At 40.5% G+C, this 115,343-nt stretch carries 102 protein-coding genes and 1 riboswitch (2 of these 103 running past the window's edge); of the genes, 52 read left to right on the top strand and 50 right to left on the bottom strand.

The genetic code is table 11. The features are described 5' to 3' along the window. The 11 genes from CXF93_RS13430 to pyrF all read left to right on the top strand — a co-directional run. Window positions 1-1,203 carry the 3' portion of an NAD(P)H-hydrate dehydratase gene (locus CXF93_RS13430; protein WP_101062994.1) on the top strand. Its footprint begins 204 nt before the window's first position, so only the last 1,203 of its 1,407 coding nucleotides appear in the window; its start codon lies beyond the left edge, outside the window; its stop codon occupies window positions 1,201-1,203. Window positions 1,204-1,282: 79 nt separating this feature from the next. Then, entirely contained in the window at window positions 1,283-1,543 is a 261-nt protein-coding gene (locus CXF93_RS13425) for a hypothetical protein (protein ID WP_101062993.1), read from the top strand. Window positions 1,544-1,789: 246 nt separating this feature from the next. Further along, window positions 1,790-2,881: a 3-phosphoserine/phosphohydroxythreonine transaminase gene (gene serC / locus CXF93_RS13420; protein WP_101062992.1), complete on the top strand. Its 1,092-nt coding sequence runs from the start codon at window positions 1,790-1,792 to the stop codon at window positions 2,879-2,881. Between the two features lie 93 nt (window positions 2,882-2,974). Continuing rightward, entirely contained in the window at window positions 2,975-4,090 is a 1,116-nt protein-coding gene (gene hisC, locus CXF93_RS13415) for a histidinol-phosphate transaminase (protein ID WP_101062991.1), read from the top strand. A gap of 126 nt (window positions 4,091-4,216) precedes the next feature. Continuing rightward, the gene (gene aroA, locus CXF93_RS13410) at window positions 4,217-5,500 is read left to right on the top strand and encodes a 3-phosphoshikimate 1-carboxyvinyltransferase (protein WP_101062990.1); all 1,284 of its coding nucleotides are present in this window, start codon (window positions 4,217-4,219) and stop codon (window positions 5,498-5,500) included. Between the two features lie 202 nt (window positions 5,501-5,702). Then, window positions 5,703-6,377: a (d)CMP kinase gene (gene cmk / locus CXF93_RS13405; protein ID WP_101062989.1), complete on the top strand. Its 675-nt coding sequence runs from the start codon at window positions 5,703-5,705 to the stop codon at window positions 6,375-6,377. Window positions 6,378-6,499: 122 nt separating this feature from the next. Further along, complete coding sequence (gene rpsA / locus CXF93_RS13400) at window positions 6,500-8,167, top strand: 30S ribosomal protein S1 (RefSeq protein WP_017219652.1); 1,668 nt, start codon at window positions 6,500-6,502, stop codon at window positions 8,165-8,167. Window positions 8,168-8,235: 68 nt separating this feature from the next. Further along, the gene (gene ihfB / locus CXF93_RS13395) at window positions 8,236-8,520 is read left to right on the top strand and encodes an integration host factor subunit beta (protein ID WP_017219653.1); all 285 of its coding nucleotides are present in this window, start codon (window positions 8,236-8,238) and stop codon (window positions 8,518-8,520) included. 198 nt (window positions 8,521-8,718) lie between these two features. Next, window positions 8,719-9,006, top strand: a complete 288-nt coding sequence (locus CXF93_RS13390; RefSeq protein ID WP_101062988.1) for a lipopolysaccharide assembly protein LapA domain-containing protein — start codon at window positions 8,719-8,721, stop codon at window positions 9,004-9,006. 8 nt (window positions 9,007-9,014) lie between these two features. Then, the gene (gene lapB, locus CXF93_RS13385; RefSeq protein WP_101062987.1) at window positions 9,015-10,184 is read left to right on the top strand and encodes a lipopolysaccharide assembly protein LapB; all 1,170 of its coding nucleotides are present in this window, start codon (window positions 9,015-9,017) and stop codon (window positions 10,182-10,184) included. Between the two features lie 79 nt (window positions 10,185-10,263). Further along, window positions 10,264-10,965: an orotidine-5'-phosphate decarboxylase gene (pyrF, locus tag CXF93_RS13380; RefSeq protein ID WP_101062986.1), complete on the top strand. Its 702-nt coding sequence runs from the start codon at window positions 10,264-10,266 to the stop codon at window positions 10,963-10,965. A 38-nt stretch (window positions 10,966-11,003) separates the two neighbouring features. Here the strand turns inward: pyrF and rrtA are convergent, their stop codons facing one another. After that, on the bottom strand, window positions 11,004-11,582 hold the full coding sequence (rrtA, locus tag CXF93_RS13375) for a rhombosortase (protein WP_101062985.1): 579 nt from the start codon (window positions 11,580-11,582) through the stop codon (window positions 11,004-11,006). Between the two features lie 31 nt (window positions 11,583-11,613). Here rrtA and CXF93_RS13370 point away from each other — a divergent pair, with 31 nt between their 5' ends. Further along, window positions 11,614-12,255: a tRNA-uridine aminocarboxypropyltransferase gene (locus tag CXF93_RS13370; protein ID WP_101062984.1), complete on the top strand. Its 642-nt coding sequence runs from the start codon at window positions 11,614-11,616 to the stop codon at window positions 12,253-12,255. 70 nt (window positions 12,256-12,325) lie between these two features. After that, window positions 12,326-12,568, top strand: coding sequence for a DUF3820 family protein (locus CXF93_RS13365; RefSeq protein WP_101062983.1), 243 nt, complete (start codon window positions 12,326-12,328; stop codon window positions 12,566-12,568). A gap of 166 nt (window positions 12,569-12,734) precedes the next feature. On the opposite strand, the gene CXF93_RS13360 is transcribed toward CXF93_RS13365, so the two are convergent. Next, window positions 12,735-13,166: an HIT domain-containing protein gene (locus CXF93_RS13360; protein WP_101062982.1), complete on the bottom strand. Its 432-nt coding sequence runs from the start codon at window positions 13,164-13,166 to the stop codon at window positions 12,735-12,737. A 10-nt stretch (window positions 13,167-13,176) separates the two neighbouring features. After that, the gene (locus CXF93_RS13355) at window positions 13,177-13,584 is read right to left on the bottom strand and encodes an H-NS family nucleoid-associated regulatory protein (protein ID WP_101062981.1); all 408 of its coding nucleotides are present in this window, start codon (window positions 13,582-13,584) and stop codon (window positions 13,177-13,179) included. Between the two features lie 423 nt (window positions 13,585-14,007). Further along, window positions 14,008-14,193: riboswitch (Lysine riboswitch) on the top strand. Between the two features lie 110 nt (window positions 14,194-14,303). On the opposite strand from CXF93_RS13355, the gene CXF93_RS13350 reads away from it, so the two are divergent. Both CXF93_RS13350 and CXF93_RS13345 read left to right on the top strand, forming a co-directional pair. Then, window positions 14,304-15,899: a Na+/H+ antiporter NhaC family protein gene (locus CXF93_RS13350; protein ID WP_101062980.1), complete on the top strand. Its 1,596-nt coding sequence runs from the start codon at window positions 14,304-14,306 to the stop codon at window positions 15,897-15,899. A gap of 101 nt (window positions 15,900-16,000) precedes the next feature. Next, window positions 16,001-16,582 carry a thymidine kinase gene (locus tag CXF93_RS13345; RefSeq protein ID WP_101062979.1) on the top strand — a complete coding sequence of 194 codons (582 nt, stop codon included), beginning with the start codon at window positions 16,001-16,003 and terminating at the stop codon, window positions 16,580-16,582. Window positions 16,583-16,637: 55 nt separating this feature from the next. Here the strand turns inward: CXF93_RS13345 and CXF93_RS13340 are convergent, their stop codons facing one another. The 13 genes from CXF93_RS13340 to CXF93_RS13280 all read right to left on the bottom strand — a co-directional run bounded on the left by CXF93_RS13340 (window position 16,638) and on the right by CXF93_RS13280 (window position 33,715). Continuing rightward, complete coding sequence (locus CXF93_RS13340; protein ID WP_101062978.1) at window positions 16,638-17,273, bottom strand: EAL and HDOD domain-containing protein; 636 nt, start codon at window positions 17,271-17,273, stop codon at window positions 16,638-16,640. 212 nt (window positions 17,274-17,485) lie between these two features. Then, complete coding sequence (locus CXF93_RS13335) at window positions 17,486-20,470, bottom strand: multiheme c-type cytochrome (protein WP_232784206.1); 2,985 nt, start codon at window positions 20,468-20,470, stop codon at window positions 17,486-17,488. A 99-nt stretch (window positions 20,471-20,569) separates the two neighbouring features. Next, window positions 20,570-22,012, bottom strand: coding sequence for a hypothetical protein (locus CXF93_RS13330; protein ID WP_101062976.1), 1,443 nt, complete (start codon window positions 22,010-22,012; stop codon window positions 20,570-20,572). Then, complete coding sequence (locus CXF93_RS13325; RefSeq protein ID WP_232784205.1) at window positions 21,996-22,589, bottom strand: hypothetical protein; 594 nt, start codon at window positions 22,587-22,589, stop codon at window positions 21,996-21,998. The genes CXF93_RS13330 and CXF93_RS13325 overlap by 17 nt, the downstream gene beginning before the upstream one ends. 34 nt (window positions 22,590-22,623) lie before the next feature. Then, on the bottom strand, window positions 22,624-24,066 hold the full coding sequence (locus CXF93_RS13320; protein ID WP_101062974.1) for an FAD-dependent oxidoreductase: 1,443 nt from the start codon (window positions 24,064-24,066) through the stop codon (window positions 22,624-22,626). 233 nt (window positions 24,067-24,299) lie between these two features. Continuing rightward, a complete protein-coding gene (locus CXF93_RS13315; RefSeq protein WP_101062973.1) occupies window positions 24,300-25,139 on the bottom strand; it encodes an FTR1 family protein in 840 nt (279 codons plus the stop codon). Between the two features lies 1 nt (window position 25,140). Next, the gene (locus CXF93_RS13310; protein ID WP_101062972.1) at window positions 25,141-25,623 is read right to left on the bottom strand and encodes a hypothetical protein; all 483 of its coding nucleotides are present in this window, start codon (window positions 25,621-25,623) and stop codon (window positions 25,141-25,143) included. Window positions 25,624-25,784: 161 nt separating this feature from the next. Next, window positions 25,785-27,827, bottom strand: a complete 2,043-nt coding sequence (locus CXF93_RS13305) for a hypothetical protein (RefSeq protein WP_101062971.1) — start codon at window positions 27,825-27,827, stop codon at window positions 25,785-25,787. 105 nt (window positions 27,828-27,932) lie between these two features. Next, window positions 27,933-28,592, bottom strand: coding sequence for a DUF2982 domain-containing protein (locus CXF93_RS13300; RefSeq protein ID WP_101062970.1), 660 nt, complete (start codon window positions 28,590-28,592; stop codon window positions 27,933-27,935). 30 nt (window positions 28,593-28,622) lie between these two features. Beyond that, the gene (locus CXF93_RS13295; RefSeq protein WP_101062969.1) at window positions 28,623-30,689 is read right to left on the bottom strand and encodes an ATP-binding protein; all 2,067 of its coding nucleotides are present in this window, start codon (window positions 30,687-30,689) and stop codon (window positions 28,623-28,625) included. Further along, complete coding sequence (gene pdsR / locus CXF93_RS13290) at window positions 30,686-31,390, bottom strand: proteobacterial dedicated sortase system response regulator (RefSeq protein ID WP_101062968.1); 705 nt, start codon at window positions 31,388-31,390, stop codon at window positions 30,686-30,688. Before pdsR ends, CXF93_RS13295 begins: the two co-directional genes overlap by 4 nt. Window positions 31,391-31,581: 191 nt before the next feature. Beyond that, the gene (locus CXF93_RS13285; RefSeq protein WP_101062967.1) at window positions 31,582-32,625 is read right to left on the bottom strand and encodes a Preprotein translocase subunit SecY; all 1,044 of its coding nucleotides are present in this window, start codon (window positions 32,623-32,625) and stop codon (window positions 31,582-31,584) included. Between the two features lie 130 nt (window positions 32,626-32,755). Continuing rightward, window positions 32,756-33,715: a lipid A deacylase LpxR family protein gene (locus CXF93_RS13280; RefSeq protein WP_101062966.1), complete on the bottom strand. Its 960-nt coding sequence runs from the start codon at window positions 33,713-33,715 to the stop codon at window positions 32,756-32,758. A 302-nt stretch (window positions 33,716-34,017) separates the two neighbouring features. Between CXF93_RS13280 and CXF93_RS13275 the strand changes: the two genes are divergently transcribed. Together CXF93_RS13275 and CXF93_RS13270 are read left to right on the top strand one after the other, a co-directional pair. Next, on the top strand, window positions 34,018-35,235 hold the full coding sequence (locus CXF93_RS13275; RefSeq protein ID WP_232784204.1) for a hypothetical protein: 1,218 nt from the start codon (window positions 34,018-34,020) through the stop codon (window positions 35,233-35,235). Window positions 35,236-35,339: 104 nt separating this feature from the next. Continuing rightward, on the top strand, window positions 35,340-35,621 hold the full coding sequence (locus CXF93_RS13270; RefSeq protein ID WP_101062965.1) for a pyrimidine/purine nucleoside phosphorylase: 282 nt from the start codon (window positions 35,340-35,342) through the stop codon (window positions 35,619-35,621). 101 nt (window positions 35,622-35,722) lie between these two features. Here the strand turns inward: CXF93_RS13270 and CXF93_RS13265 are convergent, their stop codons facing one another. The 3 genes from CXF93_RS13265 to nhaB form a co-directional block, all read right to left on the bottom strand. Then, entirely contained in the window at window positions 35,723-36,031 is a 309-nt protein-coding gene (locus CXF93_RS13265) for a DUF1244 domain-containing protein (protein ID WP_101062964.1), read from the bottom strand. 13 nt (window positions 36,032-36,044) lie between these two features. After that, window positions 36,045-36,569 carry a disulfide bond formation protein DsbB gene (dsbB, locus tag CXF93_RS13260; RefSeq protein WP_101062963.1) on the bottom strand — a complete coding sequence of 175 codons (525 nt, stop codon included), beginning with the start codon at window positions 36,567-36,569 and terminating at the stop codon, window positions 36,045-36,047. 187 nt (window positions 36,570-36,756) lie between these two features. Further along, complete coding sequence (nhaB, locus tag CXF93_RS13255) at window positions 36,757-38,343, bottom strand: sodium/proton antiporter NhaB (protein ID WP_101062962.1); 1,587 nt, start codon at window positions 38,341-38,343, stop codon at window positions 36,757-36,759. Between the two features lie 242 nt (window positions 38,344-38,585). Between nhaB and fadR the strand changes: the two genes are divergently transcribed. Then, window positions 38,586-39,365: a fatty acid metabolism transcriptional regulator FadR gene (gene fadR / locus CXF93_RS13250; RefSeq protein ID WP_101062961.1), complete on the top strand. Its 780-nt coding sequence runs from the start codon at window positions 38,586-38,588 to the stop codon at window positions 39,363-39,365. A gap of 53 nt (window positions 39,366-39,418) precedes the next feature. On the opposite strand, the gene CXF93_RS13245 is transcribed toward fadR, so the two are convergent. The 6 genes from CXF93_RS13245 to leuC form a co-directional block, all read right to left on the bottom strand. Next, window positions 39,419-40,930 carry a SpoVR family protein gene (locus tag CXF93_RS13245; protein ID WP_101062960.1) on the bottom strand — a complete coding sequence of 504 codons (1,512 nt, stop codon included), beginning with the start codon at window positions 40,928-40,930 and terminating at the stop codon, window positions 39,419-39,421. Between the two features lie 10 nt (window positions 40,931-40,940). After that, window positions 40,941-42,209 carry a YeaH/YhbH family protein gene (locus tag CXF93_RS13240; RefSeq protein ID WP_101062959.1) on the bottom strand — a complete coding sequence of 423 codons (1,269 nt, stop codon included), beginning with the start codon at window positions 42,207-42,209 and terminating at the stop codon, window positions 40,941-40,943. Between the two features lie 23 nt (window positions 42,210-42,232). Then, window positions 42,233-44,155 carry a PrkA family serine protein kinase gene (locus CXF93_RS13235; RefSeq protein ID WP_101062958.1) on the bottom strand — a complete coding sequence of 641 codons (1,923 nt, stop codon included), beginning with the start codon at window positions 44,153-44,155 and terminating at the stop codon, window positions 42,233-42,235. A gap of 401 nt (window positions 44,156-44,556) precedes the next feature. Beyond that, complete coding sequence (locus tag CXF93_RS13230; protein ID WP_232784203.1) at window positions 44,557-46,086, bottom strand: alpha-isopropylmalate synthase regulatory domain-containing protein; 1,530 nt, start codon at window positions 46,084-46,086, stop codon at window positions 44,557-44,559. Window positions 46,087-46,235: 149 nt separating this feature from the next. After that, window positions 46,236-46,856 carry a 3-isopropylmalate dehydratase small subunit gene (gene leuD, locus CXF93_RS13225; RefSeq protein WP_101062956.1) on the bottom strand — a complete coding sequence of 207 codons (621 nt, stop codon included), beginning with the start codon at window positions 46,854-46,856 and terminating at the stop codon, window positions 46,236-46,238. 31 nt (window positions 46,857-46,887) lie between these two features. Beyond that, on the bottom strand, window positions 46,888-48,288 hold the full coding sequence (leuC, locus tag CXF93_RS13220; RefSeq protein WP_101062955.1) for a 3-isopropylmalate dehydratase large subunit: 1,401 nt from the start codon (window positions 48,286-48,288) through the stop codon (window positions 46,888-46,890). A gap of 396 nt (window positions 48,289-48,684) precedes the next feature. Here leuC and CXF93_RS13215 point away from each other — a divergent pair, with 396 nt between their 5' ends. Then, a complete protein-coding gene (locus tag CXF93_RS13215; RefSeq protein WP_101062954.1) occupies window positions 48,685-49,104 on the top strand; it encodes a CBS domain-containing protein in 420 nt (139 codons plus the stop codon). 140 nt (window positions 49,105-49,244) lie between these two features. Here CXF93_RS13215 and glpT read toward each other — a convergent pair whose 3' ends face one another. Next, complete coding sequence (gene glpT / locus CXF93_RS13210) at window positions 49,245-50,606, bottom strand: glycerol-3-phosphate transporter (RefSeq protein WP_101062953.1); 1,362 nt, start codon at window positions 50,604-50,606, stop codon at window positions 49,245-49,247. A 502-nt stretch (window positions 50,607-51,108) separates the two neighbouring features. Here glpT and hrpA point away from each other — a divergent pair. After that, a complete protein-coding gene (gene hrpA, locus CXF93_RS13205; protein WP_101062952.1) occupies window positions 51,109-55,017 on the top strand; it encodes an ATP-dependent RNA helicase HrpA in 3,909 nt (1,302 codons plus the stop codon). A gap of 124 nt (window positions 55,018-55,141) precedes the next feature. On the opposite strand, the gene CXF93_RS13200 is transcribed toward hrpA, so the two are convergent. From CXF93_RS13200 to CXF93_RS13190, 3 genes are all read right to left on the bottom strand, one after another. Then, window positions 55,142-56,068, bottom strand: coding sequence for a diguanylate cyclase (locus CXF93_RS13200; RefSeq protein WP_101062951.1), 927 nt, complete (start codon window positions 56,066-56,068; stop codon window positions 55,142-55,144). A gap of 74 nt (window positions 56,069-56,142) precedes the next feature. Beyond that, complete coding sequence (locus CXF93_RS13195; protein ID WP_101062950.1) at window positions 56,143-56,508, bottom strand: hypothetical protein; 366 nt, start codon at window positions 56,506-56,508, stop codon at window positions 56,143-56,145. Between the two features lie 333 nt (window positions 56,509-56,841). Then, window positions 56,842-57,564, bottom strand: a complete 723-nt coding sequence (locus CXF93_RS13190) for an SGNH/GDSL hydrolase family protein (RefSeq protein ID WP_101062949.1) — start codon at window positions 57,562-57,564, stop codon at window positions 56,842-56,844. An 81-nt stretch (window positions 57,565-57,645) separates the two neighbouring features. On the opposite strand from CXF93_RS13190, the gene CXF93_RS13185 reads away from it, so the two are divergent. Next, window positions 57,646-57,861: a dodecin gene (locus tag CXF93_RS13185; protein WP_101062948.1), complete on the top strand. Its 216-nt coding sequence runs from the start codon at window positions 57,646-57,648 to the stop codon at window positions 57,859-57,861. A 36-nt stretch (window positions 57,862-57,897) separates the two neighbouring features. Further along, entirely contained in the window at window positions 57,898-58,314 is a 417-nt protein-coding gene (locus CXF93_RS13180) for a GFA family protein (protein WP_101062947.1), read from the top strand. Between the two features lie 163 nt (window positions 58,315-58,477). Here CXF93_RS13180 and CXF93_RS13175 read toward each other — a convergent pair whose 3' ends face one another. After that, window positions 58,478-60,268 carry a hypothetical protein gene (locus CXF93_RS13175; protein WP_101062946.1) on the bottom strand — a complete coding sequence of 597 codons (1,791 nt, stop codon included), beginning with the start codon at window positions 60,266-60,268 and terminating at the stop codon, window positions 58,478-58,480. A gap of 390 nt (window positions 60,269-60,658) precedes the next feature. Here CXF93_RS13175 and CXF93_RS22480 point away from each other — a divergent pair, with 390 nt between their 5' ends. Further along, the gene (locus CXF93_RS22480; RefSeq protein WP_369832216.1) at window positions 60,659-60,868 is read left to right on the top strand and encodes a DUF503 domain-containing protein; all 210 of its coding nucleotides are present in this window, start codon (window positions 60,659-60,661) and stop codon (window positions 60,866-60,868) included. A gap of 280 nt (window positions 60,869-61,148) precedes the next feature. Here the strand turns inward: CXF93_RS22480 and CXF93_RS13165 are convergent, their stop codons facing one another. Continuing rightward, complete coding sequence (locus CXF93_RS13165; RefSeq protein WP_198551658.1) at window positions 61,149-62,402, bottom strand: uracil-xanthine permease family protein; 1,254 nt, start codon at window positions 62,400-62,402, stop codon at window positions 61,149-61,151. Window positions 62,403-62,669: 267 nt separating this feature from the next. On the opposite strand from CXF93_RS13165, the gene CXF93_RS13160 reads away from it, so the two are divergent. The 6 genes from CXF93_RS13160 (at window position 62,670) to CXF93_RS13135 (ending at window position 67,507) form a co-directional block, all read left to right on the top strand. Then, on the top strand, window positions 62,670-63,389 hold the full coding sequence (locus CXF93_RS13160; RefSeq protein ID WP_101062944.1) for a Crp/Fnr family transcriptional regulator: 720 nt from the start codon (window positions 62,670-62,672) through the stop codon (window positions 63,387-63,389). Continuing rightward, on the top strand, window positions 63,386-64,120 hold the full coding sequence (locus CXF93_RS13155; RefSeq protein WP_101062943.1) for an ABC transporter permease: 735 nt from the start codon (window positions 63,386-63,388) through the stop codon (window positions 64,118-64,120). Before CXF93_RS13160 ends, CXF93_RS13155 begins: the two co-directional genes overlap by 4 nt. A gap of 67 nt (window positions 64,121-64,187) precedes the next feature. Further along, window positions 64,188-65,081, top strand: coding sequence for a TraB/GumN family protein (locus tag CXF93_RS13150; RefSeq protein ID WP_101062942.1), 894 nt, complete (start codon window positions 64,188-64,190; stop codon window positions 65,079-65,081). Window positions 65,082-65,199: 118 nt separating this feature from the next. Then, window positions 65,200-65,982, top strand: a complete 783-nt coding sequence (locus tag CXF93_RS13145; RefSeq protein ID WP_101062941.1) for a hypothetical protein — start codon at window positions 65,200-65,202, stop codon at window positions 65,980-65,982. 42 nt (window positions 65,983-66,024) lie between these two features. Next, the gene (locus tag CXF93_RS13140; protein ID WP_198551657.1) at window positions 66,025-66,657 is read left to right on the top strand and encodes a CAP domain-containing protein; all 633 of its coding nucleotides are present in this window, start codon (window positions 66,025-66,027) and stop codon (window positions 66,655-66,657) included. A 400-nt stretch (window positions 66,658-67,057) separates the two neighbouring features. Beyond that, on the top strand, window positions 67,058-67,507 hold the full coding sequence (locus tag CXF93_RS13135) for a GNAT family N-acetyltransferase (RefSeq protein ID WP_101062940.1): 450 nt from the start codon (window positions 67,058-67,060) through the stop codon (window positions 67,505-67,507). A 56-nt stretch (window positions 67,508-67,563) separates the two neighbouring features. On the opposite strand, the gene CXF93_RS13130 is transcribed toward CXF93_RS13135, so the two are convergent. Together CXF93_RS13130 and CXF93_RS13125 are read right to left on the bottom strand one after the other, a co-directional pair. Then, window positions 67,564-68,379 carry an alanine racemase gene (locus tag CXF93_RS13130; RefSeq protein ID WP_232784202.1) on the bottom strand — a complete coding sequence of 272 codons (816 nt, stop codon included), beginning with the start codon at window positions 68,377-68,379 and terminating at the stop codon, window positions 67,564-67,566. A 58-nt stretch (window positions 68,380-68,437) separates the two neighbouring features. After that, window positions 68,438-69,010: a TetR/AcrR family transcriptional regulator gene (locus CXF93_RS13125; protein ID WP_101062939.1), complete on the bottom strand. Its 573-nt coding sequence runs from the start codon at window positions 69,008-69,010 to the stop codon at window positions 68,438-68,440. A 94-nt stretch (window positions 69,011-69,104) separates the two neighbouring features. On the opposite strand from CXF93_RS13125, the gene CXF93_RS13120 reads away from it, so the two are divergent. Together CXF93_RS13120 and CXF93_RS13115 are read left to right on the top strand one after the other, a co-directional pair. Beyond that, window positions 69,105-69,560, top strand: a complete 456-nt coding sequence (locus CXF93_RS13120) for an HPP family protein (RefSeq protein ID WP_101062938.1) — start codon at window positions 69,105-69,107, stop codon at window positions 69,558-69,560. Window positions 69,561-69,569: 9 nt separating this feature from the next. Then, window positions 69,570-70,205, top strand: a complete 636-nt coding sequence (locus CXF93_RS13115; protein ID WP_232784201.1) for an HAD-IA family hydrolase — start codon at window positions 69,570-69,572, stop codon at window positions 70,203-70,205. On the opposite strand, the gene CXF93_RS13110 is transcribed toward CXF93_RS13115, so the two are convergent. The 3 genes from CXF93_RS13110 to CXF93_RS13100 form a co-directional block, all read right to left on the bottom strand. Next, the gene (locus tag CXF93_RS13110) at window positions 70,192-70,917 is read right to left on the bottom strand and encodes a sulfite exporter TauE/SafE family protein (protein WP_101062936.1); all 726 of its coding nucleotides are present in this window, start codon (window positions 70,915-70,917) and stop codon (window positions 70,192-70,194) included. The genes CXF93_RS13115 and CXF93_RS13110 overlap by 14 nt on opposite strands. A 42-nt stretch (window positions 70,918-70,959) precedes the next feature. Beyond that, window positions 70,960-72,000, bottom strand: a complete 1,041-nt coding sequence (locus CXF93_RS13105; RefSeq protein WP_101062935.1) for an acyltransferase — start codon at window positions 71,998-72,000, stop codon at window positions 70,960-70,962. 250 nt (window positions 72,001-72,250) lie between these two features. Further along, complete coding sequence (locus CXF93_RS13100) at window positions 72,251-73,972, bottom strand: sensor domain-containing diguanylate cyclase (protein WP_232784200.1); 1,722 nt, start codon at window positions 73,970-73,972, stop codon at window positions 72,251-72,253. A gap of 329 nt (window positions 73,973-74,301) precedes the next feature. Between CXF93_RS13100 and CXF93_RS13095 the strand changes: the two genes are divergently transcribed. Then, a complete protein-coding gene (locus tag CXF93_RS13095; RefSeq protein ID WP_101062934.1) occupies window positions 74,302-74,898 on the top strand; it encodes a GNAT family N-acetyltransferase in 597 nt (198 codons plus the stop codon). A gap of 192 nt (window positions 74,899-75,090) precedes the next feature. Further along, on the top strand, window positions 75,091-75,663 hold the full coding sequence (yeiP, locus tag CXF93_RS13090; RefSeq protein WP_101062933.1) for an elongation factor P-like protein YeiP: 573 nt from the start codon (window positions 75,091-75,093) through the stop codon (window positions 75,661-75,663). A gap of 82 nt (window positions 75,664-75,745) precedes the next feature. Here yeiP and CXF93_RS13085 read toward each other — a convergent pair whose 3' ends face one another. Beyond that, window positions 75,746-76,504, bottom strand: a complete 759-nt coding sequence (locus tag CXF93_RS13085; protein ID WP_101063354.1) for a hypothetical protein — start codon at window positions 76,502-76,504, stop codon at window positions 75,746-75,748. Window positions 76,505-76,730: 226 nt separating this feature from the next. Beyond that, the gene (locus CXF93_RS13080) at window positions 76,731-78,395 is read right to left on the bottom strand and encodes a GGDEF domain-containing protein (RefSeq protein ID WP_101062932.1); all 1,665 of its coding nucleotides are present in this window, start codon (window positions 78,393-78,395) and stop codon (window positions 76,731-76,733) included. A gap of 592 nt (window positions 78,396-78,987) precedes the next feature. Here CXF93_RS13080 and CXF93_RS13075 point away from each other — a divergent pair. The 6 genes from CXF93_RS13075 to glpD all read left to right on the top strand — a co-directional run bounded on the left by CXF93_RS13075 (window position 78,988) and on the right by glpD (window position 88,896). Continuing rightward, a complete protein-coding gene (locus CXF93_RS13075) occupies window positions 78,988-80,376 on the top strand; it encodes a DASS family sodium-coupled anion symporter (RefSeq protein WP_101062931.1) in 1,389 nt (462 codons plus the stop codon). A gap of 310 nt (window positions 80,377-80,686) precedes the next feature. Continuing rightward, a complete protein-coding gene (locus CXF93_RS13070; RefSeq protein ID WP_101062930.1) occupies window positions 80,687-82,162 on the top strand; it encodes a diguanylate cyclase domain-containing protein in 1,476 nt (491 codons plus the stop codon). A gap of 611 nt (window positions 82,163-82,773) precedes the next feature. Continuing rightward, the gene (locus tag CXF93_RS13065; RefSeq protein ID WP_101062929.1) at window positions 82,774-83,943 is read left to right on the top strand and encodes an MFS transporter; all 1,170 of its coding nucleotides are present in this window, start codon (window positions 82,774-82,776) and stop codon (window positions 83,941-83,943) included. 454 nt (window positions 83,944-84,397) lie between these two features. Further along, on the top strand, window positions 84,398-85,255 hold the full coding sequence (locus CXF93_RS13060) for an MIP/aquaporin family protein (protein WP_101062928.1): 858 nt from the start codon (window positions 84,398-84,400) through the stop codon (window positions 85,253-85,255). A gap of 185 nt (window positions 85,256-85,440) precedes the next feature. Further along, window positions 85,441-86,973 carry a glycerol kinase GlpK gene (gene glpK, locus CXF93_RS13055; RefSeq protein WP_101062927.1) on the top strand — a complete coding sequence of 511 codons (1,533 nt, stop codon included), beginning with the start codon at window positions 85,441-85,443 and terminating at the stop codon, window positions 86,971-86,973. Window positions 86,974-87,321: 348 nt separating this feature from the next. Continuing rightward, complete coding sequence (gene glpD, locus CXF93_RS13050) at window positions 87,322-88,896, top strand: glycerol-3-phosphate dehydrogenase (RefSeq protein ID WP_232784199.1); 1,575 nt, start codon at window positions 87,322-87,324, stop codon at window positions 88,894-88,896. Window positions 88,897-89,028: 132 nt separating this feature from the next. On the opposite strand, the gene CXF93_RS13045 is transcribed toward glpD, so the two are convergent. After that, complete coding sequence (locus CXF93_RS13045; protein WP_198551656.1) at window positions 89,029-90,708, bottom strand: electron transfer flavoprotein-ubiquinone oxidoreductase; 1,680 nt, start codon at window positions 90,706-90,708, stop codon at window positions 89,029-89,031. A 202-nt stretch (window positions 90,709-90,910) separates the two neighbouring features. On the opposite strand from CXF93_RS13045, the gene CXF93_RS13040 reads away from it, so the two are divergent. Next, the gene (locus CXF93_RS13040; protein ID WP_101062925.1) at window positions 90,911-91,909 is read left to right on the top strand and encodes an ABC transporter substrate-binding protein; all 999 of its coding nucleotides are present in this window, start codon (window positions 90,911-90,913) and stop codon (window positions 91,907-91,909) included. A 646-nt stretch (window positions 91,910-92,555) separates the two neighbouring features. Next, window positions 92,556-93,776 (top strand): patatin family protein, encoded by a 1,221-nt coding sequence (locus tag CXF93_RS13030; protein WP_101062923.1) that lies wholly within the window; start codon window positions 92,556-92,558, stop codon window positions 93,774-93,776. 208 nt (window positions 93,777-93,984) lie between these two features. On the opposite strand, the gene CXF93_RS13025 is transcribed toward CXF93_RS13030, so the two are convergent. The 5 genes from CXF93_RS13025 to CXF93_RS13000 all read right to left on the bottom strand — a co-directional run bounded on the left by CXF93_RS13025 (window position 93,985) and on the right by CXF93_RS13000 (window position 97,945). Further along, window positions 93,985-94,407, bottom strand: a complete 423-nt coding sequence (locus CXF93_RS13025) for an SRPBCC family protein (RefSeq protein WP_101062922.1) — start codon at window positions 94,405-94,407, stop codon at window positions 93,985-93,987. A 226-nt stretch (window positions 94,408-94,633) separates the two neighbouring features. Beyond that, on the bottom strand, window positions 94,634-95,119 hold the full coding sequence (gene dfrA / locus CXF93_RS13015; protein WP_101062920.1) for a trimethoprim-resistant dihydrofolate reductase DfrA: 486 nt from the start codon (window positions 95,117-95,119) through the stop codon (window positions 94,634-94,636). A gap of 370 nt (window positions 95,120-95,489) precedes the next feature. Further along, the gene (locus CXF93_RS13010; RefSeq protein WP_101062919.1) at window positions 95,490-95,807 is read right to left on the bottom strand and encodes a heavy metal-binding domain-containing protein; all 318 of its coding nucleotides are present in this window, start codon (window positions 95,805-95,807) and stop codon (window positions 95,490-95,492) included. 138 nt (window positions 95,808-95,945) lie between these two features. Further along, window positions 95,946-97,223, bottom strand: coding sequence for a lipopolysaccharide biosynthesis protein (locus CXF93_RS13005; RefSeq protein WP_101062918.1), 1,278 nt, complete (start codon window positions 97,221-97,223; stop codon window positions 95,946-95,948). Window positions 97,224-97,303: 80 nt separating this feature from the next. Next, window positions 97,304-97,945: a LysE family translocator gene (locus CXF93_RS13000; protein WP_101062917.1), complete on the bottom strand. Its 642-nt coding sequence runs from the start codon at window positions 97,943-97,945 to the stop codon at window positions 97,304-97,306. Between the two features lie 115 nt (window positions 97,946-98,060). Here CXF93_RS13000 and CXF93_RS12995 point away from each other — a divergent pair, with 115 nt between their 5' ends. Continuing rightward, window positions 98,061-98,984, top strand: coding sequence for a LysR family transcriptional regulator (locus CXF93_RS12995; RefSeq protein WP_101062916.1), 924 nt, complete (start codon window positions 98,061-98,063; stop codon window positions 98,982-98,984). Window positions 98,985-99,118: 134 nt separating this feature from the next. On the opposite strand, the gene CXF93_RS12990 is transcribed toward CXF93_RS12995, so the two are convergent. Then, complete coding sequence (locus tag CXF93_RS12990) at window positions 99,119-100,267, bottom strand: iron-containing alcohol dehydrogenase (RefSeq protein WP_101062915.1); 1,149 nt, start codon at window positions 100,265-100,267, stop codon at window positions 99,119-99,121. Window positions 100,268-100,416: 149 nt separating this feature from the next. Between CXF93_RS12990 and CXF93_RS12985 the strand changes: the two genes are divergently transcribed. Next, window positions 100,417-101,301, top strand: coding sequence for an AraC family transcriptional regulator N-terminal domain-containing protein (locus CXF93_RS12985; RefSeq protein WP_101062914.1), 885 nt, complete (start codon window positions 100,417-100,419; stop codon window positions 101,299-101,301). A 28-nt stretch (window positions 101,302-101,329) separates the two neighbouring features. On the opposite strand, the gene CXF93_RS12980 is transcribed toward CXF93_RS12985, so the two are convergent. Further along, window positions 101,330-102,241, bottom strand: a complete 912-nt coding sequence (locus CXF93_RS12980) for a homocysteine S-methyltransferase family protein (RefSeq protein WP_101062913.1) — start codon at window positions 102,239-102,241, stop codon at window positions 101,330-101,332. 399 nt (window positions 102,242-102,640) lie between these two features. On the opposite strand from CXF93_RS12980, the gene CXF93_RS12975 reads away from it, so the two are divergent. The 5 genes from CXF93_RS12975 to CXF93_RS12955 all read left to right on the top strand — a co-directional run bounded on the left by CXF93_RS12975 (window position 102,641) and on the right by CXF93_RS12955 (window position 107,916). Beyond that, entirely contained in the window at window positions 102,641-102,847 is a 207-nt protein-coding gene (locus tag CXF93_RS12975; RefSeq protein WP_017219746.1) for a cold-shock protein, read from the top strand. A 300-nt stretch (window positions 102,848-103,147) separates the two neighbouring features. Further along, on the top strand, window positions 103,148-104,518 hold the full coding sequence (locus tag CXF93_RS12970) for a glutamine synthetase family protein (protein ID WP_101062912.1): 1,371 nt from the start codon (window positions 103,148-103,150) through the stop codon (window positions 104,516-104,518). A 14-nt stretch (window positions 104,519-104,532) separates the two neighbouring features. Beyond that, window positions 104,533-105,939 (top strand): aldehyde dehydrogenase family protein, encoded by a 1,407-nt coding sequence (locus CXF93_RS12965; protein ID WP_101062911.1) that lies wholly within the window; start codon window positions 104,533-104,535, stop codon window positions 105,937-105,939. A gap of 29 nt (window positions 105,940-105,968) precedes the next feature. After that, entirely contained in the window at window positions 105,969-107,138 is a 1,170-nt protein-coding gene (locus tag CXF93_RS12960; RefSeq protein WP_101062910.1) for an iron-containing alcohol dehydrogenase, read from the top strand. 34 nt (window positions 107,139-107,172) lie between these two features. Next, on the top strand, window positions 107,173-107,916 hold the full coding sequence (locus CXF93_RS12955; RefSeq protein WP_101062909.1) for a GMP synthase: 744 nt from the start codon (window positions 107,173-107,175) through the stop codon (window positions 107,914-107,916). On the opposite strand, the gene CXF93_RS12950 is transcribed toward CXF93_RS12955, so the two are convergent. Then, window positions 107,894-108,223 (bottom strand): YnfA family protein, encoded by a 330-nt coding sequence (locus CXF93_RS12950; protein ID WP_101062908.1) that lies wholly within the window; start codon window positions 108,221-108,223, stop codon window positions 107,894-107,896. The two genes, CXF93_RS12955 and CXF93_RS12950, sit on opposite strands and share 23 nt — an antisense overlap. 146 nt (window positions 108,224-108,369) lie before the next feature. Here CXF93_RS12950 and CXF93_RS12945 point away from each other — a divergent pair, with 146 nt between their 5' ends. Both CXF93_RS12945 and CXF93_RS12940 read left to right on the top strand, forming a co-directional pair. Continuing rightward, the gene (locus CXF93_RS12945) at window positions 108,370-108,960 is read left to right on the top strand and encodes a uracil-DNA glycosylase family protein (protein ID WP_101062907.1); all 591 of its coding nucleotides are present in this window, start codon (window positions 108,370-108,372) and stop codon (window positions 108,958-108,960) included. Between the two features lie 190 nt (window positions 108,961-109,150). Then, on the top strand, window positions 109,151-110,794 hold the full coding sequence (locus CXF93_RS12940; protein ID WP_232784198.1) for an amidohydrolase: 1,644 nt from the start codon (window positions 109,151-109,153) through the stop codon (window positions 110,792-110,794). A 50-nt stretch (window positions 110,795-110,844) separates the two neighbouring features. On the opposite strand, the gene CXF93_RS12935 is transcribed toward CXF93_RS12940, so the two are convergent. After that, window positions 110,845-111,768: a LysR family transcriptional regulator gene (locus CXF93_RS12935; RefSeq protein WP_232784197.1), complete on the bottom strand. Its 924-nt coding sequence runs from the start codon at window positions 111,766-111,768 to the stop codon at window positions 110,845-110,847. Between the two features lie 75 nt (window positions 111,769-111,843). Continuing rightward, a complete protein-coding gene (locus CXF93_RS12930; RefSeq protein ID WP_101062904.1) occupies window positions 111,844-112,092 on the bottom strand; it encodes a hypothetical protein in 249 nt (82 codons plus the stop codon). Window positions 112,093-112,351: 259 nt separating this feature from the next. Here CXF93_RS12930 and CXF93_RS12925 point away from each other — a divergent pair, with 259 nt between their 5' ends. Together CXF93_RS12925 and CXF93_RS12920 are read left to right on the top strand one after the other, a co-directional pair. Next, a complete protein-coding gene (locus tag CXF93_RS12925) occupies window positions 112,352-113,101 on the top strand; it encodes an electron transfer flavoprotein subunit beta/FixA family protein (RefSeq protein WP_101062903.1) in 750 nt (249 codons plus the stop codon). Next, entirely contained in the window at window positions 113,102-114,109 is a 1,008-nt protein-coding gene (locus CXF93_RS12920; protein ID WP_101062902.1) for an electron transfer flavoprotein subunit alpha/FixB family protein, read from the top strand. It begins immediately after the preceding gene. 70 nt (window positions 114,110-114,179) lie between these two features. On the opposite strand, the gene glgC is transcribed toward CXF93_RS12920, so the two are convergent. Beyond that, window positions 114,180-115,343, bottom strand: the 3' portion of a protein-coding gene (gene glgC / locus CXF93_RS12915; RefSeq protein WP_101062901.1) for a glucose-1-phosphate adenylyltransferase. It continues 54 nt past the right edge of the window; 1,164 of the gene's 1,218 nt are visible here — the last part of the coding sequence; its start codon lies beyond the right edge, outside the window — the gene reads right to left on this strand; it ends in the stop codon at window positions 114,180-114,182.

Below are 115,343 nucleotides of genomic sequence, written 5' to 3'. Positions count from 1 at the left end.
CATTCACAATACGGCGTGAGTATACTTATGCCGTATCACGTGAAATCCGTGATGGCGAAACTGCAGTATAATAGAGCGAAACTTTTAGGTGTTCATATCATCGATGGGCTATCTGAGCTATTACCTGAACATGCCCCCGATATCATCGTTGATTGCCTTTTTGGTTCTGGACTCAATAGAGCGTTGGATGACGAATCGCAACGTTTGATAAAACGACTTAACGCATTGCATGGATATAAAATTGCGTGTGATATTCCGTCGGGTTTAAATAAGCTAGGGCATGTGACGAGTGCTGGTTTTTACGCTGATATAACCATCACCATGGGGGCACTCAAAACACAGCTCTACAGTGATATTGCTAAAGAATACACAGGGAATATTATAGTCAGTGACTTAGGTGTGCAGCGAAACATTTATGAAACGACAACCAATACTTTTCTGCTTGAACCCGTGGATATGAAGCTACCATTCCGCAGCAAACAAAACTCACATAAAGGTACATTTGGACATTTAAGCGTCATCGTCGGTAATAAAACCGGGGCTGGTATTATTGCCGCCGAGGCCGCTTTTGCATTTGGCGCTGGTTTAGTCACGGTCATTACCGATCAAGCCGTCAATCTACCGAGTCATATTCTGCAAAAATCAACTCTGCCAGAAAACTGTACGGCGATCGCTATCGGTATGGGCCTCGGCTATTTTAAAAAAGCCGAAGTGCAACAGATATTAAACTGTGATATGCCAAAAGTTATTGATGCGGACTTATTTCACGATGACATTATTCTCACTATTTTAAATGCTGAAAATATAGTGTTAACGCCACACCCTAAAGAATTCTGTTCGCTGTTGAAATTGAGTCGACTGGCAGATATAACCGTAGCCGAATTGCAAAATAATAGATTCAAGTATGTAAGGATGTTTGCCGAGCATTATCCTAAAATAGTGCTCTTATTAAAAGGCGCTAACTCACTTATTAGTTATAATAATATGCTCTACATCAATACTTTGGGAAACAATGCTCTAAGTAAGGGTGGAACTGGCGATGTGTTAACCGGATTGATTGCTTCACTGTTAACTCAAGGATATAGTGTTATAAATGCTACAATTACAGCAAGCTTAGCGCACTGTATGGCAGCAAGAAACGAGACCAAAAACAATTATGCTTTAATGCCTATGGATATTGTTGAAGGCGTTAAAGTACTGTGATGACTATTCGTTGATATTTAAAGGTCATTATTTTAAGTAATTAATAGCACATCAAATTTATCCGTGTTGGGAGCAAATTATGTCAATAAGAAAGCATAAACGTAAAGCAGCAAAACATTCACATAAACATTCAAGCCAAGTTAAGCAGACGAGCTTTGTCAGTACCCATCCTCGTGCAGCAATGTTCACGGGATCATCACTTATTGTTATCGGTCTATTTTTACTCATCATCGGCATGGGTAGTGATGCGAAGTTTGGATTGGCGATGTTATCAATGGCAACAGGCTCATTAATCCTCTTTTTCGCCAAATCGACGTTACCTAAGAAAGCGGAAAAATAATTAAACGACACTGATAAAGTGCTGGCTATAACGTTGCGTTAATGACATTAGCGTAACTCAGCCCTCTCTGAAACGCTTCCTCACCAGCCAGTCCCTCCCGTTTTGATACCCTCTATGAGTTCATTAACAGCGATTTATTTGCAGTAAAATAAAGACTTTTAAAAACAACGTTAATCGCTTACATTAGATAGTCATCCAATAAAGGTTTAAACCGTTTAAGCTGCATTGTTAACAAGGATAATTGATATGAGTCGGACATATAACTTTTGCGCTGGTCCCGCAATGTTGCCAGCTGCAGTGATGGAACAAGCCCAAAAAGAATTTATTAATTGGAATAATACCGGTGTATCGGTAATGGAATTGAGCCACCGTAGTAAAGACTACATGGCTGTAGCGACTGCTGCAGAACAAGATTTACGTGATTTGTTAGCGATTCCAGATAACTACAAAGTTATTTTTTCACAAGGTGGCGGTCGCGGTCAGTTTGCTGCTGTACCACTGAATATCCTTGGCGATAAAACTCAAGCTGATTATCTATTAACAGGCCAGTGGTCAAAATCAGCCGTTGTTGAGGGTAAAAAGTACTGCCAAGTGAATGAGTCAAACATTCTTATGCCAAGTACTGATGGTATTGTTGCCGTTAAACCTGCTTCACAATGGCAAGTTTCAAGTAAAGACACGGCTTACGTTCACTACTGCCCGAATGAAACCATTGAAGGTATTGAAATTAATGATATTCCTGATACCGGTGACATTCCATTAGTTGCGGATATGTCGTCAAATATTCTGTCTAAACCATTAGATATTAGTAAATTCGGTATTGTCTATGCTGGCGCGCAAAAGAACATCGGCCCATCTGGCTTAGGTGTGGTAATTGTGCGTGATGATTTACTCGATAAAGCCAGACAAGAAACCCCATCTATTTTTAATTATAAATTGATGGCTGAAAATGATTCAATGTTTAACACGCCTCCGACTTATTCTTGGTATTTAGCTGGATTGGTATTCAAGTGGTTAAAAGCCCAAGGTGGCCTGTCTGCTATCGAAGAAATCAACACAGAGAAAGCCAAACTGCTTTATGACTACGTTGATAGCAGCGATTTTTATAGTAATAATGTAGCAAGTGTAAATCGTTCTAAAATGAATATACCGTTTACATTGGCATCAAGCGATTTGGATACGGCGTTTTTACAACAGTCTCAAGACGCGAATTTAATGGCGCTAAAAGGGCATCGTATTGTCGGTGGCATGCGTGCAAGTATTTATAACGCCATGCCAATTGAAGGTGTGAAAGCGTTAATTAAATTTATGGAAGATTTTGAGCGTCAACAGCGTTAATCGTAGCGTGTTCTAAATAAGAACAACATATGCGCCTTATAAGGCAATGGATAAATTGGTTGAACACGGCAGTGCCGACGACAAGGATTTAATATGAGTTGTGATTTTTTTGCTTTAGCAAATACAGGGGTGCAAGGTTTACACCCTTATCAAGCGGGAAAACCGACTGATGAATTAGAGCGTGAATTGGGGTTAACTAATATTGTTAAATTAGCATCGAATGAGAATCCATTAGGTGTTGGTGAATTAGTTAAAGTGGCGTTAGAAAAACAACTAGCGGGAATCACCCGCTATCCAGACGCGAATGGCTTTTATTTAAAGCAAGCACTGGCAGATAAATACGATCTTGCGCCAGCACAATTTACCTTAGGTAATGGTTCAAACGATGTACTTGAACTCATTGCTCGCAGCTTTGTAACACCCGAGCACGAAGTGATTTTTGCCCAGCATGCATTTGTAGTGTATCCGTTAGTAACGCAAGCGATTGGCGCGACAGGTGTTGCGGTTCCGGCGAAAGACTGGGGGCATGATCTTCCGGCGATGTTAGCGGCAATTACAGAGCGCACGCGTCTTATCTTTATTGCCAATCCGAACAATCCAACCGGTACATTTTTAACCGCAGAAGCGTTATATGAATTCTTAACTCAAGTACCAAAAGACGTGATTGTGGTACTCGATGAAGCGTATTTCGAATATGTAGATAAAGAACTGCAAGCACCGTCGATTACCTGGTTAACGGCATTCTCAAACTTAATCATTACGCGAACCTTCTCTAAAGCCTATGGTCTGGCAGGTTTACGTGTTGGTTATAGCATGTCGCATCCTGATATTGCCGATATCCTAAACCGTGTGCGCCAGCCATTTAACTGTAATAGTTTTGCATTAGCCGCGGCACAAGCTGCATTGTCTGATCATGACTTTTTAACCGCCAGTGTGGCATTAAATAATCAGCAGCGCGGCGTATTAGAAACATTTTTCCGTGACCAAGGTATTGGTTATATTCCATCGAAAGGTAATTTTATTACCATGGAACTTGTTCAAGACCCTGCAGTTGTTTACCAAGCATTGTTGCATAAAGGCGTGATCGTACGTCCTGTTGCTGGTTATGGTTTAACTAAGCATCTACGTGTGAGCATAGGTACTGAACTGGAAAATGAAACATTTATGCAAGCTTTACTTGCTGTGTTTACTGAATTAGACGCACAGTAATACTAGCTTAGATTGTAGTCCTTATTCTGTTTTCTGTTATGAAGGTTTATATTTAGATCATTATTAAGACCTTATTAGCCAGCAGAGTGTAGAGAATCAAATATTAAAAATTAAGTGAATAAATTTATGGAAAAATTAACATTACAACCAATTGGCAAAGTATCAGGCACTATTAACTTACCAGGCTCTAAAAGCGTTTCAAATCGAGCATTGTTACTTTCCGCTTTGGCTGAAGGCACGACACGTTTAACCAATTTATTAGACAGTGATGATATTCGTCATATGTTGAACGCACTGACAAAATTGGGTGTGCAGTATGATCTGTCTGCCTGTAAGACAGTTTGTACAGTAACGGGTTTAGGGCGTGCATTTTCTGCAACAGAAAAACTGGAATTATTTTTAGGTAACGCCGGTACTGCTATGCGTCCTTTATGCGCGGCATTATGTTTGAGCGAAGGTGAGTTTGAACTCACTGGCGAACCACGTATGGAAGAACGTCCAATTGGTAGCTTAGTTGATAGCTTACGCCAAGCGGGTGCTGATGTTACTTATTTAAAGAATGTCGATTACCCACCGGTATTAATTAAAGGTACAGGCTTAAAAGGCGGTAATATTAAGATTGATGGCAGTGTATCAAGCCAATTCTTAACTGCATTTTTAATGGCAGCGCCTTTGGCTGAAAATGATACGACAATTGAAATTATCGGTGAACTGGTGTCGAAACCGTATATTGAAATCACCCTGCATATTATGGCGCAATTTGGTGTGACGGTAAGCCATGATAATTACCAGACCTTTACTATTAAAGGCCAACAAACATACCAAGCGGCAGGTGAATTTTTGGTTGAAGGTGATGCATCTTCTGCTTCTTACTTCCTTGCTGCTGCTGCAATCAAAGGTGGTAAGATCCGTGTAACCGGTATTGGTAAAAACTCAATCCAAGGTGATATTCAGTTTGCCGATGTGATTGAAGCAATGGGCGGTAAAATCACCTGGGCGGATAGCTATATTGAAGCGGAAGTCGGAGAATTGAAGGCTGTTGATTTAGATATGAATCACATTCCTGATGCTGCGATGACGATTGCGACAACTGCACTGTTTGCAAAAGGTACGACGGTTATTCGTAATGTATACAACTGGCGCGTGAAAGAAACTGACCGTTTAGCGGCGATGGCGACTGAATTACGCAAAGTCGGTGCAGAAGTAGAAGAGGGTAATGACTATATTAAAATCACCCCTCCTGCACAACTTATTCATGCGGCGATTGATACTTATGACGACCATCGTATGGCGATGTGTTTCTCACTTGTAGCATTAAGTGATACCGCGGTAACGATTAATGATCCCGGTTGTACATCAAAAACTTTCCCTGACTATTTCGAACGCTTTGCTAGTTTGGTGCAAGCATAAGTTATCAATAGATTATTTTTTTAACTGCTGTTGCTTGTCAGTTTCAATATTAAATGGCGAGGTATTACTGATAAGGTGATACCTCGCTTTTTTATTTATGGTTATTATTCCATACATTTTTCATACAGATCCGTTATAATCGCGGCCAGATCCATGCTGCACAGTATAACGCTGCATGTTAGATATTGAGTTTGGAGAATTTATGACCGCAGTAGCACCAATTATTACAGTCGACGGGCCGAGTGGTTCTGGTAAAGGTACTTTATGCCAATTACTTGCGACTAAGCTAGGTTGGCATATACTAGATAGTGGTGCCATTTATCGTGTTTTAGCATTAGCTGCGATACATCGTCATGTTGATTTAGATAACGAAATAGGCTTAACGGCACTTGCTGCTAACCTTGATGTACGTTTCGAACCAACTACTGATGGGTTACAAGTTATCCTAGAAGGCGAAAATGTATCACGTGAAATTCGTACAGAAGAAGCGGGTTTTGCTGCCTCTCGAGCGGCGGTCTATCCAGCTGTGCGCGAAGCATTGTTGCAACGTCAACGTGACTTTCGCACTGCACCTGGTCTGATTGCAGATGGGCGTGATATGGGTACTGTGGTATTCACTGATGCTCCAGTAAAAATATTTTTAGATGCATCTGCTGAAGAAAGGGCCGTTCGCCGCTTTAATCAGTTGCAAGACAAAGGCTTCGATGTTAGCATGTCAGCCCTTCTGGAAGAGATCGAAAAGCGTGATCATCAAGATCGCAATCGTTCGGTCGCTCCATTAAAGCCTGCAGATGATGCACTGGTTATTGATTCGACATCTATGTCGATCGAGGACGTAGTTGCTAGTGTGTTGGCTTTTGCAGAAGGGAAAATTTAAGGTAGTCGATATTCTGTCGATTATTTAGCAGTCAAGCATCAAGGATGATGATGACTTTTGATTAACAACCCACATTAGCCGGATTGCTTATGTGAACGTTTTATAAGTACATATAACTCATTATGAATGAATCTTTCGCTTTACTCTTTGAAGAGTCACTACAAGAACTTGCTGCTCCTGGTAGCATTATCAAGGCAACTGTTGTTGCAATCGAAAACGGTTACGTTTTAGTTGACGCTGGTCTTAAATCAGAATCTTCTATTCCTGCTGAAGAATTCAAGAACGCTGCTGGCGAACTTGAAGTTGAAGTTGGTCAAGAAGTTGATGTAGCACTAGAATCAATTGAAGATGGTTTCGGTGAAACTCAACTTTCTCGTGAAAAAGCTAAACGTCACGAGTCTTGGATTCAGCTTGAAAAAGCATACGAAGACCAAGAAACTGTTATCGGTGTTATCAACGGTAAAGTTAAAGGCGGTTTCACGGTTGAAGTGAACACTATTCGCGCATTCTTACCAGGTTCTTTAGTAGACGTTCGTCCTGTACGTGACACTACTCACCTTGAAGGCAAAGAGTTAGAGTTCAAAGTAATCAAACTTGACCAAAAACGTAACAACGTAGTTGTTTCACGTCGCGCAGTTATCGAAACTGAAAACAGTGCAGAACGTGAAGAACTTCTTGCTAACCTTCAAGAAGGTCAAGAAGTTAAAGGTATCGTTAAGAACCTTACGGACTATGGCGCATTCGTTGATCTTGGTGGTGTTGATGGTCTTCTACACATTACTGATATGGCTTGGAAACGCGTTAAGCACCCAAGTGAAATCGTTAATGTTGGCGATGAAATCAACGTTAAAGTTCTTAAATTCGACCGCGAACGTACACGTGTATCTCTAGGCCTTAAACAGCTTGGTGAAGATCCATGGGTAGCTATCGCTAAACGTTACCCAGAAAGCACTAAGCTTACGGGTAAAGTTACGAACTTAACTGACTACGGTTGTTTCGTTGAAATTGAAGAAGGCGTTGAAGGTTTAGTTCACGTTTCTGAAATGGATTGGACAAACAAAAACATTCACCCTTCTAAAGTGGTTAATGTTGGCGATTCTGTTGAAGTTATGGTTCTTGATATCGACGAAGAACGTCGTCGTATCTCTCTAGGTCTTAAGCAATGTATTGCTAATCCTTGGGAAAACTTCTCAACTTCACGCATTAAAGGCGAGCAAGTTACTGGTAAGATCAAATCTATTACAGATTTCGGTATCTTCATCGGTCTTGACGGCGGCATTGACGGTCTAGTTCATCTTTCAGACATCTCTTGGGATGCTACTGGTGAAGAAGCCGTTCGTGAATATAAGAAAGGCGACGAAATCACAGCTATCGTTCTACAAGTAGACCCTGAGCGTGAACGTATTTCTTTAGGCATCAAGCAAATTGATGAAGACCCGTTCAACGAATACCTAGCTAATAACAAGAAGAATGCTATTGTTAATGGTACAGTTACTTCAGTTGACGCTAAAGGCGCAACAATTGAATTAGCTAAAGGCGTTGAAGGTTACATCCGTGTTGGCGATATCTCTCGCGACCGTATCGAAGATGCAAGCTTAGTATTATCTGTAGGCGAATCACTTGAAGCTAAATATGTTGGTGTTGATCGTAAAAACCGCGTAATTAGTCTTTCAGTTAAAGCTAAAGATGAAGCTGACGAGAAAGAAGCAATGGCTAGTGTAAACAGCCAACCGCAAGAGTCTGGTCTTTCTGCTATGGCAGAAGCATTTAAAGCTGCTAAAGGCGAATAATAAGCCTGAGGGATGTTAATTCATCCCTTAATTAGTACGATGTCGACAATATTCTTAATGGAGATTATATGACAAAATCTGAACTGATCGAACGTCTTTGCACTGCAAATTCGCAGCTGGCGACTAAAGATGTTGAATTATCTGTGAAGGCTATACTGGATCAGATGGTAGATACTTTGGCTACTGGTGATCGAATTGAAATTCGAGGTTTTGGAAGCTTTTCTCTACATTACCGTGAACCTCGAGTTGGGCGCAATCCTAAGTCAGGTGAAAAGGTTGAATTAGAGGGAAAATATGTTCCTCATTTCAAACCTGGTAAGGAACTTCGAGATCGTGTTAACGCTTCGTTATAGTAGTTGATACTTGCAAAAACGACATACCTAGGTATGTCGTTTTTTTTTACTTTTTTTTGGCTCAAGACGGCGAGTTGTTGTGTTGTTTGTATACCAGAAGAAAGCAGTAGTTTTGGATTGCACCATATATTACTGGCACTTGACTCATTTATTGGCGATAATCCATTGTATTAGTAATTCATATCACAGAGGACGTCGATGAAATCATTTATCTTTTTTATTATTATCGCTTGTATACTGGCGTTGGCCGCTGCATTTGCTGCGAGTAACGATCAGTTAGTTGATTTTAATTATCTAATAGCACTCGATTCATTTAAATTATCTTCTTTGCTTATTGGTGCATTTGTTTCTGGTCTAGTCGTTGCCGGTGTTTGCATGACTTTAGTGGTAATGAAATTAAAAATGTCACTGGCAAAAATAAAACGTAAATCTAAACGTCAAGTGACAGAGCTTGAGCGATTACGTATTACCGACATTAAAGGTTAATTTACTGTATGTTTGAACTTTTATTTCTTTTACTTCCTGTTGCAGCAGCTTATGGCTGGTATATGGGTAGAAGAAATGGCCGCTATTTACAACAAGATAAGCAACATACGATCTCTAGAGAGTATGTAACTGGTCTTAACTTTTTATTATCAGACCAACCTGATAAAGCGGTTGATTTATTTATCGATTTACTTGATGTTGATAGTGAAACAATCGATACGCATTTAGCACTTGGTAATTTATTTCGCCAACGTGGCGAAGTACAACGCGCAATTAAGATCCATCAGAACCTCATTGCTCGCCCGTCATTAACGCATGAACAGCGTAATCTCGCTTTATTACAACTCGCGCGGGATTATCTTGCTGCGGGATTAGTCGATCGCGCCGAAGAATTATTTTTGAAATTGATTGATGAACCAGAACATCGTCAAGTCGCATTATCGCAACTCATCATTATTTACGAACAAACTAAAGAATGGGAACAGGCGATTGCGATCGGCAATAAACTCAAAAAAATGGGTGATGCTAAAATTGAACGCAAAGTTGCACATTTTTATTGTGCGTTAGCGAAATCACCTGCGTTGCTTAATGAACCGAAGAAACGTTTAGCAAGTCTTAAGAAAGCCCTGCAGCATGACAAGCTCTGTGTGAGAGCAAGTATTATGCTTGCTGACTTACACATTGAGCAGGGTGAATATAAAAAAGCCATCGTCTGGCTTGAGCATGTGATGATTCAGGATATTGATTTTGTCACCGAAATATTACAAAAACTAAAAAGTTGCTACGTTGAAACTAACAATGAAGAAGGTTTTATTCACTTTCTTAATGATGCCCAAAATAATAAAGCCGGTATCAGTGTTGCGATTGAATTAGCCGATTTCACTGTCAGCAGTGTTGGCTTGGAGCCTGCAGAAAAGTTAATTTTAAATCAAATTGTTCGCACCCCGACGATGAAGGGCTTTTACCATCTGATGCAATACCAAGAACAGGCGGCTGAAGAGGGCAAAGCAAAAGAAAGTTTAACAATGTTACGTAATCTAGTTGGTGAGCAGCTTAAATTAAAGCCGATTTACCGATGTCGTAAATGCGGGTTTAGTACTAAAAGTATTTACTGGCATTGTCCATCGTGTAAGCGTTGGGGAAGTGTTAAACCAATTCGTGGGTTAGATGGCGAATAGTGTTACCTAATAAATCATGCTTGATAACAATAAATAATAACAAGAATACGATAATGATTAACCGGACCTAGGAAGAGATATGTTGCAAGATAGTAAAGTAGTTGTCGCGCTTGATTATGCTGATGAAGCAAGTGCATTGAATTTTGTTGATAAAATCAATCCTAGCCAATGTCGTTTGAAGGTTGGCAAAGAAATGTTTACGTTATTTGGACCTGAGTTCGTTCGCAAATTAGTTGCGCGTGATTTTGATGTGTTCTTAGACCTTAAATTTCATGATATTCCAAACACTGTAGCTAAAGCCGTTGCTGCAGCCGCTGAGCTGGGTGTGTGGATGGTGAATGTGCATGCTTGTGGTGGCAAACGTATGATGGAAGCTGCAAAAGCGGCATTAGTTCCCTATGGTGATAAAGCCCCAATTCTGATTGCTGTGACAGTGCTGACAAGTATGGAACAGGAAGATCTAGCGCAAATGGGCGTCAACATAACCCCTGCGGAACAAGTGATTCGTTTAGCTAAACTAACCAAAGAAAGTGGTTTAGACGGTGTAGTGTGTTCTTCACAAGAAGCATCAATGCTGAAAGAAACATTAGGCGAATCATTCCTGTTAATTACACCTGGTATTCGTCCTGCAGGTAGTGCTGCCGGCGACCAACGCCGTATTATGACACCTGTTGAAGCGGTAGCCGCTGGTTCTGATTACTTAGTGATTGGCCGACCAATTACGCAAGCAGGATCACCAATGCAGGTATTAACTGAAATTAATGACAGTTTAGCAAGCTAAGCGCTTGCTCGATTTAACGTTAATATCTATAAGAGCGCTCAGGCGCTCTTTTTTTTATTTAGATAAACAAAGAGTGGAGCAATAATAAATCCCGTCACAAGGCCATATAGGTGCGCTTCTGTGAGTACAGTTGCTTCAATTAATTGACTCATTTCAATTGGACTGTTAAATAATTGCTCGTTGACCACTTTAATAATGGTACCAATAATCAATACATAACCAGAGTAGTAGCGCTTCGATATATCAACTATCGCACCGACTATAATAATGCCATGTAACACTCCTGATAAACCCACATATAAATGGGTACTGGGTGATAACCATAATATGCCAATACCCACGCCAATAGATAAGCATAAAATTAAACTAGCGTAAGCCGCGCTGCTATAATAGCGATAATGTAAGCCAGCCATGACCGCTAAAGCGCTTAAATTTAACAGCAGGTGATAGATATTGGTATGGTTAAAATTACCACTGAGTAAACGCCAATATTCGCCATCGATAATTAATTCCCTGTTATAATCAAACACGGTTATATTGTCGGCAGAAATCGCATATATAATTAGGCATAATAGTCCGATAAAAAGCCAGTTTAACCACCGATGTTGAATGAGCATATCTTATTAATCCATAATATTTAGGTTTGTCGTGAGTAAAAGAAAAAAGTGTACAGTCTGTGATAAAGCATTAGCCGCGTGTATATGTCAGCACATCACCAAGATTGATTCTGTTATTGAATTAATCATATTACAGCATCCAGGCGAAGTTAAAAATGCGATCGGCACTGCCCGTATTCTCAATCTTTCATTGCCACAATGTCAAATTATAGTTGGTGAGAATTTTACCGACAATGCACAGTTAAATGACATTCTCAATGATCCGACAAGACAATGTTTTTTACTTTATCCGAGCGAAGACAGTATTGCCGCTGAGAACTTAGCGGACAAGGTTAATCGCAGTATGGAAAATGAAGGTCTAGACGCGAATATTAACCGTACTTTTATTTTACTTGATGGTACGTGGCGTAAAGCGTTTAAAATGTATCAATCTTCAATCAATTTACATACATTATCTGCGGTTCGATTAAATGCGGAGCAACAAAGCCAATATACAATAAGACAAACGTCTATTGAAGGTGGTTTATCGACGGTTGAAGCGGGGTTCTTATTGCTTGCAACTTTAGAGCAAGATAAAGAAAAATATCAGCCGCTGCTGACTGCATTTGAATATATGATTAACTTTCAGATAGCGCAAATGCCTGATGGTTTGTTTAATAAAAATTATAAGTAGCAGAATCACTAAATACGCATTCGCTAATAAGTAATGTGTTACTAAGTCATTAATTAATATTGGATTTAATATGTCACAACAAGCAATGATTGAAGCCATTAATACCGTAATGCCGTTTGGTAAATATCGTGGGCGTTTATTACTTGAGTTGCCAGAACCTTATTTAGTTTGGTTTCATAGCAATGGTTTTCCTGACTCTAAACTTGGGCAGCAACTTGCACTTATGTACGAAGTTAAACTAAATGGATTGGAATCAATGCTAGCACCATTATTAAAAAGGCCGTCAGTGTATTTGAATCGTGAAGGCAAGTAAGTTAGATTACAATTGATGAATTGATGGTCGCAGGGTTATAGAAATCGTTAGCGTTAAATCAGGCCAAATATCAGATTAGCTCTGATACTTGACGCTGTTAACATCTAGATTTCAGTATTAACGGGAATGATATTTTTGTTAATACATCGACGGCTAAGTTTAGTCGTTACGCTTGTATCGCGATAAACCCAGCTTGTAGCTTAGTTGAGATCATGGTTGTTAATTGTATAGTCTGTTGCTCTGTGCGAGCTACTGCTGGTATTTGACCCCAGATCGGTTTCGGCCAGCAAGCATCTTCTTTAAAGCGGGCTACATGATGGATATGTAATTGCGGCACCATATTACCTAAGGCTGCAATATTTATTTTGTCAGCGCTTAATCCGTCTTTTAATAGTTTACTGATTGCGTTAGATTCAGATAAAAACTGCAGTTGTTGCTCATCAGTTAAGTCATGAAATTCAGTAATACCATTAACTTTAGGTACTAAGATTAGCCAAGGGAAATTACCGTCATTAGCCAGTAATACTTGGCATAATGGAAATTCGCCTAAAAGCACGGTATCTACGGCAAGTTGTGGATGTAATATAAACTGTGTCACAACAATTCCTCTAGATTAAGAATTCTTCAATAGTGCCTTTTTCATTCATTACTTGTTGCAGTGGTAAAGGCATGCGACCTTGGCCTGTCCATGTTTTACTTTCGCCATTAAAATCATATGTGTATTTTGCAGGGCGAGGACCACGTTTAGTTTTAATTTTTGTTTTTTCAGCTGTTGCATCAGTTAAGCCGATTAATTCTTCAGGACTAATGCCATTTTCTTTAAGTTGCAATAAGATTTCGTTCATCTTAGTTTGCTTTTCTTGTTGTTTTTCTAATTCAGCCGCATCAGATTCTTTTCTATCTTCTACTATTGTCGTGAATTTAATTAACACTTCTTGTAATTGTTCAACGCTTAATTCTTTTGTTGCTGCGCGTAAGCTACGTGCATTTAAAAATACTTTAATAAAATCATTCATAATTAATACCTAAATATAGACAGGGGATGAGTAAAATACTAAATAAAACTAATAAGCTAATACAAAGAAACTACACTCATGTAATTAATCTATTCAATCCGAATAATTTACTCTAATTTACTCTAATTTAATTAATATACTATAGCTTAATAAATATAAGAAATGTATTTACATTTATTTATTAAAGTTAACTCATAGGGATTAATTAGGTCAGTAAATACATTTATAGGAATAAATTTTAACTATAGTGTCGAGATTGTTTTTTAAACTATTTAATAGTCTATTATTTGAAGTCGATATACTTTATGTTGCAAAAATAGCCGACTATTCCTCTAGATTTTTATGCCGCTTGCTGTTTGTTTTGTGAACATTAACACTGACTATGTCTTGAAGTGGTGATTTTATCTGCTATTATCGGGCTTCCTCCTAAGTAGAGGTGCGCAACTCATTACTAGTATTGTTTAGGTAGCTCCAATGACAATAATACGAAAGGGAATTGCGCCGAAGAATGAATATTAAAGCTTAAGATATTCATTCTGGGGATGTGTTCGAATAGAGACATCACTGTCATAGTCAATTTTAAATTAACTATGGGGCGCTACTGAAATAGAAGAGTTATAAGTGTTATCTTTACATATGTTATTTGTAAATAGCTTTATGCCACATCTCATCTGTCTTGTTCAGTCGCTCCCTGTAAAACTTATTAGGTCGAAGGGATCATGGAACTCATTAATTACTCAGACTCAGCGTTATCGCTGGTTGTACCATTAGTTGCACTTACATTAGCAATTTTAACGCGTAAAGTATTGTTATCACTTGGTTGTGGTATTTTACTTGGCGCACTATTTTTAACAGATTTTAATGTTGTTAACGCGGCTAAACACCTTTCAGACTTAGCACTAAGCTTAGTTTGGGAATCAGGTGATGCGAGCAAGGGCTCGTTCTGGGAAGTGGGTTCATTCAACACTTGGAATCTATCTATCATCGTATTCTTGTTCATACTTGGTATGTTAACGAGCGTTATGATGGTAAGTGGCGCAACAAGTGCGTTTGCTGACTGGGCTAAAACACGTATTAAAACACGTCGTGGTAGTACATTATTGACGGCATTCTTAGGTATTTTTATCTTTGTAGATGATTACTTTAATAGTCTAGCGGTAGGTAGTGTAAGCCGTCCATTGACAGACCGTTATAAAGTATCTCGCGCTAAATTAGCTTACTTACTTGATTCGACTGCTGCACCTATGTGTGTATTAATGCCGATTTCAAGCTGGGGTGCTTATATTATTGCCGTTATCGGTGGTATTTTAGCAAGCCATGCGATTACAGATGTCAGCCCACTGGCTGCATTCATGCAAATGATCCCAATGAACTTCTACGCTATCTTCGCTATCGCAATGGTGTTTGCTGTTGTCTTGTTAAACCTTGATTTTGGTTTAATGGCGAAAGAAGAAGCTGCGGCGAAAGAAGGCAAGTTATTTGATGATAAAAAAGGCCAACCAGCAGGCGCTACCGTTGAATTAAAAGAAGCTGAAGGTGGTCACATCTCTGGGCTTATCTTACCTATTCTAGTGCTTATTTTTGCAACTATCTTCTTTATGATTAACTCTGGCGCTTCATCACTTGCTGCCGACGGTAAAGCATTCGATATCCTCGGGGCATTTGAAAATACCGATGTAGGTAGCTCACTAGTATACGGCGCATTATCTGGTCTTGTTGTGGCACTTGTATTAAGTATTATTTCAGGTGTGTCAGTATCGTTACTTGCACAAGCAAGTTATCACGGTGCTAAATCAATGTTACCTGCGGTTTATATTTTATTCTTCGCATGGGCAATTGGTTCGACTATTGGCTCTATCGAAACGGGTAAATACCTTGCTGCATTCGTGGGTGATTCAATCCCGACGAGTCTATTACCAGTGATCATGTTTATGCTTGCAGGCTTTATGGCATTTGCAACAGGCACTAGTTGGGGTACATTCGGTATCATGTTACCGATCGCAGGTGATATGGCTGCAGGTACTGAAATCGCGTTGATGTTACCTATGTTAGCATCAGTGTTAGCAGGTTCTGTATTCGGCGATCATTGTTCACCTATATCCGATACTACGATCTTATCGTCTACCGGGGCGAACTGCCACCATATGGACCACGTGATGACACAGTTACCTTACGCGTTATCAACGGCATTAGTGAGTGCGATTGGTTATTTCGTATTAGGTCTAACAAGTTCGGTACTGTTTGGATTTATCGCCTCTGCAATTGCATTTACAGTTGTGGTTGCTATTATGTCGCGATTAAGTCGTAAAGTTTAATAAGGCATTAAAAACAGGCTGTTTGTAATGAGCAGCCTTGGGTTAATGTTTAAGTAATAATATACGCCTGTTGATACAGGCGTTTTTTTTGAGGGTATAAAATGGCATCTTTGCATTTCAAGTTTGCAGCTATGAATTCAGGTAAATCAACACAATTAATCCAAGCTCATTTTAATTATATTGAGCGTGGTATGTACCCACTTGCGATGACACCTGAGTGTGATAGTCGTTATGGTAAGGGTGTTATTGGTGCGCGTGTTGGCTTAAAACTAGCAGTCGAAGTATTTGAGAAAGATACCAACTTATTTACCACTGTTGCTACACGAGCAGAAGATAAAAAAATTGATGTATTTATCATTGATGAAGGCCAATTCCTATCTCGTGAGCAGGTTTATCAACTGGCTAACGTTGTCGATCAATTAAATATCCCTGTTATTGTCTATGGCTTAAAAACCGATTTTAAATTAGAGATGTTTGAAGGTTCATATCACCTCATGTGTCTGGCGGATAAAGTTGAAGAACTTAAAACCGTTTGCTGGTGTGGTAATAAAGCGCACATGAATGCTCGAGTGAGTGATAGTGGCGTGGTATTACGAGAAGGCGAACAAGTTGAAATAGGCGGTAATGAACGCTATGTATCCTTGTGTCGTAAACATTTCATGAATGGTAACGCCAGCGCTTAGTTTAATTATGTCATTATTTTTATGACACGATTAAATGTCTCCAATGATGAGCGTATTATGTTGCGCTTGTCATCTGTGTTGCTTGTGTATCCGAGTTATTAATTTCATTCAATACTATCTCTGGCTCAGAGAATAAATAACCTTGGAAGTATTTACTTTGCAGGTTTTTAGCTTGTTTAAATTGCCCCTCAGTTTCTATTTTTTCGACCAATATACTAACCTGATGTTGCTCTAATAGTGGTTTTAGTGCTTTTATTTCTTTAAAAGAGGTGAGGGTAATGTCAAATTTGATAATATCGATAATACCAAAAAATGGCAGCCAGTCTTCAGAATAAATAAAATCATCCAACGCGATGATAAATCCCATGTTTTTCAATCTTGTTAACGCATTAAATATAGCTTTCGTTGGTGGAACATCCTCCAACACTTCAATGACGACGGGCTTGTTTATTAGTTTTTGTGGTAAGCCTGCGAGTATGCACTTTTCGGTGAAATTGATGAAATAGGGTTTATTATCAACGAGTTTGTTGATGTTAGAGTTTAATAAATGTTCCTCAACCAATCGTTCGGTGGCGATCTCAGCATTAATCATTGGGAAAGTATTCTCTAAACTATCACGATATAAAAGTTCATAGGCTACAACTTGACGAGCGCTGTTTAAAATCGGTTGTTTAGCGATATATGCATGCATAAAGGGTGCTTTATTAATAACGTTATCTATAAGCTTATGCCGAATTAGCGAAAAGGCGAATTATTTAATTAATATAAGTAACTTGCCATTACTTTTGGTGAGGATTAACGTGGTACTTAAGCTGTGAATGCCGTAATAGCGTTATCATCTATTACGGCATGTAAAATATGCCTATAATGCTAAAAAATTCTGATATGTTAAAAGTGCATTGGCTATTGCTGCTGGAACACTTTTGTTACCTTGTTTAATTCAATAACATCTGCAAAAGGAATGTCCTGTTCAGGGAACGCGGCTTGCACCTTACTCGTTAGCGGTTTCGAGAACGAGCGGTAGTTAATTTTAGCGACCACTGTGATTGGGTAGTTTAGCCCCTCAGGTAACTCAAACGTCTCAATTCGTGTTTCATCAGGTGATATACGGGTATCTGACAGGATTTTCTCCACACGCCAGAACTTAAGCCCAACCGGTTCACCGTGCATATAACCACTTTTCTTAGCAAAGACACGACTATCTTTGGGTAAGTAACCATCATTGAGTTGACCACTGACTAATTGCTTAACACCTTTGCTATCGGTGACGACTAAATCAACCCATACTTGACGGCGTGCGCCACCTGGCATTTTATGACCGGTATTATGGTTGGTTACTTTAACGTCTATATTACGGCCATCAGGGCTAGTAATTACGTCTAGAAGCAGGGCGTTGCGTAAAATATCACGACTGAGTTTACCGTGTTCTTTTGAGCGCATATCAGAGAAGTAATAATTACCACCGATAAAATTATGGGCGATGAGGTTTGGTTTAATCGGCCCATTATCTGTAGCTTGTCCCGGTACTTTTTTATCGAAATCAGTCATGTCTAAACGCATGTGACAGTCGATACAGGTTTTATTTTGTTCTGGGTTGTCAGGCGCATTAAATTTAGATGCTTGCCATTCGCCATAGTTGTTATTTACATTAGCACCTTGACCTGGGGTGAACTCATTATGACAGGTCGCACAATATAGGGAACTCTTATACAGTTCAGGGTTTGAATAGCTATCTTTATGCTGCTGTGGTGAGGCATTTATTTGCGCTTCAGCAATCAATTTTAATGCTGGGTTGCTAGAGAATTCGAACAGGTATTCAGCCCGGTCTTTTAGGTTCACGGTAAGATCGGTATTACCACCTGCATCTTCAGCTTTGGTTATACGGTGACAGAACACACAGCTTGTACCTGTTTCATCGACAGGCAGTCCTTGTTTTAATGCATCACGTAAGCTTTGGCCTTCTTTCTCGTACATACTGTTGAGGTGAGTTAAGGGCGCTGTATTATTATTCAGTATCGTTTGCGGAGCATGGCAACCACGACATAAATTTCTAAATGGTTCGCCTTCTGATTCTGCCGCTAGGTTTTCTTGAAAGCGATAGTAAGGGCTATCCATGTGCATACCATGGTTCGAGTCGGACCACTGCTTATAAAGGGTGCTATGGCATGATTCACAACTTGCTGAGTTTAGCCATTCGGACTTATGAGTGAATTTACGCTCGTCATCAAAACGCAACCACGTCGATAAGTAAGGTAAATTCTCTTTGGTGGTGACGTACATATTTAATGCTGACATCAAACGTACGATCTCTACTGAGGGTGACTTTGGATCAACTTTTGGTAATTCTGGTCTTTTAGGATCTGTGCCCATGCCGCCTTGGGTCTTTTGGATCATATCTATATAAGCTTCGATCGGATCTCCGGCAATCATGCTGGCTAACCCAACGTGACCTGTCATGGCATTTTCTTTGACGTTTTTAGTGCCGTCAGCTAATAGGTATTTGTTGGTGAAGTTAAAGCCATCAAGGTGACAAGAGTTGCAGCTCATCCAGAAATCACCAGCCATTGCGGTGTTTTCGAATTTTTCACTGTTAGCGAGATTAAACAGCGTTTTACCCAAGCGTAACTCTGGTGCGATTGGATCTCGATTAATGAGTTTGGCAAATTGCGCATTGGCGAGTTTCACTTTAGCAAATGGACCTTGGCCACTAATATCAAAGCTCACTAGATCGTGAGACATGGCATTTTGTACATACAAGGTATTGCCTTTGCTCATCAAGCTGCGTGGGTTTGAACCTGGGATATGGCGATATATTTGCGTGGCTTTGACACCGCCTTGTAATTTGGTACGGCGATGACGTTTAGATTTCTTACCAATTTTAGCTTGGCGAGATAAATCGAATACCAGCAAGTCTTCAGAGCCGGATAAACTGATAAAGACTTTTTTACCGTCTTCACGAAATGACACATCATGCGGATTTGAGACAATACGGGTGGTATTGTTGTTCTCGATAATGTTTATTTGTTTGAATAATTGCTTACGTTTATCAACCATTTCCTTTTCTTTGCCCGGTGTAAGGTCAAGTAACGAAATGGTTGGAAAGACGGTCGATTGAAACTGAAAATTTTGTGAAAACGACCACAATACATGGGGTAACCAAGCTTGCGTGCCATCTGGTGATATCGCTATGTTATCGAGTACCCGTGGTTTACCTTGTGGTACCGCGCGCGATGCATGTTCTGGCGTATCGACAAGTTGAATGACTTTTTTTAATTGTAGCGTGTTTAATTGCAGGTTCGTAGAACGGGTATTATAAATCGATATCTGGCCTGTCATGCTGTGGGTGACAAATAAACGTCCATCACCAGCGAGAGCAAGGCCTCGGGGGGTATCAGCTGTTGAAATGGTCGCAGTAATATCACCATCAGTTGACACTGTGATTAGTTGTTTTGCTTCAAATAGCGTGACGTAATATTGTTTATTATATTCATCGTAGACAATACCAAAAGGGCGATCGCCCGTTTTAATTGTTTTGATTAACGCTAGGCTCTTTGCATCAATAAGATAGAGTTGATTGGCAAGATAATCACTGACGAGAAGTTGGTTATTAATTGGATCTAATGCAAGACGGCGCAGGTCTTTACCTAACGCTTGTTCTTGCAATAATTCTCCACTTTCTGCGTTAACAATACTGACGCTGCCTGCATCCATATTTGCACTAATAAACTGAGTTTTATCAGTTGAGAGTAATAAGCTGTTACTTTTGGTATTGGCATAGCTACTTTTAATATCAGCAGTATTTGCATAAACACTACTTGCATAAGCAGTATTGGCGTAAAGCGAGTGGCTTATTAGCAACAACAAAGTAAATATTAATTTAGGCAACATATTTATATTCATAGATTTACAGTATCTTGATAAAGGTGAATGGTATTGCGATTAAGAATGGTTATCATTATATAGTTTTGGTGAGATAGTGCAATATCCTTACAATGATTGGATATCTAAATAATAAGGAGTTAAATGATAAGGATCAAAATAATAGAGGTATAAACTGCGTTCACCCAGAAAACGACCTTTAAATTGTGCTACCAAATCTTCATTATCCAGTTGATTACTGCTTAGTCGCCAGTAGCCTTGCTGTTGAGTTTGGTAATTACTGCTGTTTTGATAATGCCGATCTAATACTACATGCTGAGGTAGGTTGTGACGCAGATTATCGATATTGTAATTACTGATGATTAGCTGTTGCTTGTTCATGGTATTTAAGAACTGACTCGCCTGTAATACCGGTGCATTTTCTTGTGCGGTAAATTGCTTGAGACTGTGGCTGCCTAAGGTGATTAATAACATTGTACTGAATATAGTAAGGCCAGGGCGAAGGCGCTGAGTATGATCAAAATGTTCTAGTAGTTGCGCGCTGATAATTGGCAGCAATAAGCTGAACACGGCTAAATGACGGATGTTTTCAGGGTTTTGTCCGCGAATTATCCAAGCTAACCAGCAGCAGGCGAGAATACTAAGTCCACGGGTTCTTGTGACATATAAACCAATGGCGAGGATCAAGGTTAATAATCCCAGTCCGAAAGCGGAGTAAGTATTAATTAATGCTGTCAGCCATTGGCTAAGTAATGAATCAGTGGTATTTGCCGTGTTGCCCCAAATTGCGAAATGGCCTTGGGTAAAGCGTTGACCTTCTTCCAGATAAGCCCAGCCGTCTTGCATAAACACATAGAGTGCGCAAATGAGTCCAATAAAGGTAATACTGATAATCTGCCAACCGAGTTGCTTATAGTTTGATTGGTACTTACTTGGGTAAAATAGTGTTAACAGCATCGCGCTGGCGGCTAAAGGTAAATAAGAGGGTCGTGTTGCTAAACATAGCGCCAATAATAAGCCGCTTATTATTGCGACAGTAGTGCCTGTTATAGTACTTGTCATAGTCGTACCGCTATTTGTTGCGGTTAATGTCGGAGTAAAGCGCGTGAAGAGTAAATATAAGCTGAAAAACCACAGCGCTGAAGCATCAGATAAGCCGTTAAAAGCTAATTCAGCGATATTACCTTGCAGCAAAAACAGTAACACTGCGAACAATGCCCAGAGTTTGGTTTTTATGCGTTGATAGCAATAAATAAAAACACTGAAGGTAAGCGCTATTGCAGAAAGGAAACTGACGACTACATTGCTGTTAGGGTGCTGACTGACGGAGTGAATAAGGCGCTCTAACCAAACAAACCCAGGATAACCAGGAAAGTGAGGACTGAACTCCAGTACTGAGAAGTGACTCAATGCACGCTGAAAATAGAGTGCGTCATCACTGCTAATATCAAAGCTGTAATAATTGAGTAAACCAAAATAGCCTGCAATGCAGACTATTAAGCTAATACCGATAATTAAATCAGCGCGCCAAGGTTTATTTAGTTGGTGCATCTGGTAATGTAAATGCTAATGCGTTTTGTAAGGCAGTGCGAAATTCAATGAAACTGGTCAAATCGGCAGGCTTTTGACCAACACCAAATACCCCTGGATTACCGATTGATGCGAGCGCGCCGCGAATCGCTATATCTGCTTTCTGGCGATTATCAGCCGTTAAATCAGCAGCCAGTAAATCAATAAATAACTTACTTTTTACCACTAACACTTTAGCGACTTGATAATCGTTAATGTTTTGCTCCGCGCCTTCAAGGCGGCGCATTACTTCGGCTTTCATCGTCATGATTAATGCTGTGACTATACCTTGTTGATCTTGTTCGGAGATGGCTATTTCCATTTTCTTATCGACGTTCATGCCATGATGTTCATTGAAATAAACAAATTCAGCCCGCATTGAGTTATACGCTGTATTTACCGCAGTATAATCATTTGCCGATAGTGCTTGTAATAATGCTTCACGTCCTTCAATTAACGGCTCTTTACCTGCCGCAGCATAAGAATAAGCAAAACTTTGCGCACTAAATAACAAAACAAAGAAGCTTAAGATAAATGATTTCACTATTTTTGTGTTCACTATGCTTGTCTTGAGAAACATTGTATTAATCGTGTTAAGTGACATTGTGACCCTCTGGCATTTTTTTATCATCCATAATGCTTTGCACTTCAATGACTGTTTTTTCATTGCGGTGATCAAAGATTTGACGGCGATTATCCTCACCTTTAATAATACCTTCAGCAGCCATTAAGCCCATTTCCATTGCGGTATCAGTAAAGATATAACGGAAAGTACCTTGGCGACCAGTCATGACCAAGTTGTCAAATTGGCTAAGATGAGTGATTGCACGTTCACGTTTGGCGTTATAACTCACGTCCATCATCGGATAAGCGTACTCAGTGTAAGTGGTAAAGAATTCACCAGTACTGACATCGGGAACATCGAGGTGATCTAAATCTTCTTTTATCCGTTTTAACAACTTGTTGTTGTCCATATTCCAAACATCATCACCTTTGTCACATGGGATCTCAATCATTACTGATGTTTGCCCTTTTGGTGCCATGAAAGGTGAACGACGACGAGGTTCTTGCAAACGGGTGCCGATTAACTCTGGATCAGACAGGTATTGCCAGGTGTTTTGTGAGACGTTTTCTGTTGCCATTGGCATGTTGAAAAAGCGTAATGAACGATAGGTTAAACCTGAGTCGAAGCCTGTTAATGTGCACACCACAGGTAACGGGATTGTGCCGACCACGTGATCACAATTAATGGTCTGCGTTTCACCGTTAAGCTCATAAGTCACTGCATCAATGCTATTGTCGCTTTGCTGCAAAGCTGTGATGTTGGCGCCTTGCACTATCGTTACACCTTGCTGTTCTAGCTTTTCAGCAAGCTTGGTATACATTTGACCAAAGCCGAGCTTAGGGTAACGGTATTTCTTAGCATAGGTACGAGGAGTCGCCCCGCGAGTGGGAATTAATCGTCGTGCTACATCTTTTAAATCTAACAAGCTAATGCGCTGAGATGCCCAGTCTGCAGATAGTTGACGTGGGTCGATACCCCATAGCTTACCAGTGTAACCTTCGAAGAAATTCTTGTATAAAGTGGTGCCAAAGCGCGTTTCAATCCACTCGGCAAAGTTACTGGTGCTTTGTTCGCTTGGGCGCTTCTGGAACGGTAATTTAAACACTAAATCTACCGCAGCACCTGCTAATAAACTGATTGGCGCATTACGCAGTAGATTACCAATCGCTAATGGGTAGTTATAAGTTCGGCCTTTAAAACGGATCACACTAGTACGCTCGGCATAAAGTAGATCATCTGTCATTAATTCATCGATAAACTGTAATAGTTTCGGGTTTTTAGTAATAAAGCGATGACCACCATAATCGAAACGATATTCGCCTTTTTCCCCTTGGAATGTTTGGGTTGCGCACATGCCACCGACAAATGTTTCTCGCTCTAAGATAGTGACGTCATAGCCCGCTTGATTAAATTCCCATGCGGCCATCAGTCCCGCGGGACCTGCACCTAAAATTACAATTTGTTTCGACATTATTTACTCAGTTTTAAAATTAGTTTTATTTTTTAATAGAAAGTTTGACTAAGTATTTCGTGTTACTTAGTAGGCTGTTTTTTAGTCGGTAACTCTCTGTTGAGTGAATAGTATAAACACGCCAACTCGCTGTAAACCCATCCATGGTGGCTTGCGCTGGCATCCATGCCTGCAACAGTTGTCTTCGTTTATGCTATTTACTCGATATATTTCTCGCTGGCTTCTATGTACTGCTATGCATTCGCTGATGTTTTGGTTGGGAGTTGATAACCACGATGCCAGAACACGCTAAATACAGCTAAATAAACACCCCAAATAAGCAGTGGTAATAGATTTGGTGATGAATTATAACCAAATAATGCCCGTAAGAAAGTGCCAAATACACCTTGGTCATCAAGGATATGACTAATATCAAAAACAGCTGTTTGGAACACTGGTAATACGTCGGCACTCTGTAACATGTTGGTTGCTGAAGATAATAACCCAGCGGCAATGATAATGATCAACAAGCTGGTCCATTTGAAGAATGCTTGGATTGGTACTTTACGGGTACCACGCATTAGCACGATAACTAATACCAGTGATGCAACAAGACCGGCGCCCGCGCCAATTAAGCCGTCTTGCAGTGAGAAGTCGCCTTTGCCTGAATACATTAACGCCGAGAAAAATAACACGGTTTCAAAGCCTTCGCGCATAACTGCAAGGAAAGCTAAAAATATTAAACCAAATACATTACCCGTGGTTAATATTTCACGGATGTTGTTCTGCATATTTGCTACTTGGCTCTTGGCTTGACGCTGCATCCAAATCGCCATGTAGGTAAGGACGACAGTCGCAAAGCTTAAAATACCAGCCATTAATAAATTACGGTATTCATGGGAATCAAATTGGTCGACAACAAATTGGAAAATAAAGGCAACAATTAATGATGCAATCAAACCGAGAACAACACCCAGATAAATAAGTTTGTTGTGCTTTGATTCACCAAGCTTGGCGAGGTAAGACAGAATGATGCCAACGAGTAGGAAGGCTTCAAGTCCTTCACGAAAGGTAATTAAAAAACTGGCAAACATATTATGACTTCCTAAAGAATTTAATGACAGTCCAGCGCCATGCGTGGCGAAGAACAAGTGGGGTGAGTAACCATGAGCTGTAAAAATGGATATCTTGCATTAAGATACTGAAGTCATTACCGGTATTACCCCAAAAAGTAAGGTAAACACCAGTAAGAGTACAAGTTACAAGTAAGTACTCAATAACGTTGCCGGTTTGACGCAAGAATTTCTTGTTACTGTTTTGAATAAGGTTACGGTGAGACAGCCAAAAACTACCAACAAAAGCAGGAAAGATACTTATACCTGCAAGCATATGCATGAGCAATATAGTGCGTTCTACTTGCCATGGGATGGTGATGAATGGCCACAGTAAAAGTCCCGATAAGAACATTAAATATAATATTGCTTCGGCCTTTTTATGATGAAAAGCTAAACGTTTAAAATGATCTTGTAAACGTGACCAAACATTATCACTGGTTGAAGTCGCTATTTGAACTGACATGATAAAACCTTATTCATATCGACGTAATGAAAACGCAAAAAGGGCTGAGTAAAATCTCATCCCTTTTTGCAACTTTATTTTAATTTCGCAACATGTTCATTAATCAATACAGGTTAATTAAGCGTGCTGCGAGATGGCTATCTGTTGCCAAAAGGGTGAGACTAGTTTGCACTAACCGACACTTTTGCTGCCATAGTTTGTGCTGTACCAAATTTACCGCCAGCCGCTGTTACTTGTTTCACACCATCATTATCTGAATCGGTAGTATTGCTGTCTTTGAGTAAGTTTTCACCTGAATCACCAACCCATTCTGATAACTGTTGGCCACCATTAACTACTTTCTTGAACCAAGCCGTGTAGCGCTCTGTTAAGTGTTGTAGTTCTAGTGCTGGAACGTGTTCGCCTTCTTCGTTAGCAAGGTGAAGCATTGTTTCACGTAAACCACCTGAGATAGCCGCTGCAGTTAAAGGTGTGTGGATTGTTGCTTTACCTGGCGTTTGTGCCCAAGTGCCTAGCTCGGCATCAAACATGTTTTTCTCTACCGCGAGGAAGATTGAACGTGCAGCTTGCTTGTAGCTATCATCTTGTGTTGCAAGGTAAGCAGCAACTAAGCCACGGATTGCCGAGAATTGCGCGTCAAGTGATTGATTTTCATCTATAGATTTAGTTGTTTTATTCACAGATGAACTAAGCGTCGCGCCGTCATATACGAGACCGTTTTTCGCTACTAACGTGTTAACGATGTAATCTGCTTGTGCTTTGATTAAACCAAGCGCTTGTTTACCTTGAGGTGTCGCTAAATCAACATCACCGCCGTCTGCTGCTGCATAACCTACAGGTAGTGCATCTTGTGAACGTTGGTAAATAGACAGTGCAACTATGCTGTATGCCGCGTCAAATGTCTCAACTTGTGCATTTTGCTTGCCATCGTATTTAGTAACAAATGTACCTGCTTTTTTGTTGAAATGTAGGTTTGCTAAGTTTTGGAACGAAAGGTTAGCAACGTTGCTGGCAACAGAGAATGCATCGTCAGCGATTACATTATTGCTAGTTTTGTTATCAATGTTTTGTTTTGGTGCTGCAGCAAATGGTTTGCCATCAAACACAGCTTTGAATGCTGGGTTCTGTGCAGTATTTGCTGTGCGTTGGTCAGTAAATGCATAGAACTCACTTACAGGCCATAATAGCATCCAGGTATCACGTAATGATGAAGAACCATCTGTCACTGATAATTCACCGATGTGATTGACGTTGTTTTTCTGTGTTTCTTTAACCGCTACTTTATGTGCAAACCAGATAGGGTTTTTCGATGCATCATAATCAGGACCAAATTTAACGCCTAGCTTGTTACCATCAAAGCCAAGTTGCTGTTGTAGGATAAGTAATTTGTCTAGCGACATTTCAGTTAAGATCATACCGTTGAAACCATCGGCTGCTGATACACCAAGACTATGTACGCCATCTTGATCCATTGTGCTTGATGTTGCTTCAACTTCTTCATCTGTTGTCGTTACGTGCATGCCACCGAGGAAATCTTGTGACCACATTACTTCTTTAAGGAAGATGCTGCCGATCGCGCCTGGGTTTAAGGTTTTATCAAAGCTTGCGCTGTCCCATGCTAATGTTTTGTAGTCACGGAAGTAAGCTGGAATTACGGTGTTGTGAACTGCTGCTTTACCTGTTGCAGATAATACCTCTAACTCTTCGCCATTCACTTTAGTTGTATCTACTTTACCGACAAATTCAGGGCTGCCTGATACGTATGGTACAGAGATAGGGTACATGTTTAATGGGATCTCTTCACTTGGGAAGCCAACTGAAGCCGCAAGAGAAATAAAACGTTTACCTAAGTCAGCAAGAGAACCGCCGCGTGCTTGGTTAACTGGACCGTTTACTAGATGAGGGCCCATAGTAGACTGGTAGTTTAACGCATACATGGCTTCTTCTGAGTACTCGTAACTTTCAATACCTGCTGCATAATCGAATGCAGTCGGTTGATCTACTTGGTTAGGATCTAAAATATCAAGGTCTAAACCTAGAGATTCAGCAAGAGGTTCGCCTGACAATTCAAATTCTGTGTATGCAAGAAAGTTTGCAGCTGGAGAAAGCGTTTTATCAAGTACGTGTACATTTGCGGCGTGTGATACAAATGAAGCAGAAAGTAAAGCTGAAGAGATGGCAAAGCAAAGGGCAGACTTTTTCACAACAAATCCTTTTTATTTTTTATAATAGACTATGTCTTAATGAGAATAGTTCGTATTATCCATATAAAAATAGTTAATGCAAGTCTAATTGATAATAATTACCATTTACACTGATCTAGGGCAATGTGTTTTAAATTTACGCAGCAGCGCGATAAACTCAGCAGGGGAGCGGTCAAGATCATCCTCAGGAAAGTAAATATCATAACCTAGGGTATCGTGAAGGTAGTGCATTCGATTGATAAACATCGCTTGCAACCCTTGGTATTTATGCGTCACTTTTACGTTTGGATACAGCATATTGTCAGCATTGCCATACAGCGTGGAGTTGGGATCTGTGAGCATGATAAGCGCACGCTGTTCTAGTAACATGTGCGATAGAGTGGCTAATGAAGCGCTGTTAATAAGGTGTTCTCGTTGGTTGAGCCGAATACCGATGTAAGGTAAGTCTTTTAGTTCTAAGCCATCATTTATTTTTGGTATATCAATCCGTTGTATGTCTTGCCAGAGAATAGTAAAGCCGCCTCGAGAAGTGAAATAATGGATCCCCTCGTTAGTTAATGAGAAGCGATAATCCACGTCATTAATTTTGACGATGCCGACAATTAATAGCACTATACCTATAATCAACGAGCCAGCGAATAGCGGAAAGTAGATGCTGTTATTGTTCGAGCTTGAAAGTAGGGCTATAACGCTGCTAAAGATAAATAAGCTGGCAACGATGGTAAACGTCACGCCATTACGTTTTGCGATTGGTCGTATTAGCATGCATACCTCTGCATCGGTTATCTATATTATCTATTCTATAGGTAATAATAGCTCAAATATAACGCCTTTTTCACCAGGTAAGTTTTCTGCGCTGATTTTAGCATGATGAAAATCGCTGATTAATTTAACAATATGTAACCCTAAACCGAGATGCGGGGTATCAGATTGCTTTCGATTCGAAACCATAGAGTCAAACAGTTGCGGGATATTATCACTGCTAAAGTGTGGACCTTGGTTTTCGATTTTTAATCGCAAATACTGACTTTGGTGACTGAGCTTAAAGCAAATAGGTGCCTCAACAGGCGCATAATCAACGGCATTACTAATCAGCTTGTCGAGTAATTGGACGATGAGCTCAGGCGCTAAATTGATAGTGTAATCATCCTGTTGGTCATATTCTAATTGAAACTGATGGCGGCTATAAATTTGTCGGTAAGCATCGGTTAGCTCTTCTAACATATCGTCAAACGGCACGACTTGCCACTGTGCATATTCAAAACTTTGTTCTAATTTGTTCGCTTCACTGAGGGCATTCAATGTTTGGCTTAGGCGGTTAGTACCTTGCATGGCACGAGTGAGGTATTTTGTTGCTTCTGGATCTAAGTTGGATAGCTCAAGATTTTCCAGCGATGTACGTATAACGGCCACGGGGGTTTTCAATTCATGGGACAGTTTATCTGCCAGTGAAGCAAGATAGTCAGTGTACTTACCTTGGTTGACTGTAAGTTGTTGCATTACACGAGATAAGTCACCTAGCTCATCGGGCAGTTTGCTGGCCTCTGGTACTGCCATTATCTTACCGTCACTATCAATTGCATCACGGTAGTTTTGTTTCATTTTCACAATGCGCCATGATAGTAGTGATGCAAAAGCAAACAATGCTAAGACGATGATTGCGATGATAGTAAAAAGTAATATCAATAACTGGTTTAACGCTTCGCTTGCTGACAGTAAGCTTTGTCGAGAATCTTGTACGGCAATAAAATAGAATGCTTGGCCATTAACGAGCATCGTTTTACTGTGTAGCTGCTTATTAATTGGGGAGTCTTGGTACCAAGTTGTTTGTCCTAGCTGTTGCGGTGATACCCAGCGACCTAAGCTTGTCGGTTCCCGCCAATAAGGTAATGAGTCGGAGGTAAACAACTTGTTGTAGATAGCATTGCTGAACCAAGATGGATCTACTTGATCGCTATTAATATCACTTTCACTATCTGAGTCATTTGTCATTTGATCTGCATGTAGTTGCCCAACCAACCAATACTGGCTATTGAGTAAATACAAACTCAGGCCGGGTTGTTGGTAGTTAGCGAGCTGCTGGTTTAAATCCAATTCTTCACGTACTAAACTGCGCTCGTAAGTCATGGTCGGTTTAGATTTAAAGTGTTGATTTATTTGTTGGTCATTAAGAATGAGATCAAAGCCAATTGCATTACTGGCTAAATCAATGGGTAGTGCAATTTCTATTGTGTAATGACCATCGCGCCATATCCATGAGCCCGCATCTCGGCTAGTTGTCATTGTTTGGCTAGTATTGTCCATTTCGACACGACCAGAGCCTTGTGGGTTAATTTGCCAATGTGAAACAAGTCCGGTTTTATTGATACTGCGGATATTAAGCTGATCTGTAGGTCGTCGTGGTTGCGTTGGATTATAATAATGCGGTGTGAGTGCAGAGGTCTGAATAAAGATATAGAGTAATTTATCATTTGCAGCTAACTTAAATTTAACCGTGGTAGTTGGCTTTGTTTCTGCGGATAACTCGGCCACGTAATCATAGGTATTAAGCTGAAACCAAGGGGTGGTTATATTATCCCAATCACTTTCTTCACCATCAAATCCGTCCAATAGCATTTTACTGTCCGTGAGGGCGGCGTAATAGTTACCTTGGTTGGTATTAAAATTGGCATGTTGGGATTGATTTAGTTGGCGTTGAAGTTGCTGTGTTGCCGCTGTCATTTGCACGTCGAGTAACTGACTGTGACTTTGGCGTAAACTTGTTTCTAAAATACTGACACTCTGACAACCAGCCCAAGGCAGTAATAACATTAAGCTGGCGACAAAGAGTAATTGCGTTTTTAAGTTAAAATGAAATCTCACTCAATAACCCAGCGATAACCCATGCCATAAGCAGTTTTGATGGCATTGAATTCGGCATCGATATAGCTAAACTTTTTGCGGATACGCTTGATGTGGGTGGTTATGGTGTTGTTATCTAACACTACGTGTGCGGCATCCATGAGTTGGTCTCTATTTTTAACCTGACCAGGGTATTTAGCAAGGGTATGCACAATCCAAAATTCGGTTAAGGTGAGCATAACAGTCTGATCCTGCCAGTATGTTTCAATACGCTCAACATTGATCCGTAATGAACCTCGGTTAAGCACTTGCTCGTCGCTAGAGAGTGGTTTTTTTAATGCTTGAATACGACGGAACAACGCTGCAACCCGGGCTAAAACTTGATGAATACTCACGTCTTTGGTTAAGTAATCATCTGCGCCAAGCCGTAACGCCGAAATTTCGTCAAGTTCACTGTTTCTCGCGGTTAAAAATATAATCGGTAGGGTTTCTGAAAGTTGGCGTAATGTACGACATAGTTCAAAACCACCCTCATATTCATCTTGTAAACCGACATCAATGATCGCCATATCAGGCAATACTAAAGCAAAAGCGGTGAGTGCATCTAGGCGATTATGAAAGATTGAAACCCGATAGCCGATCCGTTGTAATGCATCCCGATAATTCTCTGCGATATTTACTTCATCTTCAACGAGGGCAATATGTAATTGTTGTTTAATCATTCGGGCTGACTCATAAATCAAGAATGGGGAAGTGTGACTTGTAGGCTATGGTAGCAAGGATAAAAATATTAATACAGCGAAGGCGAGATTTATAGCGGGATAGGCTAATTCAACACAATAATAATTAACGTTTTGTGTTGAATTAGCTAAAGTATATCAAAAAATAGAGCGTTATCGAAGATGATAGAGAGTTAAGCTACATCAGCCTGTCTTATCCAGCGTAAATGGTTATTGCGTTTTCTTTCTACTACACCGAATGATAAGAATTCTTCAAAGGCACGTTCTATGTCTTCAACACTGAGTTTTAATATTTCAGCAATGTGCTTTTTAGAGCATCTTAAGTCTTGCTCTTGTGCTGCTTTTAAGACCGCGAGAGAACTTACTGACATTTGTTTTTCTATCAGCAGGGGCTGGTCTTCAATTTGTGCTGGAGCTTCAATTTCAATATAGTTTTGCGTTGCTAACAAGTGTAAACGCTCCGCTTTATCGGCTTTTTCTTGATTTTTCTTACGGACGATTGAATGACGGAAACGAAGTTCTTCACCAATTAAACCCACAAAGAATGCAGCAAAAATATCCAGTAAAACAGATAAGAAGATCACTAACCAAGATTGCGCATTTTCGGTCGTGGTATTAAGGATTTTAGCAAGACTTGCAATCAAACTAATAACCGAGCCATTTTCAGCGACAGGCACACTATCACGATCAATTCTAAGCTGTGTTTGTTTTTCACGTAGTACTTGGTTTTCTTTCTGGATGCGCGTTACCCCAAGCGAAATCATTTTTAATTCGAGGTATTTATCTGCAGCTTTATTATTTAGCGCAATCTCAGCATCGATAGCGAGAATTTGCTGATTTACAGCATTTACTTTACTCTCACGCTTATCAACATATTGTTGGGCGACATTTGTTGCGCTGTTGATACCACCGATACTACCGCCAATTGAAATAATGGCGAGAATACAATAGAACCCAAGGGCAATGATTGCGGCGTGAAATGCTTTACGGGCAATTCGTTCACCAAATTCATACCAAGCAAAGAATTTACCTAATTCGAAGATAACCGCTAAACTACCAAATAAAATTTGCATGAGCAGTTTATCGTGGATAGATAAAAACAGTAGTAGCGAAAATATTACCGATGCAGCAATGGCTGCGCCAGTAAAAGCGTACAAGCTACACATTGCAAGGGTGCCTTTAGGACGGCGAGTATATGTTAATGAAGAATCATGCATGTAAATATATCTTTAAGGCAGAAAAGTGATTAATTTGCAAGCATGTTAACACGGTAAATTAGTAACATATATCTACTTTCTAGTATTTTTATAAATGTGCATAATTCATACATTGTAGAATAAAGTTTGGTTAAAACTGCCAGAATAACCCCAGACTACCGACGATATATTCTTCATGTGCGTCTTCTTCGAAGTCAGGGCTCATCGCCACGACACTGAATTTAATGCCCACATTATGATAGTAAGCGAGCAAACCTGCAGCAAGCGTGCCTTGTAAGTTGTTTAACGTTACCTCAGGTACGATATCAGGTGTATCACCTTCGATAGTTATATCATTAAAACGATAGCGTACTTCTGCTGTCGCATAAACCATTATGCCGGAGCTATTTGGTGCTAACAACATGCCTTGTAAGCGGTGAGGGTGCAGACTGAGGTTGTTATAGTTAGCGCCTAAGTCAACGCCCCAGCGTACAGTACTACCAAACGCTGCTTCACTTTGATAATTACCCACTGCAAGACGTTGATAAACTGACAAATCCGATTCACCAATAAGCATGAGGGGACGACCAACCAGTTGATCTGCCTCGGCAGTGACTTGGTAAACAAGCTCATCTTCAACTTGATTGTCCCAGCCCTGTGGTGTTGTGGCATCGATTAATTCATGAATATATTTCTGAGTATCACCGGCTCTTGATTGCTCACCAACCGCACCGAATAACAACGACAAGCGATAAGAACTCACTGTGCTATAACCTAATACGCTGGCTTCGCCAAATAACAAACCAGCGTAGGGGCGTTCGTTAGGTTGGGGCGTTGTTTGTGATATATCACTGGGGGTCCACATTTGCTGACCGAACTGATAATTCACAGCATATTTAAGGGCATTCGGATCAAAAGCCGTTAATGCTTGCCAAAATTGGTTATTGAAAGCCGGCTCTTCTGAGGTGTAATTAATAAACACAGCATTGGTATAATTGCCATCTTCATTCGAGATCACGTCATTATGCATGCCAAACAACCAGCCGCTGGCAAAGCTCTGACTAAGAGGGCTTAAAGTTAATAATATAATGCTGCATAATTTAAAACGCATGAATTTTCCTTGTGTCATTATTCCGTCGTTATTTGTCTTGTGTATTAACAAATAACGTTAAGCATAAATTATACCAACAAATTATGTTAAAGCTCTATTTAATGCTTAAGTTTGTTTTCAATTCATGATTAATAGCTACGCAGTATTAGTGTTGCGATATAGCTAAGCATGGTTTTAGCTAAAAAAATTGCTTCGTACCAGTATACAAAGACATACTGAGAGCTAATCACTATTTGTATAAATGAGACAACAAGGATCGTTGTTTATTACTTCGCCCTAGTTACTGGTTACTTTGATGGGGAATGGAATTGAAATCACTAATAAAACGCTGTGGGTTAATTACCTTAGGCTTTATAACATCGAGCGTTATCACAAGTGTTAACGCTGAAATAAAAGTAAAGGGAAGTGCAAGCTTGGAGCAACGCATATTCCTAGACCGACCCGAACAGCCGGTGAATCCAGTGGATAGTAGTTACCCCTATCCGGTATATCACCAAGTATCCATAGCATTATCTCCGCATGTCGAGGCCACTTCAGAACGAAATAACATGGTATATACAGTGCATCCATTTATTCGTATTGATGAACGTGATGATGAGCGTACGCATATTGATTTGAGAGAATTTAAAGCGGCAGTAGTGACTAAAAAATGGCAAGCGTCTATCGGTTTCGATCAAGTTCACTGGGGAGTAATGGAGAATCACCATTTAGTCGATATTGTTAATCAAACAGATTATAACGAATCACCTAACGGAGAAGATAAACTGGGCCAACCCATGTTTAGGTTAGGTATTAATTTAAATGGTGCGCTACTTGAAGCGATGTTATTGATTGGCTATCGTGAGGCTGCTATGCCCACATCTGGCGCTCGTTTCAGTTTTGATAATGATTATAGCTATGAATATGAAGGTTGGGGAGAAGAGTACCATCCAGATGTTGCACTACGTTATAGTAAAAGTATCAAAAATATTGATGTTGGTGTGAGTTATTTTGGCGGACATACTCGTACGCCTGAATTGCTTAGCCAATCTGTTGGTGAGCCAGTTTGGTATGTCAATTTAGTTGATCAAATATCGGCAGACATTAATGCAGATTTGGGACGAATCGAATTAAAAGCAGAAGTGCTTTATAAGATAATTGACGATAAATCAACGCGCGCTATGGTGTTAGGCTCTGAGTTTAAGCTAATGCAAAATCAAAATGTCGGCGTTAATTTATTAGCTGAATATAGCTGGGATCAACATGGCGAAGAAGCATTTGATAATAGTTTTCAAAATGACATATTTGCGGGTGTCAGAGTCACTTTGAGTGGTATAAATGATAGCGAAATACTTATCGGTCATAACTATGATTTTGATTTTGGCTCTCAGCATGGTTTTGTTCAAGCAAAGGTAAATGTTACCAAAGCACTTTCTGTAGGGCTAGAAGGTTGGTGGTTTAATATTAGCGGTGACGATTATGCAAATAAAACCTTTAATGATGACAATATGATCCAGCTTAGCGGTTATTATAATTTTTAATGGTGTTGCACTCTTTATCTTTGCTTTAGAGACACTGTTAATCAAACATTTTTTCAGTTATTCTGATGACTAAGAGATTAGTTAATCGTATAAAAGGATTTTAGATGTTTAAGATAAATCAGTATTTTGATGGGCAAGTTGCTTCGATTGGTTTTAAAGAAGCGGATAAAGAAGCAAGTGTTGGTGTGATGGCTGTTGGCGAATATGAATTCGGTACGGCATTAGCAGAAGTGATGATAGTGATCACTGGTGCGTTAACAGTATTGTTGCCTGGACAATCTGACTGGCAGACATTCAATGCTGGCGAGCAATTTAATGTGCCCGGCGACAGTAAGTTTCAAGTTAAAGTCGTGCAAGAAACGGCGTATCTTTGCCAATATGGTTAATCACGTCGATTAATGAACTAGTATAGAAAAGGGCAAGTAAACGTGAAGTTTACTCGCCCTTTTTAGTCTCACCAGTTAACTATTAATTCATCGTTACTAGATTACTTTTTTGGTTTAGCATTAAACGCTGCAAGCTGTTCTTCAGTTGCTGGTAGCTGATGGTTTGCTTTCCATTCCGCATAAGTCATACCGTAGATACGTTCTCTTGCTTGATCGTCAGAGACATCCAACTCCAGCTCATCAGCTGCAGATTTATACCATTTACCTAAGCAATTACGGCAAAAATCAGCAAGGATCATTAAATCAATATTTTGAACTTGTTTGTTATCGTCTAAATGCGCTAATAAACGTTGTAATACTTTAGCGTCCAGTTGATCTTGTTGAGCTTGGGTTAATTCAGATTTACTCATTACGATTCCCTTGTTATTTGGCTGGCTTAATTAGACCAACAATATGGCAACTAAATACAACAACTGCAACAGCTAAGTAAATTGCTGAGGTTACAATTAACCATTGTGGCATTGTGTATGACAAGAACTGCCAGCTAATTTCATCACAAAATCCAGTTGGGTTAAACAACCACGGAGCCCATTCATGTAATGGTGCCCAGCTTGGGAAATTAGGGAAGAAGTCACATGTCGAAAACGGTGATGGATTAAGCTGAATATCCACGTGTTCCATGGAAATGCTTAAACTGTAGATTGCACTGACAAACCATAATGCAAAACCACTGAAACGTATAAATGGATTAGCAGGCGCAATAGCACCAACTAAACCTGCCAAAATAATACCCATCATGGCTACGCGTTCATAAACACATAATACGCAAGGACTGAGTTCCATAACATACTGGAAGAAAAGCGCTGATGCCTCTAATCCCATGCCAGTAAGCGCGAGTAAAACCCAAGGCAGGCGTTGTTTCGGAAGGTTAGAAATAAACTGGTACATATATTATCTCAAGTGAATTTAATGATTGCTTGCTGTTATATCATATTGTTAGTTTTGATATTGTCGCACGAGTGTAAAGCTATGTAAGAATAAAACTTATGTCAGAATTAAGCTATATCAAGCATAAAAAAACGCCGCATATAGCGACGTTTTTTAACTAAATTATTAACTATCTTATTAAGTCTAGTTAGTGAACTACAGATTTAACAACTTCTGCAGCACTATCGACGTGCGCACTAATTAAACCCATATCCAGCATCATCGTTGTCGCAGGCTCCAAGAAGTACATCAGTGAACCAAGACCAACTAAAGTCATCACAATCGTATACGGTAATGCCATGATAACCATACGGCCATATGATAAGCGTAACAGTGGCGCGACTGCTGATGTTAATAAGAATAGGAATGCCGCTTGTCCGTTTGGTGTTGCAACAGAAGGTAAGTTAGTACCTGTGTTAATTGCTACAGCAAGTAAGTCGAACTGATCTCGTGTGATAGTGCCATTGCCCAATGCCGCTTTTACTTCGGTAATATAAACTGTGCCAACGAATACATTGTCACTGACCATCGATAAGATACCATTTGCTAAGTAAAATAGCGGTAACTGCTGATGTGGGTCTGCAGCAAGTACTGCATTAATCAGTGGAATGAATAATTGTTGATCAATGATCACCGCAACAATAGTGAAGAATACCGCAAGTAATGCAGTGAAAGGTAGCGCTTCTTCAAATGCTTTACCTAACGCATGTTCTTCAGTAATACCGTTAAATGCCGTTGCCAGAATGATCACAGATAAACCGATTAGACCAACAGCAGCTAAGTGCATCGCTAGACCAATGATTAACCAAACACCAATTGCTGCTTGCGTATAAAGCTTTACACGTTCACGTTGGCTGCGGTTTGCATCTTCATGCTTATCAAAATCAACTAGAATGGTACGTACAGCAGGTGGTAACTCAGCACCGTAACCAAATACTTTAAATTTCTCAACAAGGAAACAGGTAAGCAGACCAAAGAAAAATACCGGTACTGTAATTGGCGACATGCGTAATGCAAACTCAACAAATTGCCAACCTGCTTGTTCTGCAATGATTAAATTTTGTGGTTCACCGACCATAGTACATACGCCACCTAACGCAGTACCTACACCTGCATGCATCATAAGGCTACGTAAGAACGCACGGTAATCATCAAGATCTTGACGCTTCAATTCACTAACCGTCGCATCATCAGTATGATCATGGTCATGTTTAAAGTCACGACCCGAGGCTACTTTGTGGTAGATACTATAGAAACCAATCGCAACACTAATTACTACGGCAATCACCGTGAGCGCGTCTAAGAATGCTGATAGGAATGCAGATACTACAGAGAAAGACAAAGCCAGCAATGCTTTAGATTTAATGTTAATCAACAATTTCGTGAAAACATAAAGCAATAATGACTTCATGAAGTAGATACCGGCAACCATGAATATTAATAGTAATAATACTTCGATATTACTGACTAGCTCATGCTGTACTTGATCTGCGGACGTCATACCAATCGCAACGGCTTCAATTGCAAGTAAACCACCAGGTTGAAGAGGGTAGCATTTAAGCGCCATTGCTAAAGTGAAAATAAACTCGGTAACTAATAACCAACCCGCAATAAATGGGTCAATGGCAAAGATAATCGGGTTTATAATAAGAAAGGCAATGATTGCAATTTTGTACCACTGAGGTGAGTTACCTAAGAAGTTTAGCTTTGCAGCCGTGGTAAGACTAATGTCCATTAGAGGTGTCCAATATTTGGTTTAAAGAATGATAAAACTGCGACATTCTAAGCATTTTTTGTGACGTACGCCATCATTTTTATTGATACAGATTATTGTTATTGCGAATAAAGATATTTTAATATTTAAGTCGGAGAATAATTATTCTAATGATAGGATCTAATTTAAATCTGGTCGGACGAGCCTGTGAATGCTAACATTCAAAAAGATACAACCTGTTATATTTCCAAATGAGAAGTTAAATGGATATTGCTAATAGTAAAACAACAAGTAAAAAGCGTCAGAATGACGGTATTATTAAAGCTAAAAGCCCAGCTGGCTTTGCTGAAGAATACCTCATCGAATCAATTTGGAAAAACCGTTTTCCTCCAGGTTCAATTCTTCCTGCAGAAAGAGAACTTTCTGAGCTTATTGGTGTTACCCGAACGACGCTACGTGAAGTACTCCAACGTTTAGCACGTGATGGTTGGCTCACTATTCGTCACGGAAAGCCGACTCAAGTGAATAATTTTTGGGAAACATCGAGTCTTTCAATTCTCGAAGATTTAGTTCGATTAGATCCTGAACGTTTACCAGAGCTGATTAGTGACCTATTATCAGCCCGCACAAATATTAGTGTTATTTTTATTCGTGCTGCGATCAAACGTGACCCTGAACGTGTCGTCGAGATTCTTAATGAAGCAGAACTGCTTGCAGATGATAAGGATGCGTATACTGCATATGATTATAGTATGCTACATAAATTAGCCTTTTTATCGGGTAATTTAGTATATGCGTTGATCTTGAATGGCTTTGATAATATGTACCGTATTCTAGGTAAAATATATTTTGATTATCCTGAAGCCCGTGCACTGGCTAAAAATTTCTATAGCGAACTGAAAGAGATCGCGCAGAATAATCAAGCTGATGAAAGTTTAAATGTTATTCGTAATTACGGTATGAATTCAGGCCTACTTTGGCAGCAATACCGTGATGAAACATGGGATGATATTTGCGTCGCTTTTGAACAACGCATTAAATAATATTTACGCAATTATTTTATATAAAAAAACCAGTCATTGACTGGTTTTTCTCGTTAAGCCGTAGGCGTTATGCTCTGACAGAGCAATTCAATATTACCGTTTGCTTGGACTTGCTCTAACTTAACATCAAAGCCCCATAAGCGATGTAGATGTTTCATTACTTCTTGCGCTGATTTACTCTCCAGCGGTATATCTTGATGCGGCACATAACGTAGTGTTAAAGAACGGTCACCCTTCCTATCAACATTAAACACCTGAATGTTAGGTTCATTGTTACTTAAATTATATTGGGCGGATAACTTATCACGCAATTGTTGATAGCCTTCTTCATTATGAATTGCTGATACTTCAATATATTTACTACTGTCATTATCTTCGATCGAAAACAAGTGCATATCACGCATTACTTTTGGTGATAAATATTGGCTAATAAAACTCTCATCTTTAAAGTTTTGCATGGCAAAATGCAATGTGTCTAACCAGTCACTACCGGCAATATCAGGGAACCAGGCTTTATCTTCTGCTGTCGGGTGTTCACAGATGCGGCGAATATCGATAAACATCGCAAACCCAAGTGCATATGGATTCATTCCTGAGTAGTAAGGGCTGTTATACGCCGGCTGTGCAATAACATTGGTATGATTATGCAATATCTCTAACATAAATTTATCGGATACTAAGCCTTCGTCATACAGGTGGTTAGTAATGGTATAATGCCAAAATGTTGCCCAGCCTTCATTCATTACTTGAGTTTGTTTTTGTGGATAAAAATATTGACTTATCTTGCGGACGATTCGGATGATTTCACGCTGCCAAGACTGCAATAACGGTGCGTTTTTCTCTACGAAATACAATATGTTTTCTTGTGGTTCTACTGGAAAGTTAGGTTCAACAGGTTCTACTTTTTCATTATTTCGGGGTAGGGTGCGCCACAGTTCATTTACTTGAGTTTGTAAATAATCAGTACGTTCTTGTTGTCGACGTTTTTCTTCACTTAATGATGGCTCACTTGGACGTTTATAACGGTCGACACCATAACTCATTAACGCATGGCATGAATCGACAATATTTTCGACTGCATCAATCCCGTACTTTTGTTCACATTCTGCGATATAGTTCTTGGAGAATAACAAGTAATCTATGATTGATTCTGCGTCTGTCCATGACTTGAAGAGATAATTGCCTTTAAAAAAAGAATTATGGCCATAACACGCATGCGCGACCACTAACGCTTGCATCGGTATGGTGTTTTCTTCCATTAAGTAGGCGATACAAGGACTGGAATTAATGACAATTTCATACGCCAGTCCCATTTGACCTCGTTTGTAGCTTTGCTCGGTTTGAATGAACTTCTTACCAAAGCTCCAGTGGTTATAGCCAATCGGCATCCCTACTGAAGAGTAAGCATCCATCATTTGCTCTGCGGTGATCACTTCTATTTGATTGGGGTAAGTATCAAGTCGGTAGTGTTCGGCAATACGTTTTATTTCGACATGATATTCTTCAAGTAATGGGAAGTTCCAATCAGGACCATCGCTGAGTTGCTTTACTTCATCTTTTAACATATAGATTCCCCTAAGCGGCCTGTTTCTTGAATAGTTCACGGAATACAGGATAAATATCTTCGAGCTGACGAATGTGTTGTAAGGCGAATTGAGAGTACTCTTCTGCTACTTTTTCATATTCACGCCATAATGTTTGATGCGCTCGATTGGTTATTTCTATATAGCTGAAATAGCGTACTTTCGGCATGATTTTATCCACTAAAATCTTGCGGCATAGCGGTGAGTCGTCAGCCCAATTATCACCATCAGAAGCTTGCGCTGCATAGATGTTCCATTCACTTGCTGGGAACTTATCTGTGACAATTTTATCCATGAGCTTTAAAGCTGACGATACGATCGTACCACCTGTCTCTTGTGAATAAAAAAACTCATGCTCATCAACTTCTTTTGCTTGTGTATGGTGACGTATGTAAACCACTTCAATTTTTTTATAAGTACGGGTTAAGAACAAATAGAGTAAAATGTAGAAGCGTTTCGCCATGTCTTTAGTTGGTTGATCCATTGAACCGGATACATCCATCAGACAAAACATCACCGCTTGGCTATTGGGCACTGCGTATTGCTCAAAATTGTTATAGCGTAAATCAAAGGTATCGATGAACGGCACTTTACTAATTCGTTCTTTTAATTCAGCTATTTCTTTTTTAAGTTCGTCGACAAATTGGCCTTCAATTTCGCCGCGTTGTGTTAACTCGTCAACTTGCAGTTGTAATGCTTTTACTTTGCGTTTTTTACCGCCAGATAATGCAGTACGTCTAGCGAGTGAATTTTGTAATGATTTAACAATCGCGATGTTACCTGGGTTACCGTTTGAGGTATAACCTGCGCGATGGGTTTTCATTTCAACAATACTGTTGAATTGGTTTTCTTGTAAATTGGGTAACTCTAAATCTTCAAATAACAGATCAAGATACTCGTCTTTGGATATTTGAAAATTAAATTCATCATTACCTTCACCGCTGTCACTGGCTTCTCCACCACCTGCGCCTGAACCACCTCCGGCTGGTGGGCGATTGATTTTATCGCCGGTAATAAATTGGTCGTTACCTGGGTGAACAATCGTGCGTTCACCGCCTTTACCTTGATGAAACATAGGTTCTGAGATGTCACGAGTTGGAATACTGACACTTTCTCCAGATGTAATATCCTGGATACTGCGATTGTTTACAGCATCAGATACCGCCTTTTTTATTTGTGAGTTATAACGACGCATAAAGCGTTGTCGATTAACGGTGCTTTTATTCTTACCGTTTAATCTGCGATCAATAAAATGTGCCATCTCATACCCCCTAACAAAATCTATTATGATGATTTACGTACACGTAAATACCATTCTGACAACAGTCTAACTTGTTTCTTGGTATAGCCTTTCTCCATCATACGGGCTACAAAGTTGTCATGTTTTTGCTGTTCATCGGTGGATGTTTTACCGTTAAATGAGATAACGGGTAACAACTCTTCAGTGTTGGAGAACATTTTCTTCTCGATAACCGTACGGAGTTTTTCGTAGCTGACCCAAGCTGGGTTTTTACCACTGTTATTGGCTCTGGCACGCAATACGAAATTGACGATTTCATTACGGAAATCTTTCGGATTACTGATACCCGCTGGTTTTTCAATTTTTTCCAAGTCGTTATTTAATGCTTCCCTATCAAATAATTGACCTGTATCAGGATCGCGAAACTCTTGGTCTTGGATCCAGAAATCAGCATAAGTGACATAGCGGTCGAAGATGTTTTGACCGTACTCAGAGTAAGATTCTAAATACGCGGTTTGAATTTCTTTGCCGATAAATTCAACATATTTCGGGATCAAGTAACCTTTCAAGAACTCTAAATAACGGTCCGCAATATCTTGAGGGAATTGCTCACGTTCAATTTGCTGTTCGAGTACATAGAAAAGGTGCACCGGGTTGGCTGCCACTTCAACATGATCAAAGTTGAATACTTTGGATAAAATCTTATAAGCAAAACGGGTTGATAGCCCTGACATACCTTCATCGACACCCGCATAATCACGATACTCTTGATATGACTTGGCTTTCGGGTCGGTATCTTTTAAGGTTTCGCCATCATAAACGCGCATTTTTGAGTAGATAGATGAGTTTTCAGGGTCTTTAATACGAGATAGTACGGTGAACTGAGCAAGTGCATCGAGTGTACCTGGTGCACACTTAGCATTATGCAGCGCACTGTTTTCAAGTAATTTACGATAAATTGCTTGTTCTTCACTAATGCGTAAGCAGTAGGGTACTTTAACAATATAAACACGGTCTAAAAACGCTTCGTTGTTTTTATTGTTACGGAATGTTTGCCACTCAGATTCATTCGAGTGAGCAAGGATTATCCCTTCGAAAGGCAAGGCTGATAGACCTTCGGTACTGTTATAGTTACCTTCCTGTGTTGCGGTAAGTAGGGGATGGAGCACTTTAATCGGTGCTTTAAACATCTCTACAAATTCCATCACACCTTGGTTGGCTTTACAGAGTGCGCCAGAGTAACTGTATGCATCAGGATCATCTTGTGAGAAATGTTCTAATTGACGAATATCCACCTTACCCACGAGCGATGAAATATCTTGGTTATTTTCGTCCCCAGGTTCGGTTTTAGCAATGGCAATCTGATGGAGGATTGATGGACGGACTTTCTCCACTTTGAACTTAGTGATATCACCACCAAACTCTTTTAAGCGTTTCGCTGCCCAAGGTGACATTACGTGGCCAAGATAACGTGTTGGAATACCGAATTCACTGCGTAAAATATTGGCATCTTCATTGACGTCAAATAGACTAAATGGATGGTCGTTGACAGGTGAACCTTTAATGCGATAAATAGCTTCGTTTTGCATCAGGTCTTTGAGTTTTTCTGCTAAAGATGATTTACCACCCCCAACAGGCCCCAATAAATACAAAATTTGTTTCTTTTCTTCTAATCCTTGCGCTGAGTGTTTTAGGTAAGCCACGATTTGTTCAATGGCATCTTCCATGCCATAGAAATCTTTAAAAGCGGGATAGCGTGCAACAACGCGGTTTGAAAATAATCGGCTCAGGCGAGAATCAGTCGCGGTATCGACCATTTCTGGCTCACCGATTGCGTGTAGTAATCTTTCAGCTGCAGATGCATATACAGTTTTGTCGTCACGACATAAATCCAAAAACTCTTGGATCGTATATTCTTCTTCACGACTTTCTTCGTATCTTTGCTGATAATGTTCAAAAATACCCATAGGTAACCCCCAAAATGTAATTACTTGCATCTGCAGAAATTGGCATCTACAAGTCTGAAGTTTTTCTTACTTCTTTTCTAAATTTAGACTTTGATTTCAAAATTGCGCAATTAAATTGCGGTTTTATAAGCATTTTATTGTTCTTATAGCGTTACGTTATGCGTTATGTTTGAATTTATAGACGTCATTTATTAGTGAGTTAGATTTGGCTAGAGTTGTTTAGCGGGTCTTTATAGTGCAAGTTGTAGTTATGGCGATATATACATCAAGTATAGCCTACGAAAATATGATTAAATATTTTAGGATTGAGATTCAGGACGTACACAGCTTAATTGAAGTACTCAATTGATTGGCAGACTTACGCTAAATGCAGGTTAACGTAAGTCTGGATTGATGTGTGGCTATGCTGTTATGGATTCGTGAAGTAGTTTATTCAGCATGCGCATTGTTGCTTGAACCCCGGCAAATACTTGGTTCGAGCTGACGCCACGGGTGCGAAAGGTTTTGTTATCTTGTTCCCAAGTAATGAAACTTTCGGTAAGGGCACTGGTCTTGCCGCCTGGCGGAATACGTACTTGGTAATTTTCTAAATTAGGGAATTCAAAACCAACCTTTGGCATTATAGCTTGTATCGCCATGCTGAATGCATCAAAACCGCCGTTACCAGAACCGGCTGATTTATATATTTCATCACCAATACGAACACGGATACTGGCAGTCGAGTCTACGTTTAACCCCGATGTTATTGAGCAGTTGAGCAGTTCAATGTGCGAGTAATCTTTACTTTCTAATAGGTCAGCAATGATGAAAGGCAGGTCTTCAGGCGTGATAATGGCCTTTTGATCGCCGAGTGTGACAATGCGTTCGAGTAGTTTCGTTTTTTGCTCTGCAGTTAAATCAATATTTAAGTCTGCTAAGTTTTTCTCAAGCGATGCCTTGCCACTCATTTTACCGAGTGCATAAGTGCGTGTACGCTCGAATCGCTCAGGGCCTAATACCGTTTGATATAAGCCACCTTTATTATCACCATCAGCATGGATACCACTGGTTTGGGTAAACACGTCAGCGCCAATAATAGGGGCGTTTGCAGGGGTTATTTTACCTGAGAAATTTTCAATCATTTGGCTGATCTGATGGATACGCTGTTCGTTGATTGATGATTCTATGCCGAGTTTATCTTTTAATACTACCGCAACTTCTGCCAATGACGCATTACCAGCTCGTTCACCTAGGCAGTTAACCGTACAATGGATGGCGCTAATCCCAACTTTGGCTGCAGCTAATGCATTTGCTGTTGCTAAGCCATAATCATTGTGTGGGTGAAAATCAAATTGCAGTTGCGGGAAACGACTGATCATATCCGACAGACTGGTATGCACTTCATCTGGAGACATGACACCTAGCGTGTCTGGTAACATGTAGTGTTGAATCGGTAAATCGGATAGTTCAGTGATCATGTTATAAACATAGTCAGGATTATCGCTATAACCATTAGACCAATCTTCAAGATAGATGTTAACCGTTAAACCTTGCTCCATAGCATAATGGATGGTTTCTCTTACATCTGAAATATGTGCAGCAGGGGTTTTACGTAATTGTTCAGTACAGTGTTTCTCACTGCCTTTGGTTAATAGGTTAATGACTTTAGCACCACTGGATTTAATCCAGTCAACGCTTTTGGTATGGTCAACAAAGCCTAATATTTCAATACGTTCAGCAACTTGTTCTTGTTCCGCCCATTGCATTAATGAGGATACTGCGTTTTTTTCACCTAGCGATACACGTGCAGAAGCAACTTCAATGCGATCTACATTAAGAGATTGGAGTAGGGCTTTGGCAATACTGACTTTTTCTTCGGGAGTGAAGGAGACACCTTGGGTTTGCTCTCCATCGCGTAGAGTAGTATCCATTAACTGGATTCGAGGGCGCATGATTTCCATATTTGCTACCTGCTTCAAATTGTAGGGAAAGAGCGGATAGAATATAACTATCCACTTTATAACTATCCGCTTTAAGCCGTTACTTCAGTCGAGTCTACAATAGTGCTGTAGTGTCGCTATTGCAGAGTCGGATTGAATTATTAGCTCGCTTCAGTCCACAACCATGGGAACTGTTGCTTATTTTTTTCTTCGAACTCAGTAATTTTACCTTCATGCTTTAATGTCCATGAGATATCATCAGCACCTTCAATAAGGCTCTGTTTACGGAATTCGTCAACTTCGATAGTAATAACAATACCACCTGGCGTTGTTACTGTTTGCGCGGGTAGGTCAATAGTGAACTCAACACCTTCGTTTGCTTCTATTTCAGCCATTAATGCAGCTAATTCATCTTTGCTTACACGGATTGGTAAAATACCATTTTTGAAGCAGTTCGAATAAAAAATATCAGCGTAACTTGTAGATATTACGGTATTGAAACCAAAGTCTTCAATTGCCCATGGCGCATGTTCGCGTGATGAACCACAACCAAAGTTATCGCCTGCAACTAGGATCTTAGCACCCTTAAAAGCAGGTTTGTTTAATTCAAATGCCGGATTTTCATCTCCGTTATCTAGAAAACGCCAGTCATGAAATAAGTGAATACCGAAACCAGTACGTTCAACTTTTTTCAAAAACTGTTTTGGGATGATTTGATCTGTATCTACGTTACTACGATTCATCAATGCAGCAACACTAGTATGATTTTTATATGCTTTCATTTTAATTCCTTGATCACTAATGTGCTAAAGCTTACGCCCAGTTACGGATGTCAACAAAATGGCCTTCAATTGCTGCAGCGGCAGCCATTGCTGGAGATACGAGGTGAGTACGACCACCTTTACCTTGTCGACCTTCAAAGTTACGGTTTGACGTAGATGCACTACGTTGACCTTCACTAAGTTGATCGCCATTCATTGCTAAGCACATTGAACAACCTGGTTCACGCCATTCCCAACCGGCATCCATTAAGATCTTATCTAGACCTTCTTTTTCTGCTTGTTCTTTCACAAGGTAAGAACCCGGTACAGCAATAGCTTGTACTGCAGCACTTACTTTTTTGCCTTTAGTCATTTCAGCAATCGCACGGAAGTCTTCAATACGACCGTTGGTGCAAGAACCAACAAATACTAAATCAATTTTAATATCCGTGATTGGTGCGCCAGCAGTAATGCCCATGTAAGACAATGCGCCTTTACATGCAGACGATTTAATGACGTCATCAAAATCAGTTGGAGACGGAATGTTTGCAGTCACAGGTGAAACTTGTTCTGGCGATGTGCCCCAAGTTACTTGTGGTGCAATATCTTCGGCTTTAAGCTCAACAATAGTGTCAAATTCAGCGCCATCATCCGTTGGTAACGATTTCCAGTATGCTAGTGCAGCAGCCCAGTGATCGCCTTTAGGTGCAAATTCTTTGCCTTCAATGTAATCGAAAGTCGTTTGATCTGGTGCGATTAGACCCGCACGAGCACCACCTTCGATTGCCATGTTACAAAGGGTCATACGACCTTCCATTGTTAAGTCGCGAATTGCTGAACCCGCGAATTCAATAACATGACCAGTACCGCCAGCAGTCCCGATTTTACCGATAACAGCAAGCGCGATATCTTTAGCTGTAGAGAACTTAGATAGTTGACCTTCGACGCTTACTAGCATCGTTTTAGATTTTTTCTGTTGTAACGTTTGAGTTGCCATTACATGCTCAACTTCAGACGTACCGATACCGAATGCTAACGCACCAAATGCACCGTGTGTTGCTGTGTGAGAATCACCACATACAGCAGTCATACCTGGGTGGATAAAACCATGTTCAGGTACCACAATATGAATAACACCGTTGTTAGCATTATCCATGTCATAAATTAGTAGGTCGTGTTCTTCACAGTTATCCGCCATTGTTTGGATCTGTTTTGCGGCAATTGGATCTTTAATTGGCAGGTGGCGGTCAACCGTTGGTACGCAGTGATCCATCGTTGCTAGGATACTATGTTTGTTACGTACTGGACGTTGTTGAATCTTTAAACCTTCAAACGCTTGAGGACTTGTTACTTCATGCATCAAATGACGATCGATATAAAGTATTGGAGTTCCATTCTCTGGTTCATGAACTAAGTGAGAATCCCAAATCTTTTCATACATTGTTTTTTTCATTGCTTTGCTTCCCTTCTCATCAAGCGAGATATTAATATTTCTTATCCCTCGATACTATGACAATAGTGTGACCTTCTTCAAGAACATAATTTCATAAAAAGTTGTAATTATAATTGTCCAGTTGTCTATAGTTTCAATAAATAGTATTTAATTGGTTTTAAATATCGCAAATATGTTAAAAAGCAGTTTGAGATGTTACTGCTTTTGCTTTTTTTGGGGTTATTTATTTTTTACAATATGTTAGTTTTTTTTGCTTTACTGCTTATCAATGTTGTAAATAAAGTAATTTCAGCCATTTTAAGGTCTTGATGGTAGAAATATCCATATAACCTATGCTTAGGTTAAGTAATAGCCATGCATTATTTCAATTGGTTAACATATTAAAGGGGTAAGGGAATGAATTCTTTAAAAGTATCTGATTATATGCAGTTACGGCCAGTTAAGTTAACTGTAGATATGCCTGTTGCGACAGCTGTCGATAAGCTGTTAAAATCGGCTCATATTGGTGCTCCTGTGGTGGATGATAATGATGCGCTTGTGGGATGGGTTTCCGAACAAGATTGCTTAGCAACGTTATTGGAATCGAGTTATTACTGCGAAGAGGTCGCGATTGTCGGTGACTTGATGAGATCTGATGTGCTTACAGCTAGGTCTGAAGACAGTATTATTGAATTAGCACAGAAAATGGTATCAGCAAAACCTAAGAGCTACCCTGTGATTGACGAGCATGGCGTGGTAGTTGGGATTATTTCACGTCGTGATGTACTCAAAGCAATGGATAAACAGCAGCAATCTTGCTACGAAAAATGCCGTTAATATTGAGTTAAGTTTAATTTAGGAACTGTTAGTTTGGTTACTTTTAGTTAATTTTAATTTAGCAGTAAGATAGCGGCGAATTTATTTCTAAAGAGAATAATTAAGTCGCCGCTAAAGTTATTGCCAATAATAACGGTTATTTATGCAACCGCAGTATCACTGTTTTTGTTCTCGTGAAAACGTTTTTCACCGATATATGCGTAACCTAAACAAATGATAGAAGCGAAGCAAGAGCAGACTAATACCATAAAGCCGCCATCCCAACCGAAATGGTCAACGGTATAACCCAGTACTGCATTTGCAGCTACAGCGCCGCCGAGATAACCAAATAGACCTGTTAAGCCAGCCGCTGTACCAGCCGCTTTCTTAGGCGCAAGCTCAAGAGCATATAAGCCAATTAACATCACTGGTCCGTAAATCAGGAAGCCAATAGCAATTAGTGCTGCCATATCGATCATTGGGTTGCCTGCAGGATTAAACCAATAAACCAGTACGGCAATAGTCACTAGGGCCATGAATAATATACCCGCTGGTGCACGACGACCTTTGAATAATTTATCTGAGATCCAACCACAAAGTAGGGTGCCTGGAATACCTGCCCATTCATATAAGAAATAAGCCCAAGAAGAACCGTCTACGGTGAAACCTTTAGCTTCTTTTAGATACACAGGGGCCCAATCTAAAACGCCGTAACGGATCATATACACAAAGGCATTAGCAATTGCGATCGACCACAGCAGTTTGTTATTGAGCACGTATTTGAAGAAGATTTCTTTTGCGGTCATTTCTTGTTCATGATCTTTACTGTAGTCATCTGGGTAATCATCTTTATATTCTTCGATTGGTGGTAACCCACAAGATTGTGGCGTATCACGCACCGTGAACCAGACAAATACGGCGACGATTACAGCAAAGAAAGCAGGAACATAAAATGCAGCACGCCAATCATCGTTAAACGCCCATAATCCAAGCAAGAACATCGGGCCGATTAGCCCGCCGCCCACATTATGTGCGACATTCCAAACCGAGACTAATTCGCCACGTTCCTTTTTAGACCACCAGTGCACCATGGTTCTACCGCAGGCAGGCCAACCCATGCCCTGAAACCAACCATTTAAAAATAATAAAACGAACATGGCGGTGATACTGCTGGTTGCCCAAGGCATGTAGCCAAAAGTAAACATCACAGCAGCGGACATTAATAACCCTGCGGTTAAAAAATAGCGTGGATTAGAGCGATCGGAGACACTGCCCATTAGGAACTTAGATAGACCGTACGAAATAGAGACAGCCGATAATGCGACACCAAGATCGCCACGGCTAAAACCTTGTTCAATCAAGTATGGCATTGCCAAACTGAAATTTTTACGAACTAAATAATAGCCTGCATAGCCAAAGAAAATACCAAAGAATAACTGCCAGCGTAAGAATTTATAGGTGGAGTCAACTTGATCTGCGGGTAAACGAGCAATATGCTCTTTCGGTTTGAAAATACCAAACATTTATAACCTCGAGTTTCAACGTGTTGATGGTTTTTAATAACCATTTTATAGGGTGTGATGTTCGTTCGAGCGAAATCGAATGGATTCTATTTTCTTTTGACTGTTTTTGATGTGACTGAGATCGAATAAACATGTGTTTAAAATCAGCGGGATAGCCTGGGTGTATAAACATATTTAAATAACCTAGTGATTTACGCGTTTGTAAATTAATCGTGACAGCTTGTTAAGTCAGGTTTTAACTACTCATTTAGTGGTGCGATGGCTCTATCTCGGTGTTTCATATGTATAAAGTGTAAATAATTTGTGCCGTTTATGATTAGATTTATATTTTATTGATGCCGTGTCTATAGGCTAAAAAGTATCCCATAACAACGACTAAAGGTGATTATAGGGTAGGAGCAAGAAGGCATTTCATTTGAAATCCAATAATCATTTGAAATTCGATAGATACTGGCATAGTATTTCGCTTTTAACCTAAGTTAATGGGCGTTTTCTAACTATTATGCAGAGTATCTTAAAATCCCTGACGGCTGAGCTATCTAACTGTATGCATTCCGATCGTTTTCGTTTTAAACGTCGCTTGCAAGCAGCACAAAAATTACCTTCTGAAAAGCAAGAGAAAACCGTTGAGAAACTGCAACAAGACATTGCAGCATCGGTAAGCCTGCGTCAGTCGCGTATTGATAACTTACCTGTAGTCTCTTATCCAGAATCTCTGCCGATTAGTCAGAAACGTAACGATATCGCCGAAGCCATTTTAAATAATCAAGTGGTAATTATTGCCGGTGAAACAGGGTCGGGTAAAACCACTCAGATCCCTAAGATATGCCTCGACCTCGGGTTAGGTATTGATGGCATGATAGGTCATACGCAGCCTCGACGACTGGCTGCGCGTACTGTTGCTAATCGTATTGCCGAAGAGCTCGATTCAGAGCTTGGCGAGCATGTTGGTTATAAGATCCGTTTTAACGATAACGTCAGTAAGAAAAGTTATATCAAGCTAATGACTGACGGTATTTTACTGGCTGAGATCCAACAAGATCGCTTCTTAAGTAAATATGACGTCATCATTATCGATGAAGCCCATGAACGTAGTTTAAATATTGATTTCATTCTTGGTTATTTAAAACAGTTACTTAATCGTCGACCAGATTTAAAAGTGATTATTACCTCTGCGACTATCGACCCAGAGCGTTTTTCTAAGCACTTTAATAACGCTCCTATGATTGAGGTGTCTGGCCGTACTTATCCTGTAGAAGTGCGTTATAACGCCTTAGCAGAGCAAGAAGATGGCCACGAACGCGATCAAATCCAAGGTATTGTTGAGGCAGTAGATGAACTGCAGAGCGAAGGCCTAGGTGATATTTTAGTCTTCCTTAACGGTGAACGTGAGATCCGTGATACTGCTGATGCGTTAAACAAATTAAAGTTACGTGACACAGAAGTATTACCGCTATATGCACGCTTGACGAATGCAGAGCAAAATCGAATTTTCCAAAGTCACGTTGGCCGTCGTGTGGTGTTAGCGACCAACGTGGCAGAAACATCATTAACTGTGCCGGGCATCAAGTATGTGATTGATCCAGGTACTGCCCGTATCAGCCGTTATAGCTACCGCACTAAAGTACAACGCTTGCCTATTGAAGCTGTATCACAGGCGAGTGCAAATCAGCGTATGGGTCGTTGTGGCCGTGTTAGTGCTGGTATTTGTATTCGCCTTTACAGTGAAGAAGATTTTAATAATCGTCCTGAGTTCACCAATCCAGAGATCCAGCGTACCAACCTTGCTTCCGTTATTTTGCAAATGCATGCTTTGGGGTTAGGGGATGTTGCTAATTTCCCATTCGTACAGCCACCAGATAGCCGTAATATTACCGATGGTCTGAAATTGCTGGAAGAGTTAGGCGCGATTGATATCAGCAATGCTGATCATAATAAGCGCCTGACACCGGTTGGTATCGCCTTGGCTAAGTTGCCGATTGATCCGCGACTTGCGCGTATGGTGATGGAGGCAAATACCAATGGTTGTTTAAATGAAGTAATGATTATTACCGCGGCTTTGTCGATTCAAGATCCACGTGAACGTCCTATGGAAAAACAACAAGCGGCCGATGAGCAACATCGTCGTTTTTATGATAAAGAATCCGATTTTATTACTTTCTTGAATCTTTGGAATTATGTCAAACAGCAGCAAGATGAACTCTCTTCATCGCAGTTCCGTCGTTTGTGTAAGAAAGATTACTTGGCTTATATGCGCGTGCGTGAGTGGCAAGATATCTACTCGCAATTGTCGCAAGTGGTGAGAGAACTTGGCTTTATCGTTAATCCAGTCAAGCTTAACGAAGAGGGTGAGATCAGCAACAGTGATAACATCCACAAAGCATTGCTAGCAGGTATGCTAAGTCATGTTGGTTTTAAAGATAAAGACCAAGATTACACTGGTGCACGTAACAGTAAATTTAATATTTTTCCTGGCTCAGGGTTATTTAAAAAACAACCTAAGTGGGTGATGGTTGCCGAGTTGGTGGAAACATCGCGCTTATTTGGTCGTATTGCTGCCAAGATCCAACCAGAATGGATTGAACCGCTGTCCACCCATTTAAATAAATCAACTTACAGTGAACCACATTGGGAAAAACGCCGTGCTGCGGTTGTTGCTGCTGAAAAAGTTACCTTGTATGGATTGGTTATTGTAGCTAAGCGCATGGTTAACTACAGCCAAATTGATCCAGCGATATGTCGTGAAATATTTATTCGCAGTGGTTTAGTTGAAGGTGAATTCAACACCAAACATGCGTTCTTCAAGCACAACATGGCCGAAGTGGAGCGTATTCACGAACTAGAGCATAAATCGCGTCGTCGTGACATTCTGGTCAGTGATGATGATCTATTTGGCTTCTATGCGGATGTGATTCCTGAGCACGTTTGTTCTGGGCGTCACTTTGATAGCTGGTGGAAAAAAGAGATCCTGCAAACACCGGATCTATTAACGTTAACCCAAGCACGTTTGATGAAACATGATGCAGAGTCTATTACTGCACACAGTTATCCAGAATTTTGGACTCAAAACAGCTTTAAGTTCAAACTAGAATACAACTTTGAACCGGGTACGGTTGAAGATGGTGTTACGGTGATTATTCCGTTAGCGATCCTCAATCAAATTAATGAACAAGGTTTTGATTGGCAGATCCCGGCGTTACGTGAAGAATTGATTATTACCATGATCAAAGCGCTGCCAAAAACATTGCGTCGTAATTTTGTGCCAGCCCCTAATTATGCGGGTGCGGCATTAGAAAATATGGATCCTAGCCAAGGTGAATTAGAGGCTAGTTTAAATAAGCAATTGTTACGCATGACAGGTGTACGGTTAGACCAAGATGTGTGGGAATTATTAACGTTGCCAACGCATCTTAAAATGCATTTCAAGATCGTTGATGAAAATCTTAAGAAGATCAGTGTTGGTGATGATCTCGGCGCGTTAAAGCAACAATTACAGGGTAATATTCAACAAACCTTAGTGAAAGTGGCTGATAAAGGTATTGAGAAAAAAGACCTTATTACTTGGGACTTTGGTAAATTACCTGCTGAATTTAAACAAAAGCATGGTGGTTATGAAGTTAAAGCCTATCCAGCATTAGTTGATAACAAAAACTCGGTTGAAATTAAGCTGTTCGATCATCAAGAAGATGCAGCGGTAGCCGCGAAAGCGGGTTTACGTCGGTTGATTTTACTCAACGTACCGTCACCGATTAAATACCTTGAGCAGAAGTTACCGAATAAAGCCAAACTTGGGTTGTATTTTAATCCGTTTGGTAAGGTGACAGACTTGATCCATGATTGTATTTCTTGTGCTGTGGATAGCATCATCGCCACGCAACCAGCACCGAGTGATGCCGATAGTTTTGAAGCATTAAAAGAATTGGTGCGTGCGAATCTTGCTGATGAAACCGTTGAAGTAGCGAAACAGGTTGAGAAAATTTTAACCGCTGCTCATCAAGTGCATAAGCAACTTAAAGGCAAAGTATCGTTAGATATGATAGTTGCTAATGGTGATATTAAAGCGCAATTAGGTAACCTTATCTATAGTGGCTTTGTGACTCATACTAGCGTTAAAAAATTAGCGGATGTACAACGTTATATTGGCGCTATTGAACATCGTTTAAATAAACTTAAAGCTGATCCTGTGCGTGATCGTGGTAATGCAGTGGCGGTTCAACCACTATTAGCAAGCTATATCCAGCTAACGAAAATGCCTAGATTAACGCTTGCACAACAAAATGAGTTATTAAAACTACGTTGGATGCTTGAAGAGTTACGTGTATCGCTGTTTGCTCAGCAATTAGGAACAAGTTACCCGGTATCCATTAAGCGCGTTAAAATGGCGTTTGCAGACTTTAAAGCGGGTTTGTAGGCATTATTCAGGCGTTATGTAATAAACCGTATTAGTCTATTGTCACAGCATTAGACTATGCTAAAAATGTAAAAAGGAAGCAATATCTTAATCATGGTAGATTAAAATTGCTTCCTTTTTTTGTTTATAAGACCCACCTATCACGGCCATTTTCTTTGGCTTGATAGAGTTTTTCATCTGCTTGTAACATCAGACTCTTTACGGTCATGCTTCGGTCAGGGATCTGGCTGATGACACCAAAGCTCATGGTTACAATTGCATGTTCGTCGATACCTTCATGGCTAAGTTCTAATGAACGAACCGCATTAACTAACTTTTCAGCGACTAACTTTGCCCCTGCAGTATCAGTATTGGGTAATAACATACAGAATTCTTCGCCACCATAACGAGCCACTAGCTCAAATGGTCTACGCAGCGAATTATCAAGTATAGAGGCCACTGCTTTTAAACATTCATCACCTTGAATATGGCCATAGTGATCATTGTATTTTTTAAAGAAATCGATATCAGCAATAATAAAGGTTAGTGGTTGTTGATGACGCTGTGCACGTGCGAGTTCTTTCGCTACTGTGATGTCTAAATGTCGACGGTTGGCAATACCGGTTAAACCATCGAGAGTGGCAAGACGACCTAACTCTTCATTGGCTAACTCTAAATCGTTCTTGGTTTTTAAGAGTTGGGTACGCATTGCGGCAATGCGTTCCATGGCGGTCATTTTTGCGATGAGTATTTGTTTTTGGATGGGCTTTGGTAAGTAATCATCACCACCTGCTTGAATACCAATCATCACATCTTCTGGTGCTGTTTTACCACTCAGGAAAATGATAGGCACCCAGTCAGCGAATTGTTGGCGAATTTGTGTTGCTACTTGATAGCCATTAATGCCAGCCAGCACCACTCCAAGTAATACAATATCTGGATTACATTTAGCAAAAAGTGCGATGCCTGTTTCACCGTTCTCAGCGTCAAAGACTTCGTGATTAAGATGTTGTAAGTATGAGCGAATAATTACTCGTTCAATCTTGGAATCATCGATTATGAGGATCTTCATCGGCAGTCCTTGCTCTATCTAGTCGTTATTCAATGTACGGATCTAATAACTAAATATAGCAAGTATCTGTTTCGTTAGTGTAATTTTTTATTGCTCTGTATCACACACTCTGTGTTATAGCTTTTCATCGTGGCTTTAACTTGAAATATTTCGTCCGCTGTTAGCTCGTCATCCCAGGTTACGACTGCTGAGATAGTCGGGCTTTGAGCAGCTTTCAATAATGTGTGGAATTTATTATTGATTTTAGCCTTGTGAATGATTAACGCACTATTAGCGCTAATACCATGCTGTGACAACAGTGCAGCGGTAAGCGTCATTGGCGGTGCAATGATAGCAGTCCATTGACCATGGTTATCTTCAATTACGGCGTTATCAGCATTAAGGAAGTTATTGTTATGTGCAGAAGCGTTCGCGTTATATATAAAAGATTTAGTTTGCATGGTCGATACCTGTTGTTACATCCAGTGGTTTTATATACAGTAGTATTTTAGGCAGGTGTTTGCAAGTATTTATTACTTTTTATATTAAGCAATATGAACGGTTATTTATTTTATTGTTAATTATCAGTTGGTTGGTTTTTTATTGTGATTGTGAAATCTGAGCTCAATGACACTTTGTTATAATTAATACAGTAGATTACTCGCGAGTGGTGAGATATACAGTGCTCGTTTCTATTTTTATACAGTGGTTTACACAGTTGTTGTATGTGCTGACGTAATGTTGAATTGAGGTTCGATTAAGTAGCCCTGTTGATACAGGGCTTTTTATTGCCGTTACTTGTAGCTGTGTTGCGATTTAATTTTTTCAGCAACCAGTTCTGCCCAGTGTTGATAGATGACAGGTCCTGGATGAAAACCATCTTCAGCCATATCCTCAGGGTTTAATTCCGCATTGATATCAATTAACTGACAATCAACTTGGCTGTCAATTAGAGTCGTTAACTTACGGTTAAATTGTGATGCTCTTGCACCTAGATAACGTCGTAACGGTTGCGGTAGTGCAGGAAACTGACCCATGGGTGGTACTTGGGTGATAAGGATCTGTTGGCTGTTAAACTGCTCTCGTAATCGGGCGATTAAATCTTGTTGTTGTATTATCCAAGCTGATGCGGGTAGGGTGCCAGTGACATCATTTACACCTAATGAAGTGACGATAATATCGAAAGTTTGCTGGGGTTGTGCCGATAGCATTTTCAGGCTGTCTAATGTGGTATGCCCTGATTTAGCTAACAACAGCCAGTCAACCTGATAACAGTCGGATAATGCAGAAACTAAGTTTCCTGTTAATGCTTGCGATTGATTATCGACGCCAACACCTGCTGCAGCAGAATCTCCGACAATAAGCAGTCTTATTTTTTGTCCTTCACCAGTGATACCGGAACGTTCTCCAGCTGCTTCAGGCAGTTTTGGCGTTACCTTCTTTACATAACGGCCTTGCGCAATGATGATTGGCGCATAGACGACTTTAGTTAACAATTTACTTAATGATTTGAACATGAAACCTCCTTGTTTCATCCATCATAGCAATACCGAGCTATATTTACACTTAGGTTGTTTTATGTTTAATTGGAGTTAGCTATGTCAAATCATCATACTTACAAAAAAATTGAAATGGTCGGTTCATCTAAAACTAGTATTGAAGAAGCGATTCGAAATGCCTTGGCGGAGTGTAATAAAACGGTTAAAAATATGGATTGGTTTGAAGTGACTGAAACCCGTGGTGACATTGTTGATGGGGCGGTAGGGCACTTTCAAGTGACGTTAAAAATAGGTTTCCGTATTAGTGATAGTTAGTTTATTGCAATGCGCTACATTATAAGGAAGTAACAGATGGGTAAAATAACAGGTGGCTGCTTATGCGGCGCGGTTAAATTTGAAGTGACTAATGATTTTAGTCAGTTTCATTTGTGTCATTGTCAGCAGTGTCAAAAGATCACCGGCTCTGCTCACGCATCCAATCTATTCTGTCAGCCTAGTCATGTTACCTGGTTAGCGGGAACGGATAAAACCAAGCGTTTTGATTATCCCAACCGTCATTTCGCCCGAGTATTTTGCACCGAGTGTGGTACTGGCGTGCCGTATTTAGTCAATAAAGGCAAAACCTTAATCGTGCCTGCGGGTTCACTGGATGTCGACGAAGATACTGTGCTCAATGTAGCGCCACAAGACAATATATTTTGGCATGAGCGGGCACCTTGGTACGATGCGGCTTTAGATGCGCCGACGTTTGCCGGTTTTCCAAAATAAGCCATTGTACTTGTCTATTGAATCTTAGTTGTCCGAACTCAGCTTCATTTAAGGTACTTTCTGAGCGAGATAAAGACCTGCAATATACTAAATAAATGCTTAATGGCCTTTCTCCCAAATCTGATTATTGAACATATTTGGGAGAGCATAGCTACGTGAATACCTAGTTGCGGTGAACATAGTCATGACGTTTTCTGTTACGTTCCTTATAAACGTCATCATCATGCCTACTTTTCTTCCTGCATCCTACCGTCTGGATAGAATCGGTTCCGGTAAGGAGCTGACCGTCAAATGTTTCACCAGTTAGTGTCACTTCACTGTCTCCGCAAGCTATACCTGTTTGTGATAACTTAAATTTAAGTAACAGGTCGTCAATCCCGTCGTCATTAATATCACGTTCTTTGTGGCGTTTTGCTTGTGCGCCGTCGGGGCCAAATTCAACGCTGGATACATCGATTTGTGATGCGGGATAAAACGGCAAATCAGGGTCATCGTCTGACAAGATAGCGACCCAAATTTTGCCTCGTTTACGCGGGTTGATGACGTTGTGGCTGTTACCGAGTTTAACCTTGATGTCAACGTCAATTGCGTCAGGAAGAGCAGCTATGTTGGCAGAATTACTAACAGGCCCACCCATTGCCCATGCATCTGATGTTATGCCCAGACAGATTTCGGGCTGTTCTGCGGTAGCCGTGGTACCTGAGTAATAGTCATGGGTAAACCCTGATTCATTATTATAGATGGAATTTGGAATATTCGGATTTTGTGCGTTTTCATCCACCCAAACATAGAATTCACCTGTTTCGCAATTGACATACTGTTTTGGCTCCGCATGGTTGCCGACGGTGGGTTTGGGTGTTATCCCCATAGCATCAAAATGAAAGAGGATGGAATGGCCCCATTCATGCTTAAACACGTTGCGGTGGCCACGGGCTATGGCAGCATCAATTTGCATCGAGACATACGTTTGGCCTGTACCCGTGTGCGCTGCGAGACCATCAGCAAATCCGATCCAGGTATCTTCGCCAGTCTCTGTATCGGTTGCCCTAGTGTCCCAAATCACAATCACGGAATCAAATCGCGGATCACGATCCGAAGCGGTATCTATCTTTGACGGCCACCAGCCGCTACCAACTGGACTGAGTTGAGTTAGTGCATGATCCGGGTATCGAACGGTTATCTCAGGGATCATATTACCACTGGTCAAGGCAGGAATATCGGTTTCAACAAATGCTGTGGCAGCCTCTGTGGCCCGATCCATTTCATCCTGGGTCATAGACGCAACGTAATGGTGGAAGATGCCTTCACCATCAGTCATCTGAAAATCGGTGTTTTGATAGATAAGTATAAGGATCTTCCAGCTTGGAGCTGGGTCCATAGGAACAAGCCGTTTGAGTTGCAGATCATCAAACCAGGCTGTGCCGGTAGTATCCCCGCCTGTTGCGCCAAGACGGGCACCGATGATAATCTGTATATCATCATCGGAGCTAAATAGCAGGCTGTTGGGAGTCCAATCTTGGCTGCCAAATACGCCGGTTGAATGTTCCCAGTGTCGGGGGCCTAATAGCGACAAACTGGCACCTGGAGAAGTTGCAACGTTCTCCGTTTTTATCCAACCGGACAGGGAGTACCAGCTGTTGGATTCAACATCGACCGTTTGGATCCACCTTGCGTCATTGGTAACTGGCGCATCAATCTTTACACTCTTATCACCTATTCGTGCCTGGGTATCATCCCAGGTGAAAATGGCAGATGAGAACCGCCATGCGTCTTTTCCCCAAGACGTTGGGGTTTCTGTCGGGGAATAGTCACCTTCTTCAAAGCTGTTGTTTAAGATGAGATTAGGGATACAATTTTCATTTTCTACGCTGCATCCTGGCCAGTCAATTGAGTTTGATGGCAAGGGGAGAATTAAAGTGATAAATAACACACCCAAAGATAATAAATATTTCATTTAGCTATCTCCTTTATCGGTATTTTATCTCGTGTAGCCTATTTGCTTATAAGGGAACTGCGAGGTTAGTATCGGGCAGCAGTCATGGATGCTCTGCTATTGGGTGGCAAAGCTTAAGACAGGTTTGCCCCCTTTATGTGTACATTGATTGCCAGCCTAATAATCTGTGCCTCGCAATTGAAAATATAGTAAAGATCAGGCATAAATCTAGTCTTATCACTTGATGCCAAGCAAGTCATCGTGAATATCTGTAGCAATCTTGAAACCAGATAACGCTAGTTTTTGCTTTACCAGTGTTGTGAAAGTAGTTGTTGTCGGCTATAGCTTTTACATGCGAAATCTAAAATGTCTAGTGGGGTATTCTATCAACGGTAAACCTGCTTCGTCACCTTGTTGACCATCGAACTTATGATCCCTCATGCTCAATCGCTGAAAGACAAACGACGCGAGGTACGTGGACTCAAGGATCACATCCGTAGTAAATTCAATGCTTCTGTGGCAGAGGTGGGTTATCAGGATAAATGGCAACGTACTACCTTAGCGGTCGGCCTTGTCGGCAGTGACAAACACCTGCTGGAATCAACTGCCGCCAGGATCTGAACCCTTTGTGCAGAGGCTGCTGATACCACCATCACGGCTATCGAACAGGAGTGCCTACAGTTCGCCTTTTTGCCTCGTGATTATGCTATGTCTGATGTTACAAATTTTACATTACTTGACCCTAAAATGCCTATTTTAGTGACTGTTATTAATAAGGTTAATCCAAGATCTTATGCGGCGCATACTAAAAAAGCAGGTGATAACCGATACATATCAGCGTTCACCTGCTTTTTATTTAAATAGTCATAAACTGTAAATAATCATTAACCGCAGTCGTTAATTATTTAGCACTAACTTCGGTATCTATTTCTACTTTATCAACCACATGGTTATCACCTAAATCATCAGGTAATACTAAGTTTAAGATAATAGCCACGATACCGCATAGACTAACACCTTGCAGGCTGAAATCGCCAACACCAAATGCCATACCACCAATACCGAATACTAATGTCACCGCCACAATGATTAAATTGCGCGACTTATGCAGGTCAACACGATTGGTAATTAAGGTATTCAGACCAACTGTTGCGATTGTACCGAACAGTAAGATCATGATGCCACCCATCACAGGTATCGGGAAGGTTTGCAGTAACGCGCCGAGTTTGCCAACAAATGCCAATACCAGTGCGATCACAGCCGCCCATGTCATGATGACAGGGTTAAATGCTTTGGTTAGCATCACTGCGCCAGTTACTTCACTGTATGTGGTATTTGGCGGCGCACCAAACATAGATGCAGCCATTGTTGCTAGTCCGTCACCAGCAAGGGTACGATGTAAGCCAGGTTTTTTCAGATAGTCTTTACCTGTGGCATTGGAAATAGCCAGAATATCACCGACATGCTCAATCGCAGGTGCTAGCGCAACGGGGATCATAAATAAGATGGCATTGATGTTAAATTCTGGGTAAGTAAAGTTTGGTAGTGCTAACCAACTTGCTTGGCTAACAGGTGCAAAGTCAATAATGCCATAAGCTAGGCTAGCAATATAACCTGCAACAATACCAGCCATAATTGGGATCAGTTTAAGTAGACCTCGGCCAAACACACTGACTGCAATTGTGGTAAATAATGAGATAGCAGCAATAATGATCGCGACTTCATTATCTATTAGCTGTATTGCACCGTCACCAGTTTTACCCATAGCCATGTTGACGGCAACAGGAGACAAACCAAGGCCAATCACCATGATCACCGGACCAACCACAACAGGAGGTAATAATTTATGAATAATTGCCACACCGCGGAATTTAATCACTGCCGACAATAATACATAGGTGAAACCCGCTGCCATTAAGCCACCCATGGTGCTAGCTATGCCCCAGGTTTGCACACCGAACATGATCGGGGCAATAAAAGCAAAAGAAGAAGCAAGAAAAACAGGAACAGAACGTTTAGTTACAACTTGAAAAACCAACGTACCGAGACCGGCACCGAAAAGTGCGACATTTGGATCCAGACCTGTAAGCAGGGGAACCAGTACTAGGGCACCAAATGCGACGAATAGCATCTGTAGACCTTGCAAAATTTGCATTATTTTATCTCCATTTTTAAATAAACGGCTGGAAGGTAGCATAAAGGAAACGTCATTGATATTAAAAATAGATAAAACCACGACTTTTTGGGTAAGAGGTCAATTTTGCGGTTATTATGTGAGAGTGCGTCACTAATGTGCGGTTTGTTTAAAACCAAAATCATGGCATTATATTACCTATTATCATTTGTTTAACCCTATCTTCTAATCGATGTCGAATACACCGCATTCATCGCTAGATAACAACCGCATTAAAAGTTGGATTTCATGATCACCGACACCCGTATCATCGACATAGTATCTGCTCACCATTTGTTCTCAGCACTTACCGATGTTGAATTTAAGCAGTTATTCAGTACTGCCAAAACATATACAGTTGAGCCATTAGAAAACGTGTTCCATCAAGGCGATAAAGCCAATTGTTTTTATCTCGTGCTACAGGGACACCTTAAAATTTACCGCACCAGTCCAAGTGGCCAAGAGAAAGTGGTTGAAGTGATGCGCGAAGGAAATACTTTTGCTGAAGCACTGATGTTTAAGAATAAACCCTTCTATCCTGTTGCTGCACAAGCGGTATCGACAAGTGAATTAATCGCGTTTGATAATAGTACCTATCTTAAAATACTTAAAAGTAACCCTGAAGCGGGCATCGCAATTATGGCGAATATGAGTATTCGTTTGCACCATAACCTTTCTGAAATTGAAATGTTATCGGTGGAAAATGCGAAGAACCGTTTGTTGTTATTCTTAATGCAGAATATTCAAAACAAAGACGGAAATGAAGGCGTTATCGAACTCGATATACCGAAACGCACACTGGCGTCACTGTTGTCTATCCAACCGGAAACTTTTTCGCGGTTACTGAAAAAACTAGCTAAAGAAGGCCTAATCGAAGAGAAAAGAGGCCATATTCGTATTATCAATATTGATGCCTTGTATGCAGCTTCTGATATTCCAGTGCAAGCAGTGATGGGTGGCAATTCATGAGCAACGCCGTTCAGGTGATCTCATTTTCTAATTTAGCCTTTGCGTTTATTCCAGTGCTGGTGGCGCTGGTTATTTTAATGCAGTGGCGCTTGCCGATTAAAAATGGTTTGTATGCATTATCGCGTATGCTGATTCAATTATTGCTAATTGGTTATTTCTTGTCATACATCTTCGAATCCCATAGTGCGGGAATTGTGGTGTTCGTGTTGTTAGTCATGGTGATCGCCTCCAGCTGGATCGCCTTGGGAGCAGTGCCTGAACAGCGTTGGAAAATGTACAAGTATGCATTACTGTCTGTAACACTTGGTGGTGGCTTTACCTTATTTGTCATGAGTGCGGGTGTGCTTGGGTTAGACCCTTGGTACAGCCCACAATACATGGTGCCGTTAGCAGGGATGGCATTTGCCAATGCGATGAACAGTGTCAGTTTGTCTGCCGAACGTTTACAGGCCGAAATGGCGCGCGGTGAAGATTATTTTGTGGCACGGCGTATTGCCTTAAAAGCCTCGTTAATCCCCATCACTAATGCCTTATTTGCTGTGGGATTAGTGTCATTACCTGGGATGATGACAGGGCAGATCTTATCAGGTGTATCACCCTTTATTGCGGTACGTTATCAAATTATGATCATGTGCATGTTGTTTGGTTCATCGGTTATTTCAGCTGCATTTTTCTTATCTCTGATAAAACCAGTGATGTCTACTAAGCCTGTCATGTCGATTAAAGACTAAATTGTACAATACTTATATCTGTACTTATGGTCATGGCGATAAACACGATTTTAAATTAGAGGTTTTAATGAAAATAGCTAAATTATGTTATGTCTTTTCGATGCTACTTTTGGGTGCCGCTAATTCTGCACACGCAACCTCATCGGTTTGGGAAATTATTCGGGTAGATAACAGTACAAACAGTAACGGTAAAAACAGTATCTACTTAGGTGGCACTGTACACGTTTTAACGGCTGAAGATTATCCTTTACCCGTTGAATTTGACCGTGCCTATGCATTGACTGATGTATTGGTATTAGAAACGGATATGGCGAAATTAGACAGCCCTGAGTTTCAGCAAAGCATGTTAAGCGAGCTGAGTTATCCTAAAGGCCAAGATGTAACGCAACATTTAAGCCCTGATACATACCAGCAGTTGGCAGCATTTTGTGAGTCTCGTGGTATTGGTATGCAAGTTATTAATAACTTTAAACCCAGTATGATCTCGTTAATGTTAACCATGGTTGAGCTGCAAAGACTTAACTTTACTGGTATTGGAGTTGATAAACACTATAACGAAAAAGCTGTTACTGACGGTAAAGCGTTAGGTAAATTAGAGACGGTAGAGGAACAATTAGCGTTTATTGCAGGCCTGGGAAAAGGTAAAGAAGACGAACTGATCCGTTATAGTCTTGAAGATATCAAAACATTACCGACGTTTATGACTGAGATGAAAACCGCGTGGCGGGATGGTGATCCTCAAGCGCTAGTTGATCTTGCTATTACTCCTTTAATTGCCGATTTTCCTGACATCTATCAATCACTGTTAGTGCAGCGTAATAATAATTGGATGCCGCAAATTGAAGCTATGTTTAACAACCAACAGACGGAGTTGGTATTGGTAGGCACGCTGCATTTAGTCGGTAAAGATGGTTTATTACAGCAATTGCAAGCGGCTGGTTATACGGTGAAGCAACTGTAAAAGGCAGATAAACTGACGAGTTAGTCACTCGTCAGTAAAAATTGGCATTGGTTTATTGGTCGATATTGATAGTTAGGATATGATGTTTGTTATCTAATTATCACTTTAAAGACAACCAATGCTGAATTTTTTTCGTTTTAAGCCACTTATTGATGACGACAGTTGTGAATGGATGTTTGACACTTTTGAGTGGGCGTTAACTCATTTCGACCAACAAGAATTCTTTCAGCGCAGTCAGTTGATCCAACCAACTAATGACTTCTTTCCGGGTAATATCGACAGTCGTCAAGGCATGGCTGAAACCATCTTTAACCATGTGGTCAAATATGCTGGGTTGAGTCATTGGCCGCTACAATTACAAGCACCGCAATTATTTAGTCCGCAACCGCCAGCATTACTTGATTTATCCGCTGTGCAACGAAATTCTTCAGGGATAAGCACCTTACCTGCGTTAGTGGCAGCTCAGCCTTTGGCGATGACGTATAATCCACAACAAGCATCTAAACCGGGTGATTTAGCCTCTAGTTATGCCCATCACTTAGCGCAACATGTGGTGGCACAGTCACAGCAATTACCACCGGGTGGCGCTGAGGATTTTAATACCAGCACCGAGATCGTGGCTATTTTTATGGGTTTTGGTGTGATGATGGCGAACTCTGCTTATACTTTTAGAGGCGGCTGTGGCAGTTGTTATAATGCTCAAGCCAATCGACAAGCAAGCTTGTCAGAAGACAACGTGGTGTTTGCATTAGCTTTGTTTTGCCGATTGAAAGGTATTCCTACAGGAGACGCAACACGTAATTTAAAAGGTTATTTAAGGCGTGATTTTAAACAAGCATTAAAGCAAATTGATCGACAACCAGCGCGTTTACAACAGCTATTTGAATTGAAGTCGTCATGACACTGCAGCTATACCGCAACGTAGATAAGAATGAGAGGGTGAATGATCAAATTTGGACGAGTTAAAGTGAAACTTCAATCGAAAGCGATGTCGAAATGGAGCATGACTTGTGCGATGGCCGTATTGCTAAGCGCATGTGCCAGCGATGGTCGATATGATAATACTAATAGCGAGGCTGTATCACCGGATAAAGCGATTGAGCAAGTTACACCAGCTATCTCAAAGCCAACTCGAAGGCTTGGTCCAGAGCCAACGCCCGGCTTTAAACGTAAGATGTTAGCCGCAGTGAATGCTGCGCGTGTAGGCGGTTATACTTGCGGTAATCGCAAAATGCCTGCCGTGGCCCCTGTGATATGGAATGAGCAATTACAGCAATCGGCTTATGCTCATTCACAAAACATGGCAGAAGGTGATTACTTTAATCATCGAGATAAACAAGGTAATCGAGTCGGGGAGCGTACTTATGCTGCGGGGTATAATTGGCGTGCAGCGGGAGAAAATATTGCTGCAGGTCAGCTTGAAGCGAGTGTGGTGATTAATGGTTGGTTAGGCAGTAAAGGGCATTGCTTGAATATTATGGATGCGGAGTATTCGCAGATGGGTATGGCGTCTTATAGCAATAAAAATTCCTATTACGGGATTTATTGGACGCAAGTATTAGCGACCCCTTTTTAGCGAAGCCCTTATAGCAAAAAACCCTACTAATGATAAGTAAGGTCTTTATTTAAAGAGTCAGTATTATTAACTACTCTGAATCTTGTTCTGTTTCTTCAACTTTCTTAGTTTCTTCATGATCTTGTCCGCCGCAGCCACCACAACAACTCATAATAATATCCTCTTTATTCGATTAATTTAGTGTTAAGCAAAATACTCAACCACTATAACCAAGTGTTTAATTCAAGTAATTGACTAATGTCATGTCGGTTAATAAAGGGGTCGTTTACCTTACTTTCCAAAATTGATAAACTATTGTTTATCAATAAATAAATAAAGAAAAATAAAGTTTTAGATGCACGCTGTTATTTTACGCTGCGCAGGTCGTCTTCATTCAACAGACAACACCACAGGATTAAAAATGGAATTTTCGTTTGAAAAAGTGACTCTCAAGGATCTCGATACGCTCCTTGTATTAGCAGTGTCAGTTAATGAAGAACATGTTGTACCTTTGCTGGATAAACAGGGTAAGGAAGCCATTAGAAGTGCGCTTAAATCTGATATCGAACAGGTAATTAATACCGACGTTTATTCAGCGGTTAAGGCCGTTATTGGCAATGAGATTATTGGTTACATAGCTTGGCGAGAAGGAAACTATATTGGTCAACTTTATGTGAAGACTCTATATCATGGTTTTGGTGTTGCGAAACAACTCGTCGAGGCAATGAAAACCATTAGTGGGGCAAGATTAATTCGCGTTAAAGCCTCTATCTACGCACTTGGGTTTTATAGCAAAGTAGGCTTTATAGCGATGTCGGAGGAGCAGAGTATTAATGGTATCCGCTATGTACCCATGGAGCTTACTGTGTGACATTGGCCGACACATATAACATATGCGCATAGAGTGCATCACTGTATCACTATACTTTAAGGGCTAAGCGAGTTTACCGCGCAGTGCGATATCCCAAACGTCGACAACAATTTCATTTTCAACCACATAGAATTGTCATGCAAGTTAATAGTGGGATCGCAATGCGGTACAATCATTTCAATGACAGCACCGACGTTAGGTAAGTTCTCACCCGATACTTTACCGTGCTCGTCACCAAAATAATGCCATTCATAGCTTAGAGCATCACAGTTACGGCCATCATGACTGATGATTTGTGGATGAGTGGCTTCTTTGTACAAGGCTTTGGTGCCCGCGTCCACTGTGACATGGGTGCTATGGTTTGCACTGATAACACTAGTCAGTAATGTCATCGCAGGTTGAAAATGACCAGCACGATTATCAGTACTGTTACCGACACTATATTCAATATCGAAATATTCCTTATCCATCACTGTGTATGAACCGGGCTGTATTTCGGTCACAGAGGCTATATCACTGTCTATTTCATCGGTACCTGTACCTGAGCCTGACTGGATCAGATTAACTAAACCTGTTGCCAGCTCTATATCTTGCTTTAACTTACCGGCTTTATTCAATAGCGCCGCTGACGCTTGTTTTCTTTCGTCATTATCAAAAATGTGTTGGAAATGTCCAGCGTAACACTGAATGCCTTTAAGCGTAGTGTACGCATTGTTATGTGCAAATAGCGCTAAGTCTAAGGCTGTGTCAAAAGAAGCGCCTGTTCGACCGATACCGGCGTCTATATCAACCAGCAGGTTAATACTGATATTAAGTTCGCAGCCCAATTGGTTTAACTGAGTTAGGTTAGCTTCAGAGTCCACGACGAGCATTGTTTCTGGTGCTAATTTTAAGATCTTAGCTTTGCGGACATTTTACTATGAAAGTGCCTTATTTAATATTCAGTAACCTTGTCACAACGGGAATACATGACTTTCCTGCATTTTTGTTTCCTTCAACTAAAGCTGAAACAATAGCCCCTTCTTTAAGCATAAAAATAATGTCCGTAAGCGTACTAATTTCTTCAGGTGCTTCTATAAATAAACGAATTTTGTTGGTTATTAATGATCTTATTTCTTGTTTATGTGAACGACAATATTGACGAATTGGAGAGTCGACAACACTGTATTCGGCTGCCGTATTGATAAAGAAACAACCTCTAAATACGCTAAGTTCTGGCACTTTGTTATTAAACCAATCATCTAAACCGTAAAAAAGCGCAAGTATGGATTTTTCACCAGAGGATTCACTATCAAGGGTCATTTTAAACCATTGATTAAAAATGTCGTTTCGATATATAAGTGTTGCTAATACAAGATCATCTTTACTAGAAAAATGATTATATAGCGTTTTCTTCGCTATACCAGATTGCTTCAAAATTTCATTAATCCCAACCGAATTAATCCCGTGAGTATAAAAGAGCTGTAAGGCGGTTTGAATTAATATTAATTTTTTTTCATTCATGAATAACTCCTATTATGAAATATGTTGACACATGTAGACCAGTCTGTCTACTATGTCAGGGTAGACAGACTGGTCTACTTGAGGGGGAAGTAATATGAATCACATTATCTTTTCGTTAATTGCAGGAACCTTTGCCACACTCACTATTGGTGTTTTGGCTTATCTTGACAGTGTTACAAGTGCTACATTTTGGTTAATGGCGCCCTTTGGAGCCTCAGTTGTTTTGGTCTTCGGTGTACCTAAAAGTCCGCTAGCACAGCCAAAAAATGTGATTATTGGACATTTTTTAACGGCATTAATCGGTGTCTTGTTTGTTGAATATGTTGGCGTTTCACCTTGGTCTCTGGCACTTGCAACAGGGTTGGCGGTCAGTGTTATGCTGCTTACAAAAACAACGCATCCACCCGCTGGCGCAAATCCGATGCTCATCATGTTATCAGGCCAAAGCTGGGCATTCTTATTTAGCCCTGTGTTGATCGGAGCATGCATAATTGTTTGTTTAGGTTTAGTATTAAATAAATTGAGGTTAGCGTATTTTGAGAGAACTTAATAAAGGAATATGATGACAAAATGTTTACTGTTTGATTGTGACGGTACTTTGGTTGACAGTGAAAGGCTGAGTAACTTAGGCGTCGTCATTAAGTTTGATGAACTTGGCATAAAACTTGATGCTGACGAACTGATGGCTCAATATCGGGGTTGGGAACTCGCTAAAGTATTTGAACAATTGTCTGCAGAGTTTGGTGTTACATTACCGAGTCACTTTGTAGCAGAATACCGAACTGTCGTCGCAGGGCTATTTGATTCAGAGTTACAACCAATAGCTGGGATAAAAGCGGCGTTAGACTTACTTCCTGGCCCTAAAGCGGTTGTGTCTAATGGACCAGCTGACAAAATGAAGCAAGCATTAGCATTGTGCGGTTTAACTCGCTATTTTGGTTCTAATATCTACAGCGCATACGATATCGGTATTTGGAAACCAGATCCTGCCATCTATACATTTGCTGCAAAAGGTATGGGCTTTGATAGTAAAGATTGCATCGTTATTGAGGATGGTCTGGTTGGTGTTGAAGCTGGCTATAATGCTGGTATGCAGACATTGTTTTATAATCGTTTTAATCAAACGTGTGCTTTTTCATCCGTAGTAACTTTCAACGCTATGGATGAACTACCAAGGTTGCTCAATGGTAGTTAGTGATCACTGCTACTATCATTTTTATCGCTAACAGGCTCAGTAATAATTTAATGATGAATAATAAATGATTGTTGTCTGCGAGGCTACGTAATTTAGTGCCTGCGTATGAGCCGATGATTGAGCCTAGTACCATGTAAATGAGTAAGCTTGCGTGTTCAAAAAATGAAAATCCAATGAAGCCAAATACTAAAATTTTCGCCACATGACTAATGCTCATAAACGTCGAACTGGTGGCGATGATCTGATTCTTACAAGTAAGCTCTTTGGTTAATACACTCGTTGCTATAGGTCCTGTGGCACCGACAATAAGACCTAAACCTGTTTGTAATAAACCAATGATATAATAGCTCTCGTATTTTCTAATGAAGCTCGAAAAACGCGTACTCCATAGATTTAGCAAGATATAGATACCAATAGCAATAGGGATATAAGTGCTTGAGATATTAGCCAGTAATAAGCCAAATAATATAGTGCCGACTAAGGAACCAACAAGGAACTTAGGTAATAGTGACCACTGCACGTCTTTAATGGAAAACAGCATGCGCGATGAATTACTGGCTAACTGAGTAATACCATGAATAGGAATGATCGTACTCGGGTGTAAATATAACGGGAGTAGGGCAATCAGCAACATGCCGCCGCCAAAGCCTAGCACTCCAGCAATAACAGAGGTAAGGAACGACGCTAATCCGAGTGTATATTCAACGGGCAAAACGTCTATTCCTATCTATAAGTACCGCTATATCTAACTTGCTCACGGTACTAGGCGGTTAATCACTGGTATTTTAACTAACATCATCGTACACATTAATGACAATATCATTGTCACTAGCGTAATGATGGGGATCGCTAACCAGTTGCTGCCAAAAGCACTGTAAAAGCCGTTATCTAGCTGTCTTACCGGAATTAATAGCAGCGGATGGAGTAAGTAAATACCCAAGCTGTATTTTGAAATAATGAGTACGAAGGCTCTAAACTGGCCTTGGATCTTATCAGCATAAGTCTGTGCTAATACAAACAACATGCCACCAATCAAAACAGTATTAAGGGTTTTATAACCCATGAATAAACTACTGTATTTACCTGTGTCTATTGCTAACTGCCAAGTGCCGAAGAAGTTAAACACCAGCATGCTGATACCGGCTATTACCCAATATTTTAGCTGCGGCTTGTTATCTCGATTAAATAGATACCAACCTAAAATTAAGTAACCAGTATACAAAATTAAATTTTCTTGTAAAAAGCTATCTACCTTTAACCACTTCATTGAAAACAATACCATCCAAGTGACTAACAACAGTTTAATTAACTCCGGCGTGGCTTTTTTCAATAACGGAATCAGCAAAGGAATAACAAAATACAAGGGAATGAAGTCATAGAAAAACCACAGATGATACCAAACGGGATCATTCGGCGCGCTAGAGAGGATATTCATAGTCTCGCTGACAGACCAAGTGCTGGTGAGTAAATCATTCATAAAAAAACCGCCAACGACAGCGTAAATTAATGTCCATCCGATGAAAGGAACAGCCACTTTTGATAAGCGCTTAACTAAATAATCTTCACAATTGAATGCCCGTTCAGTGGATAATAATAACGCGCCAGTGATCATCATGAATACCGGTACTGCCCAGCGTGTCACACTATTAATGCCACTTGCTGCTAGCCAATCAGAATGCGGAATATCGCCATATAAAAAGCGAAAAGGGCCTAGTACATGTATAGCTATTACAGCAAAAGCGGCAATAAATCGAAGAAAGTCGATATAAAAAATAGACGGACGTTCTTGGCCCATAAATAAATTCCTTATTAAATTAACTGGCAGTCGCGTTGTAATGCTTTAATTATAATATAGATACGGTTAGTACCATGTAAAATAAACATACTAGAGAAATAGCCTAGTGCCGTCTACTGATGATTTTTGGGTGAGACAATATTAGTGGAGAATGTTAGCGGAAAAATTTAGCTGTTCATGTGTGATGGGGTTGTGAAGGCGGGTGGTGAGCGAGAGGTGAATTTAAGGGCCCGAAGGCCCCATTTCATTATTAGATATCGATAACATGTGTTTCTAGATTTTTGTCATCTTGAGCAATCACTTTTGTAGGAGTAACGACTTCATCACCCATGATGATTAAATCACTGTAGTGACAAGATTGATTACGACCACGTTCTTTTGCTTCATATAACGCAACATCAGAAAGTTTAGTTAACTCATCTTTTTGCATGCCATTAATCGGATAAGTCGAAATACCAATTGATACGCTTAGTTTACCTAAAGACAAATCTTTCATCGCTAAATGTAGACCATTGATAGACTTACATAGCGCATTGGCAATTTGTCTTGCTGCTTCGATGCCCGTCTCTGGTAAAATAATGATGAACTCTTCACCGCCAAGACGGCAAATTGTATCTTCACCGCGCATTGATTCGATCAGCAGAGATCCAATGGTTTTAAGCACGTAATCACCAGCGTCATGACCATAGTTATCATTAAACAACTTGAAGTGATCCAAATCGAGCATTAACAATGAAAGTTCTTGTTTGTAGCGTTTTGCGCGCATTAACTCTTGGTTAATTGTTTCTTCGTAGTAACGACGGTTATATAAACCAGTAAGCGGATCACTAATTGCCTGTTCACGCAGTTTTTCTTGAATGTTCAAGTTAGCAAGGGCTAAGCCTAAATGCTCGGCAACAGTAAACGCCAGTTGTTGAGTCTCGTTACTTAGGTCTTGATCACCTGAGTATAGATGCATCATGCCAATGGTATTACCGTGCGCGACAAGTGGAATGCATAGTGTCTGATTTGCTTCAGGGTGCTCAGTCTGTGCTTCAGCCATGTGCGAGCAAGGCAAGGTGGTATACTTGTCATTGGCAAGGTGGAATTTACCTTTACGTAGTGCCCAGCATTCTTCAGGTGCGTAAGTTTTACTGCCAGGCCAAGCGCCGCCCCAGTCCAATTTAACCAGTAGTTGATTTCGAGACGAGCGGATTAGTGATACCACACCATTCACATTGCCTAAGATGCGCGGAATAATATCTTCCACAATCATTTGCGCTTCATCAATCGAATTACAGGCCGCGAGCATATTCGTCAGGCGACGTAATAATTCAATTTCCAAGGTGCGCTGTTCAATCTTACTTTCTTGTAAGTCTTTTTCATGCTGCACTTGTTGATTCATTAACTTACTACTAAGCAATGTTGATGCCGTCACTAAGCCCAAACTAATCGTCATTAACAATGCCAGAATGGTCATCAATTCGTTGGCCATCGATTCAATACGCGTTAACGGCGTAGCAACACGAAGGATGTAGTTTTCGCCTTTGTAGGAGAATGAATTGGCAGAATAAAGTAAGTCTTTAAAGCGGCTGGTACTAAACCGAGTTGTCGTGCCATGGCCGTTATTTTTCGCATCAACAATTTCTTTACGATTTAGGTGATTCTCAATGTTCATGACTTCAATCAATGAAATATCACTGTCAGCTAAAACCGTACCATCAAATGCAATTAAGGTGATGTGGTTCTGACGGCTTAATTCAATATCTGTTTTGATGTAAATATCAAGTTTTTCAAGATCGTTAAAAGGCAAGTCTGAGGCTTGCAGTTTATGGGTAATTCTGGTGATTTCACTTGCTAAACCCGCTTCTATTTTTTCTTCTATCCAATTTGATAGTGTTAAATTGAAGATAAATAACCCGATGATTGTAGAAATCAACATGCTGACAATTGGGAAGTACATCCATTTTTTACTTATTACATTTCTTTTCATTACATAACCTAGAAGAGCGAGCCGATTTTATCTATTATTCGAACTGGTGACAGCACTTTAAGTGAATGCATTCACTATGTAAATGGCATTTTAAGTGCGATAAAATACTAAAACTAAATTGATAAAAAATCATATACATTAATATAGTGAAAGTATCTTTATATATACTTATATTTTATAAAATGCTAATTATATTAATTAGATAGCTAATGTTAATGCATGTCAGATACCTATTTGTGGATAAATTGTTTTTTTCTATTCATTTGTAGCTTGTAGTGCCTTATTTATAAGGTAGATCGCTAGTGGAACAATTTGAAGGAATATTGAATATGGATAATGATACTTGGTTAGAAGAAACCAAACTGATTGGTAGCAAAGTGACGCTTATCCCGTTGCAACGCAAACATGCGAGTGCATTAATCGATGCGGCAGCAGATGGTAACTTGTGGGATTTATGGTTTACCAGTGTGCCGTCTGCAGACACCATTGATGGCTATATCGAAAAAGCCCTGAATGATCATTCTCTGGGTAAAGCGTTACCTTTTGTAGTTGTGGATAATAGTACCGGTGGCATTATCGGATCAACGCGGTTATGCGAAATACCCCCTGAAAATGACCGTGTTGAAATTGGTTATACCTGGTATGCGAAACGCTATCAAAAGACCGGTGTGAATACAGAATGTAAGTACTTATTATTACAGCATGCATTTGAACAGTTAAATGTAATAGCGATAGAATTACGCACTCATTGGCATAACCATGTTTCGCGTGCTGCCATTGCCCGTTTAGGTGCTAAACAGGATGGGGTACTGCGTAATCACAAAAAAGATAAAGATGGTTTCTATCGAGATACGGTCGTATTTTCAATTATTGATCATGAATGGCCGATGGTGAAGCACAGTTTACGCTATAACATGAATCGTTAAATAGACCTTTGATTGAGAGAAAGAGGCTTGAAAATTGGCTCGCCAAGACGAGTTGATTGACCATATTTGTTTCGTAATACAATAAAGTCGTTAAAAATGGTGAAGAAGTCAGCGCTTCATGATCGCAACACTTGGTCTGATTTATCCTTTATGCTATTTTCTATACACTATTTACTATTAGGAATAACGACAATGCCAAAGGCAAGTGATATTAAAAAGAATACCGCTGTTGAATATAATAACGGCGTATACATCATCCGTGATATCGAACGTTCTGTACCACAAGGCCGTGCTGGTGGCAGTATCTACCGTATGCGTATGTACGACGTAGTAACGGGTGCAAAGATTGATGAAGTTTTCAAAGACGGCGACAATCTTAACCTAGCTGATTTGACTCGTAACCAAGTTATATTTTCTTACGCTGATGGCGAAGAGTATGTATTCATGGATACAGAAGACTACACACCTTACAGCTTAGACAAAGCAGCAATTGCAGATGAATTATTATTTATCACAGAAGACACACAAGGTCTTCAAGTGTTAATCGTTGATGGCAAGCCGGTATCAATCGAACTACCTTCTGCTGTTGAAATGGTTATTGCTGAAACTGACCCTTCAATTAAAGGTGCTTCTGCAAGCGCACGTACTAAGCCTGCAATTATGTCTACTGGTTTATCTATCCAAGTACCAGAATACATCGCAAGTGGCGAAAAAATTAAAATCAATACGACTGACCATAAATTCATGAGTCGTGCAGATAAGTAATAGCCTATTTTAAATAGACTAGGTATTAAAAAAGGCCCGTTATCTTAAGCAGATAACGGGCCTTTTTAGTTTAATCTATTTTTTAAATATGCTTCTGTTTTTGCTCAAATAAGGCCTCAAGCGATGTCTGATCGTTTGGTATTTCTTTTTCTTCTGACTCTTTTTGAAGTTCAATTAACGATACTTCAAAATTTGCTTTATTTAATAAAATGGTCATCTTATTAAATTTTTCGATGAGATATTCATCTTTAACCTCAATCGATTCTAGTAATGCTAGATTATCAGTTAACATTTTTTCAGTAATGCTGTATTTCTCTTGCTGAAAGAATAATTCTGCTTTAATGAGACAGTTACTAAGACGTAATTTAAAACGTAGTTGTTCCAGCTTTTTTTCTTCAGCTAGACAATCCTCTAAGGTGATATTTTTCTGTGTTAACTCATCACGTAATATATTCTTAAGGCGAGAGATACTACGGGCCAAATCGATGGCAATACGTTCGTCTGACGGTTCTACAAAAACACCTGTTGACTGTGTTATTTTCGCTGTCGATATATGACTGCGATGCTGGCTTATATTGATTTTCACGTTTTCATGCTTAGGGTCAACGGCTAAAATAGCATGCAGAGATGAAACGACGCGTTCATGTAATAAAATAATAAGGCGAGCATTGAACGACAGCGATGTAGCATATTTTAACACCGCATCGGTGTCAGTGATACGCTTGTAGTGTTTCGATAAAATTTGACGTTTTTTGGTTGATATCATTTTTTTTGTTTGTTTGATAATTGCAAAAATAATCAGCGAAAATAAAAAAAGTAGAATACCGATTTCCATGAACATTAAATTCAAACTTTTATCCCTTATTAAATTAAACATTAACTCATCATGCATGGCATTCTTAATGATGCCTAAGTTGTGCATAATACACGGATTATTTAGTGTATTCACTCTTATTGGTGCTTATGTTTAAAATAAACGTAAATATGAGTAAAACCACTTGCTTTAAATCAACCGTGGAATTTAGCTTAAGTAATAGAGTTAATTTACCTCATCTCATTTGTTCTAACTAAGCACTCAGCTCAAGTTCGCTTGATATCACAGACCAATAACAAACACGATTTCGGCTATTTTTCTTGGCGACATACAAGGCTTTATCTGCGCATGATATCGTTCCTTCATGCTGACTGTTTTGTGTTCCCAAACGTGACTTAGGCGCTAAATCCCCTTGGAATTGAGCAACACCAAATGAGCAGGTTATCGTAAGCGTATCGTCATTCGGGGCAATGAAAATGCACTGTTCTATTTTTTTACGTAAGCGTTCAGCTAAAATTCCCGATGCATACTCATCTGTATTTGGTAATAGTAAGATAAATTCTTCGCCACCATAACGGGCGCAGGTATCTATATCTCGTACACCGTCAGCAAGAATACTGGCCACTTTTTTAATTACTTCATCACCAAATTCATGACCATAAGTATCATTGGTTTGCTTAAAGGTATCAATGTCGATCATGACAATACTGAACTTGCCACCATATCGCTGTGAACGCTCTGTTTCATGCTTGTAGCATTTGGCAAATTTACGGCGGTTATATATGCCGCTCAGCGGGTCGGTATTGACAGCCGCTTTTAATTGACTGGCTAACAACCTATGCTCTTTGATTTCGTGACGCAATTTTTTATGCAAGCGAAAATAAAGGCCAATGATACAGGCTGCAATGATAAAAAACAGCAGTAAAAAACGTAATCGCCACTGGAATTGTAGGATGCTTTTATCTTCTGTTGACGCTAGAAAACCATCCATAGAGGCAAGGTCATAGCTTTGCTCGCTGAACTCAATCGTTGATTCTGCCATTGCGTTAATACGTGTTGGGTTAATATGACCTAATTCGACAAGATCGTTACGCATTAATGTGACCATCATTTTCGCTTCATAACGCAGCGCGTTAGCAGATTTTGTGGTGGGGTATTTAGCTAAGATGACAGGGATAACGTCATCTGGGTTTGCCAGTGCATATTCCCAACCTCGTAATGAGGCGCGTTTAAAGCGCTCGACCAAACGATAGTTTTTAGACATGAATTGTTCACTGGTAAATAGAAAGTCACTGTAAAAATTAATACCGTATGCTTGCGGATCCATGACTTTATAATCAATGCCCATTTTATTGAGCGTGTAAGGCTGGTTGGTTAAGTAGCTCGTTATCACATCTACCTCACCTGTAATGAGTGAATCTAGCTCAAAGTCAGACTTTTTTATCACCGAGGGGGGGTTACCTCGAGAGCCGCCCTGCATTTCTAACATGGTTAATAAATATGGTTCTAGTTGACCACTGTTTGTTGCAATTATTTTATTTTTTAGGTCTGAGAGTGAATTAATAGCGCTGCTTTTTAAGCTAAGTAAGATCTCGGGAGAATATTGGAATAGCGCTGATAGCGCGACAACCGGTTTGCCTTGCAAGCGTGCAAGAATAAGTTCGCTGTTGCTAATTGAAAAGTCGGCTCGGCCGCTAACAACTTCGTCAATATTATCTTTATTTGCAGAGCCAGCACGCAAATTGACTTTGATACCTTCATCTCGGTAATAACCCTTCTCAATTGCGGCGTAATAACCAGCGAATTGAAATTGGTGATCCCATCTTAGATCCAAATTAATGGTATCGAGTGCGTTGACCTGGCAAGAAACAAGCATTGTAATTAATAGTACTAGCTTGCGAAATAAGGATAAATTCATTTTAACTGACAATATTCCATTAAAGTAATTCGTATGAAATCATGGATTAAGCTAACATTTTATGGTTGGATCTTCAATGAGAAGAAATAGGCATTGGTGTATGTGTTATATGCAATTTCTTTCATTACAAATACTTAACAACCTTAACGATATTGAGGTTTTTCAAGTGTATAAAATACCTTATGGAAAGTTTGTTTTTCATAATTTAAACTGTAAGTCAGTTACTCTGTGCTGTTGTTTTTTAGCCTTAATCTAAGGCTCTCTCTACACTCGTGTGTTCTCAAGGATGGCGCGAACGAATCGTTATAATGAAACGATATTAACCTTTGCAGTGTCAATATTTATCGAAGGATTACACTAAGTTACATAATACATGTAGATAACAATGTTAATCAGTTGTTTTTCATTTGAACCTAACTGGTTAAAAAATAGCAATAACCTTGTAAAATGTGAGTGAACTCGCTTTATTGAATATTCTTGTCATTTTAGTCCTGATAATTCCCACGAATAATAACAATATCATTATAACCGTGTGAGAATAGCCCTATTGGAGTACTTACAAATGCATATTCATTAGGAGAATGGAACTCACATGAACAAAAATGAAAGTTTACCGCTACCCACAAATACAATGGAGTGGCTGACAAATAAAAACAGCATTATTATTATCTTGGATGTCATTTTATTTGCCCTATTATATAACTTCTTACCCTTTGAGAAAGACGTGGTATTAGGGCTTAGTATCTTAAGTTTTATTGCTATTTTGTGGTTGACTGAAGCGTTACACGTCAGCATTACCGCTATTTTAGTGCCTGTTCTTGCTGTGGTATTTGGCATTTTTAATACCCAAACGGCACTTAACAACTTTTCCAATCCAATTATCTTTTTGTTCCTGGGGGGGTTTGCGCTAGCGGCCGCGTTACATCGACAAGAGCTCGACAAAGCTATTGCCGATAAAGTATTGGTGCTGGCAAAAGGCCGAATGGATGTTGCTGTTTTCATGCTATTTGGTGTAACCGCGGGTCTGTCTATGTGGATCAGTAATACGGCGACAACCGCAATGATGTTACCGTTAGTGCTGGGCGTACTGAATAAAGTGAATACCAAGACCGGTCATAATACTTATGTATTTGTGTTACTGGGTATCGCTTATTGCGCCAGTATCGGTGGTATTGCTACTATTGTGGGCAGTCCGCCGAATGCGATTGCCGCGGCTCAGCTTAATTTAAGTTTTACCGAATGGATGTCTTATGGCGTGCCAATTACCTTAATTTTATTACCTGTGACAGTCGGTGTGCTGTACATGTTACTGAAACCGAACCTTAATGAAGTATTTGAATTGGACCACCAACCAATCGCATGGGATAAAGGTAAAATTGTCACGCTTGCTATCTTCTCATTAACGGTTTTTTTATGGATATTCAGTAAACCAATTAATGCCATGCTAGGTGGCTTTTCTAAGTTTGATACCTTAGTTGCGCTTATGGCTATTGTGTTAGTGGGTGTCGCGCGTGTGGTTCATTGGAAAGATATTGAGAAAACCACGGATTGGGGTGTATTGCTATTATTTGGTGGTGGTATTTGTTTAAGCAATATTTTAAAAGCGACAGGGACGAGCGTCTTCTTAGCGGAAAGCTTGAGTGATGTATTGTCACAAGCGGGGATGATGATAATTATCTTAACCCTTGTTGCGTTTGTGGTGATGTTAACTGAATTTGCCAGTAACACGGCCAGTGCGGCACTGTTAATTCCGGTATTTGCTGGTGTTGCTGAAGTACTCGGTATGTCACCGATTGTGTTGTCGGCGTTAATTGCGATTGCAGCGTCTTGTGCCTTCATGCTACCTGTTGCCACGCCGCCTAATGCGATTGTATTTAGTACCGGGCATATTAAGCAGTCAGAGATGATGCGTGTAGGTATTTACCTTAACTTGATTTGTATCTTTATCTTATCAATCGTGGCATGGGTATTCTGGTCATAATACGTGAATTAATGCACTGCCGAGTTAATAACACTCAGTTAATAACATAGAGTGAATCATATCTAGGCCTCTGTTACGGAGGCCTTACTTTTTTAGCATTTATTTTTGCAAATATAATGAAGGTGCTGATTGGTATAACGGGTGTTTTGCGATCGTTTTTAATATGTTGCGCTTCTAATATACATCTTTAGTTAATATCATATGGCACTGACAGACACTTACATTACTAGCTATAGAAATACCAATTGAATAAGTATATGATCATGACCCAAAAATATTCCGCATAAAATGTGTGGTTAACGGGTATATTGTGAAATTTAGAGTTACTATTTATTTAGTTGTCATCATTAGTACTATCATTTATTATCAGATAAATCGATCTGAAATCAAACAGTTAGACAGCTTTGATCAATCATTTCAGATTGCAGAAAGACGCTTGGGTGAGTTGTTTTATCAACTACAAGCCATTCAATATGGTATGTCACAACTGAGTGTATCAGATGCTGAACTAATAGATGATAACCAGCTTAATTTCACCTATGCAGATGATGATATTTGCCAGATCGCGAAGAACCCAACCCCTGAACAGATGTATACCTTTGAAACTAACTTCTTAGTTGTCAGTGATAAGGCTGGCTGCGAGGCTGGTACTGTTCTTCACCACAAGATCAAAGAAACCATCAAAATTGCGCCTATGATGACCTTTCTTGCCGGACGTTCAAGTGATGTCATTAGCTTGTATTTTATTTCGATGGATAAATTTGTCATTACGTCACCGAAATATAATGGCTTAGTGCTAAAACGTTCCGGATTTGAACGCGAGCTATTTACGCGACCATATATGCAAAAAATCTTGAATGTGACTGTCGACGACCTCGGTAATCGGATATTTATCACCGGTCCCTATGCAGATGTGAACCTAAATAAACAGGTGTTAACTTTCTCTATCGCAATTTTTATGGATAACAGCTTCTATGGTGTGCTTAATATGGATATCTTATGGGAAGTGCTGGTTGCTGGCATTAACTCGGATTTCGATATTATTAATGATGCCAATCCGAGTGCCGATCTTGGCGTACTTAGTGAACCGCTAAGCTATGATGGTTTCACCACTAATTTACGTTTGGTTATGCCTGATTCCGTTAGTGATAAATTAAGGTATTTAATTAAAAACAGCCTTATTGATATTACATTTTACTTTGTGGCCATTGTACTTGCGGGTTGGTTCTTGTATACCTTGAAATTACGCATTACGTCGAAGAAGTTTGCGACTGAATCATGCCATGATCCTTTGACTGGACTGCTAAACCGTCGTGGTTTTAGGGCTGAACTGAAAAACATTCAACGTCATCAGTTTTATTCTTTTATGATTATCGATTTAGATAACTTTAAGCATGTTAATGATACTTACGGCCACCCTGTTGGTGATGATGTATTGATCCGCGTGACGACCGCTATTAAGCAGCAAATCCGTGAACAAGACATTTTGTTACGTCTTGGTGGTGAAGAATTCGGTTTGTTGATTGCTTATAACAAAGATAACAAACAAATTGATATCTTTGAACGTATCTGTGAAACGGTGGCGAACTTGCCGCATTATAGTGACGACATTGAGTTTTATGTCACTATGTCTGGTGGGGCCGTGACTACGTCTTCTATTGATCAAATTAAATCAATAAAAAGCGTAATTAAACAGGCTGATGAACTCTTGTACACAGCTAAGATAGCGGGTAAGAATCGTGTGCTCTATGCTGATTTTAGTAGTAATGAACCGCTGGATGTTTAGTTAATCGCGACTTACTAGCTCGGCCTATAACCTTAGCGTTAGTACTTCGGTATACGTCTTAATCTTCTCACTATGCGGACGCAACGTGGTACAAAACGTTGGCAGTCTGCCCGCTATCTTGTCCTACATATTTAAAAGTAACCCAGTTACTATTACCTATTATTACCTATTACCTAATATACCAAAGCAAAGTTCGTAGTTTGGCATCTCCGTGTCCCAACGTTTGCTACTAACAAAATTGTTACTCATTAATTTTTAATGGCTATTTCAAACGTCTATAACTAGGTGTTAACTTTGTTTTTAGTACGACTGAGTGCGGAGTAAGGTTGCTTAAATAGTGCTTTGAGATTTCATTTTTAATTGAATGTGTTTCGTTTCGAGATAAGTATTGAAAGTGGGGGCCTATAAAACATTAACATGTCAGTAACCTTATGAAATAGGGGGTTAAACAAGATTATTAGTGTTTATGAAATATATTTTAATTTAATTAAAATACTCTTTACTTCCGGTTAATTTAAGATTAAAGTCTCGCCGAAATATGTAGTAACCAGTAACTGGTGCACATATAGCGGTTTAACCTATATTTTAACAATTTAACTCGAGGATAAAAGGTGGGGACATTCGCCTGCACAAACCCAAAAAACAGTACTTTTGTACCAGTTGTCGGTTTGTCATTTTTTGCTATTGCATCTGGCTTTTTAATGAGCCTAATTCCGTTATCTTTGCAATCATTTGGACTAAGTCTTACATTAACACCTTGGTTGGCAAGTATCTTTTATCTGGGACTATTAATTGGCTCGTTACAGATAGAACGTGTAGTGGCAAGAATAGGCCATCGCCTTGCGTTTATTTTATTTTTAAGTGTATTGTTATTATCAGTCTTTTTGATGATCGCAATGCCAAGCGCTGCAATGTGGCTGGCTTCTCGTTTTATTGCCGGTATTGCGGTTGCTGGGGTATTCGTTGTTGTTGAGTCTTGGTTATTAATGGCCGATACCGCAAAACAACGCGCAAAACGTTTGGGTTTATACATGACGTCTTTATATGGCGGTAATGCATTAGGCCAATTAGGACTCGTACCAATCGGTGTCGAGGGGATATTTCCTTATAGCGTCGTTATCGGTGTGTTGTTGATTGCCATTTTACCGCCGTTATTAATTAAGGTCGGACAACCTGATTGTACTGGACACCAAAAGATCAGATTCGCAGAGCTAAAGACATTAAGCCGTCCTGCAATTTTAGGTTGTTTAGTATCTGGTATGTTAATGGCACCTATTTATGGGCTAATGCCTTTGTATATCAAAGCGCAAACGGGCAGCTCTGAGCAAACTGGCATGTTAATGGCGATCATTATTTTGGGCGGCATGTTAGTGCAACCAGTAGTGAGCTACTTATCACCAAAAATGAGTAAGACATTGTTAATGTCATTATTTAGCTTGGTTGGTGTGCTGGGGATTATCGGCATATTAACGACCCATGACTCGGTATTGTTGAGTTCAAGCTATATGTTATTGGGGGCGAGTGTATTCTCGCTGTATCCAGTTGCTATCTCGTTAGCGTGTGACAGTTTAAGCGTCAGTAAAATTGTTGCAGCGACAGAGATCATGTTACTGAGTTATAGCGCGGGTTCTGTTGCTGGGCCAGTCGTGGCACAGGGTTTCAAGCACTATAATAATGGGCTGATTATGTACCTCGGTGTTTGCATGTTAACTATGTGTATTTATATGCTCATTAAAAGTGCGACATCAAAACCAAGCGATCATTCTGCAATCCCGCAATAGGATCTCAGATAGTTAGTTGTAGTGCGCTGATCGTGCTGCTATTAATACGGTTAAGCCTGTAGGTGGCTTAACCGTATTTTGTTCGTTTAAATCATTACACCTTACATATGTTCGCTTTGTTACATTTAATCAACATATCATCAATCCTTATATTTTCATGTTTACTAATCAGCTTTATGAGTCATGTAACGGCAATTAACTACCACTAAAGTGTTAAATTGTGTTGCGAACTATCGTTTAATGCTAATTAATATATACGTTGATCTTGGTCAAATCCGTTTGATATAGCGTATTTTGTCGATAAATATGATTCAACCTGTCTCGTTTTAATACTTTTCTGTGCTCGAACGCTCATTTTTATTCTTTATTTGTTTTAATTATGTATTAAAAGTGTAAATTAAAATTCACACGAACATTGTGTACACCCTACATAAATAAAACAAAGGAATGAATCATGGCTAACAATAAACAGCATACTCTGATGGGCGAATGCCTTGCTGAGTTTATTGGTACTGGACTGTTAATCTTTTTTGGTGTCGGCTGCGTAGCCGCACTGGTATTAACTGGCGCTAGTTTCGGTCAATGGGAAATCAGTATTATCTGGGGTATGGGTGTAGCAATTGCTATTTACTGTACCGCTGGTGTTTCTGGTGCTCACATTAACCCTGCCGTGACGATTGCGCTTGCAGCGTTTCACGGATTTGATAAAAGCAAAGTATTACCTTATATATTCTCGCAACTCGCAGGTGCTTTCTGTTCAGCTGCATTAGTATACGGCTTATATAGCAACTTATTTACTGACTACGAAATTGCTAACGGTTTCCTACGTAATAGTGAAGCGGCATTATCGACAGCGGGTATCTTCTCTACTTACCCACACCCATCATTAACATTCATTGGCGCATTCGCGGTTGAGTTTGTGATCACTGCGGTATTAATGTTCGCTATCTTAGCATTAGGCGACGAAGGCAACGGCGAACCACGTGGCGCAATGAACCCTGTACTTATCGGTGTGCTAATTGCGGTTATCGGTGGCTCTTTAGGACCACTAACTGGTTTCGCTATGAACCCTGCACGTGACTTTGGTCCGAAACTATTCGCTTACTTCGCGGGTTGGGATTATGCATTAACAGGTGCTAAAGATATTCCTTACTTCATTGTACCTATCTTAGGTCCAATTGTAGGTGCATGTTTCGGTGGTTGGTTATATCCAAAAGTGATTGGTCAATACCTACCATCAGCAGGTCATGGTTGCACTATTCCAAACCAGTGTGATGAAGTATCTGTTGAAGCTAAAACTGCGAAAGTATAATTTAGCGGTATTAAATAAATGAGTAAGACAGCATAAATTTTGAATAGCATCTAAGCGACTTTGATTATTGTATTGTTAAAATAAAAAGTAAATAAACAAGTAAATCAATAGTTAACATCAAAGTATCGCTTGGGTATATAATTAAACATAAGTACTCTACCAAATGAAATTAAAAGGACTTCATAATGACTGAGAAAAAATACATTATTGCTTTAGACCAAGGAACTACCAGTTCTCGTGCCGTTATTCTTGACCACGATGCAAATATTGTCAGCGTTTCTCAACGTGAATTTACGCAAATCTATCCGCAGGCCGGTTGGGTTGAGCATGATCCACTTGAAATCTATGCAACTCAGAGTTCAGTATTAGTTGAAACGTTAGCGAAAACAGGTATCACCAGTGCTGAAATCGCCGGTATCGGTATTACTAACCAACGTGAAACGACGATTGTTTGGAACAAAGAAACAGGCAAGCCGGTTTATAACGCAATCGTATGGCAGTGTCGTCGTACTGCTGATATCTGTGACAAATTAAAAGCACAAGATGCAGGCTTCGAAGAATACGTGCGTGAAAACACGGGTCTTGTTGTTGACCCGTACTTCTCAGGTACAAAAATTAAATGGATCCTTGATAACGTAGAGGGTGCTCGTGAAGACGCTGAAGCCGGTAAACTATTATTCGGTACCGTTGATACTTGGTTAGTTTGGAAAATGACACAAGGACGCGTTCATGTAACAGACCACACTAACGCATCACGTACAATGTTGTTTAACATCAATACACTACAGTGGGATGAGAAACTACTTAAGATCCTTGATATTCCACTATCAATGATGGCTGAAGTGAAATCGTCTTCAGAAGTTTACGGTCAAATGAACTTAGGTGGTAAAGGCGGTACACGTACCCCAATCGCTGGTATCGCTGGTGATCAACAAGCTGCACTTTATGGTCAAATGTGTGTAGAACAAGGTCAAGCGAAAAACACTTACGGTACTGGTTGTTTCTTATTAATGAACACTGGTAAAGAAAAAGTAACGTCTCAGAACGGTCTACTTACTACCTTGGCATGTGGTCCACGCGGTGAAGTAGCTTACGCATTAGAAGGTGCGGTATTCATGGGTGGTGCTTCTATCCAATGGCTACGTGATGAAATGAAGTTACTCTCTGATGCGAAAGATTCTGAATATTTTGCAACCAAAGTAGATTCATCAAACGGTGTTTATGTTGTTCCTGCGTTCACAGGTTTAGGCGCACCGTACTGGGATGCATATGCTCGTGGTACGATTGTTGGTCTAACGCGTGGTGTAGGTGCAAATCACATTATCCGTGCAACATTAGAAAGTATTGCCTATCAAACACGTGACGTACTTGATGCGATGCAAGCGGATTCAGGCATTAAATTGGCAGAGCTGCGTGTAGATGGCGGTGCAGTAGCGAATAACTTCCTAATGCAATTCCAATCTGACGTGCTAAATACAACTGTATTACGCCCAGCTGTAACAGAAGTAACAGCACTTGGTGCGGCATACCTTGCTGGTCTGGCTGTGGGTTTCTGGGATGGCCTAGATGAATTGTCTGATAAAGCAGTTATCGAAAAATCATTCGAACCACATGATGATGATGTTAAACGTCAACGTCGTTACCGTGGTTGGAAACGTGCTGTTAAAGCGGCGCAATCATGGTCTGAAGGCCATGATGAAGAAGACGATTTACTATAATCGTGTTTAAATTTGATTGCCAACAGGCCATCATCTTAGTCTAAATAGAAAGAGTGCCATTATATAAATAGAAAGTATTTATAATAGTGGCGCTCTTTTTTTTGGTTTTTTTAGGTGTTTTACCGTTACTTGGTCTATTTTTGTCATCACGTTGACATATTTTTAATGCTTAATAGCCATTCGAGCATTTATTGAAGGTTAAATTTAAAATAAAATGTTCGAAATGTAAAAATAAATGCTCGATTGCGAAAGTAAATGATGATTTTAATACCAAAGTGTTCTATATTAGTTGCAGATGTTCGAAAGCGGTCGTTCGCTCAGACAAGAATGTATTAAAGTGAGTTAAGTATGAATAATGGAAACCAGAAAGTAATGACCAAAAACATGCCTGTTAATAAAGAGCTTAATGAAGTGCTCGATTTGATCGTTGTAGGCGGCGGTATTAATGGCGCAGGTATTGCTGCAGACGCAGCTGGCCGTGGCCTAACTGTTGGCTTATATGAAGCTGCCGATTTTGCTTCTGCTACATCATCAGCAAGTTCTAAACTTGTACATGGTGGTTTACGTTACCTTGAACATTACGAGTTTCGTCTAGTGTCTGAATCACTAGCAGAGCGTGAAGTATTACTTAAGAAAGCGCCACACATTGTTAAACCAATGCGTTTCCGTTTACCACATCGTCCTTTCTTACGTCCTGCGTTATTAATTCGTGCTGGTTTGTTCTTGTATGACAACCTGGGTAAACGTACAACGTTACCAGGTAGTAACCAAGTGAACTTAGCGAAATCAGGTTTACTTAAAAAAGAAATTACTAAAGGTTTTGAATATTCAGATTGCTGGGTTGATGATGCACGTTTAGTTATTCTAAATGCGATGGCAGCACAACGTAACGGCGCTGAAGTTGAAAACTATTGCCGTGTAGAAAAAGCCGTGCGTAAAGATGGTTTATGGCAAGTAACAATTGTAAACGATCAAACAAATGTGCGTTTCGAGCGTACTGCGCGTGCATTAGTTAATGCTGCCGGTCCTTGGGTTAAGCAATTCTTCGATGACAGCATGGAAGAAGAATCACCACGTAATATTCGTTTGGTAAAAGGTTCACACATTGTGGTGCCACGTATCCACGATGAAGAGCAAGCTTACATTCTACAGAACAAAGATAACCGTATTGTCTTCGTTATTCCTTACATGGAAGACTTCTCAATCATTGGTACGACTGACGTTGAATACGTTGGCGACCCACGCAAAGTGGCGATCTCTGATGACGAGGTTGAATACCTGATTGATGTTGTAAACGAACATTTTGTGAAGCAGCTTGCGCCAAGTGATGTTGTTTGGACTTACAGTGGCGTACGTCCACTGTGTGATGACGAATCTTCATCACCACAAGCAATCACGCGTGATTACACACTGGAACTTGAGCAAGAAGGCACACAAGCGCCATTGCTATCTATCTTCGGTGGCAAGCTAACAACTTACCGTAAACTGGCTGAGTCAGCAATGACACTGATTTCACCGTACTTTGATAAGTTAGGTAAGTCATGGACAGCAGATACGCCATTACCAGGTGGTGACTTTAGTTACCCTCGAACGCAGTTAGTTGCTAACATTTGTTCACAGCACTTATGGCTAGCCCCTGAAACGGCGAAGCGTTATGTGAACCAGTTTGGTACAGATACTTGGAAACTATTCGCTGATTGTCATTCTGAAGCTGATTTCGGTATTCACTTTGGTCAGGGTGTTTACAGCCGTGAAATTGATTACTTGATTGCAACAGAATTTGCGAAGAAAGCGGAAGATGTATTATGGCGTCGTACTAAGCTTGGTTTGTACTTAAATAAAGAACAACAAGCGGCCGTTGCTGACTACATTAATGCACAAGTAGTAAAGCTTAACCCGGTAAAGTTAGATAAAGTTGGTTAATTGCGTAACTCACTACGCTAATTAAACAACTGACACTAAAGCGCCACTAATCACTGATTAGTGGCGCTTTTTTATTGCCGTCATTTAGTTATTTTAGCTTATGGTTTTAAGCTTATTACGTTCAGTGTAAAATCACATACCGGAATAGTTAGGGCCGCTGCCGCCTTCTGGTGGGGTCCATACTATGTTTTGTGATGGATCTTTGATGTCACACGCTTTACAGTGGATGCAGTTTTGCGCATTTATTTGGAATTTTACTGCTTTATCAACCGTGACAATTTCATACACAGCTGCAGGACAGTAGCGTTGTGCTGGTTCTGCAAATCGGGGTAGGTTGGTACACATAGGCACACTGGGATCCGTCAGTTTAAGGTGACAAGGCTGATCGGCGTCATGTTGGATATTGGCTAGAAACACCGAACTTAAACGATCAAAGGTTAAGATGTTATCAGGTTTCGGATAAATGATGGCTGACGATTTGGTGACTTTTTGTAACTGGCAATGATCTGGTTTTGAATCGTGTAGGGTAAACGGTAAGCTTTTATGCAGTATGTTTTGTTCAAACCAGGTCACGCCCAACATGGCGTTGCATCTGTGGGTGATGGGGGCAAAATTTCGGGATTGATATAACTCTTGATACACCCAGGATGCTTCATATAATAAGGTGAAATGTTCGAGGCTGTTATTGGTTTCAGTCGTTTTTTCAGAGTTCTCATTGGCTTTATAGCGTGTTAATGCCATCGCGGCAAACACAGCTTCCGCACCAACCATGCCTGTTTTCATGGCGGTATGAGTACCTTTCAATTTAGCCACATTTAATGTACCTGCATCACAACCGAGTAGTAAGCCGCCGGGGAATACCATCTTAGGTAAACAGTTATAACCGCCTTTGGTGACAGTTCTTGCGCCGTAAGCAAGGCGTTTCCCACCTTTTAAATAGCGGCTAAATGCGGGGTGTAATTTAAGACGTTGGAACTCTTCGAAAGGGCTGAGGTAAGGGTTTTGATAGTTTAAATCAGTGATAAGACCGACATAAGCCTGATCTTTGCCAACGTGATAGAGAAAAGCACCACCAGTGGCCCCGTGCTCCGCTAATGGCCAGCCGATACTGTGAATGACTAATCCCGGTTGATGAATGTCGGGATCTATTTGCCACAACTCTTTAATGCCCAGTCCGTAATGTTGTGGATCTGCGTCTTTATCTAATTGGTATTTTTCGATTAATTGCTTGCCTAAATGCCCACGTGAGCCTTCGGTAACTAAAGTATATTTGCCAATGAGTTCCATCCCTAGCATGAAATTGTCTTTTTCGTTGTTGTTTTTATCGCGCCCCATGTCTCCCGTGATCACCCCTTTGACGCTGCCATCATCAGCAAACATTAATTCATTGGCGGCAAAACCGGTGAATATTTCGACGCCCAACGCTTCTGCTTTTTTGGCTAACCAAATACACAGGTCGCCTAGGCTTATGATATAGTTATGTTTATTGTCTAAACTTGATGGCACTAACATGCTAGGCACGCGGCGGGCGGTGGTGGCATTTTTTAGTAGCCAAGTTTCATCTCGCTTTACATGACAGGTGACGGGGGAGTCTAAGTCTTGCCAATCGGGAAATAGTTCATCTAACGCGCGAGGTTCAAAGATGGTACCGGCAAGGGTGTGGCCACCAATATCAGCGGCTTTTTCAAGGACACAAACGCTGAGTTCAGTATCAGAGTCCAGTGCAAGTTGGCGTAAGCGACAAGCTGCAGATAATCCGGCAGGTCCAGCACCGACAATGACAACATCAAATTCCATTGATTCTCGCTTCACACTTGGCATCCTTATACATATGTCTATTCTAAGTATTGTGTATGTTTGAATAAGCGCCAATGATATTGCTATTAGTAATTAACTCGCTGAATTTTAGCGACAAGTTAACATTTTTAGCTAAAGGGTAAACTACCCATAAAGATAGTGCAGTACAATAACGTCATCTATATTCAATACACCAAGTTTAATTTGAGGTTTTATTATGCTTAAAAAAGTGCCCTTAGCAATGCTATTGACGATGGTATCTTTCAATTCGTTTTCAGCTGAGTGCGGTTTAGTGACAATCGCCGATATGAACTTGGGTAGTGCCACCTTAGTCGCTAATATTGACGCGTTTATTTTAGAACATGGTTATGACTGCGATGTTGATATTGTGCCGGGTAATGCAACGATAACAGCGACATCTATGATTGAAAAAAACACCCCTGATATTGCGCCTGAATTTTGGACTAACCAGATCCGAGCGACATTGGCGAAAGGTGGTGAAGAAGGGCGTATTGTTGTTGCCGGTGATTTACTTTCTGACGGTGCGATTTCTGGCTTTTGGGTACCTAAGTATATGGTTAAAAAAGATCCGTCTTTAGCGACGCTAGCGGGCATTAAAGCCAATGCTAAGTTATTTAAGCATCCTGAAGATCCAAGTCGTTCTGCGTTCATGGCTTGTCCTGCCGGCTGGACTTGTCAGATCTCAACCACTAATTTATTCAACGCAATGGACCTTGCTGATTACGGCTTTGATTTAGTTGATCCGGGTTCAGGCGCAGGATTAGCGGGTTCTATGGTCAAAGCATACGAGAATAAAGAAGCGTGGTTTGGTTATTATTGGTCGCCAACGGCTATTATGGACAAATACGATATGGTGCGTGTTGATTTTGGTACTGGTTTTGATCGTGATGAATTTGAAAACTGTACTATTATCGAAGACTGTGAAAACCCGCAAGTAACGGATTATCCTGCAGCGCCTGTGCAGAGTATTGTTACTACAGATTTTTCTAAGCGAGCGCCTGCGGTGATGCAATACTTGTCTAAACGTTCATTTACCAATGCTCAAATGAATCAGCAGTTGGCATGGATACAAGAAGAGCAAGCTGATGGTGATTACGCCGCCGAAAACTTCTTATTGAAGAATAAAGCGATGTGGAGTCAGTGGGTACCAAAGGACGTGGCTAAAAAAGTGGCGACTGCGTTAGCTGATTTATAATCAAAACGTCTTACTGATGTATGAGTTAAAGGAAGCTGAAACGCTTCCTTTTTAACAGCTTTTTATATGCTAAAAAATAAACCCCAATAAATTAAATGATTTATTGGGGTTTTATTTATAGTTTGAAACTATATTTGGAATAATCATTCTCCTCGACAATATCGTCCTCAATTGCATGTAGCCATGCCTGTGAATAATATTCTTCGTCGGAGGGGGTGTGATCAACCGTGTCTAAATTGATTTGGTAAGAGGCTATTAGCATATTGGTGTCATTTTTAATGATTGAAATTTTCATAACGCACCCTTGATTCACTGATTAAAGTTATTCGCTGTATCATTAATTATAGCTACAATCTAAAAACAAAAATATTATTTAAACTCCCGTCTTTACCGCTAACGTCTATCATAACTATGCTCTTCCATATTGTGATGACATCAAAATTAATTTAAGAAAAAGTTAAGTCATATAATTTGATCAACTAAAAATTCAACTCTACATCCACAGACGCAAGATCAGTAATCGTGCAGTGTTCTACACTTAGATTATAGTCAATTTCAGGAAGGTGTAGCTGTATAGCCTCGCCCATATAACCATAACTGCTACACCTATTTTCAATACCATCTAATCTATTAATGTGAGTAAACTATGACAAGTCATCAGCTGTTGAATTCACGTATAATTGAGCGCCAAGTTAGCAACGAAATTTTAACGCAAATAGATCAGACTAAGAAAAAAAAACTAGCTTTGGTTGTGCAAGGTGGTGGGCAGAAAGGCATATTTACCGCAGGCGTATTTGATTATTTTCTTGAGGCCGGTTTTGACCCTTTTGAACTGTATATTGGCACTTCTGCTGGTGCACTTAATCTCTCGTCTTTTATCAGTCGTCAATCTAAATTTGGCTACAACTTTATTGTCAATTACACCACCGATGATGAATTCTTCAATCTCTATAAATACCTGAGAAAACAAAAACCGCTGAATTTAGATTGGGCGTTGGATGCTGTATCAGCAAAGGGCCTGACACCACTGGATATCATTACGGCGCGGAAAAATTTACAGTATCGTCAGGCCTTTGCGTGCGCAACCCGAAAAGATACCATGCAAGATATTTATCTGCCGCTGTATCAGGACAACTGGAAAGAGGTTCTTAGGGCAAGCTGTGCAGTTCCTCTTTTATACAACAAAAAAATAAATTTTAACGATCTGGAATGGGTTGATGGTGGAGTTAGTGCTGCGATACCTGTACAGGAAGCGTGGAAACGCGGCGCCGAAGTCATTGTGGTAGTGCGAACTGAACCTGTTGAAAGTGTAGATAATGGCGGGCGTGTATTGTATGACTGGCGAGAAAAAATTGAATCGAGGTTACCACAATATATTGAGAAACTAAGCCTAGAGCAATCGTTGGATAAATTTAAAACGCTCCACGAAGATCTTACTCAGCGTTTTGATTTATGGAAAGTAAATTGGAGTGATAAAGCTGCATTTAATCAAAGTAAGGATGAAAAAAACACCATTATTTTATCTGGAATTAGCGAGCTGGTGAAAAATGATAACGGTAGTTGGAGATTGTTTAACGCCGATAATTTAGAACGTTTTCTTTCTCTTTCCAGCAAAGGTAAAAGTAGTGAAGTGATCGAAATGCTAGCTCGTTATTATCAATCTTATCGTGAGTTAAATGATTTTTTGGTTAACCCACCTGAAGGATTGACGGTTATTCAAATAGCACCAAAGAAAGTTTTACGCAGCAGAGCTTTGTTGAGTGATAAGGATGACTTAGAAATTGATTACCGAGAAGGCAAAGAGGTCGCTCGTCACTTTGTAAAAAACTTTGCTGATATTCTGAATGAAAAAACAACCTTAAGGTAATGCTGAATAATGGAACCCTTGTTATCAATACAAAAAGCCAATGCTGGATTGTCCAGCTGCACCTGTGCAGAGTATTGTGACTACTGATTTATTTAAACGAGAGCCTGCTGTGATGCAGTTCGTTAGCTGAATCGATATGAATAAAGGAAGCTGAGATGCTTCCTTTTTAACGACTGTGTTGTACATAACTAAGATATGATTTATCCCGTTAAGAAAATGTTTCTTTCAAGGCAGATAACAAGCCTTGATAAATAGGATCACAAAAGTCAGCAACTTCTTGGTTATTGGCTGACTCGAAACTTGAATCCCATTTAACTAATGTACCCTCACTTGTTTCGACCAGTTTCACCACTCCAATATAGTTATCGACAGCATCTTTGGCCACAGGACCTGGACCGTCATCAATGCTGTATGAAAAAGTGTGCTGCTCGGCATTTACTGCCGTTAAGGTTTCATGAAAAGCGTCGTTTAATACCCGCCTTGCGCCAATTTCGTTACCTTGTTGTGTACCAACGATGCGCAAAGAGGTGATCACACCTGCGGCCCATGATAAATCATGGAAGTTACAGATTGTTTCCCAGACTTTATCGATAGGTGCGTCGATATTTATGGTGTTATGGCAATGTCCCATTCACTTTTCCTTATATGTTGGGCGTACATATTTGAGTTTAGTTATTTCTTTGGGGATCACAAGGTTGGAGTTGTTCACAAATTGATGAGTAGATGCGCTAAGCCAAAACTGGACAGGAATGGCTTAGTGCTTATGCTTCAAAGAGGACGTTTCGCATTACTGAAAGTATAGCGAAATTGAGATTAACGCCTAATTAAGCGAAACATAGCCAACTGTTTTGTTCCGTTTAAATTTCTTGTTCGCCCTTTTGCCAAATACGGTACGTATAATCTAAGTTTGAACTAAAACTTTGCTCAAACACTTTCCGATACCTACTTGGAATTTTAGGGAAAAACACATCACCGTCTATTTCTTTGTGAACAGTGGAAATATGAAGCGTATCAGCACTATTAACAAGCGCCTTATAAATTTCCCCACCACCTGATACAAACGCATGATCAGTTACATTTTTTAAAGTTGATAACGCGTTATCTATAGAAGAAAAGTAAAATACATCTTTATCATCGGACTCTCTTGGAGACCGAGTAATTACAGCATATTTTCGATTTGGTAACTTTCCCATAGACTCGAAAGTCTTCCTACCAACAATCAACCATTGATTATATGTCATCGCCTTAAACAATAACTGCTCACCTTTTACTGACCAAGGAATATCTAAGCCTGAACCAATAATACCATTTTCAGAAACAGCTGCGATTAATGATAATTTCATGCGACTCCATTGAGAGCTAACGCCGCATTAAGCGGACTAAAACTGTTGGTTATAATGTGTAGAAAATCGAGAACTAACTAACTGTTTTGGTTCCATTTAAGAGCCTTGTTAGCAGTTGCAATAAGCTGATTTATAAAACCTATCTGTTATGTTCTGTAAATTAACACCTTTGAGAATAAATTGAAATTTCTGATCAAGCTCTTTTTCACTTCACTACATTAATAATACATCAATAAATGTATGGAAAGTAGATATGAGTATATTGCGAGAGAGCCAAAGCTGTAACTCACTTTGGGGCCGGTTCGAGTTAGCTAGGCTAGATCACATATTTCTAAGACGTTAAATCCTTAACTAACTCTATTTTCACCTGCTATTTTTTGAATTTAACCGCAGTACCAAAGACCATAATTTCAGATGAACCATCCATTATTGCGCTTGTGGTAAAACGGACACCGACGATTGCATCAGCGCCTTTTTCTTGTGCATTCTCAATGAGGCGTTGAATTGCGATATCCCTAGCATCGGTTAACATCTCTGTGTAGCCGCGTATTTCACCACCGACAATACTTTTTAAGCCTGCCATTATGTCGCGTCCAATATGTTTTGCTTGAACGACGTTACCAGTGACGACACCTACAATCTCCTCTATTTCTTTTCCTGGGATTGACTCTGTGGTTGAATAGATCATGAAATTTCCTTAAAAATATAAAAGTGTATTATACCGAGATCTTTATAAATGTTCTTCGTGTGCTTTAAGACTTGAGGGTTAGCGCTAGATAGCTCAATTTTATTTATATCTCCGAAGGTTATCGAGCTTCATATTTGATTAAGCTGCAATAGGCACGAGTTTATTGGTCTGTTCATTTAAAATTCGGCGTTCTGCAATACTTGATAAAATGAACATGACGACATATCCAGCGCATAGAGCGGTAATGATAGCGACGACATTGTCAGTCATCTGTGACAACAGATAATACGCAGTAACTAAAGTAACAATGCCCATAATTCGAATTAACAGGCTGAGGGTAAATCGCCCATGCGCTTTTATATAGGCAAGCTGATAAGCATTTAACATCATAAACACAAAGAAGATCGAGAAGTGGAATAATACCGGTAGCGCGCCACTATATTCGGGTGGGAATACCAACGCAATGATCGAAGCTCCTCCAAAATACATGATTGAGAAAAAAGATATTCCAACTACAGCTGATAACTTAAATACCCATCGGCGTATTTGCTTCACTTGTTCATGATCGGCGTTACGTATATTCACCGCTAACTCAGGTAGAACAAAGCGATAAATAGGGAAAACGAATAGCATCGTCATATAGGTAAAGACAGGACGAACGACCACTTGGAAATCACCGAGTTCATCGACACTAAAGTGGGTGATCGTCAGGAGTACGGTGATATAAATCATTAAAATACTGGTTCCAGCTTCAAGAGACGCCGTAAAACTTTTCTTCACGTAATTGATAAGCGGAGGGTCAAGGTGTACCAGGGCTAAAGGAAGTGTGGTGATCGATTTCTTGCGACGTACATACATATAAATAGCAATAGAAAGCGAAGATAGCGTAAGCCCGTAGAATAGAGAGGCGAGGGTATCTAGCTCTAAGACGTAATAACAGAACACAAACATAACCACATTACTGATAGGCTCGAGCCATGTGACTTTATTGGACACCTCGTATAAACGATACATGGCGATAAGGTTGGTAAAGTAGATCTTTAACCCCATGCCGAAAATGATGCCAACCATCTGTAAGTAGCCAACATTAATATTAAGAGAATGTTTAATGTATGGAATGATGGCACCCCAAGTAATCAGTACAATCGCAATTAAACTGAAACGGAAGATATTGATAATATCTCGGTCGTTGTGTGTTTGAGAGTAACTCACCACCATCGAAGAGCGAAAGCCTGTCATTAAAATTAATGACAGTGAGATGATATCAACGACGGTGTGGTACAAAGCCAGATCGCCTTTTGCTACCCATTGTGCCAGCCAAATTTTAAAGGCGAAGCCCACACTAATGCTGGCCAGCGTAGCCCAAATTCCAGAGATGAATGCTTTCTTCAGACGCTCTAATGATTCGCTTTGCATATGATTAATTTAATGCCTACGTAAGATAACATAATTGATTGAGATTAATTCTACTTGAAAATGATTCTCATTTAAACGTTTTAAATGGAATTCACTAAGCTGAGTTTGATCGCAATGATCATTAATATAAATCCAGCCCCTTTATCAACTTTTTGTTTATGGCGATTGAAGCGAGGTAGTATATTTGGGTGTGATAACAGTAACACAACCCCAATGTACCAGATAAAATGTGCCAGCATAATGATCAGACCATAACTTATCTGCATTATTAGGGGGGTATCGAGCGATACCACTTGCGTAAAAATACTTAAGAAAAAGATAGATGTTTTAGGGTTTAATATATTGCAGGTAAAACCTAAACGTATCGCTGCAAAGGGTGACATCTCAACCGTTTGATTGTTTTGATCGGTATTTAACAGCTCTCTTGTTGTTAATAACTGCCAAGCAATATAAATAAGATAAGCTGCTCCTAAGTATTTTATTGAATTGAATAACCATGCTGAATTTGCAATCACGACGGCTAATCCTGTAATTGAATAACTGGCATGAATACAGACAGATAAACACATACCTAAGCTAGCATACAAACCTGCCAAGCGGCCATTGTAAATACTTGTACGGGTCACCATCACAAAATCAGCCCCAGGTAACACCGCCATAAAAACAGCAATGGTGCTCACTGCTATAATTTCTGCCATATACGTATTTATTAGCAATTCCATATTTATCTCTCATTATTTAAAATAGGCTTACAACAACGTATTTATTACGCTGCAACCATGTTAATTTATGAGGGATTTTAAACAATACGCCCATTTGTAAAAGGACTTGTGCCTAGTGGACACAAATAAATTAATCCCTTTGTTGCCCGATATGGCGATTTTGGTCACTGTAGTTGAACAGGGTAACTTTAGTAAAGCCGCCAGAAAACTGGGGGTAACTCCCTCTGCGGTGAGTCGCCAAATTAGCCGATTAGAAGATGCATTAGGCATTAAACTATTACAGCGTACTACGCGACAACTGGCGTTAACGGAGTCTGGTAGAATAACGTTTGATTATTGTAAACAGATGGTTGAGTCTGCAGAACAAGCGGTTCATGCCAGTACTTCTGCCACATCGACGGTGAGTGGATTATTGAGAGTGGCTGCGCCAAAATCGTTAGCGAGTCGGGTATTACGACCACTCTTTGTGGAGTTTTTAAAATGTTATCCAGATATTCAGTTACATTTAAAAGTGACCGACCGTGTTTTAGATCCCATTCATGATGGTGTCGATTTCTTGATCCATATTAATGACAATCCCCTTGAAGCATTGGTCAACGTTAAAATTGGTCGGGTTGAACAGGTATTATGTGCCAGTCCTGATTTCCTCGCCAACCATACACTGCCTACACATCCCGATGATTTAAAATTTCTACCATGCCTTTGCTTAGGTGAAAATATGGCCGACAACCGCTGGCGATTTAGCAATGAAAATCAGCAAGCAACCGTGCAGGTGACAGGATCATACTTGATTAACCATAGTGAAATGCGTTGTGATGCGATTGAACAGGGCTTTGGTGTTGGCGGTTTGCCGGATTACATCGCACAGCAGGGTATTGCAGCGGGGACACTCATTCCGTTATTGGAAGATTGGCAGTTACAAGGTAATTATCACGGTGATATTTGTTTGCAGTATGTACAAAGTAAATACATGCCGAATAAAAACCGCGTGTTTATTGATTTTATGAAACAAAATTTACTTGTCATTAAGTCAGATTAAGCAGGAGTAGCGGTAGGGGAAATGGAACCCAATGTTATCAATAAAAAAGCCAATCCCAGGTTAACGGCATTGGCTTTGCTACTAAATGTTTGTATTAACGCTTGATAGTCGAACGCGTTTTATCTAGCGTGCTATTACGCTACTGCGTCTTCTAAAATTTGACGAGAAACTTCCAGCGTAATCGCTTGGCTTTCACCTAATGCAACCATACCGTGAGCTTCAAGTTGCTTGATAATAGTATCAATAGCAGCATTTTTATCATCGCCGTGTTCAGTTAATTCAGTTGGTACTTGTACACTGTGGTAGAACGTTTCTATTTCTACAATGGTACGTTCAGCTAGATCTGAAGAAGCGTCTAAACCAAATACATTTGTACCTAACTGCTCTAATTTAGCGCGTTTTGCCTGAATTTGATTACGCAGTAAAGACGGTTGGATGATAGATAACGAACGAGCATGATCAACATTGTATAGCGCTGTTAATTCATGACCAATCATGTGCGTTGCCCAGTCATGTGTTACACCAGAACCAATTAAGCCATTAAGCGCTTGGTTTGCTGTCCACATTAGGTTTGAACGCCATTCGTTGTTATCACGTTCGTCGTATTGTTCTGCCAGCTTAAGCAAGTTTTTAAGTAATACTTCAGCGTAACCGTCTTGAACCATCGCACCCGTTGGTAGTGTTAGGTACTGTTCACAAACGTGTACCCATGCATCGACAATCCCATTCACTAGTTGACGTTCTGGCAATGTTTTCATTGAATCAGGATCAAGTACTGCAAACTTAGGTTGAACAGCCGCAGCCATAAACGGTAGTTTAGTTTGCGTTGATTTTTGGGTGATAACAGAACCTGAATTTGATTCAGAACCTGTTGCAGGTAATGTCAGAATTGCACCTAGTGGAACCGCTTCCGTTACTACGTGTTTACCAATCAAAATATCCCAACCATTGCCTTCGTACATCGCTGCTGCGGCTACGTATTTTGCGCCATCAATAACAGAACCGCCACCAACTGCCAGAATGTAATCAATTGCTTGTTCTTTTGCCATAATAACGGCGTTGTCTAGCGTTTCCACTGTTGGGTTTGCTTCAACACCTGAAAATTCTGACCATGAGTGTTCTTTCAGTGCGTCACAAACTTGGTCATAAACGCCATTTCTCTTAATAGAACCACCACCGTAAATCACAAGCACTTTTTTATCTTTTGGAATAGACGTTGCGATAGTAGAAATTTGACCTTGGCCAAAATGGATTTGAGTCGGGTTAACATAAGAGAATTTCATTGTATGTCCTTTAGTTTGATTTATTCAATGGATGCATATTACTCTTTAAAAGTGCATTGAAAAAGGCGATATCCTCCATTTTAGTTGCCTATTCCTCTAATGTTGAGTATTTTAATCAATAGGTGATGACTGATATTTTAAGGGCTACTATGAATTCTCTTGGCGAGCTAATGCAAACATATGCGGATGCGTACGATCTTAACGATCTGGAAGGCATTAAAGAAACCGCTATTCCTGGAGTATGGTTTTACCGCAGTAGCCAAGGTAATCGGCGTCAGCCTTTTGTATACCAGTCGGGAATAATAGTAATGGGGCAAGGACGTAAGCATATACATATAGGTAATCAACCTGTGCATTATGGACCTGAAGACTATCTGGTGGTTGGTGTGCCGATGCCCTTAGAGTGCGAAGCTTTCCCTGAAAATGGCGAGCCCTTGTTAGGTTTAACCATAAATGTCGATCCGGCTTTATTACACCGTTTAGTCAATGAATTGGAAGCGGCCTCTTTTGATTATGCATCGAGAAGTAATCAGGAAACATGTGGATTAAGCGCAGTAAAAATGGCAACGCCGATGTTAGAGAGTTGCAAGCGCTTAATGCTGGTATTGCATTCTGACTTAGAGACTAAAATGTTGGGTGAGTCATTGGTAATGGAAATCGTTTATCGGGCACTTGTCGGGTCTGAAGGGCATGTACTGTTTGATTTAGCCCATCACGACGGGCAATACGCAAGGGTGGCGAAAGTACTGACTAAAATGCATCAAGCTTATTCGGAAGGACTCACGGTTCAATACCTGGCAGAAGAAGCTAACATGAGTGTCTCTGCGTTCCATTTAGCATTTCGTAAAGTGACTTTAGAATCACCACTGCAGTATTTAAAGAAGGTGCGTTTAAATAAAGCCAAAGAGCTGATCCAACGAGAAGGCTTGAGGGTAAGTGATGCTGCAAGACTCGTTGGGTATTCCAGTTCTTCGCAGTTCAGCCGTGAATTTAAGCGCCATTTCAATATGACGCCTAAAGGCTGTACGGATTAATATTGCGATTAACCTTCACCTTATATAATCAGTGTGAATTTTTAAGCTCGGCTAATGCTTTAATGTGTTTCGGCGACACTCCACAACAGCCACCGACTATCGATGCGCCTGCGTTGATCCAAGTTGTCGCAAATTCACGGTATCTTTGCGGGCCTACATCCTCTCTTATACCTGTGACTGCATTATTGGCTTCGTGCAGATCACCGATAGGGGGGAAGTTATTCGCGTACACGCCTAATTGCACCTCGTCTACCATACCTAGATCGACTAACGCTTGTTTAGCGGTCGTAAGGGCTTTTTCCATTACTTCGGCGCAGCTGCAATTAAATAAGATAGCCGACACGTGTTGTCCTGCAATTTTACTCACCGCATCATAAACCAATTCACCAGAACGCAGAGCAGGCTCTGTGGTTATTTCATCTTTAATAGTGAATGCAATCCAGGTTGGTTTATCTGTGGTCGCTGTGCGCGCTTTGATCATGGCCGCTTCTGCGATAGAAGATATGGTTTCAGCTAACCAAATGTCGACATCAGCCTGTTGATTGTTTATCAGCACCTCAAGTATGGGCTTGGCGACTTCTACTTCAAACAGATCGGGTCGGTAAGAACCTAATACTGGCGGTATACAACCAGCGACTAACAGACCAGCATGAGCACTGATTGCCTCTCGCGCTAATTTAGCGGCAAGTTTAATTAAGTCTGCGCCTTGTTCGTTAAAGCGCTTTTCGCCAATATGAAAGGGTACTAACGCGTAGGTATTGGTGGTAATAATCTCAGCTCCGGCCTGTATAAAGCTAGCATGCACCTGTGAGACAAAATGAGGGGCTTCAATTAACGCTTGAGCTGACCATTCCGGTTGTTGAAAAGGTGCGCCAACGCTCTGAAGCTCACGGCCCATGCCACCATCAAGGATTATTGGTAATGTATATTGTACTGTCATACTGATATTTTAGTCCGTTATCCATCATATAAGATCAGAATAACTGTGCAGTTGTGGTAAAGCAAGCTTGACATTTAGACATGACTGGACATTTTATCGTCAGTATTGAAAAATAAATACAAAATAATACACTGACTAGATTTAACGTTAAGCTTTTGAAATATATATTTAATTTAACTTTTAATTATGATTTTATTACAAACTGATGTATTTTATTTTTTGAATAGCTTTGACTTTTTTTTTAGATTCTATAGAGTGTCCCTCAGCAAGAAAGCCTTTTGTTTACATTCTCCATTTCGTTGTTATATTAATACCTCGCATTGTAGTTTTTAAGTTCCAGTTTTTTGTACGCTATCCAAGCCTATTAAGGCAAATTAAATTAAAATTACAGGTATTATTATGTCTAAAGTTCAAGGTACAGTTAAATGGTTCAACGAAGCTAAAGGTTTTGGTTTCATCGAGCAAGAAAATGGCCCAGATGTATTCGCACATTTCAGCGCTATCTCAAGTGAAGGTTTCAAAACTTTGACTGAAGGCCAGAAAGTAGAATTCACTGTAGGCGAAGGTCAAAAAGGCCCGAATGCAGAAAACATCGTAGCAATCTAGTTTGCTATGTATTCGGCTCTGACTCAGAGCTGAATAAATATAAAGAATGGTAAGCCTTATAGGTTTGCCATTTTTTTTGCCTTTTTTTTGAATGTTTTTTATAATTACGCTTGATATTACTTCTAATCTTGAGAAAGAGCTCTCCCTAAGCACATCTGACCAGACTTAAAAGTAGTATCCATTTCACCGCTTCCATAGACTTAACTCGTCACAACACACTTCCACTCCCTATACTAAGAATGATGCTATCACTGATTATTAAACGTAACCTCAATAGGTTCAGTAATATAAGGATGTATTATGCTCAATCCCAGAGAAGTGAAAACGATTGCCGATGCTAAACATATTATCGAGCAACGCGGTTTAAGCCATATCAAAGTTGGTTTGTTTGACGCTGACGGTATTATGCGTGGCAAGTATATGAGTAAAATTAAGTTCTTTTCCTCTCTAGACAGTGGTTTTTCGTTTTGTGATGTGGTTTTAGGTTGGGATTCAAAAGATCAGCTTTACGATAATGTTGAATACACGGGTTGGCATACTGGTTATCCCGATGCACCTGTGCGTATTCTGCCTGATACTTGCCGTGCTCTGCCAGGCGAGGGCGATATGTTGTTATTCATTGCTGAGTTCTGCGATCAAGCTGAAGCAGTTTGTCCTCGCGGTACGCTGCGCCGAGTATTAGCGCGTGCCGAACGCATGGGTTTAGATGTTACCGCTGCATTTGAATATGAATTTTTCATGTTTAAAGAGACGCCGGAATCAGTACGAGAAAAAGGTTACAAAAATCTAACGCCATTGACCCCAGATTGCTTTGGCTACTCTATGATCCGTAATTCAGTACACGCTGATTTACATCATCAAATAATGGCACTAGGCGAGGAAATGGACTTTCCATTAGAGAGTTTACATACTGAAACTGGTCCTGGTGTATTAGAAGCCGCTATCGCTTATGATGGCGCCCAAGATGCTGCTGATAAAGCGGCACTATTCAAAACCTTCATTAAAGTCTGGGCACAACGTAATAACCTGATGGCGACCTTTATGGCGAAATGGTCAAGCGATTGGCCGGGACAAAGTGGTCACATCCATATCTCGTTGCAAGACAAAGCAGGCAAAGCGCTGTTTCACGATCCTAATAATGCCTACAACATGAGTGATACTCAACGCCACTTTCTTGCTGGTCAGCAAAAATACATGCCGGAGTTCTTAGCTATGATCGCGCCCACGGTGAACAGCTATAGCCGTATGGTGCCGGGGTTATGGGCGCCGCTTGATGCGACTTGGGGTGTCGAAAATCGCACCACTGCATTGCGGGTTATTCCAGGCTCGGCAAAATCTCAGCGGATTGAATATCGCCTTGGCTCTGCGGATGCAAATCCTTATCTTGCGCTTGCAGCTGCATTAGCATCAGGCCTAATCGGTATCGAGCAGAAATTAGAACCTCACGCGCAAGTGAAAGGTAATGCTTATAATCAAGACCACCCTGAAGCGCTTTCTCTGCCACGTACCCTGTTTGATGCGGCGCGTAAACTAAAACGTTCCGAAGCGGCGAAAGAATTATTCGGCGAAGAATTTGTGGCGCATTATGCCGCGACTCGTGAATGGGAAGAGCGTGAGTTTAGAAAGCACGTGACGGATTGGGAACTCGAACGTTATTTTGAAATTATCTAGGGAGCACAGCGATAATGACAAATGAAAGTAAAAAGCAAAGGCAATTACAACAAACACGTTCACCTATTGATAATTCTGTTTACGTTGAACGTGCTCTAGCCAGTAGTGCAGAGATTAATAATACCTTAGCTAGAGCAGCAACAGCGCAAGCTAATTGGCATAAGGTCGCTCTGCAAGAACGCGTTGCGATCTGCCATAAAATGGTCGATGCCTTTGTTGCTAATGAAGATGAAATTGCCAATGAATTATGCTGGATGATGGGGCGTCCGATTCAATACGCTCGAGGTGAAGTTGCAGGCTTAGCAGAACGTGCTCGTTACATGATTGATGTAGCAGAAACTGCGTTAGCGCCAATTCAATTACCAGAAAAAACAGGTTTTCAACGTTATATTAAGCGTGAATCCTTAGGCTCTGCCTTTGTCATAGCGCCGTGGAACTATCCTTACCTCACTGCTATTAATGCCATCATACCTGCCATTATGGCGGGCAATAGTGTGGTATTAAAACATTCTTCGCAGACGCCATTGTGCGCGGAGCAATTATTCAATGCCTTTCAGAAAGCGGGTTTACCAGATGGGGTATTTCAATATTTACACCTTAGTCATGAAAACACAGAAATGGTGATAAAAGATAGCCGTATTGATTATGTGGCTTTCACTGGCTCTGTTGCTGGTGGTGCTATGGTTGAAAGGGCGGCTAGCGGCCGTTTCATTGGCGTAGGTTTGGAACTCGGCGGTAAGGATCCGGCTTATGTCCGCGGTGATGCCGATATTGATAATGCCGTGGCAACCTGCATCGATGGTGCATTTTTCAATTCAGGCCAATCTTGTTGTGGTATCGAACGTATCTATGTAGATAGCCGCGTTTTCGACGATTTTGTGCGTAAGTCTGTCGATCTCGTTAACGGCTATCAGCTTGGTCGACCCTATGTTCCAAACACCACATTAGGGCCGATGGTGAAAGCGTCAGCGGCTGACTTTGTGCGTTCGCAAGTACAGGATGCCATAGCTAAAGGAGCTACTGCGCATATAAATGCTGATGACTTTCCAATGAATGAAGTTGGTACCGCTTATCTAGCACCGCAGCTGTTAACTAATGTTAACCACCAAATGCGGGTGATGACGGAAGAAAGTTTTGGCCCTGTCATTGGCATCATGAAAGTCGAGAATGATGAAGAGGCCATCGCGTTAATGAATGATTCTGAGTTCGGCCTTACCGCAGCGGTATTTACCCAAGATATCGACACCGCTATTGCGATTGGTGAGCAGCTAGAAACAGGTACGTTTTTTGTTAATAGCTGTGACTACCTCGACCCTGCATTGGCGTGGACAGGGGTTAAAAATTCGGGTCGAGGTTGCACCTTATCCGCTTTAGGCTATGAGTCGCTCACTCGTCCTAAATCATTCCACATTAAATTGTAGCTGTTGTTATAACAAACTAGGGAGGCAATATGAAATTCAATCAATTCACTGCTAATTGGCATTATCCCACAGCTATACGTGCTGGTATCGGCCGCATTGAAGATCTTCCCGCCACTTGCCAAGAGCTGGGTATTACATCGCCACTGCTCATCACCGATCCTGGTCTTGCTGACTTGCCTATGGTGCAAGCTGCGTTATCGAACTGCCAACAATTTGGTTTAAAGTGTGCTATTTTTTCGCAGATTAAAGGTAATCCAACAGGTGATAACGTCAGTGATGGGGTACGTGTATTTAAGCGCGGTGAACATGATGGTGTTATCGCATTTGGCGGTGGTTCTGCATTGGATGCCGGTAAAGCAGTTGCCTTGATGGTCGGGCAAGATCGGCCTATTTGGGATTTTGAAGATGTCGGTGATAACTGGCTAAACGTAAATACGGCGGGAATGGTTCCCGTTGTCGCTGTGCCAACTACATCTGGTACAGGTTCAGAAGTAGGGCGCGCCTCGGTGATCACTGATCATGAAAATCACATGAAGCGTATTATTTTCCATCCTAATATGTTGCCTGATATTGTCATTTTAGATCCACAACTGAGCGTCGGTTTACCCGCTACATTAACTGCTGCAACCGGTATGGATGCATTGTCCCACGCCTTAGAAGCTTATTGCACCAATGGTTATCACCCGATGGCAGAAGGTATTGCCCTGGAAGCCATTCGTTTGGTTAAAGACTATCTACCACGTGCAGTGCAAGATGGTCATGACCTTGAAGCCAGAGCGCAAATGATGACGGCGTCAACGATGGGCTCAACTGCTTTTCAACGCGGGCTTGGCGGGATGCATGCGCTTGCTCATCCTATCGGTGCTCTTTACGATAGCCATCATGGTCTATTAAATGCGATTTTAATGCCGTACGTGCTAAAAGCGAATCGGGATGCGATTGAGACAAAGTTGAGTCGTTTAAGTCGCTATTTAGAATTAGAAGGTAGCGACTTTGATAGCTTTTTAGATTGGATATTAACGCTGCGTAAACAACTCGATATTCCGCACTCTCTTGGTGAAATTGGCATTGATTCTGATCGCATGATTGAAATAGGCATTATGGCCGAGCAAGATCCCTCTGCAGGCGGTAATCCGATAATGCTTAATGCGCAGCAATATGCTGATATTTTCTTATCTGCGGTACATGGCGATTTGTAAACGGCAGGACTAACTATACGGTGGAGGCAAGGCTATGAAACTCGGTATTCTGCAATGTGATGATGTACGGGCTAGCTTACACGCTGATTTTGGTAATTACGCCGCTATGTTTGAGACGTTATTCCAGCATGTGGATAGCGCATTAGAACTTCATTTTTATCGGGTGATTGATGGTCAGTTTCCACAACATGTGGATGAATGTGATGCTTATATTTGCAGTGGCAGTAAATGGAGTGTTAATGATGATGACCTTTGGATCCGCCAGTTGGAAGATTTTACGCGTCTACTCTACGATGCAAAGAAGGGCTTGGTCGGTATTTGTTTTGGTCATCAAATTATTGCGAAAGCGTTGGGCGGACAAGTGGAGAAAAGTCCCCGCGGGTGGGGCGTCGGTATTGCGCATGCTGATGTGCTTGTCGAGCACAGTTGGATGCAGCCAAAGCAAGATAATATTGCGCTGGTGGTTTGCCACCAAGACCAAGTCTGTAAATTACCCGTTGGCGCTCAAGTATTGCTGAGTAATGATTTCTGCCGTTATAGCATGTTCCAAGTGGATGAACACTTTCTTGGCTTGCAAGGACACCCTGAGTTTACTTCCAAATATTCCGCAGCGCTAATGGAGCAGCGCCGCGATATTATTCCTGCTGAAACGATCAACATTGCGATGGACTCGCTTGGATCTTCATATAGTTATCAGGCAGATTATAAGCTCATCGCCAAATGGATGTTGACGTTTTTAAGGCAAACTATGGTTACTAGGTTCTCGGCGCGAACATAATAATGGCCATACCAACAAGCGCAACTGAAGCGCCAATCATATCCCACATAGTCGGTTTAATACCATCGACTCCCCAAAGCCATAATATTGCTACGAAAATGTAGACACCACCATATGCTGCATAAACACGACCTGCAGCTTCAGGGTGGAGTGACAGCAACCATGCAAATAGCGCAAGGCTTGCTGCCGCTGGGATTAGCAGCAATATACTCTTATCTTGCTTGAGCCAAAGATAAGGTAAATAACAGCCAACTATTTCAGCAATAGCTGTAATGATAAATAGTGAGATAGTCTTTAGTTCAAACATGGTGCTCGTTCATTTTAATGTTCCTTGCGATATACGACTCTAATACAAGCCAATATTTATCATAGACAGTAACAAATTTACTATTAATTACAAATGGATAATGAAAAAATAGCTACCCTAAATAAAACGCATGAGGAAGTGACAGTATGAAAAACAGTATTCTCGATACAATTGTTTCCGATGTTCGAAAATGCACCTTGTGTGAGGCTGAGCTTCCACTGGGAGCCAGACCTGTATTGCAAGTCGATGAGCAAGCTAAAATATTAATTGCAGGCCAAGCGCCTGGTATTCGAGTGCATGAATCCGGGGTACCATTTACCGACCCAAGTGGAGATCGTTTACGCCAATGGATGGGTATTGATAACGACACGTTTTATGATGCCAGTAAAATAGCTATTTTACCTATGGGGTTTTGTTATCCGGGAACGGGTAAGTCGGGCGATCTGCCACCCAGACCTGAATGTGCTAAAGCATGGAGAAGCGAAATATTAGCAGCAATGCCGAATATTGAGCTGATATTGGTTATTGGTATTTATGCGCAAAAATGGCATATGAGTGAGGTAAAACAGAAAAACCTTACCGAGACTGTGAGGAATTGGCGTGACTACTGGCCAGAGTTATTACCCTTACCGCATCCAAGCCCACGTAATAACATTTGGCTGAAGAAGAACCCTTGGTTTGAGCAAGAGGTGATCCCGCATTTACAACAACGAGTGGCGCTGTTAGTTGACGGTTAGTTGTCGAGACTAACTACTATCCCAAAACCCTTATACTCACTACTTTTCTTTCATTTATTCGCTGCAGTAGACTTATCCCATCGATACACACTTCCTATAATTATGATGATTGTAGGACACAAAGGAATGAACGATGAATAGAATCTCCCCTCTAGCACTATACCCCTTAGCAATAGCAGCGAGTTTAATAATGAGTCCCATAGTTTCGGCTAAACCAGAGCTTGAAAAAGAAGCCGATATGATTTTAACCAATGCCAAAATATACGGCCACGATAAAGCCAATACCATAGCAATACGTGATGGTAATATTGTTTTTATCGGTAAGAGAAAAGCATCTACAGCATATCGCGCGAAAGGCACTGAAATTGTCGACCTTGAACAAGCGTATGTGATGCCAGGGTTTATCGATAACCATAATCATGTGTTTGAAGCAGCCTCGGAAGCGGGTGGTAATTGCGAACTGGACATGGACGCATCCCTTGAAGAGCAAATCCCTTACTTAAAAACCTGTCGTGAAAATGCCAAACCGAAAGGTTGGGTAATGGGTTATGGCTTTTCGTTAGATGCGATTTTAACGGATGATAATCGTTATACACCGCTTGAAGTTATTGACCGAATTTTCCCCGACCAGCCTGTTGTGCTTATGGAACAAACCTCACATTCTATGTGGGTCAACTCTGTCGCGTTAAAGTTAGCTAACATAACGAAAGATTCTCCTGAACCACAAGGCGGTAAGATCCTGAAAGACAAAATAACGGGTGAACTTAACGGTATTGTGTTTGATAACGCTGGAGACATCATGATGGAGATGGCGTGGAACAGTTTAGAGAATCAATTTGACCAAAGCTATGACGGGTTGATGCTTGGTCTTGAAGAAGCGGGTGCACACGGTATTACCACTATTGGCGATGGGCGACTTTATTGGAAACGCGGTTGGTATGAAGTATGGAAAGAAGCTGAGAGAAAAGGGGATTTAACCTCGCGCATTTCCCTACGTCCATGGATTTACCCGACAGATTCAATGCCACCGCAATTGGCATTTTTAAAGACCATACAATCAAGTGATAAATCGGCTTTGTTGCTCGTTGATCAAGTTAAGATGTACAGTGATGGCATCATTATTAATGGTACCGCAAAAACACTGGCACCTTATTTAGAGACATACATACCCGACGAACCCAATGGCATTAATTATATTGCCCCAAAACAGATGAAAACATGGTTAAGTTCGTTGGATAAAATAGGTTACAGCGCTCATATCCATGCTATTGGTGATGGTGCTATCCGCGAATCATTAAATGCGGTTGAGTATGCGCGCAGCCAAGGTTCTGAAAAACCTTATACGCTAACGCATGTTGAAATGGTCAATCCCCAAGACGTGGCGCGTTTTGCTAAGTTAGATGTGACTGCCGATTTTCAAGTTGGTTCTGATTATGTCGCGCAGCATGACCATCAGTGGGCTGAACCTTTCTTAGGTAAAGAACGTACTCATTCATTAATGAACTTGAAGTCGATCTTCGATACTGGTGCCAATGTAACGTTAAGTAGTGATTGGAATGTAAATGACATCAATCCATTAGTGGGCATTGCGAACAGCTTGAAAATGGGTAAAACAGGTTTACCTGATGTGTATGCGGCGATAGATGCGTATACCATTAATGCCGCAGATAGCCTTGGCATCAGTGACATTACGGGGTCTATTACAGTGGGTAAGTCAGCAGACTTCGCTATTTTAGACCGAGATATTACTCGTCTTTCTAAAAACTCCATCGCAAAAACTGAAATTTTGATGACAGTACTGCAAGGTGATATCGTATTCGATTCAGAAGAATAATCGCATAAACGTAAGGTAGTTAGCGTTCAATCATTAGCTTATTTAACTATTTAGCTTAGTTGGTGATTGTCTTTAAAGGCAGAGATAACCTGGCTGCCTTGCGTTGATAAGGTTAAGCCATTGTGCCAGCATAACTCGATACGACGGATAATCCCTGCTGGTTCAAAGTCACAAGCTAAAGTAGTCAGTTGCTTATTGGTAATGTCGTTACTGATATAATCAGCGGGTAAAAATGCAAACCCTTTGTTATGTTTCAACAACGTAATAAGTGGCTGGATATCTGAAAACATCGCATAACTGGGGCTAAAACCATCATTTTTTTCATCGCTCTGTAGTTGGTTATTCGATTCGCCTAAAATGAGTTCTCGATATTGGCTCAGATCACTCGTGTTTACTATTGGCAATGATGCGAGCGGATGTGTCTGAGCACAGGCAAGTACGTCTTGGTAATGGCCTAAGCGACAATATTCAAACTGCTGGTGGTGCAGGGTATCAGACTCATGGGTAATGATAATATCGACATCTCCCGTGATTAACGCCTGTGTTAGTTGTTGTTTTTCATCTCGATACACTTCAATACTTAAACTGGGCAAGTCTAATATTAGTGAGAGTGGCTCGATAAAAGCTAAATCAGGCACGTAATTTTCGATACCTATCGTAAGCACCGTCGGCTCATCTTGTGCAATCATCTCGGCACTTTGCACGAACCTATCTAGTTGACTAAGTGTATGCGTGAGATAGGGCAGTAAACGTTCACCCTCTAGACTTAATGTCGACTTATTTCCGCTACGATTAAAAAAGCTCACGCCCAGATCTATTTCAAGATCGGAGATCCATTGACTTACTTGAGGTTGCTTCTTACCTAGCTTACGTGCGGCGGCAGAAATAGAGCCTGTTTCAATGGCCAGTAATAATGCTTTAAGGTGTAGTGAATTCATAGGGTTGGCTAATCGGCATGTTTGAAAGAAGGGCATAACAGGACCTAAACTATCAGTTCAGACCCCGTTACTATCTATGCGGTAAATGGCTATGCGTTAAATCGCATGGTATTAATGCTTAGTTTGCACACCGTTACGTACCATTTCTTTACCGTTTTCATAAACGTCTTCAGTCACGTAGCGTGCTAAAAGTAGACTTTGCTTATCATCAAATACAGCGACAAAGTGACGACCGTCTTTGGTGTTTGTCGCCATGCCAATACCTTCAACATTTTGTAGACCGAAACCACCGTTTTCAACACTTAGTATGAAACGCTCAAGTTCTGCTAAATTATCAATGACATCATGTTCGTTATTCATTTTTAATACTCTTTATTGCTACTCGCTCATACCAAGCAAGCACTTGTTATAATATGGTACGTACTTTACAGATTATAACCGATGATTTAAAGCCTTGCCGCGCTTTAATCTGTGATGTTTAATTATCATCCTACAAATTTGCCATACCCCATAACATCACTATTCTTAATGCATAAACGTTTGATTAACTAAATACAAAGAGGTTAATTAAACACAAACAGGTTGATTGAATAGATAGCAATATGTCGTGGAGGAAGCTATGAAGATATTGGTCGCGGTGAAGCGGGTTGTCGATCATAAGGTCAACGTCAGGGTCAAGGCTGATGAAACCGGCATTGAAACCAGCAATGTAAAAATGGCGATCAATCCATTCTGCGAGATCGCGATTGAACAAGCGGTACGTTTTAAAGAGCAAGGCTCTGCCGATGAAGTTGTCTTGGTTTGTATTGGCCCCAAAGACGCTGAAGTGCAATTGCGGGCTGGGTTGGCCTTAGGCGCTGATCGGGCTATCTTGGTCAGAGTCGACGAAGACGTTCAATCCCTTGATGTGGCCAAATTACTGCATAAGGTCGTGCAAGAACAATTGCCCGATCTAGTACTACTGGGTAAACAAGCCATTGATACCGACAACAACCAAACAGGACAAATGTTAGCGGCGCTCACCGGTATGCCGCAAGGTACTTTTGCCTCAGATATCGTTTTCACCGTGCCAAATAAAATTAAAGTAACCCGCGAAGTCGACGGGGGCTTGGTCACATTAGCTTTAAGTTTACCCGCGGTTGTTACTGTCGATTTACGCTTAAATACCCCTCGTTATGCCTCACTGCCTAATATCATGAAAGCGAAACGTAAAGTTATCACCATTACATACCCTGAAGATATCGGGGTGAGCTTATCACCACGATTAACGACGCTTAAAATCGAATCCCCACCAGTACGCCAAGCTGGGATTAAAGTGGCTGATGTCGCTGAACTGGTGGATAAACTGCAACAGGCAAGGGTGATTTAAATGGCGATATTGATAGTAGCTGAGCATGATAACCATACTATTCAGGCCGCGACGTTAAGTGTATTAACCGCAGCAACAGAGATTGCGGCGCATACCAGTAACAGTGAATTACACTTGCTTATCATTGGCCACAACTGTCAACCTGTCGTGGACATAGCGCAGGGTATACCCGGCTTGAGTCAAATATTGGTTGCCGATCATCAAATATATCAATATCCCTTAGCAGAGAACATTGCCCCGTTAATTGTGTCGCTAGTTCAAGATCATGAACACAGAGAAGAGGGTGGTAATAGCAGGTATACTCACATTATTACCTCTGCAGGTACCACAGGTAAAGACTATCAACCTCGTGTTGCAGCCTTACTCGATGTCGCGCAGATCTCAGATATCATCAGCGTAGAATCAGCGGATACTTTTAAACGACCTATCTATGCAGGTAATGCGATTGCCACGGTGCAATCTAGCGATTTAACCCAAGTTATCACTGTACGTAGCAGTGCATTTGTCGCGGTTTCGTTAAGCGATTTGTCGTTAAGTAATAGCAATCAAGTGCCAGTTGTTGAATTAGCTGCGCAAGCGGACAGTGGCAAGTCTGAATTTATTAACGCGGAACTTACTCAATCATCACGTCCAGAATTAACCACTGCGAAGGTGGTGATTGCTGGCGGACGGGGGATGCAAAATGCAGACAATTTTATGTTGTTAGATACCTTGGCCGATCAACTTAATGCGGCGGTGGGTGCCAGCCGTGCTGCCGTCGATGCTGGTTTTGTGGCGAATGATTTACAAATAGGGCAAACAGGAAAAATTGTTGCACCCGATCTGTATATTGCGGTTGGTATATCAGGTGCAATCCAACACATTGCCGGGATCACTGGCAGCAAGGTTATTGTTGCTATTAATAGTGACCCTGACGCGCCCATATTCGATGTTGCAGACTATGGGCTAGTGGCAGACTTGTTTGACGTTCTGCCTGCGTTGACCACGATATTGAAAGCCAAAGAGTAGCTTCTTAAATTTATAATAATTAGTTTCGAACTGATAACAAATTACTTGCTCGAACTGATAATAAGAAGCTTTACTCGAACTGATAACAAGTAGGGACGACGACGATACCACGTTCTGAAATCGTAAACCGCGCTGCGTCTTCTGCTGCATTAATACCGATGTTGGTTCTTGGCGGAATTTTAACGTGCTTGTCGATAATACAATTCTTCAATTGGCAATATTCACCTACTTCGACATTATCAAACAAAATACTGGCGGACACCGTCGCTGCATCATTGATTTTAACATTGGCTGAAAGCACCGAGTTCTGTACCGAACCACCGGTAATTAATACACCATTTGAAATTAACGAGTTAATAAAAATCCCTTCATTACCGGTTTCTGAAGATGTCGTTCTTGCTGGTGGTAATTGACGTTCGTACGTTCTGACGGCCCAGTCTCGCTGGTATAAATCGATTGGTGATACATGCTTTAACAGATCCATATTGGCCTGATATAAAGAATCAATCGTGCCCACATCACGCCAGTAAGCATCTTTAGTCACACGGCCAGAACTGCCTGCAAATTTGTGGGCGTATACTTTCTCTTTATCAATCAGTTTGGGAATAATATCTTTGCCAAAATCATGGTTTGATTGTGGGTTTTCAGCGTCTTGCTCTAGAGCGTCGATTAACGCATCTGTGGTGAAAATATAGATACCCATAGATGCGAGGCTTTTTTCTGGATCATCGGGTAGCGGGGTCGGCTGCTGAGGTTTTTCTGCAAAGGCAACGATCTTGTTACTGTCATCTATCGCCATCACGCCAAAGGCAGCAGCTTCGGTAATGGGTACTTCCATGCACGCGATCGTTAAGTCTGCGCCATTTTCTTTATGGCGTTGCAGCATCGGTGCGTAATCCATTCGGTAGATATGATCTCCCGACAGCACGACCACATATTTAGCTTCACTGCGTGATAACAGCCATAAGTTTTGATAAATAGCATCAGCAGTGCCGCTATACCATTTGTCTCCCTTGCGCATTTGTGGTGGTACAGCAGTAACGTATTCACCGAGCTCAGGGTTAAAGATAGACCAACCGTCGCGTAGGTGTTTTTGCAGTGAGTGGGATTTGTATTGAGTCAGTACCAGAATGCGTCTTAACCCAGAATGAAGGCAGTTGGTTAAGGTAAAGTCGATAATGCGGTATTTGCCACCGAAAGGAACCGCTGGTTTTGCTCTGTTATCTGTTAATGG

The sequence above is a fragment of the Moritella sp. Urea-trap-13 genome (assembly GCF_002836355.1).
Lineage (GTDB): Bacteria > Pseudomonadota > Gammaproteobacteria > Enterobacterales > Moritellaceae > Moritella.
The sequence above is the reverse complement of the archived record's forward strand: the minus strand, read 5'-3'. Positions and strand labels throughout refer to the sequence as shown.

Bases quoted from the DNA above. Each gene is read 5' to 3' on its own strand.
- CXF93_RS13425 (WP_101062993.1), top strand. From the start codon at position 1,283: ATGTCAATAAGAAAGCATAAACGTAAAGCAGCAAAACATTCACATAAA.
- serC (WP_101062992.1), top strand. From the start codon at position 1,790: ATGAGTCGGACATATAACTTTTGCGCTGGTCCCGCAATGTTGCCAGCT.
- hisC (WP_101062991.1), top strand. From the start codon at position 2,975: ATGAGTTGTGATTTTTTTGCTTTAGCAAATACAGGGGTGCAAGGTTTA.
- aroA (WP_101062990.1), top strand. From the start codon at position 4,217: ATGGAAAAATTAACATTACAACCAATTGGCAAAGTATCAGGCACTATT.
- cmk (WP_101062989.1), top strand. From the start codon at position 5,703: ATGACCGCAGTAGCACCAATTATTACAGTCGACGGGCCGAGTGGTTCT.
- rpsA (WP_017219652.1), top strand. From the start codon at position 6,500: ATGAATGAATCTTTCGCTTTACTCTTTGAAGAGTCACTACAAGAACTT.
- ihfB (WP_017219653.1), top strand. From the start codon at position 8,236: ATGACAAAATCTGAACTGATCGAACGTCTTTGCACTGCAAATTCGCAG.
- CXF93_RS13390 (WP_101062988.1), top strand. From the start codon at position 8,719: ATGAAATCATTTATCTTTTTTATTATTATCGCTTGTATACTGGCGTTG.
- lapB (WP_101062987.1), top strand. From the start codon at position 9,015: ATGTTTGAACTTTTATTTCTTTTACTTCCTGTTGCAGCAGCTTATGGC.
- pyrF (WP_101062986.1), top strand. From the start codon at position 10,264: ATGTTGCAAGATAGTAAAGTAGTTGTCGCGCTTGATTATGCTGATGAA.
- rrtA (WP_101062985.1), bottom strand. From the start codon at position 11,582: ATGCTCATTCAACATCGGTGGTTAAACTGGCTTTTTATCGGACTATTA.
- CXF93_RS13365 (WP_101062983.1), top strand. From the start codon at position 12,326: ATGTCACAACAAGCAATGATTGAAGCCATTAATACCGTAATGCCGTTT.
- CXF93_RS13355 (WP_101062981.1), bottom strand. From the start codon at position 13,584: ATGAATGATTTTATTAAAGTATTTTTAAATGCACGTAGCTTACGCGCA.
- CXF93_RS13350 (WP_101062980.1), top strand. From the start codon at position 14,304: ATGGAACTCATTAATTACTCAGACTCAGCGTTATCGCTGGTTGTACCA.
- CXF93_RS13345 (WP_101062979.1), top strand. From the start codon at position 16,001: ATGGCATCTTTGCATTTCAAGTTTGCAGCTATGAATTCAGGTAAATCA.
- CXF93_RS13340 (WP_101062978.1), bottom strand. From the start codon at position 17,273: ATGCATGCATATATCGCTAAACAACCGATTTTAAACAGCGCTCGTCAA.
- CXF93_RS13335 (WP_232784206.1), bottom strand. From the start codon at position 20,470: ATGTTGCCTAAATTAATATTTACTTTGTTGTTGCTAATAAGCCACTCG.
- CXF93_RS13330 (WP_101062976.1), bottom strand. From the start codon at position 22,012: ATGCACCAACTAAATAAACCTTGGCGCGCTGATTTAATTATCGGTATT.
- CXF93_RS13320 (WP_101062974.1), bottom strand. From the start codon at position 24,066: ATGTCGAAACAAATTGTAATTTTAGGTGCAGGTCCCGCGGGACTGATG.
- CXF93_RS13315 (WP_101062973.1), bottom strand. From the start codon at position 25,139: ATGTTTGCCAGTTTTTTAATTACCTTTCGTGAAGGACTTGAAGCCTTC.
- CXF93_RS13310 (WP_101062972.1), bottom strand. From the start codon at position 25,623: ATGTCAGTTCAAATAGCGACTTCAACCAGTGATAATGTTTGGTCACGT.
- CXF93_RS13300 (WP_101062970.1), bottom strand. From the start codon at position 28,592: ATGCTAATACGACCAATCGCAAAACGTAATGGCGTGACGTTTACCATC.
- pdsR (WP_101062968.1), bottom strand. From the start codon at position 31,390: ATGATTAAACAACAATTACATATTGCCCTCGTTGAAGATGAAGTAAAT.
- CXF93_RS13285 (WP_101062967.1), bottom strand. From the start codon at position 32,625: ATGCATGATTCTTCATTAACATATACTCGCCGTCCTAAAGGCACCCTT.
- CXF93_RS13280 (WP_101062966.1), bottom strand. From the start codon at position 33,715: ATGCGTTTTAAATTATGCAGCATTATATTATTAACTTTAAGCCCTCTT.
- CXF93_RS13275 (WP_232784204.1), top strand. From the start codon at position 34,018: ATGGAATTGAAATCACTAATAAAACGCTGTGGGTTAATTACCTTAGGC.
- CXF93_RS13270 (WP_101062965.1), top strand. From the start codon at position 35,340: ATGTTTAAGATAAATCAGTATTTTGATGGGCAAGTTGCTTCGATTGGT.
- CXF93_RS13265 (WP_101062964.1), bottom strand. From the start codon at position 36,031: ATGAGTAAATCTGAATTAACCCAAGCTCAACAAGATCAACTGGACGCT.
- dsbB (WP_101062963.1), bottom strand. From the start codon at position 36,569: ATGTACCAGTTTATTTCTAACCTTCCGAAACAACGCCTGCCTTGGGTT.
- nhaB (WP_101062962.1), bottom strand. From the start codon at position 38,343: ATGGACATTAGTCTTACCACGGCTGCAAAGCTAAACTTCTTAGGTAAC.
- fadR (WP_101062961.1), top strand. From the start codon at position 38,586: ATGGATATTGCTAATAGTAAAACAACAAGTAAAAAGCGTCAGAATGAC.
- CXF93_RS13245 (WP_101062960.1), bottom strand. From the start codon at position 40,930: ATGTTAAAAGATGAAGTAAAGCAACTCAGCGATGGTCCTGATTGGAAC.
- CXF93_RS13240 (WP_101062959.1), bottom strand. From the start codon at position 42,209: ATGGCACATTTTATTGATCGCAGATTAAACGGTAAGAATAAAAGCACC.
- CXF93_RS13235 (WP_101062958.1), bottom strand. From the start codon at position 44,155: ATGGGTATTTTTGAACATTATCAGCAAAGATACGAAGAAAGTCGTGAA.
- CXF93_RS13230 (WP_232784203.1), bottom strand. From the start codon at position 46,086: ATGCGCCCTCGAATCCAGTTAATGGATACTACTCTACGCGATGGAGAG.
- leuD (WP_101062956.1), bottom strand. From the start codon at position 46,856: ATGAAAGCATATAAAAATCATACTAGTGTTGCTGCATTGATGAATCGT.
- leuC (WP_101062955.1), bottom strand. From the start codon at position 48,288: ATGAAAAAAACAATGTATGAAAAGATTTGGGATTCTCACTTAGTTCAT.
- CXF93_RS13215 (WP_101062954.1), top strand. From the start codon at position 48,685: ATGAATTCTTTAAAAGTATCTGATTATATGCAGTTACGGCCAGTTAAG.
- glpT (WP_101062953.1), bottom strand. From the start codon at position 50,606: ATGTTTGGTATTTTCAAACCGAAAGAGCATATTGCTCGTTTACCCGCA.
- hrpA (WP_101062952.1), top strand. From the start codon at position 51,109: ATGCAGAGTATCTTAAAATCCCTGACGGCTGAGCTATCTAACTGTATG.
- CXF93_RS13200 (WP_101062951.1), bottom strand. From the start codon at position 56,068: ATGAAGATCCTCATAATCGATGATTCCAAGATTGAACGAGTAATTATT.
- CXF93_RS13195 (WP_101062950.1), bottom strand. From the start codon at position 56,508: ATGCAAACTAAATCTTTTATATATAACGCGAACGCTTCTGCACATAAC.
- CXF93_RS13190 (WP_101062949.1), bottom strand. From the start codon at position 57,564: ATGTTCAAATCATTAAGTAAATTGTTAACTAAAGTCGTCTATGCGCCA.
- CXF93_RS13185 (WP_101062948.1), top strand. From the start codon at position 57,646: ATGTCAAATCATCATACTTACAAAAAAATTGAAATGGTCGGTTCATCT.
- CXF93_RS13180 (WP_101062947.1), top strand. From the start codon at position 57,898: ATGGGTAAAATAACAGGTGGCTGCTTATGCGGCGCGGTTAAATTTGAA.
- CXF93_RS13175 (WP_101062946.1), bottom strand. From the start codon at position 60,268: ATGAAATATTTATTATCTTTGGGTGTGTTATTTATCACTTTAATTCTC.
- CXF93_RS13165 (WP_198551658.1), bottom strand. From the start codon at position 62,402: ATGCAAATTTTGCAAGGTCTACAGATGCTATTCGTCGCATTTGGTGCC.
- CXF93_RS13160 (WP_101062944.1), top strand. From the start codon at position 62,670: ATGATCACCGACACCCGTATCATCGACATAGTATCTGCTCACCATTTG.
- CXF93_RS13155 (WP_101062943.1), top strand. From the start codon at position 63,386: ATGAGCAACGCCGTTCAGGTGATCTCATTTTCTAATTTAGCCTTTGCG.
- CXF93_RS13150 (WP_101062942.1), top strand. From the start codon at position 64,188: ATGAAAATAGCTAAATTATGTTATGTCTTTTCGATGCTACTTTTGGGT.
- CXF93_RS13145 (WP_101062941.1), top strand. From the start codon at position 65,200: ATGCTGAATTTTTTTCGTTTTAAGCCACTTATTGATGACGACAGTTGT.
- CXF93_RS13140 (WP_198551657.1), top strand. From the start codon at position 66,025: ATGATCAAATTTGGACGAGTTAAAGTGAAACTTCAATCGAAAGCGATG.
- CXF93_RS13135 (WP_101062940.1), top strand. From the start codon at position 67,058: ATGGAATTTTCGTTTGAAAAAGTGACTCTCAAGGATCTCGATACGCTC.
- CXF93_RS13130 (WP_232784202.1), bottom strand. From the start codon at position 68,379: ATGCTCGTCGTGGACTCTGAAGCTAACCTAACTCAGTTAAACCAATTG.
- CXF93_RS13125 (WP_101062939.1), bottom strand. From the start codon at position 69,010: ATGAATGAAAAAAAATTAATATTAATTCAAACCGCCTTACAGCTCTTT.
- CXF93_RS13120 (WP_101062938.1), top strand. From the start codon at position 69,105: ATGAATCACATTATCTTTTCGTTAATTGCAGGAACCTTTGCCACACTC.
- CXF93_RS13115 (WP_232784201.1), top strand. From the start codon at position 69,570: ATGATGACAAAATGTTTACTGTTTGATTGTGACGGTACTTTGGTTGAC.
- CXF93_RS13105 (WP_101062935.1), bottom strand. From the start codon at position 72,000: ATGGGCCAAGAACGTCCGTCTATTTTTTATATCGACTTTCTTCGATTT.
- CXF93_RS13100 (WP_232784200.1), bottom strand. From the start codon at position 73,972: ATGAAAAGAAATGTAATAAGTAAAAAATGGATGTACTTCCCAATTGTC.
- CXF93_RS13095 (WP_101062934.1), top strand. From the start codon at position 74,302: ATGGATAATGATACTTGGTTAGAAGAAACCAAACTGATTGGTAGCAAA.
- yeiP (WP_101062933.1), top strand. From the start codon at position 75,091: ATGCCAAAGGCAAGTGATATTAAAAAGAATACCGCTGTTGAATATAAT.
- CXF93_RS13085 (WP_101063354.1), bottom strand. From the start codon at position 76,504: ATGTTCATGGAAATCGGTATTCTACTTTTTTTATTTTCGCTGATTATT.
- CXF93_RS13080 (WP_101062932.1), bottom strand. From the start codon at position 78,395: ATGAATTTATCCTTATTTCGCAAGCTAGTACTATTAATTACAATGCTT.
- CXF93_RS13075 (WP_101062931.1), top strand. From the start codon at position 78,988: ATGAACAAAAATGAAAGTTTACCGCTACCCACAAATACAATGGAGTGG.
- CXF93_RS13060 (WP_101062928.1), top strand. From the start codon at position 84,398: ATGGCTAACAATAAACAGCATACTCTGATGGGCGAATGCCTTGCTGAG.
- glpK (WP_101062927.1), top strand. From the start codon at position 85,441: ATGACTGAGAAAAAATACATTATTGCTTTAGACCAAGGAACTACCAGT.
- glpD (WP_232784199.1), top strand. From the start codon at position 87,322: ATGAATAATGGAAACCAGAAAGTAATGACCAAAAACATGCCTGTTAAT.
- CXF93_RS13040 (WP_101062925.1), top strand. From the start codon at position 90,911: ATGCTTAAAAAAGTGCCCTTAGCAATGCTATTGACGATGGTATCTTTC.
- CXF93_RS13030 (WP_101062923.1), top strand. From the start codon at position 92,556: ATGACAAGTCATCAGCTGTTGAATTCACGTATAATTGAGCGCCAAGTT.
- CXF93_RS13025 (WP_101062922.1), bottom strand. From the start codon at position 94,407: ATGGGACATTGCCATAACACCATAAATATCGACGCACCTATCGATAAA.
- dfrA (WP_101062920.1), bottom strand. From the start codon at position 95,119: ATGAAATTATCATTAATCGCAGCTGTTTCTGAAAATGGTATTATTGGT.
- CXF93_RS13010 (WP_101062919.1), bottom strand. From the start codon at position 95,807: ATGATCTATTCAACCACAGAGTCAATCCCAGGAAAAGAAATAGAGGAG.
- CXF93_RS13005 (WP_101062918.1), bottom strand. From the start codon at position 97,223: ATGCAAAGCGAATCATTAGAGCGTCTGAAGAAAGCATTCATCTCTGGA.
- CXF93_RS13000 (WP_101062917.1), bottom strand. From the start codon at position 97,945: ATGGAATTGCTAATAAATACGTATATGGCAGAAATTATAGCAGTGAGC.
- CXF93_RS12990 (WP_101062915.1), bottom strand. From the start codon at position 100,267: ATGAAATTCTCTTATGTTAACCCGACTCAAATCCATTTTGGCCAAGGT.
- CXF93_RS12985 (WP_101062914.1), top strand. From the start codon at position 100,417: ATGAATTCTCTTGGCGAGCTAATGCAAACATATGCGGATGCGTACGAT.
- CXF93_RS12980 (WP_101062913.1), bottom strand. From the start codon at position 102,241: ATGACAGTACAATATACATTACCAATAATCCTTGATGGTGGCATGGGC.
- CXF93_RS12975 (WP_017219746.1), top strand. From the start codon at position 102,641: ATGTCTAAAGTTCAAGGTACAGTTAAATGGTTCAACGAAGCTAAAGGT.
- CXF93_RS12970 (WP_101062912.1), top strand. From the start codon at position 103,148: ATGCTCAATCCCAGAGAAGTGAAAACGATTGCCGATGCTAAACATATT.
- CXF93_RS12965 (WP_101062911.1), top strand. From the start codon at position 104,533: ATGACAAATGAAAGTAAAAAGCAAAGGCAATTACAACAAACACGTTCA.
- CXF93_RS12960 (WP_101062910.1), top strand. From the start codon at position 105,969: ATGAAATTCAATCAATTCACTGCTAATTGGCATTATCCCACAGCTATA.
- CXF93_RS12955 (WP_101062909.1), top strand. From the start codon at position 107,173: ATGAAACTCGGTATTCTGCAATGTGATGATGTACGGGCTAGCTTACAC.
- CXF93_RS12950 (WP_101062908.1), bottom strand. From the start codon at position 108,223: ATGTTTGAACTAAAGACTATCTCACTATTTATCATTACAGCTATTGCT.
- CXF93_RS12945 (WP_101062907.1), top strand. From the start codon at position 108,370: ATGAAAAACAGTATTCTCGATACAATTGTTTCCGATGTTCGAAAATGC.
- CXF93_RS12940 (WP_232784198.1), top strand. From the start codon at position 109,151: ATGAGTCCCATAGTTTCGGCTAAACCAGAGCTTGAAAAAGAAGCCGAT.
- CXF93_RS12935 (WP_232784197.1), bottom strand. From the start codon at position 111,768: ATGCCCTTCTTTCAAACATGCCGATTAGCCAACCCTATGAATTCACTA.
- CXF93_RS12930 (WP_101062904.1), bottom strand. From the start codon at position 112,092: ATGAATAACGAACATGATGTCATTGATAATTTAGCAGAACTTGAGCGT.
- CXF93_RS12925 (WP_101062903.1), top strand. From the start codon at position 112,352: ATGAAGATATTGGTCGCGGTGAAGCGGGTTGTCGATCATAAGGTCAAC.
- CXF93_RS12920 (WP_101062902.1), top strand. From the start codon at position 113,102: ATGGCGATATTGATAGTAGCTGAGCATGATAACCATACTATTCAGGCC.